This window comes from Desulfocurvus sp. DL1XJH-121 (assembly GCF_054819825.1).
This window is the reverse complement of the sequence record NZ_JBTVWW010000001.1, coordinates 111899-222670: the sequence shown is the minus strand read 5'-3', so window position 1 is coordinate 222670 and position 110772 is coordinate 111899. Positions and strand designations below refer to the sequence as shown.

At 68.2% G+C, this 110772-nt stretch carries 106 protein-coding genes (2 of these 106 only partly in view); 50 read left to right on the top strand and 56 right to left on the bottom strand.

From position 1 onward, the window contains the following. From rsmI to ACYYG1_RS01015, 9 genes are all read left to right on the top strand, one after another. On the top strand, nt 1–344 hold the final stretch of the coding sequence (rsmI, locus tag ACYYG1_RS01055; RefSeq protein ID WP_461208411.1) for a 16S rRNA (cytidine(1402)-2'-O)-methyltransferase. It extends 505 nt beyond the left edge of the window; the window shows 344 of its 849 coding nt (coding positions 506–849); its start codon lies beyond the left edge, outside the window; it ends in the stop codon at nt 342–344. 18 nt (nt 345–362) lie between these two features. Continuing rightward, complete coding sequence (locus ACYYG1_RS01050) at nt 363–1172, top strand: PTS system mannose/fructose/sorbose family transporter subunit IID (protein WP_461208410.1); 810 nt, start codon at nt 363–365, stop codon at nt 1170–1172. Nucleotides 1173–1214: 42 nt separating this feature from the next. Next, nucleotides 1215–1511 carry an HPr family phosphocarrier protein gene (locus tag ACYYG1_RS01045; RefSeq protein ID WP_461208409.1) on the top strand — a complete coding sequence of 99 codons (297 nt, stop codon included), beginning with the start codon at nt 1215–1217 and terminating at the stop codon, nt 1509–1511. 4 nt (nt 1512–1515) lie between these two features. Continuing rightward, entirely contained in the window at nt 1516–3297 is a 1782-nt protein-coding gene (gene ptsP / locus ACYYG1_RS01040; protein WP_461208408.1) for a phosphoenolpyruvate--protein phosphotransferase, read from the top strand. Between the two features lie 2 nt (nt 3298–3299). Beyond that, a complete protein-coding gene (gene smpB, locus ACYYG1_RS01035) occupies nt 3300–3767 on the top strand; it encodes an SsrA-binding protein SmpB (RefSeq protein WP_461208407.1) in 468 nt (155 codons plus the stop codon). Between the two features lie 53 nt (nt 3768–3820). Next, entirely contained in the window at nt 3821–5194 is a 1374-nt protein-coding gene (locus ACYYG1_RS01030; RefSeq protein ID WP_461208406.1) for an FAD-binding oxidoreductase, read from the top strand. Nucleotides 5195–5402: 208 nt separating this feature from the next. Continuing rightward, nucleotides 5403–5756, top strand: coding sequence for a hypothetical protein (locus ACYYG1_RS01025; RefSeq protein ID WP_461208405.1), 354 nt, complete (start codon nt 5403–5405; stop codon nt 5754–5756). A 17-nt stretch (nt 5757–5773) separates the two neighbouring features. Then, the gene (locus ACYYG1_RS01020) at nt 5774–6217 is read left to right on the top strand and encodes a hypothetical protein (protein ID WP_461208404.1); all 444 of its coding nucleotides are present in this window, start codon (nt 5774–5776) and stop codon (nt 6215–6217) included. Nucleotides 6218–6224: 7 nt separating this feature from the next. Next, entirely contained in the window at nt 6225–6464 is a 240-nt protein-coding gene (locus tag ACYYG1_RS01015) for a hypothetical protein (protein ID WP_461208403.1), read from the top strand. 95 nt (nt 6465–6559) lie between these two features. Here ACYYG1_RS01015 and ACYYG1_RS01010 read toward each other — a convergent pair whose 3' ends face one another. After that, nucleotides 6560–7456 carry a DMT family transporter gene (locus ACYYG1_RS01010; RefSeq protein ID WP_461208402.1) on the bottom strand — a complete coding sequence of 299 codons (897 nt, stop codon included), beginning with the start codon at nt 7454–7456 and terminating at the stop codon, nt 6560–6562. Nucleotides 7457–7615: 159 nt separating this feature from the next. On the opposite strand from ACYYG1_RS01010, the gene ACYYG1_RS01005 reads away from it, so the two are divergent. From ACYYG1_RS01005 to ACYYG1_RS00970, 8 genes are all read left to right on the top strand, one after another. Beyond that, a complete protein-coding gene (locus ACYYG1_RS01005; protein WP_461208401.1) occupies nt 7616–8875 on the top strand; it encodes a (Fe-S)-binding protein in 1260 nt (419 codons plus the stop codon). Beyond that, nucleotides 8859–11366 carry a preprotein translocase subunit SecA gene (gene secA / locus ACYYG1_RS01000; protein ID WP_461208400.1) on the top strand — a complete coding sequence of 836 codons (2508 nt, stop codon included), beginning with the start codon at nt 8859–8861 and terminating at the stop codon, nt 11364–11366. The genes ACYYG1_RS01005 and secA overlap by 17 nt, the downstream gene beginning before the upstream one ends. A gap of 268 nt (nt 11367–11634) precedes the next feature. Then, nucleotides 11635–12813 carry a bifunctional glutamate N-acetyltransferase/amino-acid acetyltransferase ArgJ gene (argJ, locus tag ACYYG1_RS00995; RefSeq protein WP_461208399.1) on the top strand — a complete coding sequence of 393 codons (1179 nt, stop codon included), beginning with the start codon at nt 11635–11637 and terminating at the stop codon, nt 12811–12813. Between the two features lie 185 nt (nt 12814–12998). Further along, nucleotides 12999–13640, top strand: coding sequence for an HD domain-containing protein (locus ACYYG1_RS00990; protein WP_461208398.1), 642 nt, complete (start codon nt 12999–13001; stop codon nt 13638–13640). Between the two features lie 171 nt (nt 13641–13811). Continuing rightward, the gene (locus tag ACYYG1_RS00985; protein WP_461208397.1) at nt 13812–14528 is read left to right on the top strand and encodes a FadR/GntR family transcriptional regulator; all 717 of its coding nucleotides are present in this window, start codon (nt 13812–13814) and stop codon (nt 14526–14528) included. Between the two features lie 105 nt (nt 14529–14633). Beyond that, nucleotides 14634–15635: an alpha-hydroxy-acid oxidizing protein gene (locus ACYYG1_RS00980; protein ID WP_461208396.1), complete on the top strand. Its 1002-nt coding sequence runs from the start codon at nt 14634–14636 to the stop codon at nt 15633–15635. Nucleotides 15636–15858: 223 nt separating this feature from the next. Further along, nucleotides 15859–16656, top strand: a complete 798-nt coding sequence (locus tag ACYYG1_RS00975) for a sulfite exporter TauE/SafE family protein (RefSeq protein ID WP_461208395.1) — start codon at nt 15859–15861, stop codon at nt 16654–16656. Between the two features lie 305 nt (nt 16657–16961). Continuing rightward, nucleotides 16962–17762, top strand: a complete 801-nt coding sequence (locus tag ACYYG1_RS00970) for a sulfite exporter TauE/SafE family protein (RefSeq protein ID WP_461208394.1) — start codon at nt 16962–16964, stop codon at nt 17760–17762. A 9-nt stretch (nt 17763–17771) separates the two neighbouring features. On the opposite strand, the gene ACYYG1_RS00965 is transcribed toward ACYYG1_RS00970, so the two are convergent. Together ACYYG1_RS00965 and ACYYG1_RS00960 are read right to left on the bottom strand one after the other, a co-directional pair. Further along, on the bottom strand, nt 17772–19013 hold the full coding sequence (locus ACYYG1_RS00965) for an HD domain-containing phosphohydrolase (protein WP_461208393.1): 1242 nt from the start codon (nt 19011–19013) through the stop codon (nt 17772–17774). A 145-nt stretch (nt 19014–19158) separates the two neighbouring features. Next, nucleotides 19159–21144 carry a peptidase U32 family protein gene (locus tag ACYYG1_RS00960; protein ID WP_461208392.1) on the bottom strand — a complete coding sequence of 662 codons (1986 nt, stop codon included), beginning with the start codon at nt 21142–21144 and terminating at the stop codon, nt 19159–19161. A 70-nt stretch (nt 21145–21214) separates the two neighbouring features. Between ACYYG1_RS00960 and ACYYG1_RS00955 the strand changes: the two genes are divergently transcribed. The 9 genes from ACYYG1_RS00955 to ACYYG1_RS00915 all read left to right on the top strand — a co-directional run bounded on the left by ACYYG1_RS00955 (nt 21215) and on the right by ACYYG1_RS00915 (nt 29596). After that, nucleotides 21215–22015, top strand: a complete 801-nt coding sequence (locus ACYYG1_RS00955; protein ID WP_461208391.1) for an iron-sulfur cluster-binding protein — start codon at nt 21215–21217, stop codon at nt 22013–22015. Nucleotides 22016–22026: 11 nt separating this feature from the next. After that, nucleotides 22027–22938 carry a dihydroorotate dehydrogenase gene (locus tag ACYYG1_RS00950; protein WP_461208390.1) on the top strand — a complete coding sequence of 304 codons (912 nt, stop codon included), beginning with the start codon at nt 22027–22029 and terminating at the stop codon, nt 22936–22938. Between the two features lie 92 nt (nt 22939–23030). Further along, the gene (locus ACYYG1_RS00945) at nt 23031–23477 is read left to right on the top strand and encodes a DMT family transporter (protein WP_461208389.1); all 447 of its coding nucleotides are present in this window, start codon (nt 23031–23033) and stop codon (nt 23475–23477) included. 193 nt (nt 23478–23670) lie between these two features. Beyond that, on the top strand, nt 23671–24459 hold the full coding sequence (locus ACYYG1_RS00940) for an AsmA family protein (protein WP_461208388.1): 789 nt from the start codon (nt 23671–23673) through the stop codon (nt 24457–24459). 125 nt (nt 24460–24584) lie between these two features. Next, on the top strand, nt 24585–25523 hold the full coding sequence (locus ACYYG1_RS00935) for a lysozyme inhibitor LprI family protein (RefSeq protein ID WP_461208387.1): 939 nt from the start codon (nt 24585–24587) through the stop codon (nt 25521–25523). A 201-nt stretch (nt 25524–25724) separates the two neighbouring features. Then, nucleotides 25725–26840 (top strand): GGDEF domain-containing protein, encoded by a 1116-nt coding sequence (locus ACYYG1_RS00930; protein WP_461208386.1) that lies wholly within the window; start codon nt 25725–25727, stop codon nt 26838–26840. 165 nt (nt 26841–27005) lie between these two features. Next, nucleotides 27006–27962, top strand: coding sequence for a metal ABC transporter solute-binding protein, Zn/Mn family (locus ACYYG1_RS00925; protein WP_461208385.1), 957 nt, complete (start codon nt 27006–27008; stop codon nt 27960–27962). A 4-nt stretch (nt 27963–27966) separates the two neighbouring features. Then, nucleotides 27967–28794 carry a metal ABC transporter ATP-binding protein gene (locus tag ACYYG1_RS00920; protein ID WP_461208384.1) on the top strand — a complete coding sequence of 276 codons (828 nt, stop codon included), beginning with the start codon at nt 27967–27969 and terminating at the stop codon, nt 28792–28794. Next, nucleotides 28787–29596 carry a metal ABC transporter permease gene (locus ACYYG1_RS00915; protein ID WP_461208383.1) on the top strand — a complete coding sequence of 270 codons (810 nt, stop codon included), beginning with the start codon at nt 28787–28789 and terminating at the stop codon, nt 29594–29596. The genes ACYYG1_RS00920 and ACYYG1_RS00915 overlap by 8 nt, the downstream gene beginning before the upstream one ends. 4 nt (nt 29597–29600) lie before the next feature. Here ACYYG1_RS00915 and ACYYG1_RS00910 read toward each other — a convergent pair whose 3' ends face one another. Beyond that, a complete protein-coding gene (locus tag ACYYG1_RS00910; protein ID WP_461208382.1) occupies nt 29601–30734 on the bottom strand; it encodes a sensor histidine kinase in 1134 nt (377 codons plus the stop codon). 92 nt (nt 30735–30826) lie between these two features. Next, nucleotides 30827–31459: a class I SAM-dependent methyltransferase gene (locus tag ACYYG1_RS00905; protein ID WP_461208381.1), complete on the bottom strand. Its 633-nt coding sequence runs from the start codon at nt 31457–31459 to the stop codon at nt 30827–30829. A gap of 181 nt (nt 31460–31640) precedes the next feature. Here ACYYG1_RS00905 and ACYYG1_RS00900 point away from each other — a divergent pair, with 181 nt between their 5' ends. Then, nucleotides 31641–33119: a dienelactone hydrolase family protein gene (locus tag ACYYG1_RS00900; RefSeq protein WP_461208380.1), complete on the top strand. Its 1479-nt coding sequence runs from the start codon at nt 31641–31643 to the stop codon at nt 33117–33119. Between the two features lie 9 nt (nt 33120–33128). Here the strand turns inward: ACYYG1_RS00900 and ACYYG1_RS00895 are convergent, their stop codons facing one another. After that, nucleotides 33129–34649, bottom strand: coding sequence for a sigma-54-dependent Fis family transcriptional regulator (locus ACYYG1_RS00895; RefSeq protein ID WP_461208379.1), 1521 nt, complete (start codon nt 34647–34649; stop codon nt 33129–33131). A 316-nt stretch (nt 34650–34965) separates the two neighbouring features. Here ACYYG1_RS00895 and ACYYG1_RS00890 point away from each other — a divergent pair, with 316 nt between their 5' ends. After that, the gene (locus tag ACYYG1_RS00890; protein ID WP_461208378.1) at nt 34966–35328 is read left to right on the top strand and encodes a hypothetical protein; all 363 of its coding nucleotides are present in this window, start codon (nt 34966–34968) and stop codon (nt 35326–35328) included. A gap of 93 nt (nt 35329–35421) precedes the next feature. On the opposite strand, the gene ACYYG1_RS00885 is transcribed toward ACYYG1_RS00890, so the two are convergent. From ACYYG1_RS00885 to ACYYG1_RS00875, 3 genes are all read right to left on the bottom strand, one after another. Continuing rightward, nucleotides 35422–36399, bottom strand: coding sequence for a nucleoside recognition domain-containing protein (locus ACYYG1_RS00885; protein WP_461208377.1), 978 nt, complete (start codon nt 36397–36399; stop codon nt 35422–35424). Between the two features lie 108 nt (nt 36400–36507). Then, nucleotides 36508–37449 carry a rhomboid family intramembrane serine protease gene (locus ACYYG1_RS00880; RefSeq protein WP_461208376.1) on the bottom strand — a complete coding sequence of 314 codons (942 nt, stop codon included), beginning with the start codon at nt 37447–37449 and terminating at the stop codon, nt 36508–36510. Between the two features lie 882 nt (nt 37450–38331). Then, nucleotides 38332–38724: an FxsA family protein gene (locus ACYYG1_RS00875; RefSeq protein ID WP_461208375.1), complete on the bottom strand. Its 393-nt coding sequence runs from the start codon at nt 38722–38724 to the stop codon at nt 38332–38334. A gap of 176 nt (nt 38725–38900) precedes the next feature. Between ACYYG1_RS00875 and ACYYG1_RS00870 the strand changes: the two genes are divergently transcribed. Next, entirely contained in the window at nt 38901–39632 is a 732-nt protein-coding gene (locus tag ACYYG1_RS00870; protein ID WP_461208374.1) for a LexA family transcriptional regulator, read from the top strand. 383 nt (nt 39633–40015) lie between these two features. On the opposite strand, the gene ACYYG1_RS00865 is transcribed toward ACYYG1_RS00870, so the two are convergent. The 4 genes from ACYYG1_RS00865 to ACYYG1_RS00850 form a co-directional block, all read right to left on the bottom strand. Then, nucleotides 40016–40399, bottom strand: coding sequence for a hypothetical protein (locus ACYYG1_RS00865; protein ID WP_461208373.1), 384 nt, complete (start codon nt 40397–40399; stop codon nt 40016–40018). A 179-nt stretch (nt 40400–40578) separates the two neighbouring features. Next, nucleotides 40579–40881, bottom strand: coding sequence for a hypothetical protein (locus ACYYG1_RS00860; protein WP_461208372.1), 303 nt, complete (start codon nt 40879–40881; stop codon nt 40579–40581). Between the two features lie 8 nt (nt 40882–40889). Then, entirely contained in the window at nt 40890–42398 is a 1509-nt protein-coding gene (locus tag ACYYG1_RS00855) for a carboxypeptidase M32 (RefSeq protein ID WP_461208371.1), read from the bottom strand. 252 nt (nt 42399–42650) lie between these two features. After that, nucleotides 42651–43247, bottom strand: a complete 597-nt coding sequence (locus ACYYG1_RS00850) for a MarC family protein (RefSeq protein ID WP_461208370.1) — start codon at nt 43245–43247, stop codon at nt 42651–42653. Between the two features lie 141 nt (nt 43248–43388). Here ACYYG1_RS00850 and ACYYG1_RS00845 point away from each other — a divergent pair, with 141 nt between their 5' ends. Together ACYYG1_RS00845 and ACYYG1_RS00840 are read left to right on the top strand one after the other, a co-directional pair. After that, a complete protein-coding gene (locus ACYYG1_RS00845; protein ID WP_461208369.1) occupies nt 43389–44762 on the top strand; it encodes a response regulator in 1374 nt (457 codons plus the stop codon). Between the two features lie 162 nt (nt 44763–44924). Further along, a complete protein-coding gene (locus tag ACYYG1_RS00840; protein ID WP_461208368.1) occupies nt 44925–46637 on the top strand; it encodes a bifunctional sulfate adenylyltransferase/adenylylsulfate kinase in 1713 nt (570 codons plus the stop codon). A gap of 74 nt (nt 46638–46711) precedes the next feature. Here ACYYG1_RS00840 and ACYYG1_RS00835 read toward each other — a convergent pair whose 3' ends face one another. Next, complete coding sequence (locus tag ACYYG1_RS00835) at nt 46712–47800, bottom strand: FmdE family protein (protein WP_461208367.1); 1089 nt, start codon at nt 47798–47800, stop codon at nt 46712–46714. 159 nt (nt 47801–47959) lie between these two features. Between ACYYG1_RS00835 and ACYYG1_RS00830 the strand changes: the two genes are divergently transcribed. The 12 genes from ACYYG1_RS00830 to ACYYG1_RS00775 all read left to right on the top strand — a co-directional run bounded on the left by ACYYG1_RS00830 (nt 47960) and on the right by ACYYG1_RS00775 (nt 56963). After that, nucleotides 47960–49288 carry an MFS transporter gene (locus ACYYG1_RS00830; RefSeq protein ID WP_461208366.1) on the top strand — a complete coding sequence of 443 codons (1329 nt, stop codon included), beginning with the start codon at nt 47960–47962 and terminating at the stop codon, nt 49286–49288. A gap of 43 nt (nt 49289–49331) precedes the next feature. Further along, nucleotides 49332–49571, top strand: coding sequence for a hypothetical protein (locus ACYYG1_RS00825; protein WP_461208365.1), 240 nt, complete (start codon nt 49332–49334; stop codon nt 49569–49571). Continuing rightward, on the top strand, nt 49568–50776 hold the full coding sequence (locus ACYYG1_RS00820; protein WP_461208364.1) for a mechanosensitive ion channel family protein: 1209 nt from the start codon (nt 49568–49570) through the stop codon (nt 50774–50776). The genes ACYYG1_RS00825 and ACYYG1_RS00820 overlap by 4 nt, the downstream gene beginning before the upstream one ends. Before the next feature lie 63 nt (nt 50777–50839). Further along, entirely contained in the window at nt 50840–51178 is a 339-nt protein-coding gene (locus ACYYG1_RS00815) for a tRNA-binding protein (RefSeq protein ID WP_461208363.1), read from the top strand. Between the two features lie 8 nt (nt 51179–51186). Continuing rightward, nucleotides 51187–51819 (top strand): LysE family translocator, encoded by a 633-nt coding sequence (locus ACYYG1_RS00810; RefSeq protein WP_461208362.1) that lies wholly within the window; start codon nt 51187–51189, stop codon nt 51817–51819. A gap of 1030 nt (nt 51820–52849) precedes the next feature. Further along, complete coding sequence (locus ACYYG1_RS00805; protein WP_461208361.1) at nt 52850–53398, top strand: LemA family protein; 549 nt, start codon at nt 52850–52852, stop codon at nt 53396–53398. Between the two features lie 13 nt (nt 53399–53411). Further along, complete coding sequence (locus tag ACYYG1_RS00800) at nt 53412–54191, top strand: hypothetical protein (protein WP_461208360.1); 780 nt, start codon at nt 53412–53414, stop codon at nt 54189–54191. An 86-nt stretch (nt 54192–54277) separates the two neighbouring features. Further along, nucleotides 54278–54421, top strand: a complete 144-nt coding sequence (locus tag ACYYG1_RS00795) for a hypothetical protein (RefSeq protein ID WP_461208359.1) — start codon at nt 54278–54280, stop codon at nt 54419–54421. 29 nt (nt 54422–54450) lie between these two features. Further along, nucleotides 54451–54678: a hypothetical protein gene (locus ACYYG1_RS00790; RefSeq protein WP_461208358.1), complete on the top strand. Its 228-nt coding sequence runs from the start codon at nt 54451–54453 to the stop codon at nt 54676–54678. A 15-nt stretch (nt 54679–54693) separates the two neighbouring features. Next, nucleotides 54694–54873, top strand: coding sequence for a hypothetical protein (locus tag ACYYG1_RS00785; protein WP_461208357.1), 180 nt, complete (start codon nt 54694–54696; stop codon nt 54871–54873). A 260-nt stretch (nt 54874–55133) separates the two neighbouring features. Continuing rightward, nucleotides 55134–55946, top strand: coding sequence for a hypothetical protein (locus ACYYG1_RS00780; protein ID WP_461208356.1), 813 nt, complete (start codon nt 55134–55136; stop codon nt 55944–55946). 90 nt (nt 55947–56036) lie between these two features. After that, nucleotides 56037–56963 carry a bifunctional helix-turn-helix transcriptional regulator/GNAT family N-acetyltransferase gene (locus ACYYG1_RS00775; RefSeq protein ID WP_461208355.1) on the top strand — a complete coding sequence of 309 codons (927 nt, stop codon included), beginning with the start codon at nt 56037–56039 and terminating at the stop codon, nt 56961–56963. On the opposite strand, the gene ACYYG1_RS00770 is transcribed toward ACYYG1_RS00775, so the two are convergent. Further along, nucleotides 56960–57592 (bottom strand): queuosine precursor transporter, encoded by a 633-nt coding sequence (locus tag ACYYG1_RS00770; RefSeq protein WP_461208354.1) that lies wholly within the window; start codon nt 57590–57592, stop codon nt 56960–56962. The two genes, ACYYG1_RS00775 and ACYYG1_RS00770, sit on opposite strands and share 4 nt — an antisense overlap. A gap of 137 nt (nt 57593–57729) precedes the next feature. Between ACYYG1_RS00770 and queF the strand changes: the two genes are divergently transcribed. Further along, nucleotides 57730–58230, top strand: a complete 501-nt coding sequence (gene queF, locus ACYYG1_RS00765; RefSeq protein ID WP_461208353.1) for a preQ(1) synthase — start codon at nt 57730–57732, stop codon at nt 58228–58230. 18 nt (nt 58231–58248) lie between these two features. Here queF and ACYYG1_RS00760 read toward each other — a convergent pair whose 3' ends face one another. The 29 genes from ACYYG1_RS00760 to ACYYG1_RS00620 form a co-directional block, all read right to left on the bottom strand. Continuing rightward, a complete protein-coding gene (locus ACYYG1_RS00760; RefSeq protein ID WP_461208352.1) occupies nt 58249–59601 on the bottom strand; it encodes an ABC transporter substrate-binding protein in 1353 nt (450 codons plus the stop codon). An 8-nt stretch (nt 59602–59609) separates the two neighbouring features. Next, the gene (locus ACYYG1_RS00755; RefSeq protein WP_461208351.1) at nt 59610–61775 is read right to left on the bottom strand and encodes an adenylate/guanylate cyclase domain-containing protein; all 2166 of its coding nucleotides are present in this window, start codon (nt 61773–61775) and stop codon (nt 59610–59612) included. 100 nt (nt 61776–61875) lie between these two features. Beyond that, nucleotides 61876–62931 (bottom strand): alpha/beta fold hydrolase, encoded by a 1056-nt coding sequence (locus ACYYG1_RS00750; protein ID WP_461208350.1) that lies wholly within the window; start codon nt 62929–62931, stop codon nt 61876–61878. A gap of 90 nt (nt 62932–63021) precedes the next feature. Then, nucleotides 63022–64035, bottom strand: a complete 1014-nt coding sequence (locus ACYYG1_RS00745) for an Lcl C-terminal domain-containing protein (protein ID WP_461208349.1) — start codon at nt 64033–64035, stop codon at nt 63022–63024. Nucleotides 64036–64071: 36 nt separating this feature from the next. Beyond that, nucleotides 64072–64737, bottom strand: coding sequence for a ribulose-phosphate 3-epimerase (gene rpe, locus ACYYG1_RS00740; RefSeq protein ID WP_461208348.1), 666 nt, complete (start codon nt 64735–64737; stop codon nt 64072–64074). A 9-nt stretch (nt 64738–64746) separates the two neighbouring features. Beyond that, entirely contained in the window at nt 64747–65214 is a 468-nt protein-coding gene (gene ahbA, locus ACYYG1_RS00735) for a siroheme decarboxylase subunit alpha (RefSeq protein WP_461208347.1), read from the bottom strand. Continuing rightward, a complete protein-coding gene (ahbD, locus tag ACYYG1_RS00730) occupies nt 65214–66374 on the bottom strand; it encodes a heme b synthase (protein ID WP_461208346.1) in 1161 nt (386 codons plus the stop codon). Before ahbD ends, ahbA begins: the two co-directional genes overlap by 1 nt. Continuing rightward, nucleotides 66375–67370, bottom strand: coding sequence for a porphobilinogen synthase (gene hemB / locus ACYYG1_RS00725; RefSeq protein ID WP_461208345.1), 996 nt, complete (start codon nt 67368–67370; stop codon nt 66375–66377). 45 nt (nt 67371–67415) lie between these two features. Next, nucleotides 67416–67628: a hypothetical protein gene (locus ACYYG1_RS00720; RefSeq protein WP_461208344.1), complete on the bottom strand. Its 213-nt coding sequence runs from the start codon at nt 67626–67628 to the stop codon at nt 67416–67418. Further along, nucleotides 67625–68809, bottom strand: a complete 1185-nt coding sequence (gene ahbC, locus ACYYG1_RS00715; protein ID WP_461208343.1) for a 12,18-didecarboxysiroheme deacetylase — start codon at nt 68807–68809, stop codon at nt 67625–67627. The genes ACYYG1_RS00720 and ahbC overlap by 4 nt, the downstream gene beginning before the upstream one ends. 194 nt (nt 68810–69003) lie before the next feature. Continuing rightward, nucleotides 69004–69654 carry a 4Fe-4S binding protein gene (locus tag ACYYG1_RS00710; protein WP_461208342.1) on the bottom strand — a complete coding sequence of 217 codons (651 nt, stop codon included), beginning with the start codon at nt 69652–69654 and terminating at the stop codon, nt 69004–69006. A gap of 909 nt (nt 69655–70563) precedes the next feature. After that, nucleotides 70564–71247, bottom strand: a complete 684-nt coding sequence (locus ACYYG1_RS00705; RefSeq protein ID WP_461208341.1) for a hypothetical protein — start codon at nt 71245–71247, stop codon at nt 70564–70566. A 102-nt stretch (nt 71248–71349) separates the two neighbouring features. Continuing rightward, nucleotides 71350–71685 carry a hypothetical protein gene (locus ACYYG1_RS00700; RefSeq protein WP_461208340.1) on the bottom strand — a complete coding sequence of 112 codons (336 nt, stop codon included), beginning with the start codon at nt 71683–71685 and terminating at the stop codon, nt 71350–71352. A gap of 10 nt (nt 71686–71695) precedes the next feature. Next, a complete protein-coding gene (locus ACYYG1_RS00695) occupies nt 71696–72640 on the bottom strand; it encodes a YIP1 family protein (RefSeq protein WP_461208339.1) in 945 nt (314 codons plus the stop codon). 108 nt (nt 72641–72748) lie between these two features. Then, entirely contained in the window at nt 72749–73939 is a 1191-nt protein-coding gene (locus ACYYG1_RS00690) for a glycosyltransferase (protein ID WP_461208338.1), read from the bottom strand. Then, nucleotides 73890–75023 (bottom strand): glycosyltransferase family 4 protein, encoded by a 1134-nt coding sequence (locus tag ACYYG1_RS00685; protein ID WP_461208337.1) that lies wholly within the window; start codon nt 75021–75023, stop codon nt 73890–73892. Before ACYYG1_RS00685 ends, ACYYG1_RS00690 begins: the two co-directional genes overlap by 50 nt. A 4-nt stretch (nt 75024–75027) precedes the next feature. Then, complete coding sequence (gene fliS / locus ACYYG1_RS00680; protein WP_461208336.1) at nt 75028–75678, bottom strand: flagellar export chaperone FliS; 651 nt, start codon at nt 75676–75678, stop codon at nt 75028–75030. 15 nt (nt 75679–75693) lie between these two features. Then, nucleotides 75694–77373, bottom strand: coding sequence for a flagellar filament capping protein FliD (gene fliD, locus ACYYG1_RS00675; protein WP_461208335.1), 1680 nt, complete (start codon nt 77371–77373; stop codon nt 75694–75696). Nucleotides 77374–77527: 154 nt separating this feature from the next. Next, nucleotides 77528–78421, bottom strand: a complete 894-nt coding sequence (locus ACYYG1_RS00670) for a flagellin N-terminal helical domain-containing protein (RefSeq protein WP_461208334.1) — start codon at nt 78419–78421, stop codon at nt 77528–77530. 238 nt (nt 78422–78659) lie between these two features. Further along, nucleotides 78660–79433, bottom strand: a complete 774-nt coding sequence (tsaB, locus tag ACYYG1_RS00665) for a tRNA (adenosine(37)-N6)-threonylcarbamoyltransferase complex dimerization subunit type 1 TsaB (RefSeq protein WP_461208333.1) — start codon at nt 79431–79433, stop codon at nt 78660–78662. Between the two features lie 10 nt (nt 79434–79443). Beyond that, nucleotides 79444–80520, bottom strand: a complete 1077-nt coding sequence (gene rseP, locus ACYYG1_RS00660; protein ID WP_461208332.1) for an RIP metalloprotease RseP — start codon at nt 80518–80520, stop codon at nt 79444–79446. 36 nt (nt 80521–80556) lie between these two features. Further along, the gene (gene dxr / locus ACYYG1_RS00655) at nt 80557–81765 is read right to left on the bottom strand and encodes a 1-deoxy-D-xylulose-5-phosphate reductoisomerase (protein ID WP_461208331.1); all 1209 of its coding nucleotides are present in this window, start codon (nt 81763–81765) and stop codon (nt 80557–80559) included. A gap of 165 nt (nt 81766–81930) precedes the next feature. After that, nucleotides 81931–82776, bottom strand: coding sequence for a phosphatidate cytidylyltransferase (locus tag ACYYG1_RS00650; RefSeq protein WP_461208330.1), 846 nt, complete (start codon nt 82774–82776; stop codon nt 81931–81933). Nucleotides 82777–82788: 12 nt separating this feature from the next. After that, nucleotides 82789–83508, bottom strand: a complete 720-nt coding sequence (uppS, locus tag ACYYG1_RS00645) for a polyprenyl diphosphate synthase (protein ID WP_461208509.1) — start codon at nt 83506–83508, stop codon at nt 82789–82791. A gap of 91 nt (nt 83509–83599) precedes the next feature. Beyond that, nucleotides 83600–84154, bottom strand: a complete 555-nt coding sequence (gene frr, locus ACYYG1_RS00640) for a ribosome recycling factor (RefSeq protein ID WP_461208329.1) — start codon at nt 84152–84154, stop codon at nt 83600–83602. Between the two features lie 5 nt (nt 84155–84159). Next, nucleotides 84160–84879, bottom strand: coding sequence for a UMP kinase (gene pyrH / locus ACYYG1_RS00635; protein ID WP_461208328.1), 720 nt, complete (start codon nt 84877–84879; stop codon nt 84160–84162). Between the two features lie 101 nt (nt 84880–84980). Further along, nucleotides 84981–85820 (bottom strand): translation elongation factor Ts, encoded by an 840-nt coding sequence (tsf, locus tag ACYYG1_RS00630; protein WP_461208327.1) that lies wholly within the window; start codon nt 85818–85820, stop codon nt 84981–84983. 35 nt (nt 85821–85855) lie between these two features. Next, nucleotides 85856–86662, bottom strand: coding sequence for a 30S ribosomal protein S2 (rpsB, locus tag ACYYG1_RS00625; RefSeq protein WP_461208326.1), 807 nt, complete (start codon nt 86660–86662; stop codon nt 85856–85858). A gap of 209 nt (nt 86663–86871) precedes the next feature. Beyond that, a complete protein-coding gene (locus ACYYG1_RS00620; RefSeq protein ID WP_461208325.1) occupies nt 86872–87660 on the bottom strand; it encodes a fumarylacetoacetate hydrolase family protein in 789 nt (262 codons plus the stop codon). A gap of 357 nt (nt 87661–88017) precedes the next feature. Between ACYYG1_RS00620 and ACYYG1_RS00615 the strand changes: the two genes are divergently transcribed. Continuing rightward, nucleotides 88018–88818: a 2-amino-3,7-dideoxy-D-threo-hept-6-ulosonate synthase gene (locus ACYYG1_RS00615; protein ID WP_461208324.1), complete on the top strand. Its 801-nt coding sequence runs from the start codon at nt 88018–88020 to the stop codon at nt 88816–88818. A 148-nt stretch (nt 88819–88966) separates the two neighbouring features. On the opposite strand, the gene ACYYG1_RS00610 is transcribed toward ACYYG1_RS00615, so the two are convergent. Further along, a complete protein-coding gene (locus ACYYG1_RS00610) occupies nt 88967–90136 on the bottom strand; it encodes a response regulator (RefSeq protein WP_461208323.1) in 1170 nt (389 codons plus the stop codon). 428 nt (nt 90137–90564) lie between these two features. Between ACYYG1_RS00610 and ACYYG1_RS00605 the strand changes: the two genes are divergently transcribed. Both ACYYG1_RS00605 and ACYYG1_RS00600 read left to right on the top strand, forming a co-directional pair. Next, nucleotides 90565–92178: a methyl-accepting chemotaxis protein gene (locus tag ACYYG1_RS00605; protein WP_461208322.1), complete on the top strand. Its 1614-nt coding sequence runs from the start codon at nt 90565–90567 to the stop codon at nt 92176–92178. Nucleotides 92179–92319: 141 nt separating this feature from the next. Next, entirely contained in the window at nt 92320–93216 is an 897-nt protein-coding gene (locus ACYYG1_RS00600; protein WP_461208321.1) for an AraC family transcriptional regulator, read from the top strand. A gap of 53 nt (nt 93217–93269) precedes the next feature. Here the strand turns inward: ACYYG1_RS00600 and ACYYG1_RS00595 are convergent, their stop codons facing one another. Together ACYYG1_RS00595 and ACYYG1_RS00590 are read right to left on the bottom strand one after the other, a co-directional pair. After that, entirely contained in the window at nt 93270–93734 is a 465-nt protein-coding gene (locus ACYYG1_RS00595) for a hypothetical protein (RefSeq protein WP_461208320.1), read from the bottom strand. Nucleotides 93735–93826: 92 nt separating this feature from the next. Next, nucleotides 93827–94060: a hypothetical protein gene (locus ACYYG1_RS00590; protein ID WP_461208319.1), complete on the bottom strand. Its 234-nt coding sequence runs from the start codon at nt 94058–94060 to the stop codon at nt 93827–93829. A gap of 505 nt (nt 94061–94565) precedes the next feature. Here ACYYG1_RS00590 and ACYYG1_RS00585 point away from each other — a divergent pair. Further along, nucleotides 94566–95951 (top strand): glutamate synthase-related protein, encoded by a 1386-nt coding sequence (locus tag ACYYG1_RS00585; RefSeq protein ID WP_461208318.1) that lies wholly within the window; start codon nt 94566–94568, stop codon nt 95949–95951. 31 nt (nt 95952–95982) lie between these two features. Here the strand turns inward: ACYYG1_RS00585 and ACYYG1_RS00580 are convergent, their stop codons facing one another. From ACYYG1_RS00580 to ACYYG1_RS00560, 5 genes are all read right to left on the bottom strand, one after another. Then, entirely contained in the window at nt 95983–97389 is a 1407-nt protein-coding gene (locus tag ACYYG1_RS00580) for an NAD(P)/FAD-dependent oxidoreductase (protein ID WP_461208317.1), read from the bottom strand. A gap of 107 nt (nt 97390–97496) precedes the next feature. Further along, complete coding sequence (gene yjgA / locus ACYYG1_RS00575; protein ID WP_461208316.1) at nt 97497–97988, bottom strand: ribosome biogenesis factor YjgA; 492 nt, start codon at nt 97986–97988, stop codon at nt 97497–97499. Between the two features lie 19 nt (nt 97989–98007). After that, on the bottom strand, nt 98008–98775 hold the full coding sequence (locus ACYYG1_RS00570; protein WP_461208315.1) for an MBL fold metallo-hydrolase: 768 nt from the start codon (nt 98773–98775) through the stop codon (nt 98008–98010). Between the two features lie 210 nt (nt 98776–98985). Beyond that, nucleotides 98986–100683, bottom strand: coding sequence for a methyl-accepting chemotaxis protein (locus ACYYG1_RS00565; protein WP_461208314.1), 1698 nt, complete (start codon nt 100681–100683; stop codon nt 98986–98988). 80 nt (nt 100684–100763) lie between these two features. Continuing rightward, nucleotides 100764–102953, bottom strand: coding sequence for a putative bifunctional diguanylate cyclase/phosphodiesterase (locus tag ACYYG1_RS00560; RefSeq protein ID WP_461208313.1), 2190 nt, complete (start codon nt 102951–102953; stop codon nt 100764–100766). Nucleotides 102954–103365: 412 nt separating this feature from the next. Here ACYYG1_RS00560 and ACYYG1_RS00555 point away from each other — a divergent pair, with 412 nt between their 5' ends. Together ACYYG1_RS00555 and ACYYG1_RS00550 are read left to right on the top strand one after the other, a co-directional pair. Further along, a complete protein-coding gene (locus tag ACYYG1_RS00555; protein WP_461208312.1) occupies nt 103366–104400 on the top strand; it encodes a sensor histidine kinase in 1035 nt (344 codons plus the stop codon). 22 nt (nt 104401–104422) lie between these two features. Further along, entirely contained in the window at nt 104423–105718 is a 1296-nt protein-coding gene (locus tag ACYYG1_RS00550; RefSeq protein ID WP_461208311.1) for a mechanosensitive ion channel family protein, read from the top strand. Between the two features lie 79 nt (nt 105719–105797). Here ACYYG1_RS00550 and lysA read toward each other — a convergent pair whose 3' ends face one another. From lysA to ACYYG1_RS00530, 4 genes are all read right to left on the bottom strand, one after another. Then, nucleotides 105798–107072, bottom strand: coding sequence for a diaminopimelate decarboxylase (gene lysA / locus ACYYG1_RS00545; protein WP_461208310.1), 1275 nt, complete (start codon nt 107070–107072; stop codon nt 105798–105800). Beyond that, the gene (locus ACYYG1_RS00540; RefSeq protein ID WP_461208309.1) at nt 107069–107782 is read right to left on the bottom strand and encodes a TrmB family transcriptional regulator; all 714 of its coding nucleotides are present in this window, start codon (nt 107780–107782) and stop codon (nt 107069–107071) included. The genes lysA and ACYYG1_RS00540 overlap by 4 nt, the downstream gene beginning before the upstream one ends. Nucleotides 107783–107880: 98 nt before the next feature. Then, a complete protein-coding gene (locus ACYYG1_RS00535) occupies nt 107881–108861 on the bottom strand; it encodes an HD-GYP domain-containing protein (protein ID WP_461208308.1) in 981 nt (326 codons plus the stop codon). A gap of 167 nt (nt 108862–109028) precedes the next feature. Continuing rightward, on the bottom strand, nt 109029–110772 hold the 3' portion of the coding sequence (locus tag ACYYG1_RS00530) for an efflux RND transporter permease subunit (RefSeq protein ID WP_461208307.1). Its footprint extends 1346 nt past the window's final position; only the last 1744 of its 3090 coding nucleotides appear in the window; its start codon lies off the right edge, out of view; the stop codon is at nt 109029–109031.

The following is a 110772-nucleotide window of genomic DNA, read 5'->3' as shown; positions in this document are numbered from 1 at the left end:
TCGAGCGCAAGAGCCGCCTCCAGGAGAGCCTGGTGCGGGCCGCGCGGGTGCTCGGGCCCCGCGACGTGTGCGTGGCGCGCGAATTGACCAAGGACCATGAGGAATTTATAGTAGGGCGTTTGGACCGCCTGGACGAGCTGGACATACCCCTGATGGGCGAGTTCACGGTGGTGGTGGGGCCGCCCGCCCAGGCCGGGGAGACGCCCGATTCCGAGTTGCGCGCCCTGCTGGACGAGGAGCGCGAGGCCGGGGGCAAGCCCAAGGAAATCGCCCGCCGGGCCGCGGCCCGGGCCACGGGCTGGACGGCCAAGGCCGCCTATGAACTGCTTCAGGACATGAAATAGCAGCACCCCGGAGACGACTTGAACGGCGACACGGCCCAGAGCACCGCGCAAGGCGCCGCCCAGAAGGCGGCGGTCTTCCCCACCGCCAGGGTCCTCCTGACCTGCTTGGCGCGCACCTGGCTGGTGGGCGTTGGCTGGAGCAGGCGCGGCATGCAGAACCTGGGGCTGGCCTTCGCCATGGAGCCGGGGCTGGTGGCCATCTACGGCCCGGGGGAGCGCCTGCGCGAGGCCCGGGCCCGCTATGCCGGGCACTACAACACGCACCTCTTCTGGACGCCGCTCTTGGTGGGCATCTTCCTGGGCATGGAAAAGAAGATTTCCCGGGGCATCCTGACCCCGGAGATGTTCGAGAACGTGCGCGGCACCACGGTCTACACCCTGTCGGCCATCGGGGACTCGTTCTTCGGCGGCAGCGTGCTGGTGCTCTGGTCCCTGGCCACGGCCTGCCTGGTGCTGGCCGGGCAGGGCCCGCTGGCCGTGGGCCTGGGCGCGGCCTGCGTCGCGGCGCTGGTCTTCTTCAAGGTCGCCACCTTCTGGTTCGGATTCCGGGAGGGGCTCAATTTCCTGCATCGTCTGGGGCGCTGGAACCTCATCAACTGGGGGCGGCGCTTCAAGTACGTGAACGCGATCCTGCTGGTGATCCTGTGGGTCCTGGCCTGGCCCGTGGAAGTCGTCTGGTACGAATGGCTGGCCATGACCTCGCTGTTGGCCGGGGCCGCCGTGGTGGTCTTCTCCCTGGGGCTTTCGCGCGAGATACTGGCCGCCATGATGCTGGCCCTGTATCTGGCCCTGCCCTGGCTGAAGAGGTGGATCGCCGGACTTTTTTAGCATGCTGGGGCGGCGCGATGTCGCGGCCCAAGGAGGATAGACGTGAACGATCAGGGGACGACCCCCTCAAACTCCGTCAGCGCCGAAGTGCGCGTGGCCAACGAGCTCGGGCTGCATGCCCGGCCCGCCGCACGGCTCGCGCAGGAGGCGCAACGCTTCGAAAGCGCCATCGCCCTGGTCTGCGGAGACCAGGAGGTGGACGCAAAGAGCATCCTGGACATCCTGACCCTGGCCGCGCCCCAGGGAGGCCGCATGACCGTGCGCGCCTCGGGCGCGGACGCGGAACAGGCCCTGGCGTCCATCACCAGGCTCTTTGAGAGCCGTTTCGTCGAGGAGTAGGCAGTTGGCCAGGAAGGTCCTCACGGGCATACCGGTTTCTTCGGGCATCGCCATAGGCAAGGCCTTTTTCATGAACCGTCGGCTGCATGGGCGCATTCCCAGGCAGACCATCGCCAGCCATTTCGTGGAGAGCGAACAGGAGCGTTTCGCCCAGGCCGTGGACCAGGCCGTGGACGTGCTGCAGACCGTGCGCGAGAGCGTGCCCGCGGAGTTCAAGGAGCACGGCCTGATCATCGACTCCCACGTGACCATCCTGCGCGACCCCAAGCTGCGCGACATGACCTGCGGCTACATCGAGCGCATGCGCATCAACGCGGAATGGGCGCTCTTAAAGGCCGTCAAGGACATGGAGAAGCGCTTCGAGGTCATCGAGGACGAATACATCCGCCAGCGCATTCAGGACGTGCGCCTGGTGGCGGACCGCGTGCTCTCCCAGCTCATGGGCCTGAATCCCGAGATCAAGGAGATCGAGGGCCGCATCATCCTCATGGCCCACGACCTGGCCCCCTCGGACACCGCGGGCCTGGAAGTGGACAAGATCATGGCCTTCACCACCGCCGAGGGCGGCAAGACCTCGCACACGGGCATCCTGGCCCGCTCGCTGCAGATCCCGTCCATCGTGGGCGTCAAGGACCTGGAGCTGGTGGTGGAGGACGGCTCCTTCGTGATCATCGATGCCTTGAAGGGCCGCATCCTGGTGGACCCCGACGACGAGGAGCTCACGGAATACGTGGCCCTGCAGGAGCAGTTCGAGAGCTACGAAAAGCTCATCGTGCGCAACTGCCACCTGCCCGGCGAGACCATCGACGGCTACCGGGTGCAGGTCCTGGCCAACATCGAACTCTTCGAGGAGGTGGCCACGGTCCTGGACCACGGGGGCGAGGGCGTGGGCCTGTACCGCACGGAATATTCGTACATGAACCGCGAGGTCCTGCCCACGGAGGAGGAGCTCGTGGAGGAGTACCGGGACCTGGCCTCCATCATGGCCCCGGCCAAGGTGGTCTTCCGCTCCCTGGACCTTGGCGCGGACAAGTTCGTCAACGGCCTGGGCCTCACGGACGAGCGCAACCCGGCCCTGGGCCTCAGGTCCATCCGCCTCTGCCTGCAGCACCGCGACCTGTTCAAGACCCAGCTCAGGGCCCTTCTGCGCGCCAGCGTGGAGGGCAACACGGCCATCATGTATCCCATGATCTCCGGGCTCCGCGAGCTGCGCGAGGCCAACAAGGTCCTGCGCGAGGCCAAGCGCGAGCTGGCCTCCGAGGGCCTGGCCTTCAACGAGGACCTGCCCGTTGGCATCATGATGGAGCTGCCCTCGGCCGTGATGACGGCGGAGCTCCTGGCCAAGGAAGTGGACTTCTTCTCCATCGGCACCAACGACCTGATCCAGTATTCCCTGGGCATCGACCGCACCAACAAGAACGTGTCCTACCTCTACCAGCCCCTGCATCCGGCGGTGCTGCGCTCCATCAAGCACGTGGTGGACGCCGCGCACCAGAGCGGCATCGAGGTCAGCCTGTGCGGCGAGGTGGCCTCGGACCCGTTCTGCGTGCCCATCCTCATGGGCATGCAGATCGACTGCATCAGCATGAACCCCCAGGCCATCCCGGGCATCAAGCGCATCATCCGCCAGACCACCATGGACGAGTGCAAGGAGCTCTTGCGGCGCGTGCTCAAGTGCCGCACCGTGACCAAGATCAACCGCCTGGTCATGGAGAGCATCTTCCAGCGCTTCCCCGAGGAACTGAGCTTCTATTCTTCCCTTTTGGACAACGAGGACCTGGTCTGATCATGTCTGCTCCCAATCCCGGCACCAAGCTCATCGGCAGCAACAAGAACGCGCGGCGCAACTACGAGGTCCTGGACACCTTTGAGGCGGGCATTTCCCTCATGGGCTCCGAGGTCAAGTCCCTGCGCGAGGGCCGCGTGAGCTTCAAGGACGGCTACGTGCGCCTGTCCGGGGGCGAGGCCTGGCTGGTGGGCGTGCACATCGCGCCCTATGAGCAGGCCTCCTACTTCGGCCACGAGCCCGAGCGCGAGCGCAAGCTCCTGTTGCACGGCTACGAGATCGACACCCTGGCCGCCAAGGTGGAGCAGAAGGGGCTTTCCGTGGTGCCGCTGAAGATGTATTTCAAGAAGGGCCGGGTGAAGGTGGAGATCGCCCTGTGCCGGGGCAAGAAGATCCACGACCGCCGCGAGGACCTCAAAGCCCGCGACATCCAGCGCGACACCGCCCGGGAGCTGGCCCGCTTCAAATGATTCCCCCTCCGCCCGGGGCTTCGAGCCCGGGCGCGCATCCACGGAGAGACGACATGACCCTGACCCGCGAGCAGCGCGGTTTCCTGCAGCAATTGTTTCCCGGCGAGCAGTATGTGGATTCCCCGGAGGAGTCCGCCGTCTTCGGCACGGACGCCAGCCGCCTGTTCGACGCGCCTTGGGCCGTGGTGCGGCCCGACTCCCAGGAGCAGGTGGTGGAACTGCTGGCCTGGGCCGACGCCGAGCGCGTGCCCCTGTTCCCCCGCGCCCGGGGCACCAACGTGGTGGGCGCGTGCGTGCCCAAGGGGGGCGGGGTGGTGGTCTCCACACTGCTCATGAACCGCATCCTGGACATCGACCACGACGATTTCGTGGCCGTGGTCCAGCCGGGCGTGCCCACCGGGGACCTCAAGAAGGAGCTGGCCTCGCGCGGGCTCTTCTATCCCCCGGACCCGGCCAGCATGCGCATCTCCACCGTGGGCGGCAACCTGGCCACGGGCGCGGGCGGCATGAGCGCCGTGAAATACGGCGTGACCCGCGACTACGTGCTGGGGCTCACGGCCGTGCTGCCCGGGGGCCGCGTGCTCACCACCGGGGGCCGCAACCACAAGAACGTGGTGGGCCTGGACCTGACCCGCCTGTTCGTGGGCAGCGAGGGCACCCTGGGAGTGGTCACCGAGGCCGTGCTCAAGCTCATCCCCGCGCCCGAGGCCACGGCCTCGGTGCTGGCGGGCTGGCCCGGGGTGGACGGCGCACTGGCCGCGGCCCGGGCCCTGTTCGAGGCGGGCATCCTGCCCGCGGCCATGGAGTTCATGACCGACGCGGTGCTGCGCGCCGTGGAGCGCGTGGGCGACGTGCCCTGGCCCAGGGAGACCGGGGCGGCCCTGCTCCTGCGCCTGGACGGCGGCCGCGAGGCCCTGGCCAGCGACCTGGAGCGGCTCGTCGCGGTGATCGCGGCCTCCTCGCCCTCGTTCCTGGAGCGGGGCATGGGCCCCGAGGAGGAGGAACCCCTGTGGGAGATTCGCCGCCTCATCAACCCGGCCTCCTTCAAGGTCGCCCCGGACAAGAGCTCCGACGATGTCACCGTGCCGCGCGGCCAGGTGTCCCGCGCCGTGGACGGCATCGGCGCCATCGCCCGGGAGCAGGACCTCTGCATCCTGGTCTTCGGGCACCTGGGCGACGGCAACCTGCACGTGAACATCATGTACGACAAGGCGGCCGGGGACGGCCCGCGCGCGGCCCGCGCCAAGGAGCGCGTCGTGGAGCTGGTGCTGTCCCTGGGGGGCACCATGTCCGGCGAGCACGGGGTGGGCCTGACCAAGCACGGCTTCCTGGACCGTCAGCTCTCGCCCCTGGAGCGGGAGCTGATGCGCTCCATCAAGGCCTCCTTCGACCCCCACGGCATCCTCAATCCGGGCAAATCCTACTGACGCCGCCGCCCCGGGCGGCGATATCTGGGGGCCGGCTTTCGCATTGCGCCGGCCCCCTGTTGCACATACCCTTAAAAATAGTGTAATTATCCTTCCACGAACCACCAATGTGGAGGGCTATTTGGGTATTGTCGCTGTTGTGTGCCTGGCGTTGCTTGCGGGTGCATGCGTTTTTGGAGTCTTCGTTGGCCGGTTTCGCGCGAAGTGCGTGGCCATAATCGTCGATTTGCGCGCCAGGGCCAGGGGATTGGAAAAGGACCTGGACGAATTGCGTCGGGACGCGGTCCTGCGCCAATCCCGGGTCAAGGCCCTGGCGGTCGAGGTTGAGGAGCTGGAGCGCGTCCGGCGCGAGGAGCGCGAGGCCGCCCTGGCCGCGGACTCCCCCCGGCGCACGGTCATGGACGTGCTCCAGGCCAGCGGCCGCATCTCGGCCGAGGACGTGCTGCGCGCCAGGACCTTCATGTCCGGGGGCGGGGGCGCGCAGAGCGAGGAGCAGGCGCTGATCATCCTGGGCGTGATCACCGAGGAGGACGTGGCCGTCGCCTCCAGGGAACTGGCGTAGGGGGCGGCGTGACAGTCATGTATCTTTCCCTTCTGGGGCTCGTGCTGCTGGTCGCCGTGCCCGTGGCCTATTCGCGCATGACCCGGGTCTACACCGACGAGATCCGCAGGAACGAGTCGGCGGTCTCCATGCTCGAGGTCAAGGTGGAGGATCAGGCGGCCGAGGTCGCCCGGCTGGCCGCCGAGGAGGACGAGCTGCGCAGGAAACGGGCGGCCCTGTCCGACCCCGGGCAGGAGCCCGCCGCCGGGGCCGCCCGCAGCGCGCCCGCCGAGGCCCCGGCCGCGCCCGAGGACTATCTCGTGGCCGCCGGTCTGTTGTCCCGGAAGGACCTGGAGCTTGCCCGCGGGCACAAGGCCGGGATTCACAGCGAGCATAGCCTGGCCGAGATCCTGGTCATGATGAAGGCCATCGACGCCTCGGACTGGGAGTTCGCCAGGGCCAAGGTCGAAGACGAGGAATGACGGCGCCATGGGGCCCGGCTCCCTGCCTTCCCAGGGCTCCTCGGAGGAACCCGCCGAGGTCCTGTCCACGCCCGAGGAGTATCTCCTGGCCGTCGGGCTGATCACCAGGGCCGACCTGGAAAAGGCCAGGGACTACAAGTCCGGCTCACGCAGCGAATACGGCCTGGGCGACATCCTGATCATGATGGGCGTCATCGACGTCTCCGACTGGAACTACGCCAAGTTCAAAGCCAAGGACGCGGACTGAGCCGCGCCCGGTCCGGTGCCCGTCAGGTCCTGTTTCCCCGGCCATCCATGCCGCCGCGATTCCTTTGGGGGGCGCGGCGTTTTTGTTTCCGGGGTTCAGGCGGCCGGTTTGGCCTTGCGCTGCTGGGAGAGCCAGACCCCGGCCAGGACCAGGGCCGAGGCCGCGAATTGATGGGGCGTGAAGACCTCGTCCAGGATCAGCCAGCCCATGATCACCGTCTGCACGGGGATCAGGTTCACGAAGGTCGCGGCCTGGCTGGCCGGGATGGCCTTGACCCCGTAGTTGTAGCAGAAGAACGCCCCCAGGGTGGCGAACAGGCAGAGGAAGACCACCCCCAGGGTCGGGCCCAGGGGGAAGGCCGCGGGCAGTTCCGTGCCCGGCAGGAAAATCAGCGGCAGGAAGAAGATCGTCCCGGCCCAGGACATGAACATGGTCAGGGCCAGGGGCGGGTAGCGCAGGGACAGGCGCTTGGAGTTGATGATGTAGCTCACTGTGCAGGCCATGGCCAGGACTTCCAGGGTGTTGCCCAGCATAGGGTCGGGCGCGTCGGCCGTGGCCGAGCCCCCGGTGGACAGCCAGACCACGCCCAGGGCCGCCAGGAGCAAGCCGGCCACGGTCTTGCGGCCCAGGCGTTCCCCCAAGAGGAAATACGCGGCCACGGACACGAACAACGGCATGGTGGCGGTGATCATGCCCGCCTGGGACGAGGTGGTCAGGCGCAGGGCGTTGGCCTCGAACACGAAGTACAGGCAGGGCTCGCCCAGGACCATGAGCAGCAGGTATTTCCAGTCTCCGGGCTCGCGCGAGCAGGTGCGCAGGATGCGCCCGGCGAAGGGGGCCAGGATCAGGGTGGCCAGGAACATGCGCCCGAAGACCACCACCATGGGGGCATAGCCGGACAGGGCTATCTTGGTGGCGCTGAAGGAACCGGCCCAGAACAGGGAGGCCAGGCACAGGGCCGCGTAGGCGGCGAAATTGGGGGTCCGAGGCACGGATTGCACCCTCGCGTGGCGGATTGGCCGCCCCGGGACGGGCGCGGCGCATCCATCTACACCCCGCCGGAGCCCAAAGTAAAGCCGTTTGCGGCCCTCGCATTGACGGACGGGCGCGGGGTACTTATCTTGCCACGGCGCAGGCAAAAGACCGACGGCATGAATCCAGAACACGACAATCACACCACGGGCCCCAAGGCCGAACCCCAGTGCATCCTCTGCGGCAAGTGCCTGGAGGTCTGCCCCCTGTTGGCGGCCACCGGGCGCGAGGAACTGTCCCCCCGGGCCAAGCTGTTCGTATTGCAGCGCCTGCGCGACGATCCCGGGGCCCTGTCCCGCACCGACGCCCGGAAACTGGCCTCCCTCTGCCTGACCTGCGGGCGCTGCGCCAAGGCCTGCACCCAGGGCGTGGACGTGCCCGCCACAGTCTCCCGCCTGCGCGCCGGGCATCCGGATTTCCGCCGCTGGCTGTGGCGCGCCTGGATCCAGGGCTCGGGCCTTCTCTGGCCCGCGGCCGCGCGCCTGGGGACCGCCCTGGGCGGGCTCGTTTCCGCCGGGCACGGCGCGGCGGCCAGGACCGGACGGTCCCTGGCGGCCATGGGCCGGGGCAGCGCCATACGTCCCTGGATCGAGTTCCGGGGCCTGGAAGCTTGCCCTCGCCCCGGGAAGGTCGTACTTTTCCCGGGTTGTCTGGCCCGTTCCGTGCGCACGCGGTGGACGGCCACGGCCCGGGAGCTGCTTACGGCCGCCGGGGCCGAGGTCCTGCCCGAGCCCCGCTGGTCCTGCTGCGGCGGCACCCTGGGCCACGCCGGGCTGGCCGGGCCGCAGTTCGCGGCCATGCGCGCCAACGTGGACGCCTGGCGCGAGGCCGGGCGGCCCAGGCTGGTGACCTTCTGCGCCTCCTGCTGGAGCTCTCTGGCCGCCTATCCGCAGTGCGCGGACCTGGGCCTGGACCAGGACGAGGCCCGCGCCTGGACCGAGGCCCTGACGCCCCTGTCCGAACTTTTGGCCGGGGCCTCGCTCACGGCCACGAACGCGGTGCCGGACGAATTGCATTATCACCGGCCCTGCCACGCGCCCGCCAAAGACCCGGACGCGCGCCTGCTGGCCCGGGCGGCGGGAGAGCGCCTGGACCGGGGCGACGGCAAGGCCTGCTGCGGCCTGGGCGGCGTGCTCCAGCTGGCCGCGCCCGAACTCTCCGCCAGGGTGGCGGACAATCTCTGGGAGCGCATGGCGGCCGGACCCGGCGCCCAGGTGCTCACCGGATGCAGCGGCTGCTGGCTGCAGCTTTCGGCCTCCGCCCCCGAGGGCGTGGCCGTGGCCCACTGGCTGGACGCCGTCGCGCACATCGAATCGCCCGCCCACGAGGCCGGGCCCAACGCCTATCCACCGGGAGAAACGAATGCTGGGCGCCATTAGCCGCAAGATTTTCGGCACCAAGAACGAACGCTACCTGAAGACGCTGACTCCGCTGGTGGACAAGGTCAATTCCCTGGAAGGCGAAATCAGGGCCCTGGCCGACGGCGACTTCCCGGCCCGCGTGGCCGAGTACCGGCGCCAGGTGGAGGCGGGCAGGGACCTGGAAGGCCTGCTGCCCGACGTCTTCGCCCTGGTGCGCGAGGCGGGCCGCCGGACCATGGACATGCGCCACTTCGACGTGCAGCTGGTGGGCGGCTGCGTGCTGCACCAGGGCCGCATCGCCGAGATGCGCACCGGCGAGGGCAAGACCCTGGTGGCCACCCTGCCCGTGGTGCTCAACGCCCTTGCGGGCAAGGGCGTGCACGTGGTCACGGTGAACGACTACCTGGCCAGCCGCGACGCCGAATGGATGGGCCAGATCTATTCCTTCCTGGGGCTTTCCACGGGCGTCATCGTCCACGGCCTGGACGACACTGAGCGCCAGGCCGCCTATGGCGCGGACATCACCTACGGCACCAACAACGAGTTCGGGTTCGACTACCTGCGCGACAACATGAAGTTCTACAAGGAGCAGCTGGTGCAGCGGCCCCTGAACTTCTGCATCGTGGACGAGGTGGACTCCATCCTCATCGACGAGGCGCGCACCCCGCTGATCATCTCCGGACAGGCCGAGAGCTCCGTGGGCATGTACGATCAGATGAACTCCATCGTTCCCAAGCTGACCATCGAACAGCACTACACCGTGGACGAGAAGGCCAACTCCGTGGGCCTGACCGACGAGGGCGTGGCCCGCTGCGAGGAGATCCTCCAGATCGACAACCTCTTCGACCCGGCCAACATCACCCTGCAGCACCACATCCTGCAGGCCCTGAAGGCCCACAGGCTCTTCGCCCGCGACGAGGACTACATCGTCAAGGACGGCCAGGTGGTCATCGTGGACGAGTTCACGGGCCGCCTCATGCCCGGCCGCCGCTTCTCCGACGGCCTGCACCAGGCTCTGGAGGCCAAGGAGCACGTCAAGGTCGAGGCCGAGAACCAGACCCTGGCCTCCATCACCTTCCAGAACTATTTCCGCATGTACGACAAGCTCTCGGGCATGACCGGCACCGCGGACACCGAGGCCGTGGAGTTCAGCCAGATCTATGGGCTGGAGGTGGCCGTGATCCCCACGCACCAGCCCATGGTGCGCAAGGACATGCCCGACCTGGTGTACAAGAACCAGGACGCCAAATTCCGGGCCATCGTGGAGGACATCGCGCGCCTGCACGCCAAGGGCCAGCCCGTGCTCGTGGGCACCATCACCATCGACAAGTCCGAGCTCATCTCGAACCTGCTCAAGAAGAAGCGCGTCCCGCACAACGTATTGAACGCCAAGCAGCACGACCGCGAGGCCGAGATCGTGGCCGAGGCCGGGCAGCGGGGCAAGGTGACCATCGCCACCAACATGGCCGGCCGAGGCACGGACATCAAGCTGGGCGAGGGCGTCAAGGAGTTGGGCGGCCTGTACATCCTGGGCACCGAGCGCCACGAGTCCCGGCGCATCGACAACCAGCTGCGCGGCCGCTCCGGCCGCCAGGGCGACCCGGGCGAGTCCCGCTTCTACCTGGCCCTGGACGACGAGCTCATGCGCCTGTTCGGCTCCGACCGCATCGCCGGGATCATGGACAGGCTGGGCCTGGAGGACGACGACGCCATCGAGAACAAGATGGTCTCCCGGGCCATCGAGAACGCCCAGAAGCGCGTGGAAAGCCACAACTTCGACATCCGCAAGCAGCTCCTGGACTTCGACGACACCATGAACCAGCAGCGCACGGTGATCTATTCCCAGCGCCGCGAGATCATGAACGCGGCCCAGGAGGACCTGGAGGAGATGGTCCACGGGTTCGCCGACGAGTTCCTGGAGGGCATCCTGGGGCCGGTGACGCACGCCAAGGAGCCCGACGACGAGGACATGGACTACGCCGCGGCCAAGCTGGATGAGCTGTTCAACCTCGCCCCGGCCCAGGAGCTGCGCGCCAACCTGCCGTCCCTGGAAGAGGGCGGCCGGGCCGTGCGCGCCAAGCTCGACGCCCTCAAGGCCGGGGCCGGGGACGTGTACAAGGAGATTCTGCGCTACTTCCTGCTGGAGAGCCTGGACCGCAACTGGAAGGAGCACCTCCTGACCATGGACCACCTGCGCGAGGGCATCGGCCTGCGCGGCTACGGCCAGAAGGACCCCAAGCAGGAATACAAGCGCGAGGGCTTCGAGCTGTTCCAGGACATGCTGGAGCGCATCAAGGAGAACACCCTGCGCGCCCTGTGCCGCCTGCGCATCCAGACCGAGGCCCGGGAAGAGGACTTCCAGCACAAGGACACCACCCGCGACGTGCGCATGCAGTCCGGGGAGGCCCCCAAGGCCGAGACCGTGCGCCGCGAGGCCCCCAAGGTCGGGCGCAACGCCCCCTGTCCCTGCGGCTCGGGCAAGAAGTACAAGCAATGCTGCGGCCGCTAGGCCAGACTGTTGAAAAATAGCGATCTGCGGCGTTGCTGCGACAACTGCAAAACCTCGCGTACGGGAGTACGCGTCGGTCTTGCAGTTGTCTTGCGCCTTGCATCTCACTATTTTTGAACAGTCTGGAGATGTTTTCGGGCCCCCCGCCGGGGGCCCGTTTTCGTGGAACGGCCCGGCTTGCCAGGGGCAGGGGCGGGGGGTATCGTACCTGACTTCCGGCGCACCCCGCCGGATCCCAAGACAACAGACAACCTTTTTGGAGCATGCCATGCTGGTGCCCCAGGGCTACAGGTTCGCCGCGGCCGCCGCGGGTTTCAAGAAGCAGGACCGCCTCGACCTCGGAGTCGTGGTCAGCAAGGCCCCGGCCTCGGCCGCGGGCGTGTTCACCACCAACCGCTTCCAGGCCGCCCCGGTGCTCGCGGGCAAGGCCCTGCTGGACAAGAGCGGCACGGCCCGCGCCGTGATGATTAATTCCGGCCAGGCCAACGCCTGCACCGGCCAGGAGGGCCTGGACAATTGCCGCGTGACCCGCGAGCTGGTGGCCCAGAACCTGGGCATCGGCGAGGACGAGGTCCTGCCCGCGTCCACGGGCGTCATCGGCGACCAGCTGCGCATGGACAGGTGGCAGGCCGCCATGGACGAGCTGCGCGAGAGCTACGGCAAGCTCGGCCCCCTGGACATGGCCAAGGCCATCATGACCACGGACACCTTTCCCAAGCTGGCCTGGCAGTCCTTCGAGGCCGAGGGCCGCGAGGTGCGCGTGCTGGGCATGTGCAAGGGCGCGGGCATGATCAGCCCGAACATGGCCACCATGCTCGGGGTCGTCATCACCGACGCGGCCGTGGAGCCGGAGCTGTGGCGGCGCATCATCCGCTGGGCCGCGAACGAGAGCTTCAACCGCGTCACCGTGGACGGCGACACCAGCACCAACGACACCATCTACGGCCTGGCCAACGGCGCCGCCGGGGTGGAGTTCGAGGAGGGCGGCGAGCAGGACCTGGCCGAGGCCGTGCTCGAAGTCTGCCAGGAGCTGGCCTACCTCATCGTGCAGGACGCCGAGGGCGGCACCAAGGTGGTGGAGATCACCGTGTCCGGGGCCGTGGACGACGCCCAGGCCGACATGGCCGCGCGCACCGTGGGCAACTCGCCCCTGGTCAAGACCGCGCTCTACGGCAAGGACCCCAACTGGGGCCGCATCGCCGCGGCCCTGGGCCGCAGCGGCGCCGAGTTCGATCCCATGAAGGTCTCCATCGCCATCGGCGGCCTGGAGATATTCAAGGACGGCCAGCCCGTGAAGATGGACATCGACGCCATGTTCGCGCCCATCCTGGACCGCCAGGACGTGAACATCGACGTGAACCTGGGCGCGGGAAAGGGCGAGTCGTACATCCTGGCCTCGGATCTCACGCACGAGTACATCTCCATCAACGCCGACTACCGCACGTAGGGCGCGATAAGGGCGCGTCTGCTGCGTTGCTGCGCGAGATTCAAACCCTCGCGTACGGGGAGTACGCGTCGGTCTTGAATCTCGCTTGCGCCTTGCATCCACACCCTTCTCGCGCCCTACGTGGTCGCGTGGGCGGGGATGGATAAGAAAAAGTCAGTGAAGACACATTATTAGGATTACATACTATGAGTTTCAAGAAGAGCGACGACGAGAGCTGCGCTGTTGGGAGCGATGTGGGGCCGGAGCGGTTGAAGCGCCTGGCGGACTTTTTGTTCGAGGCGGGGATGCTGCGCAAGACGCCGCGCACGGGGTACCAGTTCCTGGGCACCGGGCAGGAGAACGTGGCCGAGCACAGCTTCCGCACGGCGGTCATCGGCTACGTGCTGGCCGAGATGGCCGGGGCCGACGTCTCGCGCACCACGCTGCTGTGTTTGTTCCACGACCTGCACGAGGCCCGCACGGCGGACTTCAACTACGTGAACAAGCTCTACAATTCCTCCAATCGCACCAAGGCCCTGGAGGACGCCACCAAGGGCACGGGCCTGGGCGGGGCCATCCTTTCCATGTGGGACGAGCTGGAGGACGTGGAGACCCTGGAGGCCGCCCTGGCCCAGGACGCGGACCAGATCGATCTGATCCTGAACTTGAAAGAGCAGTCGGACCTGGGCAACAAGTACGCGGACAAGTGGATCGAGGGCGCCATGCCGCGCCTGCGCACCCCCGAGGGCAAGACCCTGGCCGGGCAGATCCTGGTCACGGACCACACGGACTGGTGGTACAAGGGGCCGGACGAGTCCTGGTGGCAGAACAAGAACGGCAAGAGCTGAGGCGGCTCGCGCCGCTTGCGAATCTTCCGGGCCCCGCGCATGGACGTGCGCGGGGCTCTTTGTCCGGGTAACCAGAGGGTGTCCGGTTGACTGGTCAGACCAATTGACAGGCGATATGTGTTGGTTGTATTGGTCTGACCAGTGAGCACAACCAGTTCGCGAGGAGTGCGTATGTCGCAAGGGGAAGAGAACACCGCGCCCGTGGGGCGCACGGCCTTCAGCAGGGCCGTGGAGCGCATCAGGAGCCTGGTGCGTTCCGGCGAGATAGCCCCGGGGGGCAGGCTGCCCTCCGAACGGTATTTGGCCGAGGAATTCGGCGTGGCGCGCAGTTCCGTGCGCGAGGCCATCCGGACCCTGGCCGACCAGGGCGTCATCGAGTCCCGCCGGGGCGCGGGCACCTTCCTGGTGGACCTGCCCCAGAGCGAGATCCTGGCGCGCCTGACCAGGGGCCTGGCCAACCATCGCAGCCGCATGTCGCAGGTCTTCGGCTTCCGCCGTCTGCTGGAGCCGCAGCTTGTGCGCGAGGCCGTGAAGAACGCCACGCCCGAGCAGCGGGCCCGCCTGTGGGCCGCGCTGGGGCGCCAGGAGCGGGTCATGGCCCAGGGCGGCAGCGGCCGCCAGGAGGACCGGGAGTTGCACCGGCTGATAGCCGAGGCCACGGGCAATCCCATCGCAGTGGAGGCCGTGCGGACCCTGGCCCGCATGTTCGACGAGCCGCGCGCGCAGCACCTGGAGAGCCGGGAGCGCGACAGGGTGTCCCTGGAGGGGCACCGGCGCATGCTCCAGGCCTTCGATGCCGGCGACGCCGACGGCGCGGCCCAGGAGATGGTGCGCCACTTGAGTGAAATGGAAGCATTTTTGTGCGAGCAACATGAGGATCCCTACTGATCCCGGAAGTCCTGGGAAAAGGGCGGCGGATCATGTCGTTGGCGGGCGCGTCGATGCGTCCGCGGGTTGCAAACAAGGCGCCTGTGGCGCCGCAAGGAGCGAGTCATGAAGGAAGTACGGGACAAGGCGCGTGAACTGATGAAGGGCTTTTGCCGGGTCTGCCCGGTGTGCGACGGCCGCGCCTGTCGGGGCGAGGTCCCGGGCATGGGCGGCCTGGGCACGGGAGCGTCCTTTGAAAACAACATCAAGGCCCTGGCCGAGCTGCGCCTGCGCATGCGCCTGATCCACGACGCCGTGGAGCCCGACCCGTCCGTGAATCTCCTGGGCCTGGATCTGGCCATGCCCGTGTTGGCCGCGCCCATCGGCGGCGTGTCCTTCAACATGGGCGGCAAGATCACCGAGGAAGAGTATGTGGATTCCGTGCTCGGCGGCTGCAAGAACTGCGGCGTGGTGGGCTGCGTGGGCGACGGCGTGCCGGACTTCATCATCGACGCGGCCTGCGCGGGCCTCAGGAAGTTCCCGGGCATCCCGTTCATCAAGCCCTGGGAGGACGAGGAATTCCAGGCCAAGATCGCCAAGGCCGCGGACACCGGGGCCGCCATCTTCGGCATGGACATCGACGCCGCCGGGCTCATCACCCTGCGCAAGATGGGCCGCCCCGTGTCGCCCAAGCCCCTGTCCAAGCTCGCGGAGATCGTGCGCGGCGTGCAGGGCAAGTTCATCTTGAAGGGCGTGATGACCGTGGAGGACGCGCGCCTGGCCGTGGAGGCCGGGGTGGACGCCATCGTGGTCTCCAACCACGGCGGTCGCGTGCTGGATCACGCCCAGGGCACGGCCGAGGTCCTGCCCGCCATCTGCGACGCGGCCCGGGGCGACCTGGAGATCATCGTGGACGGCGGCGTGCGCACCGGCGCCGACGTGCTCAAGATGCTGGCGCTGGGGGCCCACGCCGTGATGATCGGCCGCCCCATCAGCGTTGCCGCCCTGGGCGGCCTCACCGACGGCGTGACCAAGTACCTGGAGCAGATCCGCGGCGAGCTGCTGCAGGCCATGGTGCTCACGGGCTGCAAGACCGTGGGCGACGTCACCCGCAACATCCTGGCCTAGCAGACTGTTGAAAAACGCACGGTTGCGGCGTTGCTGCGGAAAATCCAAACCCTCGCGTACAGGGAGTACGCGTCGGTCTTGAATTTCCCTTGCGCCTTGCACCCGCACATTTTTGAACAGTCTGCGATAAGGAATATTGATTGTTGAAATCCCCGCGCGGGGAGGGACGTCTTTCCCCGCGCCAAACCTCAACCCGGCATCCAACCCCAAGGAAGTGACTCCAATGACGACTGTTCTCCTGACCTACGCGCTGGTGGGCGCCATCGCCGGAATCCTGGCCGGGCTGTTCGGCATCGGCGGCGGCCTGGTCATCGTGCCCATGCTCGTCTACTGCTTCACCGTCCAGCACATCAATCCCGACCTCATGATGCAGATCGCCCTGGGCACGTCCATGGCCAGCATCCTGTTCACGGCCACGTCCAGCTTCATGGCCCACCACAAGCGCGGGGCCGTGGATTGGAGCGTGGTGCGCAAGATTGTCGTCGGCATCCTCCTGGGCACGTACCTGGGGTCCTTCGTGGCCTCACGGCTGTCCTCGGATTTCCTGAAGGGCTTTTTCGTGCTTTTCCTGTACTACGTGGCCTGGCAGATGATCAGCGGCAAGAAGCCCAAGCCCTCGCGCCACCTGCCGGGCGGCCTGGGCATCACCGGCGTGGGCGGCGGCATCGGCATCATCTCCAGCCTGGTGGGCATCGGCGGGGGCACCCTGTCCGTGCCCTTCCTGGTCTGGTGCAACACGCCCCTGCACCGGGCCATCGGCACCTCGGCGGCCATCGGCTTCCCCATCGCCCTGGCCGGGTCCTTCGGCTACGTGGTCAACGGCACGGGCGTGGAAGGGCGGCCCGAGTGGTCCCTGGGCTTCGTGTACCTGCCCGCCCTCATCGGCATCGTGGTCACCAGCGTGTTCACCGCGCCCATCGGCGTGCGCCTGGCCCACAGCCTGCCCGTGCCCAGGCTCAAGAAGGCCTTCGCCGTGCTGCTGCTGGTGGTGGCCACCAAGATGCTGTTCGGATTGTTTTAATCCTCCTCCCCGGTTCAGGCCAAAGGGGCCGTCCGCGAGGCGCAGGGGCGCATTGCGGGCGGCCCCTCGCTTTTGGCGCGCCGTTTTTCCTTGTTGCTCTTAACATGTTGACAAACCAGCATTAACAATTCATCACACAGGCCAATACTGACGAGGCGACGGGCGGCCCACGGGCCGTTCCGTAAGAAAAAGACCGACCAGCTCATCACCAGGCGACAGCCCGGCCGAGTGCGCTGGTCGGCTCTTTGTGCGACTTTGCGCGCCGTTCGCGGGGGCTCCGGGGCGGCCAAAGGATTCTGCTTTTCATGTTGGCCACATTTCTTCTGTCCGTCGCCGTGGGCGCGGCAGCCGGCATCCTGGCCGGACTGTTCGGCATCGGCGGCGGCATCGTCATCGTTCCCTTGCTCGTCTACAGCTTCACGTACCAGGCGGTGAACCCGCACGTCGTCATCCACCTCGCCGTGGGCACGTCCATCGCCAGCATCCTGTTCACCTCGATGTCCAGCTTCCTGGCCCACAACCGGCGCGGGGCCGTGGACTGGCCCGTGGTGCGCGCCCTGACTCCGGGGCTGGTGGCGGGCTCCGTCCTGGGGGGCTATGCCGGGGCGCACATGGCCGCCCGCTGGGTGGTGGGGATATTCGCCGCGTTCCTGTTCTGGGTCGCCGTGCGGATGATGCTCAAGGACGCCACGGACGGCTGCCGCGCCCTGCCCCGGGGCCGAGGCCTCGCGGGGGTGGGCCTGGGCATCGGCGCCGTGGCCAATCTGGTGGGCATCGGCGGCGGCACCCTGGCCGTGCCGTTTCTGTCCTGGTGCCACGTGCCCATGCGCCGGGCCGTGGGCATCTCCTCGGCCGTCTGCCTGCCCGTGGCCGCCACGGGCGTCGTGGTCAACGTGCTGGGGGGGCTGGGCGTGGCCGGGCGGCCCGACTGGTCCCTGGGCTACGTGTATCTGCCCGCGTTTTTCGGCATCGTGGCGGCCGGGGCGGCCACGGCCCCCCTGGGCGCGCGCATGGCCCACAGCCTGCCCGTGGGCAGGCTCAGGATGGGCTTCGGCGCACTGCTGGCCCTGGTGGCCCTGAAGATGGCCTGGGGTCTGGCGCTGTAGCGGCCGGGGTCAGTCGTCCTCGGGCAGCTTATCCGCGTACCTGTCGCGGATGGCCATGAGCACGTCGTAGATGCTCAGCGCCGCGTCCACCACCTCGGGGTCGAAGTGCTCCCCGCGCTCCTGCTTGATGAGGGACACGACCTTCTCGTCGGGCCAGGGCTCCTTGTAGGAGCGCCGCGAGCTCAGGGCGTCGAACACGTCGGCCAGGGCGCAGATGCGCGCGGTGACGGGGATGTCCTCGCCCTTGAAGGGCCTGCCCATGGCCGTGATCTCGCCGCCCAGGTGGCCCACGGCCCCGGGGTAGCCCCGGCCGTTCCACTTCTCATGGTGGCCCAGGGCGATTTCGCCGCTCATGGCGTCCAGCTCCGAGGTGGAGTGCAGGAACAGCCGCGCCCCGAGCACCGTGTGGAACTGCATGACCGCGAATTCCTCGTCCGTGAGCTTGGCGGGTTTCTTGAGGATCTTGTCCGAGATGCCGACCTTGCCCACGTCGTGGAGCATGGCCGCCACGCGCAGCAGGTCCTTGTTGCGCTTGCGCTCGGCCTCGTCCACTCCCTTCATCTGCGCCCAGCGGTGGTAGATCTCCGCCGAGAACGCGCCCACCCGCTGCACGTGGGGGCCGGTTTCGGCCGGGTCCCTGAGCTCGGCCATCTGCATCATGCGCAGGATCAGCTCGCGGGTCATCACGGCCCGCTCGATGGCCACGGAGGCCGTGGTGGCGAACAGCGGCAGCACCGCCCTGGCCTGGGCGGAGAAGGGCACGGGCCTGCCTTCCATATCCTTGGCGTTGATGAGCTGGATCACCGCCGAGACGCCGCCTTGGGAGGTGGTCACGGGCAGGGTCAGGATGGAGGTGGTGCGGTAGCCGGCCCTGCGGTCGAAGGCCGGGTTGAACTCCACGGGCGAATCGGCGGGCATGTCGTAGGCGTCGTCGACGGCCAGGGGCTCCCCGCGCCCGGCCACGTAGCCCACGAAGGAATGGTCGTCGATGGGCACGGTGACGTCGGCGTAGATGTCCTTGTTGATCTCGCCCTCGCGCATCAAGGTGTCGTTGTGCACGAAGCTGAACTTCAGCTTCCCGTGCTTGACCAGATAGATGGTCCCGGCGTCGGCCCGGGACAGCCTGCGGCATTCCAGGAGCACGCGGTCCAGGGTGGCGTCCAGGTCCTTGAGCTGGTTGAGCCGCTCGTTGATCTTCAGGATCCTGGTGATGAGTTCCGGATCGCACGCGGGCAGCGCCGTGTCGGCCATGGGTCCCTCCGTAGGGGCTTATGGTGCAACAAGCTTACACGGTAGCGACCGGCCCGGCCATGTCAAGGGAATTTGGAACGGGCCCCAAAACAAGGCCCCCGGCGCCGTGGGGCGCCGGGGGCCGGGAAAGCGTTTCCGCCGCCCGCTAGAGGAGCGTCAGGTCCCAGTTGAAGGTGCTGGTGCGCGTGGGCGCGGGCACCTCGCGGGGCACGGGCTCGAAGATGTGCGCGAACATCGTGTATCCGGCCTCGGCCAGCTCGCGCTCCTTGTTGCGCAGGTCGATGCCCCAGCCCGGGTAGATCCAGGTGTTCTGGCCGTAGCGACGGGCCCAGCAGACTTCGCCCTTGGGGCTGGTCAGCGGCTTGTCCGTGCGGAAGCCCTCGGGCGGCACGCGGGTGATGCCCAGGGGCCACAGCCCGTAGGTCACGAAGCCCAGTGGGACGGGGCTCGTGGCGGGCAGGGCCAGGGCGTCCTCCCGGGACAGTTCCGGGCTGACGAACGCGCCCACGCAGCCCATGTCGCGCACGGCCTCCAGGGCCAGGGCGTTGGTCAGGTTGCAGAAGGGCCCGGCCCACAGCTCCAGGGGCTTGCCGCGCCCCTCCTTGAGGGCGCGCTCGAACAGGGCCGCCTGCCACGGCGCGCCCAGCACGAAGCGGCGCACCCCGGACTTGAGGGCCTTGGCCACGGTGGCGGACCAGAGGTCCTCCTCCCCGGGCCAGATCACCGGGGGCAGCCACCATTGCAGGTTCACTGCGCCCTTGACCGGGGTCTTGGGCGCCAGCCACAGGGCGGCCTGGGCTCCCTTGTGCATGCTCTTGGGCATCCTGCGGTTCACGTTCTGGACCACGGAGCGGCCTTTGGGCCGCTTGCCGGGCTTGGGCAGGGCCGGGACGAACTCGCTGGGCCCGGCCTTGGGCGCTTTGATGCCGGCCAACTCCTTGTCCAGCTCCGCGATGCGCCGGGCCAGCTCGGGTTCGCGGCGGTCGATGAGGAACACCGGGGTCCCTTCCTTGGGCACGCCGCCCTTGCGGGCCTTGAAGTCCAGGCGGCCGCCCTTGGGCACGGCGCGGGTCACGCGCACGGTCTGGTGCCAGGGTTCGTCCTGGTAGCCCACGCGCAGGAGGTCGCCCTTGAGGAGCGGCATGCGCGGGGACAGGCTCTGCTTCAGGCCCATGGATTTGCCCGTGCGCGCCACGGCCAGGCCCGAGCCGGTCTGGGCCCCGGGTTCCGTGGGCACGTGGGTCCGCTGGGGCAGGAAGCCGTAATGCGTGGTCTGGCGCGACAGGGCCTGGTCCAGGAGGCCCTGGGCGGTCTTGCGCGCGGCCGGGTCGCCGCCCTCGTCGCGCAAGAGGCGATAGGCGCTGGTGGTGTAGTACACGTAGTGCGCGCTTTTCTTGCGGCCCTCGATCTTCCAGGCGGCCACGCGCGGCTCGTCCAGGAGCGCCTTGACCAGCACGTCCAGGCCCAGGTCGTTGCAGGAGAAGAAGCGGGCCTTCTTGCCGCGCTGCTCGTATTCGCGGCGGCAGGGCTGCACGCAGCGCCCGCGCAGGCCGCTCTTGCCGCCCATGTAGCTGGACCACCAGCAGCGGCCCGAGACGTTGTAGCACAGCGCCCCGTGCACGAAGACCTCCAGGTCCAGCCCCTCGGGGCAGCCCTGGGCCATGGCCTTGATCTCGTCCACGTTCAGTTCGCGCGGCATGACCACCCGCGAGATGCCCTGCTTGGCCACCTGGGCCAGGGGCGCGGGGTGGCTGACGTTGGCCAGGGTGGAGAGGTGCAGCTCGCCCTCGTAGCCCACCTGGCGGGCCAGGGCGGGCAGGGCCAGGTCCTGCACGATGAGCCCGGCCGGGCGCACGTGGCGGGCCAGCCGGTCCAGGAGCCGCCCGGCGGACTCCACGTCCCCGGGCTTGACCAGGGTGTTCATGGCCACGTACACCCTGCTGCCTCGGGCGCGGGCCAGCTCCGTGAGGGCGGCCAGCTCGGACAGGGAAAAGTTTTCGGCCTGCATGCGCGCCGAGAAATGTTTCAGCCCCAGGTAGATGGCGTCCGCGCCCGCTGCCAGGGCGGCCAGGAAGGCTTCGCGGTCCCCGGCGGGGGCCAGGATCTCGGGACCCTTGCTTGTGTTCGTCATATCAACCCTGTATGTTTTTACGGATGGGCGCCGCATCCGGCGTCGGCGCGACTTATAAGGAAGAGCGAAGATGTTTGCAAATGCTTGCCAGGATGTGACGGTACAATCCCTGACCCGCTTCGGCAAGGGCGGCGACGACGGGAACTTCTTTGAACTGGCCCTGACCCACCCCGGCGAGGAGGGTTCGGCCTGGGCTGGCTGGCGGCCCGGGCAGTTCGTGATGATCCGGCCGAAAAGTTTCGGCCTGGAGCCCCTCATGGGCCGCCCCTTCTCCATCGCGGGGGCGGACGAGGAGGGCGGGGTGCGCGTGCTCTTCCAGGTCCTGGGCCGGGGCACGGCCAAGCTGGCCGAGCTCAAGCCCGGCGACCCCGTGACCATGTGGGGCCCCCTGGGCAACGCCTTCGCCATGCGCCCGGACGAGCGCACCCTGGTCCTGGCCGGGGGCATCGGCATCGCCCCGTTCTTCACCTACGCGGAGCGCCACGGCCGCCCCGAGAACCTGCGCCTGGTCTTCGGCCACCGGCCGCCCATCGGCTGCTACGGCTTCGACCGCCTGGGCGGGCTGTGCGCCGCCGAGGCCCACCGCGAGACCTGCCCCCAGGATCTGCAGGACTTCATCGGCCTCCTGGGCGAGCTGGTGCCGCAGTATTGCAGGGACGGGCTCATCGTGGCCTGCGGGCCCATGCCCTTTTTGCGCACCATCAAGACCCTGGCCGACGAGCACGGGGGCCGCGCCCAGCTCTCCCTGGAGAATCGCATGGCCTGCGGCGTGGGCGCGTGCCTGGGCTGCGTGTGCGAGCACGACAAGGACGGCCCGGTGTCGGTCTGCGCACGCGGGCCGGTGTTCTGGTCCGACGAGATAAGCATTTAAGGACGAATGATATGGATATGCGCGTGAACATGGCGGGTCTGGAGCTGTCCAACCCGGTGATGACGGCCTCGGGCACCTTCGGCTACGGCGTGGAATTCATGCGCTTCGGCGATCTCGCCAGGCTCGGCGGCCTGGTGGTCAAGGGCCTGTCCCTGGTCCCGCGCCGGGGCAACCCCATGCCGCGCATCGCCGAGACCCCGGCGGGCATGCTCAACGCCATCGGCCTGCAGAACATGGGCGCCGAGGCCTTCGTGGAGAAGCGCCTGCCCATGCTGCCCTGGAAGGACACCGCTGTGGTGGCCAACATCTACGCGGGCTCGGCCGCCGAGTTCGGCGAACTGGCCGCGTATCTCGCGCCCCACGAGGGCCTGGCCGCCCTGGAGGTGAACATCTCCTGCCCCAATGTCAGCTCCGGGGGCGTGCTCTTCGGCCAGGACCCGGCCATGGCCGCCGAGGTCACCCGCGCGGTCAAGGACAACGCGGGCGGCAAGCCGGTCATCGTCAAGCTGACCCCCAACGTCACGGACATCGCGGACATGGCCCGCGCCGTGGCCGACGCCGGGGCCGACGCCGTGTCCTGCATCAACACCCTCTCGGGCATGGCCGTGGACGCGCGCAGGCGCAGGCCGCGCCTGGCCAACGTCATCGGCGGCCTGTCCGGCCCGGCCATCAAGCCAGTGGCCCTGCGCTGCGTGTGGCAGGTGTCCCGGGCCGTGGACATCCCGGTCATCGGCATCGGCGGCATCGCCTGCGCCGAGGACGTGCTGGAGTTCATTCTGGTGGGGGCCACGGCCGTGCAGGTGGGCACCTCCAATTTCATGCGCCCGGACTTCGCCTTCCGCCTGGTGGACGAGGTGGCGGCCCTGGCCGACGAGCTGGGCATCACGAACTGGGATGAATACCGGGGTTCGCTCCCAGTCTAGCAGCTCACTGTTTTTCAACGGTCTGCGCACAATGTTTTTGTGACAATCTGATAGCCCGTTCGCCGCGAATCTTTCACTCTACGGATAATTCCATGGACGCTCTTTTCATCCTCCTGGCCGTGGCCGCCGGGGCCACCGCCCCGGTGCAGGCGGGCATCAACGCCCAGCTCCAGGCCTCCTGGGCCCGGACTCCGGTGCTGGCCTCCCTGGTCTCCTTTTTCGTGGGCACCGTGGCCCTGGCCTGCTACGTGCTGGCCACGCGCGAGCCTCTGCCCGGGTTGTCCGGCATGGGCCAGGCGCCCTGGTGGCAGTGGACCGGGGGGCTCTTGGGCGCATTCTTCGTGACCATGACCATCCTTCTGGCCTACCGCCTGGGCGGAGCCACCCTGTTCTCCCTGGTGGTGGCCGGGCAGCTGGCCGCCTCCCTGGTTCTGGAGCATTACGGCCTGTTGGGCTACGCCGCGCATCCCGTGAACTGGCAGCGCCTTGCGGGCGCGGCGCTGGTGGTGGCCGGGGTGGTGCTGGTGCGCAGGTTCTAGCCTCCGGGGGCGTCCGCGCGCTCCGCATTTTCCTCTTTTCGCAGCGGCGCGCCGGGGATTTCGCCTACGCCCCCGGGAGCCCGCCCGCGCGGTTCCCTTTCGCCCTCCCCATGGTGTACACTGTCTCCGCAAACAGGACGCCGCAGCGGGCGGCGGCGCGATCAAATCGGTGCATCAATCGGGAGGATGTTTGATGAAAAAGCTCCTGCTATGGGGCGGGTTGGGGCTGGTGCTCCTTGTCGCCGGGGTCATCGTGGCCACCGTCATGTCCATCAACCCCATCGTGGAAAAGGCCGTGAACACCTTCGGCCCGGACCTGCTCGGGGCCAAGGTCCACCTGGACAAGTCCGACCTGTCCATCTTTTCCGGCCAGGGGACCCTGAGCGGCCTGTTCGTGGGCAACCCCAAGGGCTACGAAACCGAGAGCGCCCTGCGCCTGGGCTCCGTGAGCGTGGCCGTGGACAAGGCCTCCCTGGCCACGGACCGCATCGTGATCAACGACATCACGGTCACGGCCCCCAAGATCACCTACGAGCTGGCCGGGCGCGTCTCCAACCTCCAGGCCCTGGCGAACAACGTGGCCGGGGTGGCGGACCGCGAGGGAGCCGCCGAGGCCAGCCGGGGCCAGGCGGGCAAGGAGGAGCCCGGGAGCAAGCAGAAGATCCAGATCGACAACCTGCTCATCGCCGGCGGCGAGATCAGCCTGTCCGTCAAGGGGCTGGGCGGCAAGGCCATGACCGTGGCCCTGCCGGACATCCGCCTCACGGGCATCGGCAAGGACGAGAAGGGCACCTCCCCGGCCGAGGCCTTCGCCCAGGTCATGGCCGCCGTGAGCAAGAGCGCGGGCGGCGCGGCCACGGGCGCGCTGGGCGATCTGGGCAAGACCCTCGAACAGGGCGTGCAGGAGCTGACCAAGGATCCCGAGGGCCTCAAGAAGGGCGTCGAGGACCTGGGCCAGGGCCTCAAGAAACTGTTCCAATAGCCGGGCCCACGGCCCGAAACCAGCATACCGGTCCGGGGCCGGGCGGCGTGGCCGTCCGGCCCTTTTTGCCCCGCGCGGGGCGCGAGGCTTCCCATTACTTCAGGGATGTGGCAAGGGTGGGCACTATGTACGCCCCCTTTGTCCCGATCCGTACGGCCCTCGCGGCCCTGGCCTGCGTCCTGGTCCTGTGCCCTGCGGCCCTGGCCGGGAACCAGGCCCACGGGCCGGCGGACTGCGGCGGGGACATGAGCCCGGCGGACCGCATGCTCTGCGAGAACGTGCAGCTGGACGCGGCGGACAAGGCCATGGCCCGGCTGTACACGGAGCTCATGGGCTCACTGGACAAGGACGCCGGGGCCATGCTGCGCGCCGCGCAGGAGGCCTGGATGGCCTATCGGGACGCCAACTTCGGCATCTTCTCCTCGGCGGCCTCGGCCAGGGGCCAGGAGGGGCTGGTGCAGCAGGTCCACGCCATGCGCCTGGCCACCGAGGCCCGGGTGCGCGAGCTGCGGGAGCTTGCGGGCCTGCTCGACGAGGGCGGCATGCTGGCCGGGGGGCCACAGGCCCCGCCCGCGCCCCTCGAGGCCGAGGCGAGCCCGGCCCCTGGGCCCGAAAAGCCCGCATCCCCTGCGCCCGAGATCCCCGAGCCCGACACGGCAGACCTGCCCAAGACCAGGATCAAGAGCGACGAGGGCCTGGCCGACCTCTTGGGCGAGCATGGCCTGCGCCTGCAATGGCTGGCCGGGGCCGCGTCCGGCAGGGCGGTGGTCCGCGACCGGGACGGGGTGCTCCTGCTTTCCGGCAGCCAGCGCAAGGGGGACGACGAGCTGCTCGTCCAGGGCCACATCCAGAGCGTGGGGCGCGATTCCTTCGTGCTCAACGGCAGCCTGACCACGCGCATCGGCTTCCTGAACGACGGCGAGCCCTGCGTGCGCAAGGGCGTGATGCGTTTCGCGCGCAAGGGCGGCAGGCCGTTCTGGCGCATGCAGGGCATCGTCAATCCCTGTTGCGGGGTCAGCGACTACGTGGACCTGTACGTGCCCCCTCCCGTGCCCGGGGACTGAGCCCGCCTTGGCCGCGTGCGCAACGCCGATGCGCGGCTCCCGTGTTCGATCCTGATCCGTCTCCACACCGGACCGCCCGGCCTGGAATCCCGGCTCGCCGCTGTCGGACGGCATTTTTTCCATGTCGACTCTCTGCGATCCTGGACGATGCAGGTGTTTGTGGATATGCCAGGGCAATATTCTATAGACAAAAGGATTGCCGTGGCCCGCTTCACACTGTTCGGCGAATTCCCGGACCGGGAGTCCGAGGACGCGTTCCAGATCGCGCATTGGCCCGAGACCAGCAGGAAGATGTGCTACGCCTGCGCCATTTCCGCCCTGGTCTACCTGGGCGCGGTGAGCATCGACTATACCGTCCTGGGCGTGGGGCCCAGGCTGGGCGTCATGGCGGGGGGGCGGTTCCTGGTCAGCCTGTTCGGGGCGGCCGCCATGCTCTTCACCCGCCCCGGGCCCCGCGACGCCCGGGCCCTCGGGTGGGCGCTGTGCGCCTACATGCTTTCCATCCTGCTCTGCGAGACCCTGGAGCTCGTGGTCAAGGTGGACACCCTCGACCTGAGCGGGGCTCCGGCCTGCGCGGTCATCCTGCTGACCTTCTATTTCATGGCCCCGCCCAAGGCGCTGCCCACCCTCGCCGCCTGCTGGCTGGGAAGCCTGTGCTTCGTGCTCACCACGGCGTTTCTGACCTCGGTGCCGGTGGACCAGGTCTGGTATGTCGGGCTGACCCTCTGCCTGGTCAACGCGTTCGGGTACATCTCCCTGACGCGCTACGAGCGGGCGCGACGCAGCGAGTTCCAGGCCGTGAGCCACCTGAAGATGTTGGCGGAAATCGACACCTTGACCCAGGTCTACAACCGCCGCAAGGTCCTCCAGCTCGGGGAACGCATGTTCATGGAAGCCCGGCGCTTCAACGATCCCCTCGCCGTTCTTTTGCTGGACGTGGACCACTTCAAGGCCATCAACGACCGGTACGGGCACGGCGGCGGCGACGCCGCCCTGCAGGCGGTCACCGGGCGATGCGTGGAGCAGCTGCGCGAGGTGGATGTCTTCGGGCGGGTCGGCGGCGAGGAATTCATGGCCCTGTTGCCGCACACGGGCATCCGGCAAGCCGCGGACATCGCCGAACGCCTGCGCGAGTCCGTCCGCGCCGCGCCCGTGGCCATCGGCGACGCCGCCGTAACCATGCGCGTCAGCATCGGCGTCGCACAGCTGTCGCCCGAAACGCCGACGCTGGATTCGCTCATCCACGATGCCGACCTGGCATTGTATGAAGCCAAAAAGTCAGGGCGCGACAGGGTCTGCGCCCGCGCCGCCTCTTAGGCTTGACAATTTTCCCGCCGCGCTGCATTCGCTTGTTGCAAGCAGCTGAGAACGGTTTTCAATTGCCGGGGGCCCGCCATGAGCACGGGACGCCGCGGCGCCGGCATTGACAGACGCCGGAATCGGCTTAGAATTCCATCTTTCAGCACAAGTTTGGAGGATGTCGTGAAACGCTTGGCCGTTGTGTTTGTTTTTGTCCTGTTGGCGTGCGTTCCCGTGGCCCACGCCGCGGGCCTGGGCGTGGCCGTGTCCATCGCCCCGCAGGCCTGGTTCGTGCGGCACGTGGCCGGGGATCTGGCCGAGGTGACGGTGATGGTCCCCCCCGGGGCCTCGCCCCACGGGTTCGAGCCCAAGCCGGGGCAGATGCGCGCCGTGGCCCGGGCCGACCTCTACCTGGCCCTGGGCCTGGGGTTCGAGGAGGCCTGGCTGCCGCGATTCCTGTCGGCCAATCCAAAGCTGCGTGTGGCCCGCATGGAGGCTGGCATCCACAGGGTTCCCATGGAGCCCGCGCACCACGATGAGCCGCGCCGCGAGGCCGGGCAGCACCGCGAGCCCCCCCAGGGACCGCCCCCGGGCCATGGCGGCCACGAGGCGGAGCACGGCCCCGAGGGGCACGCGGAGCACCACCACGGCGGTCTGGACCCCCACGTCTGGCTGTCTCCCGAGCTGGCCAAGACCATGGCCCGCAACGTCCGCGACGCCCTGGCCCAGGCCGACCCGGCCCATGCCGGGGCCTACGACGCCGGGCTGGCGCGGACCCTGGCCGAGATCGGGGCGCTGCAGGCCGACCTGCGCGCCGAGCTGGCCGGGGTGCGAGGCCGGACGTTCATGATCTTCCATCCCTCCTGGGGCTATTTCGCCCGCGAGTTCGGGCTGCGCCAGATGGCCGTGGAGGCCGGGGGCCGCGAGCCCAGCGCCCGCGAGCTGGCCTTCCTGGTGACCCTGGCCCACGAACACGGCGTGCGCACCGTGTTCGTGCAGCCCCAGATGTCCTCGCGCGCGGCCAGCATGCTGGCCGACGAGCTGGGCGGCGACGTGGCCGAGGCCGATCCCCTGGCCCCGGACTGGGTCGCGAACCTGCGGGCCGTGGCCCATCGCCTGGCCTCGGCCATGGGGGATTGAGCCCATGGCCGAAGCGGTGATCGAGGTCCGCGAGCTGAGCTTCGCCTACGACGGCGGGCCCAGGGTCCTGGACAACGTGCGCCTGACCGTGCACCGGGGCGACTACCTGGCCGTGCTCGGGCCCAACGGCGGGGGCAAGACCACGCTTCTGAAGCTCCTCCTGGGGGCGCTCAAGCCCACCTCGGGCAGCGTGAGCGTGCTGGGCATGGAGCCCGGCCGGGCCGTGTCGCGCGTGGGCTACATGCCCCAGGACATCCACACCCGGAATTCCCTGCCCATGACCTGCCTGGACGTGGTGCTCACGGGCCTGCGCGGGCGCGGGTTCCGCTGGTCCGCCCGCGAGCGCGGGCTGGCCCTGGCCGCTCTGGAACGCGTGGGCGCGGAGGAGCTGGCCGGGCGTCTGGTGGGCGGCCTGTCCGGGGGCCAGCGCCAGCGCGTGCTCATCGCCCGCGCCCTGGTCGCGGACCCGGAGATACTGTTCCTGGACGAGCCCACGGCCAGCGTGGACGCCCAGGGCCGCTGCTCGCTCCTGGACCTGCTGGGCGAACTGAATCGCGAAATGACCATCGTCTACGTCAGCCACGATCTGTCCGTGGTGGCCAGCGGGGCCCACTCCGTGGCCTGCGTGAACCGCAACGTGCATTTCCACCCCCGGCCCGAGATCACCCGCGACATGCTGGACGTGATGTACGGGGCCGGAGCGGGGGCCTGCCCGGTGGAGGTCTTCACCCACGGCGACGTGCCCCACCGCGTGGTGCCCCGCCACGGCGCGCCCGGGTGCTGCCCGGACCGCGAGAACGGACCGGAAGACGGGGAGGGCGGCCATGCTTGAGGCCCTGTCCTTCGAGTTCATGCGCAACGCGCTCATGGCCGGGGTCCTGGCCGGGGTGGCCTGCGGGGTCATCGGCTCGCTGGTGGTGGCCAACCGCATAGTGTTCCTGGCCGGGGCCATGGCCCACGCGGCCTACGGCGGGGTGGGGCTGGCCTTTTTCATGGGCTGGCCCGTGCTGCCCTGCACCATGGGCTTCACCGTGGCCGCGGGCGGGGTCATGGCCGCCGCCACGGTGCGCGACATGGGCGGGGCGGACCGGGCCATCGGCGCGCTCTGGGCCGGAGGCATGGCCCTGGGCATCCTGCTCATGGACTTCACCCCCGGCTACAACGCCGACTTGATGAGCTTCTTGTTCGGCAGCATCATGGCCGTGCCCCGGGCCGACATCTGGCTGATGTGCGGGCTGGACGTGGCCGTCGTCTTCCTGGTGCTGTTTTTCTACAAGGATTTCGTGGCCCTGTCCTTTGACCGCGAATACGCGCGCACCCGTGGCGTGCCCGTGGCGGCCCTGCACTTCCTGCTCCTGACCATGGTGGGGGTGTCCGTGGTGATGATCATCCGGGTGGTGGGGCTGATCCTGGTCATCGCGCTGTTGTCCATCCCGCCGGGCATGGCCCTGCGCCGTACCCGCTCCCTGCTGTCCATGATGCTGGTCGCCACGGTGCTGGCCGTGGCCTTCTGCCTGGCCGGCCTGGCCCTGTCCTACGCCCTGGACGTGACCTCGGGCGCGGCCATCATCGCCGTGGCCGTGGCGGCCTACGGGCTGGACGCCCTGTGGCGGCGCCTGGCGCGACGGGCCTGAGGCCCTACTGCAGGGGGAAGCGGATCACGAAGCACGCGCCGTCCTCGACCTCGGCGCTGATCTCGCCCTTGAGCTGCTCCACGAGATTGATGACCAGCTGCATGCCCAGGGTCTCGGTCTTGCGGTAGTCCAGGCCCGGGGGAAAACCCACCCCGTCGTCGGCCACGGTCATCACGGCCGCGGGCCCGTCCCTGCGCAGGGTCACGGAGATGCGGCCCTGGTCTCGGCCCGCGAAGGCGTATTTCATGGAGTTGGTCAGCAGTTCGTTGGCCACCAGGCTGCAGGGGATGGCGATGTCCACGGAGATGAACAGCTCGTCCAGGTCCAGGTCCAGCTCGACCTGGGTCTGCCCGCCCCGGTAGGACTGCACCAGGGACCGGGCGATGGTCCGCAGGTAGTCCTGGTAGTCGATGCGCGCCAGGTCGTCGGACTGGTAGAGCTTCTCGTGCACCAGGGCCATGGAGCGCACCCGGTCCCGGCTCTCCACGAACAGGGCGCGGCTTTCCGGGTCCGTGATCTGCTGGGACTGAAGGTAGAGCAGGCTGGAGATGATCTGCAGGTTGTTCTTCACCCGGTGGTGGATCTCCTTGAGCATGACCTCCTTTTCCGCCAGGGACTGGCGCAGGCCCTCCTGGGCCTTTTCGCGCTCGGCCACCTCCTCCTTGAGGACCTCGTTGGTGTCCATGAGCTCCCGGGTCCGTCGCCGGACCTCCTTCTCCAGACGTTCCTGGTGCCGGTCGCGCTCGCGCAGGAGCTGGCGGCGCTCCAGGGCCCTGTCCACTGCGTACTCAAGCACGGCCATGTCCTGGATGGGTTTGGTCAGGTAGTCCCACGCGCCCAGGCGCAAGGCGTCGATGGCGTCCTGGAGCACCCCCGTTCCCGAGACCACGATGATGGGCGTCTGGGGGCTCTCGGCGTTCACCGCCTTGAGCACGTCCAGGCCGTCCACCTCGGGCATGCGCAGGTCCACCAGGATCAGGTCCGGCTCCCGGTGGCGGAAGACTTCCAGACCCTCGCGGCCGTTGACGGCCTGGATCACGCGGTAGCCGCTGTCCTCCAGGTAGCCCTTGAGGGTCTCGCGGATGATTTCCTCGTCGTCGATGGTCAGGATCAGGGGGGCGCGGTTGGTTTCGTGCATGGCGTGCTCTCGGTTGGTGCGGGATCGGTCCAGGTCGGGATGCTCCGGTACGGTACACCACTGTTTCGCATCGCGTCAAAAAAGATCGCGCGTCAAGGGGCGTCGTCGGCCCGTTTCACGGCCAGGACGTGCAGCCAGGATTCCCCGGCGCGCTCGGCGCGGGTGTCCGGGACGCTGGCCGTGCGCAGGAGTTCCAGCTCGGGGCGCGCGGCCATGAGGGCGCGTATGCGGTCCTCGTCATAGCGCCACACGCGCAGCACACCGTCTTTGAGGTAGCCGCCCCGGCCTTGCTTCAGGGACATGAACAGCACGCCCCCGGGCCGCAGCGCAGCGCCCAGGCGCTCGAGGGCCGCGCCCATGTCCCGGGGCGCGACGTGCAGCAGGCTGGCGTTGGCGAACACCCCGTGGAAGCGGGCCTCGTCCGCAAGCTCCAGGACGGATCCCACGCGCACGGCGAGGCCGGTGCGCTCCCCGGCCAGGCGGGCCATCTCCGGCGAGGCGTCCAGGGCCTCCACCCGGTAGCCCTGTTCCAGGAAGTGCAGGCTGTCGCGGCCGCCGCCGCAGCCCGCGTCCAGGATGCGCCCGCCCCGGGGCACCAGGGGCAGGAACGCTTCGTAGGCCCGCTCCATGGGCAGGCGGGCGGTCTGCTCGCAGAAGTCCCGGGCGTGGCCGTCGTACCAGGCCCGGGCGTCGCGGAGCACGGTCTTGGCATCCGGTGCGTCCATGGGGATTGTGTACATCGTGCGCGCCACGCCGTGCAACAGGGCAATCGCGCCCCGGACGGGCAGGCCCGGCTTCGCCCGGCTTCGCCTACCCAACTCCTCGGAATCGGGTGTGATTCGCCAGCCCCGCATTGGCCTTGGGCGTCCAAACCTGCTACCATCGGCGCGGACCCGGAGGTGGGCTGTGCGGGTGTTGTGCTTCGTCCTTTCCCTGCTGTTGCATGCGGGCGTCGTGAGCCTGGGGCTGTACCTGGCCGTGCAGTTTCCCCTGGCCCGGACCGTGGGCCTGCCCGTGTACCGGGTGGACCTGGTGGACCTGTCGCCCGAGCCCGCGCCGACCCCCGAACCGCCGCCCCCGGCCGGGCCGCAATCCGAAAAGCCCGAACCGCCCCCGCCATCCGTGCCGAGCTCCGCGAAGCCCGTCGCCCGCCGCGCTCCCGCGCCCCGGCCCGCGCTGCGCCCCGCCGCGCCCGCGCCGCAGGCCCCCGCTCCCGCGCCCCCGGAGCGCGGGCGGTTCATCAGCCCGCGCATGGACCCCAACGTGGGCCTCCTGGAGCAGATGGCCGCGAGCAACGCCAGCGAAGCCCCGGCCCTGGGCCTGGCCGAGACGACGTCCGAGGGCGACGGCTCCATCCGCGTGGCCGGAACCCACGGATTCGCCACCTTCGCCGACACCTTCGGCCTGGACATGTGCGGGGCCGACACCTTCGCGCCCGAGGAATACTTCGGGCACTACCGCGTGGGCGCGGAGCAGTTCGTGAGCGTCATCGACGGCCTGAAGGAGCATGTGGGCTTTCTGTTCTACGACTCGCGCACCGGTCTGTTCCGGCGGCTTACGCGCGTCTCGGGCATGATCTTCACCTACGGCCCGGGCTTTTCCAGGGCCTCGCCCGTGGCCGGGTCCGTGACCGTCCTGCCCAAGAAGGACCGCTACAACAACGAGCACATCGCCAAGCCCAACCAGCTCATCTGGCTGCCCGAGGATCCGCCCATGCGCTACGGGACCCTGATCCGTTTCCAGGAGCGGGAGGTGCGTTTCGAGAGCGACGGGCTGGAGCTGCCGGGCACCCTGGTCATCCGGCCCGAGGGCCGCGACGCGCCCGGGGTGGTGCTGGCCTTCTGCTCGGGCTGCGTGCCGCGAGAGCGGATCATGGGCTTTGCCCGGGCCCTGGCCCTGCGCGGCCTGGCCGTCCTGGCCTACGACGCGCGGCCCTGTGCCCGGGCCCTGCCCGAGGGGCCGGGAGGGTTGCGGCTGCTGGCCGGGGACGCCCTGGCCGCGGTGCGTTTCCTGCGCGCCCAGCCCGGGGTGCTGGCGCGGCGAGTCGGGCTCTGGGGCCGGGGCAACGGCACGCGCGTGGCCCTGGCCGCGGCCATGGACGAGGGCGCGGACTTCGTGGTCCTGGGCTACGGCCCCGAAGATTCCGGCCCGCCCCCGGACGGGGCGGACGCCGCGCGGGTGCGCGTGCCGAGCCTGTGGCTCTTCGCCGGGCCCGGGGAGATGTGGGAGGCGGCGACCAAGGCCCTGGACGCCTCGCGGGCAGGGCGTAAGGCCGTGCTCCTGCCCGATCTGCCCGAGGACCGGGACCCGGACCTGAACCGGGCCAAGCCCCTGGCCCTGCGCTTCGGCGCCGTGGCCGGGCCCTGGATACGGGAAGGGTTCTGAACCGGGGGATCAGTCCGGAATCTTGCGGATGCCCAGGCGCTTGAGCCGGGAGTCGAAGGTCGAGCGCTGGAGGCCCGCCTCGCGGGCCGCGCGGCTGATGACCCAGCGGTGCTTGGAAAGCAGGCGGCGGGCGTATTCCCGCTCCATGTCCTCCCAGGATCCCGGCTCGAAGGGCAGGGCGCCCTGGGGCATGGCCGCGTCGCCGTCCCCGTCCACGGGCGCGGGCGCGTCGCGCACGGCCTGGGGCAGGTCGTCGGGGTGGATGTCCGGGGTGGAGCTGGAGACCAGGATCAGCTTGACCATGTTCTCCATCTCCCGGACGTTGCCGGGCCAGGGATAGGCCAGGAGCAGGTCCATGGCCTCGGGGGACACGGTCTTGGGCTCCATGCCCAGGAGCACGGACTCCCGGCGGATGAAATGCTTGAGCAGGTAGGGGATGTCCTCGGGCCGCTTGCGCAGCGGCGGCACCACCACTGGAAGGACGTTGAGGCGGAAGAACAGGTCCTCGCGGAACTCGCCCTCGTCCATGGCCCGGCGCAGGTCCTTGTTGGTGGCCGAGATGATGCGCACGTCCACGCGCTTGACCGTGTTGCCGCCCAGGGGCTTGATTTCGTTGTCCTGCAGCACGCGGAGCAGGGCGGCCTGCAGGTCCGGGCTCATGTCCCCGATCTCGTCCAGGAACACGGTGCCGCCCTCGGCGGCCTCGAACAGGCCCCGCTTGTCCCGGTAGGCCCCGGTGAAGGCGCCTTTGCGGTAGCCGAAGAGCTCGCTGGCCAGGAGCGTGCTGGGGATGGCGCTGCAGTTCTGCACCAGGAAGGGCTTGGCGCTGCGCGCGCTCAGGCGGTGGATTTCGCGCGCCAGGACCTCTTTGCCCGTGCCGGATTCGCCGGTGACCAGCACCGGGTAATCGTTGCGCGCGAAGCCCCGGGCGTGGCGCAGGGAGGTCTGGAAGGCCAGGCTGGGGCCCGTGACGATGCCCTGGCCGGACATGATGGCGATGGTCCGCTTGAGTTCCCGGTTTTCGTTGACCTGTGAGGAGAACTCCACGGAGTTGGACAGGGCGATGGAGCCGATGTCCACGAGGTTCTGGAGAAAGTCGAGATATTCGTCAGAGAGGTTCATGGTTTTTCCCTCGCTGGACGTATCGATAACTTCGATGACCCCGTACACCGAGGAATCCTTGAGGAACAGCGGATAGGCCAGGATGCGCGAGCTCTTGACGGAGAAGTCCTCCTCCACCTGCTTGAAGTGGCGTTCGTCGCGGCCCACCTCGGCCACGGTCATGCGTCCGTTCTGCATGACCCAGCCCACGATGCTCTCCTTTTCCTCGGGGATGCGCATGCCCTTGATGCCTTCGCTCTCCGCGCCCACGGCCTCCAGGCACGTGTAGAACCCCCCGTCGCGGATCCAGATGGAGCCGCGCTCCACGTTCTGCAGCTCCAGGAGCAGGAGCAGGAACTTGAGCAGCAGCTTCTGCGGCGAGTTCTCGCCGGACAGGAGCTTGAAGAAATTCAGGTGGCGGATGCTCATGGGCTTGCCGAGGGCTGTGAATGAATTGTTCGCGTCGGGCATGATGACGACATATCGCGATTCTTTCGGGATTTCAATATTTGGAAGGCGAGTATTTGTGGTTTTTCTTTTGCTGTTCGGAGAGTCGATAAGGGATAACGGAAACGGGCGGGAACCGCCAATGGGTGCATAGGGTGTGAAAATCCCTGGCCCGCAAGAGAATCGTGGCGAGACGCCGGGCGAAACCAATTTCGAGTTCAGGAAACTACCGGAGATAATTTAGTTTTGGCATGGCGATTGCTTAAAATGGCCGAAATCTGTGCTTGGGAGTTGCCATATGAGTCTCGTCTACAAATTCCGCCTGACCAAGCTGTTGCACGACCAGGTGCAAGTCTCCGGGCAGCATGTGGATAGCGTGCTGCGCTCCTGGACCGAAAAAGACTACAAGCATCTGTGCGAGTACGTCACCCAATGCACGGGCGTTGTGCCCAAATACGTCGCCCGCCTGTCCCGGCTGTGCGGCCTGAGCCCCCAGGGCGTCGTCATGGACATCCTCGGCGCGCAGGCGCCCCAGGCGTCCGCCGCCGGGGGCGATGGCTCCTACGGTGTTGCCGAAGGCCTCGGCTATATTCCGGACGACAGCGTGGAGCGCTACGCATTTCTGCAAAGCATCGTCAGGGGGCGTGAAAAGGCCATCTAGTTCGTCCTGGCCCGATAGGGCTTGAAACGGGCAGCGACCATGGACGCTGCCCGTTTCTTTTTTGCGAAATATCGTCAACCTGCCGCTATGGCGTCAGGTGGCGGCGGGCATGAGAAACCTGTCGAAAACTTTTCGGGGCAGGCGGGCCACGACGCGCACCAGGACGATCATGAAGACCAGGGTGAAGGCCAGCCGCCCCCAGAAGATGCCGTTGAAGTTGGCCCCCAGCATGAGCACCAGCATGGTGTCCTCGATGAGCGCGTGGGCCAGGCCCATGAGGCTCAGGGAGTTGAACACGTCCCGCCTGCCGATGGTGCCCTTGTCCACCTCGTTGATGATCAGCCCGCTGCCGTAGGACAGCCCCAGGGTCAGCCCGGCCACGGTCACGGCCGAGGCCTCGGGGCCGATGCCGATGCGCCGCAGCACGGGCTCCAGGATGCGGCCCATGAGCCTGGTCACGCCCAGGCCGTCCAGGACCTTCATCATCAGCATCAGGGCGAAGATGATGCCGAAGATGGCCAGCAGGTTGCGCGCCTCGCCCAGGGCCCAGGCCAGGTGCGTGGCGGGCGGGGCGTCCGGGGTCCAGAGCACGGCCCCGGGCTGCTGCAGCAGGCCGAAGCCCGAGAACACCAGGTGCATGCACAGCCCGCACAGAAGCGCGGCGCCCACGCGGATGGCCCCCTGGGCCAGGAGCCCCGGGCCGCAGAGGCGCGCGATCTTGAGCTCCACGGGCAGGCCGTGGGCGATGAGCAGCATCACCGAAAGCACCGTGATCTGCGCCACGCTCAGGTTGGCCGTGGGCGCCAGGGAGACGAACACGGCCATGGCCCCGTAGATGGTGTTCACCAGGCCCGTGGCCCAGACCAGGCCCATGCTGGCGGGCAGGCCCACCAGTTCCATGACCGGGGCCAGGGGCAGGGCCAGATAGGAGATGAGTCCGAATTCCTTGAGCAGCTTCACCGCCACGATCACCGGGATCATGACCCGCATCAGCTTGAGGCAGACGTCCACGGACTGGCGAAAGGACTCCTTCACGCCCCCCAGGACCAGGGAAAATGAGACAGAACGCATGAATTCTCCAAGGCTGTGATGCCCGCCGCCGTTCCCCGGCGCCTGGGCGTTGAATCCAGTGCCTACACGTTCCGGAAACGGAAATCCAGATGCGGCGGGAGGGGATTTTCAGGCCGTCCAGGCAAGGCTCCAGGCCGCGAGAAGCAGGCCCAGGGCGGCGAGCCCCATGAGGCGCGAGGCCCAGCGTCCCGGCGGGCCCAGGCGCAGGGCGGCGAGCCCGGCGGCGAGGCCCAGGGGCAGCCCGGACAGAAAGCCGAACAGGTGTGCGCCCAGGTCCGTGCGCCCGTCCCCGGTGCCCAGCATGCCGAGCAGGGCCAGGCCGGCGGCCAGGGGCACGCCCGCGCTGCGGAAGTCGGGCCGTCCGCGGCGGACCATGGCCAGGGCGGCCAGGGCCCCGGCCACGCCGAAGACCGCCGTGGACGCGCCAATGCACAGATGCCCGGGGCCGCGCATCCAGGCGTTGACTAGGTTGCCCAGGGTCCCCGAAGCCATGAACAGCAGCCAGGCCGGGCCGAACCCGGCGGCCCGGCACAGGCAGGCCACCAGCACCCCGCCCAGGACGGCATTGGCCAGGAAATGGGCCGGATCGGCGTGCAGGGTCAGGGCCGTGGCCGCGCGCCAGACCTCGCCCCCCAGGATCAGGGCGGAGTCGGCCGCGCCCCGGGACATCCAGCCCTCGGGGTACAGGCCCAGGCCCGGCAGGGGGCTGGTGGTGATCATGTAGTGGACGAGCCCCAGAAGCATGACCACGGCCACGCCCCAGGCCTCGGGCGAGCGGGGCCGCGGCGGGGGCGGGGCGGCGGAAGCGTCGGCCCGGGGCGGGTTTTCCTCTTCCCAGGCCCGGATCTCGTCCAGGGCGCGGGCCAGGTGCGCGGCGGGCACCAGCACGCGCCAGCCCGGGTTCTGGCGCAGGGTGCGGCTGGGGATGTTCCCGGCCTTGAGCACCAAGCCCCAGTCCCGGGCCGTGGCCTCGCTGAGGCCGCTGCCGAGGTCGGTCCAGGCCGAACGGCCGGGGTCCGGGCGGTGGGTGTCGTGGTGTTCGGTGGGCATGGGGGTCCTTTGGGGTGTTGGGGCAGTATAGGGGGCGGGGAGGCTGGGTTGCAAGGGGTAGCAGTGGGAGGGTCGTAACGCAAAACCAACCGTGCCCACCCGCTCTCCCGCCGCGTTCCGCAACAGGTATGATGGGGTGGTTTTGGGGAGGGGCTGTAGTGCCGCGGGCGCGCGGCGCGGGAGAGGCGCGCTCCCTTCGAAGGATTTCCCCCGCCGCGCGGCTTCGCCGCAGGGGCGGGACAAATCCAGGCGGTCGCGAGCCTCTCCCGCGCCACGCGCCGGGGCACGGATAGAAAGCCTCCCGATCCGAGAACGCGACGGGGAAAAGGGAAAAGTATTCTACCTGATGATGGGGACGCGGGCTGAAATCATACTTGGCCCCATGGTGTAGTGCTATTTACGATGCTGCCCCACCTGCTCCCCAAGCCCCGGCGCGCTGCCCGGCGCAGCGGCCGTGATGGAAATCAGAGAAGCGGAGCAGGGCTCGTGCGACGGGGCGGCATCACCTGTGCCGCGACACGAGGGGAAGAATCATTGAAGGACTGTTCCACCGCCACGATCCAGCGCCCCATGCGGGCACGGGAGGCTTCGCTTCGGGGGTTGCCACCCAGGTCGCTACGCCCCCCGTGCCCGCATGGGGCGCGCCGCGTCACCTGCAATCATTCCCGACAAACCAACGCCCTACCCGCGAGGGAGCGCGGCGGGTGGGGAGGGAGGGAACCGTTGGTTTTGCACCACGAACAAACGACGTCGCGTCCGCCCTTGAAAAGAGCAAGACCAATAGCCGCCGCCCCGGCTCCCCGCGTTTCCACGGCAGGCAGCCAGCCCCATCATGCAAAGCCCAAGGTAATGGAATCCAATTGAGAAGCGGCGTCTCCGCCCCTAGCGATGAATAATCGTAATCGTCCCGCCCCGCGCCATCTGCTCCAGCTTTCTGCGCAGGAGGTCCCGCAATTTCGCCCGCACCGGCGGGATGAGCAGCAATATCCCCGCCAGGTCCGTGGCGAAGCCCGGCGTGAGCAGCACCACCCCGGCCACCAGGATCAGGGCCGCGTCCACCATCTCCGCACCCGGGGGGATGCCCCGGGCCATGTTCTCGCGCATGCGGGCCAGGACCCCGGCGCCCTGGGCGCGGGCCAGCCAGGCACCCACGAATCCCGTGAGCAGGACCACGGCGATGGTGGCTTCGGCCCCGATGAAGGAGCCGACCTTGATGAGCAGGTAGATTTCCAGCACCGGGATCAGGGTGAAGGCCAGGAAAAGGCGCAGCAGCATGGCGGTATCCGTTGGGTTGAGGGCTCGCTGAAGGGGCCGGGGCCAGCATGACCCAATTGGCCCGCCTTGGGAAGCGTCTTGTTTTTGTGACAATGTTCTATTTTGCTTGACTTGGATTCGATATTTTGAGACACGATTCCTGCAACGTCAAACACGACAACAGGAGAGAGCGACAAATGCCCGCACGATCACACAAGAAAGCGCAGCCCCAGCCCCAGCCCACCGCCGAGGGCTTCGGCGCCGCGCAGATCATCGCCCGCATGATGCAGGCCCTGAACCTGACCACCCAGAGCGCCCTGGCCGAGGAGCTGGGCGTGAGCCGGGGCGCGGTGTCCGACGCCAAGTGCAAGGACAAGATTCCGGCGGAGTGGATGCTCAAGCTGTTTCGGGGCCACGGGCTGAACCCGTTCTGGATGGAGACCGGGCGCGGGGCCATGTACCTGGACCAGGGCACCGTGCGCGAGAATCTGCCCTCGGGCGGCGCGGACGGCGAGGGCTTCGATTTCGTGCCCATGGTGGACGCTCGCCTTTCCGGGGGCGGGGGCAGCCTGGAGACCAGCGACCGCGTGGTGGGGTACTACGCCTTCCGCCGCGCCTGGCTGGGCAGCCGGGGCAGGATCGACGCCATGCGCCTGATGCGCGTCACGGGCCAGAGCATGGAGCCGACTCTGGAGGACGAGGACGTGGTGCTGGTGGACCTGTCCCAGCGCGACATCCTGGCGGGCAAGATATACGCCGTGCGCATGGACGACGAGATCGTGGTCAAGCGCCTGGAGAAGAAGCCCGGGACCCTGGTCCTGGTCAGCGACAACCGCCGCTTCTACGACCCCCTGGAAGTGCAGCTCAGCGAGCAGGTGAACCTGGAGGTGGTGGGCCGGGTCATCTGGATGGCCCGCGAGATGATGTAGCGGGTCGTTGATAAACACAGGCTCGCCCTCGCTGCAAATTGATCTCTTAGCGTGAACAGCCTAGCTTTTAACGCGAACCGTTCCAAAATAGTGAGATGCAAGGCGCAAGGAAAATGCAAGACCGACGCGTACTCCCCGTACGCGAGGTTTTGCATTTTTCGCAGCAACGCAGCAGATCGCTGTTTTGGGACGGTTCGCGGGACGGCCTCGCAGGAGGGCAAGGACCCCGCCGCGCTTGGGCGGGGCCCTTGTCTGCCGCTTTCCCGGAGGGGAAAGGGTGCGGTGCGGACGCTCGGTCGCCGGGAGGCGTGAAGCGTCGCGCCGGGATGCCCGCCGCACGGTCGGGGGGGCGGTGCGGCGGGTCTGTCAGGGGCGGTTGCGGCTCAGCCGGCCTGGGCGGTCAGCTCCGGCATGCGCAGGGTCAGGCGCATGTAGGGGCCGCAGAGTTCAAAAACCTCGTCCTCGATGGACGCCTGGCGCAGCAGTTCGGCGGTCAGCGGGCTCAGGGGCCGGGAGCCGACCTCCATGTAGTCCAGGAGGTCCTGAGCGCCGGCGAAGACCAGGGCCACGGGGATGCTGCGCCTGCCGCAACTGGTGATGATGCATTCGCTGTAGAGTATGTATTGTCCCAGGGCCGTCCTATACAGCGACGTTTCCATCCAGTCTTCCGAGAATCCCGTGATATCGCGCCCGTCCACATGGGCCAGGAACGAGCCGTTGAAGAGAAGGTCCGGCTTGCCGTAGCGTTGCAATCTGGTCTTGTTCATGGGGCGCCTCCTTCGGTCTGCGTTGTCACCTTCTCCATGAAGGATGGATTTTCGGCTTACTACCCCCATAGCATATTTTGAGGAGCGGTTGTAAAGAAAAAAAGGAAAAAACGCCCTCGGTGGGAGGACGTTTTTTTGTATCATACCGAAAGAATATAGGAATGCCTGAAAAGAAAATGCTATTCGTCGTTTCGGGCCGGGCTGCGCAGGGGAAAACGGGCGCGCAGGGCCCGGGGTTCCTCCGCCAGGTCCACGCCCGGGGCCGTGAGCGCGAGGCCCAGGCCCGTGCCCCACTGCACGGACGAGAGGCTCAGGAGCCCGGCCAGGGACAGGTAGGCCGCGTTCCAGCGAGCCTCGGCCCGGGGGAGGTCCAGCTCGTCGGCCAGCTCCCTCAGTTCCACGGGCATGAGCGGCGCTTCCTTGAAGCGTTCGTACAGGGCCAGGAGCATCGCTCGCCTGATCCGGTTTTCGCGTCGGGCCATGGCTGTTCCTACAATCGGTAGAGGGCTTCGTACTTGCGCGTGAGCCCCCGCACCAGGGCGTCCGCATCCGGTTCGCGGCCCGTGGCCTGGAGGATCAGGCCCGCGGGGTCCAGGCGCTTGCCCCAGGCGTGGACGCGCTCGCGCAGCCAGGCGAGCAGCGGGGCGAACTCCCCGCGCGCGAACAGGGGCTCCAGGGGGCCCAGGTCGCCCTGGGCGGCCTCGTACAGCTGGGCCGCGTACACGTTGCCCAGGGTGTAGGTGGGGAAGTAACCCAGCAGCCCGGCGGCCCAGTGCACGTCCTGCATGACCCCGTCGGCCCGGGTGGGCGGGACCAGACCCAGATATTTCTCCATGGCCCGGTCAAAGGCCTCGGGCAGGTCGCGGGCCTCCAGAGCCCCGCGCATCAGGGCCAGCTCCAGTTCGAAGCGCACCATGATGTGCAGGTTGTAGGTCACCTCGTCGGCCTCGGTGCGAACCAGGCCGGGGCGCACGTCGTTGACCGCCAGGTGCATGGCGTCGAGGTCCACGGTGCGCAGGTCCTTGAACCATTCCCGGGCCAGGGGGTGGAAATGCTCCCAAAAGCCCCTGGAGCGGGCCACCAGGTTCTCCCACAGCCGGGACTGGGATTCGTGCATGCCCAGGGATACGGAATGCCCGGCCGGGGTGCCGAAGTGCTCGGCGGGCAGGCCCTGGCTGTACAGGGCGTGCCCGGCCTCGTGGATGGCCCCGAACAGGCCCGGGGCCAGCTCCTCCTCGTGGTAGCGGGTGGTGATGCGCACGTCGCCGGGGCCGATGCGCGTGGAAAAGGGATGGGCCGTGGAATCCAGGCGGCCCGCGTCCGTGTCGTAGCCCAGGGTTTCGATGACCATGCGGCAGAAGCGCCGCTGGGCCTCGCGCGGGAAATGGCCGTTGAGAATCGAGGGGGCCGCGGCCCGGGGCGCGTCCTGGATGCGTTCCAGAAGCGCCGCCAGACGCGGGCGCAGGTCCCTGAACAGGGGCTCCAGGGCCGCAGCCGTGGCCCCGGGCTCGTATTCGTCCAGGAGCGCGTCATAGGGTTCGCCCGCGTAGCCCACGGCCTCGGCCTCCTCGCGGCGCAGGGAAAGGATAGTCTCCAGATGGGGCAGGAAGGCGTCCCAGTCGTCCTCGGCGCGGGCTCGCTTCCAGGCCTGCTCCCCGTCCGAGGCCGCGCGGGCCAGGGCCACGGCCAGATCCGGGGGAATCCGGACGGCCCGGTCGTGGGCCCGCCGCCAGTGGCGCAGGTTGCCCGCCTCCACGCCGCGCGGGTCCGCGTCCCGGAACTGCGCGCCGCAGTCGGCCAGCGCCTCGCCCACGCGCGGGTCCGTGCGCCGGGCGTGGACCAGGGCGGCCAGGCAGGCCAGTTGGTCCGAGCGATGGGCGTGGCCGCCCCGGGGCATCATGGTGGATTGATCCCAATGCAGCAACGCGCCCATGGATTCGAGAATCCCTGTCTCCACGCTGTGGGCCCTGAGCCAGTCGTAGGCTTCCCTGGGGGGCATGGTCGGTCCTCCGGCTGTGGTGCGTCGGGGTCTTTTCGCCCTCACCGTACCCGAGAGAGGAACGATTTCAAGTGGCAGGCTGTTCCAAAATGTGCGGATGCGAGGCGCAAGGATAATGCAAGACCGACGACCGACTAGCTGTTAGGCGAATCTTCGAGCCTTACAGATATCGAGAGTAGAACTGTACTCCCTGTACGCGAGGGTTTGAATCTTTTGCAGCAACGCGGCAGACGTGCGTTTTGGGACAGCCTGCTACAGGGAGGCGATGAAGAGGCGCACCCCGTCCTCCAACATCTGGAAGGACATCAGGATCAGCACCAGGCCCATGAGCCGCTCCATGGCCCGCAGCCCGCGCCTGCCCAGCGCCCGGTTCAGGGCCGGGATGGCCAGCATCAGCGCGGCCGTGGCCGCCCAGGCCAGGCAGATGGCCGGGAACACCACGCCCGGGCCGTCGCGGTGGGCGTAGACCATGACCGCGGCCAGGCACGAGGGCCCGGCGATGAAGGGCACGGCGATTGGCACGATGAAGGGGTCCCCGAGGTCCGGGTCCGCGGCCTCGCCCTCGGCCGAGGGGAAGACCATGCGCATGGAGATGATGAACAGGATCACGCCCCCGGCCATGCGCAGGGTGGATTGGCGGATGCCCAGGATGCCCAGGAGCCCCTCGCCCAGGAACATGAAGCCCACGATGACCACCAGGGCGAAGAGCAGTTCGCGCAGGATGATGCGCCGCTGGCGGCGCGGGGAATGGTTGCCCAGCAGCGACAGGCACAGGGCCCCGTTGCCCACCGGGTCCATGATCAGGAACAGGGGGAAGGCTATCTCCATGAGAGTGCTCAGGCCGTTCATGGGAGCCTTCTATGCCGCGCCGGGGAATTTGGCAACTTCGCGGCCGATGCGCAGCCGGGCTTTCCATGGCCCGAGATTCAATGTATAGGCGTGATAGGGTCCGAAGGACCGCAGAGACTTTGCTCGACAAGGGGGGGACGCATGTCTGTGAAGGGGAACATAGGCATTCTCGTGGGCGAGCCCAAGGCCACCGTCCGCGAGATCATCACGAAAATTCTGGCCGACAACGGATACGACAAGGTCCGCTTCGCCGAGGACCGGGCCACGGCTATGGGCGTCCTGCAGGAGAGGACCACGGACGTGGCGCTCCTGGATTTCAAGCTGGCCACGGACGACACCTTCGCCCTGTTGGACGACATCATGCTGGACAGGCACCTCTACCGCCTGCCCGTGGTGCTCATGGGCAACAAGGCGCCCATCGGGCTCATTGACGAGGCCATGCGCCTGGGCGCGCGGGACTACCTGAACAAGCCCTTCACCCCGTACCTGCTTATGGTGCGCCTGGAGAAGATCATCTTCGGCCCGCCCAAGGCCGTGCGCAAGCGCAAGGCCAAGGCCGGGGCCGAGGACGCGGCAGCGGGCGAGGAGGTCGTGCCCGAGCCCATGGAGCACGTGACCGCGCAGCAGTGCGTGGCCAAGAAGCTGTTCCTGGACGGCCACAAGCTCCTGAAGCAGAAGTACCACGACAAGGCGCTGAAGAAATTCGCGGCCGCCGCCCGGGTCAACACCCTGTTCCCCGAGGCCTACAAGGCCCTGGCCGAGGTCTTCCGCCTCATGGGCGACCACGAGCGCAGCAGCCAGTTCATGTCCAAGGCCGCCGAGACCCACGCCTGGCTGGACCAGCACGAGGAGGCCGAGGCCGCCTTCCACATGTCGCGCAAGTTCAACCCCGAGGCCCCGAACCCCTTCAAGACCGTGGGCGACCACATGGCCGGGGGCCTGGCCCCCGGGGAGGCGGTCCGGGCCTACGAGCGCGCCGTGCGCCTGACGCCCAAGGAGGCCGGGGCGCGCGTGGCCCTGTCGCGCTGCTATCTGGAGTCCGGCAACAAGGACAAGGCCGCCGAGACCCTGCACCCCCTGATGGGCAAGGGCGACGTGCCCGAGGACATGCGCCACGTGATCATGCAGGTGCACGAGGGCGGGCCCAAGTTCACGGGCAACGGGCGCAGGCGGTTCCTCACCGTGGACGACGGCGGGTGCAACTACGACGGCAAGGAGCGCAGGCGTTCCGTGCGCATCCCCGTGGCGGAATATTCCGCGCGCCTGCCAAACCGCGACGATTCCTTCCAGGTCTTCGACATGAGCTCCGTGGGCGTCAGCTTCAAGCACGGGGGCCGGCCGTTCGACATGGGCGAGCGCCTGCATTTCGACCTCCTGACTCTGGACGGGGTCAAGGCCAAGAAGCTGCGCTGCGTGGTGCGCCGCATCACCCCGCTCCTGGTGGGCTGCGACCTGCTGCAACTGAGCGACAAGCAGCGGGCCGTGGTGGGGAAGATTCTGCCCAGCCAGGGCTGAGGGGGCGCGCGCGGGCGTGTGGTGCCCCGCCGCGCGTGATCCGGAATGTTTTTTGCTTCAGTGGAAGCGCGTGACGCAGGAGTGACATGCCGCTCCTGTGCCGCGCCCGTGGTCGGTTTTGCCGAACCGACGGGCGCGATTGCGAACCCACTGGAGCCCATCATGTACGCCCAATCGGATTCCGTCCCCTATTCCGAGAATCTGCTCGTACATTTCAAGCGCATGGGCAAGCTCAAGAAGGACGCGGTGAAGCTGCCGTCCGTGAGCCTGCCCCCGGCGCGGCTCATCGACCTCGAACTGCTTCTGACCCGGGCCCTGTATCCCCTGGAGGGCTACCTGGGTCAGGCGGACTACGAGTCCGCGCTGGACACCATGCGCCTGGCCGACGGCACCCTCTGGCCCATGCCCCTGTGCCTGGACCTGGATGAGGCCACGGCCAAGTCCGTGGAGCCGGGCCAGCCCCTGGCCATCCGCGACGGCGAGGGCTTCATGCTCGCGGTGCTGCACGTGTCGGACCTCTGGCGGCCGGACAAGCGGCGCGAGGCCCTGGCCGTGTACGGCACGGACGACGCGGACGCCCACCCCGGGGTGCGCAGGCTGATGCGCGAGACCGGGGACTGGTACGCGGGGGGCCGCATCGAGGGCCTGCACCTGCCCCAGCACTATGATTTTTCGGACCTGCGCCTGATGCCCTCGCAGACCCATCGCCTGTTCGCCTCGCGCGGCTGGCGGCACATCATCGGCATGCAGACCTGCTCCCTGCCGCACTGCGCGTATCGCGAACAGGTGCTGCACGCGGCGGCCGACGCCGGGGCCTGCGTGTTCCTGATGCTGGAGCAGGGCCGCCCGGGCCTGTCCGACGCGGACAGCTTCACCCTGTCGCGCTGCTACCAGCGGTTCATGGACTCCCTGCCCCGGGCCAGCGTGGCCCTGGGGCTGGTCCCCTACGCCACGCGCCTGGCCGGACCGCGCGAGGCCCTGTGGCAGGCCGTGATCCGCAGCAACTACGGCTGCACCCATGTGGCCGTGGACGAGGACGCCTGCGATCCCTTCGCGGGCAACTGCCGCGAGCCCTTCTACGGGCGCGGGGCGGCCCGGGAGTTGTTGCAGAGCCACGCCGAGGAGTTGGGCGTGAGCGTGGTTCCCGTGCAGAAGATGGTCTACGTGGAGGAGCGGGCCCAGCACCTGCCCGCGGCCCAGGTGGAGCCGGACATGAGCGTCAAGGACATCCGTTCCGACGAGCTCATGCGCCGCCTGGACAGGGGCCTGGATATCCCGGACTGGTTCGCGTCCGAGCCCGTGGTGCAGGAGCTGCGCAAGGCCTATCCCCCACGCCACAAGCAGGGCTTCACCCTGTTCCTCACGGGCCTGTCCGGGGCGGGCAAGTCCACCCTGGCCAAGGTGCTCTACGTCAAGTTCATGGAGATGAACGAGCGCCCGGTGACGCTATTGGACGGCGACATTGTGCGCCGCAACCTGTCCAGCGAACTGAACTTTTCCGAGGCGCACCGCAACCTGAACGTGACGCGCATCGGGTTCGTGGCCAGCGAGATCACCAAGAACCGGGGCATCGCCATCTGCGCGCCCATAGCACCCTACGCGGAGTCCCGCCGGGCCAACAGGGAGCTCATCGAGTCCTACGGCGGATACGTGGAGATCTTCATCTCCACGCCCCTGTCCGTGTGCGAGCAGCGCGACCGCAAGGGGCTCTACGCCAAGGCCCGCGCCGGGCTGGTCAAGGGCGTCACGGGCATCGACGACCCCTACGAGGCCCCGGGAAATCCGGAAATATCCCTCGACACCTCGGAACTGACTCCCCTGGAGGCGGCCCAGGAGGTGCTCTTGTATCTCCAAGAACAAGGCTACGTGCGCTGAGCCTTGTCGCCCAAGGCAACCGGCCGGGCCCGTTCCGCATTCGCGGGGCGGGCCCGGCCGCGTTGTGAGGACCGCTAGAGCAGCTTGGCCAGGGCCTCCAGGGGATTGGCCTCCGGGCGCATGAGATCGCGGGGCGTCTGTCCCTTGGGCAGTCGCACCGTTCCCACCTCGCTGATCAGGGACTGGGCCTCTTCCAGATGATCCAGGAACCAGAGGTCCGCGCTGAGCTTGTCGATGATGGGCGAGCCGTAGCTTTTGCCCTTGGCCAGGGCATCGGCCTTCTTGGCGTCGTAGCCCAGGAGATGGCCCTGCCACGCCTCGTCGCCGTCCTGGGTGAAGATCACGCTGCACGTGTGGTTCAGGGGCTCGGGCCAGGACTCGGCGGCCTCCTTGCGCGTGCTGTGCAATGTGAAGAAGGAGCGCTTGCCCGGGGTCGTGTTGAGCATGGTGGTCAGGGCGTCCTCCTTGCACCAGGGCACCAGGGACAGGACCATGCACGTGCGCTTCGGCTTGCCGGCAAGCAGGTTCCTGAATGCGTAGTCCCCGATAAGGATGCCCGAGGTCACGCCCGGGCAGTAGTGGTCGTGGACCTCCATGGCCCGCAGCATGCGCTGGGGGCAGCCGTGGGCCACGGCGTTGGCGATGGTCACGATGCGGAAGGCGTTGGGTCCGAAGACCTCGGCGGCCCGCTTCTTGTCGAAGGTCTCGGGGTGCGCGAACAGATGCTCCGCATCAATGCGCTGGGTGCGCACGCTGAACACCGCGCCCGCGTCCTTTCCGGACAGGAAGGCCTCGGCCGCGCCCGGCTTGGCCTCAAGGTAGGCGCAGTTCCCCGATGCCGCGTCATAAAAGGCGAACCACAGGGGCTGGTCCATGCGGGTCTGCACGGCGATCAGGTCGCCCTTGCCCCTGGTCGTGCCCGTGGCCGCGGCTGCCCCGTCCAGGCAGCCGCCCGTGCCCAGGGAGCCCGGGCTCGCATACCCGGCGTCGGTGATGACCACGGCCTTGCGGCCTTCCCAGGACAGGGACAGGGCCTTGGCCGCGCCCTGGGCCGCCAGGCGTCCCAGTTGCACGCCCCGGTCGTATTCGGAATCCGCGCCCTGGGCCGCGGCGGTCCAGAGCAGGGTGAAGCAGAGCACCAGGAAGAGGATGGTCTTGCGCATTGTGGAACCTCCGTTCCGTGTATGAATTGTTGGCGTTGGCTCGATTGGTAGTACTCTTAATAATTTCATGCAACTCAACGGTGATGGATTTTGTAAAATGGCTCGCAACCGGGCGCGGCCTGTTCCCCTGGGCGGGCGAATGGCGTACAACCCGGGGCCATGAGCCTGCGATTTCCTTTGCCCTCCAGGGACGCGCAGTCCCGGGGCGTGCATGCCTGGTGCCTGTACGACTGGGCCAACTCGGCCTACGTGACCACCGTGGCCGTGGCCGTTCTGCCCGCGTATTTCGCGGCCGCCGTGGTGCCGCCCGGGGGCGCGGTGGTGGCCGGGGCGCGCCTGTCCGCCGCCACCCTCTGGGGCGCGCTGGTGGGCTGCACGGCCCTGGCCGTGTTCATCCTGGCCCCGCTGTTGGGCGCGGCCGCGGACCGGGGCGGCGCGCGTCGCCGGTTCCTGGCGGCCTTCTGCCTCATGGGCAGCGCGGCCTCGGTGCTGCTGCTGTTTGCCGGCCCCGGCCTGGTCTGGCGGACCATGGGCCTGTTCTTCGTGGCCCAGGTGGGGTTCGTGGGCGGCAACGTGTTCTACGACGCGCTGCTGCCCCACGTGGCCGCGCCGCGCGACCTGGACCGGGTTTCGGGCCGGGGCTTCGCCTACGGCTACCTGGGCGGGGGGGTGCAGTTCGCCCTGGCCCTGGGCCTGGTGGCCGGGCACGCGCGCCTCGGCCTGTCCGAGGATCTGGCCGCGCGCCTGGCCATGGCCGGCGCCGGGCTGTGGTGGGGCGGGTTCGGGCTCTGGGCGCTCTCGGGCGTGCCCGAGCCCCCGGGGCAGGCGGTGCGGGACGGCGGCCTCGGCCCCGGCCTGCGCGCGGCGTTTTCGCGACTGCGCCGGATGCCCGCCCGGGCCCGGGCCCTGCCCGGGCTGCTGCCGTTTCTGGCCGCGTATCTCTTCTACAACGACGGGGTGCAGACGGTGATCAGCATGGCCACCATCTTCGGCAAGACCGAGCTGGGCCTGTCCAACACCGTGCTCATGCTGACCCTTTTGATGATCCAGTTCGTGTCCATCCCCGGAGCGCTGTTGTTCTCGCGCCTGGCCGGGGCCTGGGGCTCGCGGCGGGCCCTGATGCTGGCCGTGGCCCTGTGGGCCGGGGTGGCGGTCTACGCCCACGGCATGGGCTCGGCCACGGAGTATTGCCTCATGGGCGTGGTGGTGGGGCTGGTCATGGGCGGGTCCCAGGCCCTGTCGCGGTCCCTGTACGCCCGCCTCGTGCCTCGGGAGAACTCCGCGGAATTCTTCGGCTGGTTTTCCGTGACCAGCCGCCTGTCCGCCGTGCTCGGGCCTTTCGTGTTCGCGGGGGTCGCCCACGCCACGGGTTCCTCGCGCGGGGCCGTGCTCTGGCTGGTGGCCTTCTTCGTCCTGGGCCTGGGCCTGCTCATGCTGGTGCCGGATTCCCGGGGCGGGCGCGGGGTTTCGCAGCGCGAGGCGCCGTGATATCGTCGGCCTCCACCAGAGACGCCGACCCGGAGAGCTACGCATGATGAAAAGAAAATTGCTGGGCTGGGCCCTGCGCAAGGAACTGGAGCGCCACGGCCCGGCCATCCGTGCGGAGATCGACGAACTCAAGTCCCTGCGTACCCTGGCCGAGATCAAGGCCTGGGGCGCCAAGAAGGGCGGAGCCCTGGGCGTGCTGGCCCGCGAGCGCGGGCCCGAGCTGCTGGCCTACATCAAGGCCGAATGGCGGCGCATGCGCGACGAAAGGGGCGGCAAGTCATGAGCGGCGTCTGGGCGGAGTACGGGGATTCCCTGATCCTCGCGGCTGTGGTCCTGGGGCTGGCCCTGGCGTCCTGGGCGGTGATGCGCCTCTGGGTGCTCAGGCTGCTCAAGGCCGTGGCCAAACGCACCAGGGCCACCTGGGACGACAGGCTCGTGGAGCATCGCGTGCTGGACCTCCTGGCCTGGCTGCCCCCGGTGCTCATCCTCTACCAGGGCACGGCCTGGCTGCCGCAATTCCAGGACCTGGCCCAGCGCCTGCTGGGGGCCTGGGTGCTGGTGCTGTCCGTGCTGCTGGCGACGCGTGCGCTGGACGCGCTGCACGCCGTGTACGAGACCCATCCCGTGTCCGCGCGCCGGCCCATGAAGGGCTACCTGCAGCTGGCCAAGCTCTTCGCCTTCGTGGTGGGCGGCATCCTGGCCGTGTGCCTGCTCCTGGACGTCTCGCCCCTGGGCGTACTTTCGGGCCTGGGCGCGCTCACCGCCGTTCTGCTGCTCATCTTCCGGGACACCATCCTGTCCCTGGTGGCCAGCGTGCAGATCGTGGCCAACGACCTGGTGCGCAAGGGCGACTGGATCGAGATGCCCGCCGCCGGGGTGGACGGGGACGTGGAGGACATCGCCCTGCACACCGTGAAGGTCCGCAATTTCGACAAGACCATCGTGGCCCTGCCCACTTCGCGGCTGATCAGCGATTCCTTCCGCAACTGGCGCGGCATGAGCGAGGCCGGGGGCCGCAGGATCAAGCGCAGCCTGTGCATCGACCAGTCCTCGGTGCGCTTTTTGACCGACGAGGAGACCGCCCGCTTCGAGGCCATGGACATCCTCGCGCCCTACATCCGCGAGCGTCGCCAGGAGATCGAGGCCCATAACCAAGCCCACGGCTTCGACCGCTCCAAGAGCCGCCTCAATGGCCGGGGCATGACCAACCTCGGAGTCTTCCGGGCCTACGTGGACGCCTATCTGGCGGCCCATCCCCGGGTGCGCGGAGACTTCACGCGCATGGTCCGCCACCTGCAGCCCGAGGCGGACCGGGGCCTGCCCCTGGAAATCTACTGCTTCGCGGACACCACCGACTGGAAGACCTACGAGGGCATCCAGGCGGACATCCTGGACCACCTGCTTTCGGCCCTGCCGGAGTTCGGCCTGCGCGCCTACCAGCGCAACGCCCTGGCCGACGCCCGCGCCGCCGCGCCCGGGGCGGATTGACCCCGGCCCCGGTCCGGGGTAGGCGGAATCTTTCCTCAATGAATCCGAGCAAGGAGACCGCCCGTGGAAACCATCACCTGGGACGAATTCGAGAAAGTGGAGCTGCGCGTGGGCACTGTGGTGCGCGCCGAGGCGTTCAAGGAGGCGCGCATCCCCGCGCACAAGGTCTGGGTGGACTTCGGCCCGGGCATCGGCGAGCTCAAGACCAGCGCCCGGGTCACGGACCTCTATGACCCCGAGGACCTGGTGGGCCGCCAGGTGGTGGGGGTGGTCAACTTTCCGGTGAAGCAGATCGGCCCCATCCGCTCCGAGTTCCTGCTCACGGGTTTCCCGGACGAGGAAGGCCGCATCGTCCTGGCCGCGCCGGAGCGGTCCGTGCCCAACGGTTCAAAGCTGGCCTAGGAGTCCTCATGTTCGGCATGGACAACTACTTCCTGTTCCTGGCCGCCGGGGTGCTGCTCAACGTGACCCCGGGGCCGGACATGCTCTATGTGGCCACGCGCAGCGCGTGCCAGGGGCGCGGGGCAGGCGTGGTCTCGGCCCTGGCCATCTCCTGCGGCGGGCTGGTGCACACCTCGGCCGCGGCCCTGGGCCTGTCCGCCGTGCTCATGTATTCCGCCGTGGCCTACGAGGTGGTGCGCTACGCGGGCGCGGCCTATCTGGTGTACATGGGCCTCAGGATCATCCTGGCCCGCCGCGGCCGCGAAGAAGGTCCGCGCATGGTGCGCCGCTCCCTGGGCGGGGTCTTCCGCCAGGGGCTTCTGATCAGCGTGTTGAACCCCAAGGTGGCCTTGTTCTTTCTGGCCTTTTTGCCGCAGTTCGCGGACGCCTCGTCTCCGCAGTTCGCGGCCCATGTCCTGATTCTGGGGTTGACCTTCTGCCTTACGGGCGGGGTGGTCATGACTTTGGTGGCGCTGTGTTTCGGCAAGGTCAATGCCTGGGCCGGAGCGCGTCCGGGGTTCGCCCGGGTCCAGTCATGGGTCACCGGGGGGGTGTTTTTGGGGATGGGGTTGTGTTTGGGGGTTGCGGGCGGTCGGGATTGATTTGGGCGTTGGTGGGGTGCCATGCTTTTTTTGTCGTGGTGCAAAACCACTTCTGCCCTCCCTCCCCTCCCGCCGCGTTCCCTCGCGGGTAGGGCGTTGGTTTGTCGGGAATGATTGCAGGTGACGCAATCGCGCTCCATGCGGGTACGGGGGGCTTCGCTTTTCTGATTACCATCACAGCCGCTGCGCCCCCCGCACCCGCCCGGGGCGCTGGGTCGTCGCGGTGGTGCAGTCCTTCAATGGTTCTTCCCCTCGTGTCGCGGCACAGGTGATGCCGCCCCGTCGCACGAGCCCGGCTTCGCTTCGCTGATTTCCATCACAGCCGTTGCGCCGGGCAGCGCGCCGGGGCTTGGGGAGCAGGTGGGGCAGCATCGTAAATAGTACAACACCATGGGGCCAAGTATGATTTCAGCCAGCGTCCCCATCGTCAGGTAGGACACTTCTTCTTTTCCCCGTCGCGTTCTCGGATCGGGGGGCTTTCCGTCGATGCTCTGGCGCGTGGCGCGTGCGAGGCTCGCGACCGCCTGGATGCGGGTCCGCCTCTGCGGCGCAGCCGCGCGGCGGGACAAATCCTCGAAGGGAGCGCGCCTCGCACGCGCCCGCAGCACTACATGCCCCTTCCCCAAAATCACCCCATCATACCTGTTGCGGAACGCGGCGGGAGGGCGGGAGGGTACGGTTGGTTTTGCGCTAAAATAAATCGGCGTTTAGCCAATCAGATCACCGTGGCGACGCAGTGGCGTATCGCATAGCCCCGCCAAAGCCTTTGCCCCGTCAACACGCTCGGCCTTCACGGGAAGACACGCCTTGGCTTTACCCAAAAGTTTGGCCCGGTACCGCCCTCGCCCCAAAAGGGAGGCAGGGGAGCCCAGAGAGGCTGGGGGGCTCGCCCCCCGGCCCCTCTGGCAGCTGGTTCAAATGCGCAAGCGTTTGAGCCAGCTGTTCCCCCCGCACCTCCCCTGACGTTTGACGGTCCCTTTACCAGCGTATATTCCACACCCATGGACGTGTTCTACGAACCGGGGGCCGTGTGAGCGAGGCCGCGCTGCTTTTGGCCCTGCTCGTGGGGGCCTGCCTGTGGCTGGTCCTGGCCCACAAGCGTCTGGTGCGCGCGCGTTGCCGGGTGTACGAGGCCTGGGGTGAGCTGGAGGACTGCCTGGACCGGCGGCACGACCCGGCCCTGGCCCTGGCCCGCCACGCCCAGGGCCGCGCCGGGGTGGCGGCGGATGCCGTGGCCCGGGTGGAGCGCCTGGCCGAGCGCAGCCGCGAGGTGTACGGCGCACAGGACAAGGCCCGGGCCGAGGCCGAGCTGGACCAGGCCATCGCCGGGTTGCTGCACACCGCCGGGTTGCGCGTCCGGGACGAGCGGGGCGAGGCGTCCGACGCCGACCCCGACGAGGCCGTTGGGCGGCTGGCCCGGCTCGCGGAACGCGCCGAACGGGCCGCCGGGGAATACAACGCCGTGGCCCGGGACATGAACGTGCTGGTGGAGGCCTTTCCCGCCAGCATTGCCGCACGGATGTTCGGCTTTAGCCGCATCCCGTACTACGAGCCCGAATCGTCCGCGCCGGGGCGCTGACACGGGGAACGTCATGGCTTCCAAGCGACTTGCAAATTACGCCGACGGGCTGGTGGAAGAGACCCTGGTGGAGGCCGCCACCACGTTCTTTGGCGCGCGCGTGGCCCTGGAAAAGGAGATTGAGCGCTACGAGGACGCGACCGCCAGGCTGGAGCGGGTGGAGGAGGGGGTGCTACGCCGCGCCGCGACGCTGCATTTCCTGCTCCTGGAGGGCGCGGCCGTACAGGAGTTCTACGAACTCATCAGCGTGGAGCCCGGCCATCTGCTGGACGCGGCCGAGGTGGTGGACCGGGGCGTCTCGGAGCTGAAGATCCCCTTCGGCCTGACCCGCGCCTCGCGCTACGCGGGGCTCGTCCTCGCCGCCTACGAGGATCTGGACCGGGCCGTGGAAGCCTACCTGCACGGCGAATACTACACCGATTCCCACGGCCGCAAGCGCGTGAGCGTGAATTATGCCCAGCTCCAGGAATGGTGCGGCAAATTGAACGCCAAGATCCAGGCCCTGAACAGCGACCATTCGCCCACGGGCACCCTGTGCTTCGTCAAGGGCCTGGACCCCACGCTTCTCAAGCGCGAGAGCCTGAGCGAGGCCACCCTGGAGGGCTACGCCCAGGAGCTGGACAGGGAACTGGCCTTCAAGCCGGTGGAATGCTTCGCCCTGAACTATCTGGCCCCCCCGGAACTGCCCGGGGAGGAGGCCGTGCGCGGCGTGATCCGGCGGTTCTGCAAGGGGCTGTGCTCCAAGGCGCCGCAGGAGGTGGCGGACATCCTGCGCCGCTTCAAGCGCGGCTGACGCGGCCGCCTCCGGCCTTGCCCCCCGGCCGCAACAAGGCTATAGGCAGACACATCCCCGGACACGCGAACAGCGGAGAATCGCCCATGTGGGAAGCCCTGTCCTTCGGCATGAAGATGCTGGCCATGATCATCCTCTTCAGCATCCTGGGCCTTGCATTCGGAGCTGGCCTGGTGAAGATGGCCAACAAGCGCTCCCGCGAGCGGGAAAAGGGCGGCCAGGACCAATAGCCGCCCCAGAGGAAAACGAGGAACCAACAGTGAACATCCTGCGCATCGTCATCAAGATCCTGGCCTTTGTCCTGGCGATCCCCTTTGTGACCTACGGGTTCCTGGGCCTGATCAAGGCCCTGAGCCTGGAAGGGGTCATCGACAACTATCTCGGGCTGGTGGGCAACTACCACAACCCCGTCACCGCGCTGATCCTGGTGGTCATCGGCGGCTGCCTGCTCTACGGGCTCAACGCCCTGGCCTCCCGGCTGCACTAGGGCCGGGGCCGACCCATGGCGGACAAGCCCTCCCTCCTGAGCACCCACGGCGCGCACATCGCCTATTTCGCGGCGGGCGTGCTGTTCATCGGGCTGTCGCGCTTTTTCCTGTCCTTTTGGCCCCGCTTCGTGATCCTCACGGCCTGGGGCATCGGCCTGGCCGTGATGTTCGCGCGGGTATTGAGCCGCAAGTAGCAGGCCGTTGAGAAAGCGCAATCTGCTTCGTCGTTCCGCCGTTTCACGGCTCCACTGCTGCGGAAAATGCAAACCCTCGCGTATGTCCATATACGCGTCGGCCTTGCACAATTTTTCAGGAGGGCAAAATTGGTCGACGCGGCGAAGCGCGTCGCCCGCAGGGACGCAGGCCAGGAAGGCCTGCGGACATTTTCCTTGCGCCTCGCCTCTCACGCTTTTTGAACGGCCTGAAAGGCCTCAGCCATCGACCGGGACGCGCCATGCCTCCTGACTGTATCCCCACGGATTCCTCCGACTGCCTGGTCCTGGGCCTGGCCGCCGGGTACCACCAGGGCGACGTGCGGCCGTTTTTGCTGTCCCTGCACCAGGGCGGGTTCGGCGGGCGTTGCGTGCTCTTCGCCAGCCCCACCACGCGGGGCGTGGAGCAGATGCGGGACTGGGGCGCGGAGGTCGTGGCCTTCGAGCGCGAGGGCGACCGCGCGCACCTGCCCTACAACGCCTACCGCTATTTCCTGTACCTGGATTTCCTGCGCCGGGAGCCGCCCTGCACGCGCATCCTGCTCACGGACGTGCGCGACGTGGTCTTCCAGGGCGACCCCTTCGCATACGCCTGGTCCGAGGCCGTGAACGCCACCCTGGAGGACCGGCGCATGACCGTCGGGGCCTGCCCGCACAACGCCCGCTGGATAGCGGAACACCTGGGTCCGGCGGCATTGGCCGAGGTGGCGGACAGGCCCATCTCCTGCTCGGGCACGGTGCTGGCCGGGCACCGGGCCATGCTGGACTACCTCCAACGGCTCACGGCCCTGCTCACGCCCTTCGACCCCGGGCGCGAGGCCATGGCGGGCTACGACCAGGGCGTGCACAATCACCTCCTGCACACGGGCCGCCTTGCGGGCGCGCGGGTCACGGACAACGCGGGCCCCATCCTGACCCTGGGCTACAGGCGGGGCGAGCCCGACGTGGACGGCCAGGGCCGCGTGCTCAACGACGCCGGGGCCGTGCCGCTTCTCGTCCACCAGTACGACCGCAAGCCCGCCCTGCACGGCATGCTGCGCAGGCGCTACGCCTGATCCCGCGTCGGAAGCCCTCCCTCCCGCTGGCACTGCTTTGCTTTTGTTTTTTATGTTGACTGAGGCAACATAAAAGAACAGGGTTTGCCCATGCAGGAAACACAGGTTCTGCGGCGTTTCAGCCGCTTCTACACGCGCGTTTTGGGGCTGTTTCATCCCGGGCTTCTGGGCAGCGAACGGACGCTGCTGGAGGCCCGCATCCTCTACGAGATCTGCGCGGACCAGGGCCGCTCCTCGGCCGACCTGGCCCGCGGCCTGGGCGTGGACCGGGGCTATCTGAGCCGCGTGGTGGCCCGCCTGGTGCGGGCGGGGCTGGTGACCAGGCCCGAGGGCCACGCTGGCCGCCGGGGCGTGCCCCTGAGCCCCACGCCCCGGGGCCGGGAGGCCCTGCGCGACCTGGAGACCCGCTCCGACGCCCAGGCCGGGGCCCTGCTGCGGTCCCTGGACGGGGAACAGCGGCGACGCCTGACCCGCGCCCTGGACGAGGCCCGGGCCCTGCTGTCCAAGGCCGGGCCTGAGGCCCCGGCCGAGGCTCCGGCCGGGGACGTGGTCCTGCGCCCGGCGCGCGTGGGCGAGGCGGGCTGGATCATCCACCGCTACGCCAGGGCCTTTCACGAGTCCCACGGGTTCAACGAGGAATTCGAGAAGTACCTGGTGCTGGGCGTGGCCGAGCTGATGCGCGCCCAGAGCCCCAAAAGCGGCCTCTGGGTGGCGGACCGGGGCGGCGAGTTCCTGGGCTGCGTGGGCGTGGTCCAGGCCGAGGCGGACAGGGCCCAGCTGCGCTGGCTCCTGGTGGAGCCTTCGGCGCGCGGCCTGGGCCTGGGGCGGCGGCTGGTGGAGCACGCCGTGGCCTTCGCCCGCGAGCGGGGCTACGCGGGCATGCTCCTCTGGACCCTGGACGGGCTCGGCCCGGCCCTGGCCCTGTACGCCTCATTGGGCTTTCGCCTCACCGAGTCCGCGCCCGGGACCATGGGCGGGGTGGACTGCGTGGAGCAGCGCCTGGACCTGGACTTCTAGGCCTCGCCGACGGCTCCGGCCCTGCCCTGGAGCACGCGGCTCAAGCCGCAGACCACGGGCGTGTCCAGGGCCGCGATGGCCAGCTTGACCAGCCACTGGCCCAGGATGATCGGACCCACGGGCAGTATCCCGTAGAAGGCCACGGTGACGAAGATGGCCGAGTCCAGGCCCTGGGAGACCATGGTGGAGAGGTTGTTGCGCAGCCAGAGATGGCGGCCGTGGGTGCGGTTTTTCAGCAGGTGGAAGAGCCACACGTCGTGGGTCTGGCTCACGGCGTAGGCGGCCAGGGACGCGGCCACGATGCGCGGGGTGGAGCCCACCACCCGGGCGAAGGCGTGCTGCCCGTCCCAGAAGGACGCCGAGGGCCAGGCCACGGCCAGCCAGGACAGGGCCGAGGTCATGACCAGGGCCGCGAAGCCCGCCAGGACCATCTCCCCCGCCCGCTCGCGGCCCCAGACCTCGCCCACCACGTCCGACGCGGCGAAGGTCAGGGAATAGGCCAGGACGCCCGCGGGCACGGTCACGCCGCACACGGTGATGATCTTGCTGGAGATGAGGGCGGCGCAGACCAGGCCGCCCGTGAACAGGGCCAGGAGCAGGGCGTGGGCCCTGCGCTGGAAACAATCCATGATGTACGCTCCTTGAATGAACAGTTCGTGGAGAGATGCCGCTGGCGGGAAAACAGCCCCGGGCGGCTTCGGTGCCAGGCCGGGCTTGCCATTTCGGGCCCGGGAAGTCAAAGTCCGGGCGCAAACAAGGAGGGACAATGCCGTCCAGAAGCCAAGACCAGACCGGACATTTGAAGACCCTGGGCCAGGGCGGGAGCACAGCCTACCGCCTGGATTCGCCCGGCGCGGATATCCTGGAGACCTTTCCCAACAACTACCCGGGCAGGCCGTACATGGTCAGCCTGGAGTTCCCGGAGTACACGTCCCTGTGCCCCATGACCGGGCAGCCGGACTTCGGGATCATCATCCTGGAGTACGTGCCCGACCAGCTGGTTGTGGAGTCCAAGAGCTTCAAGCTCTACATGTTCGCCTACCGCAACCACCAGTCCTTCATGGAAACCATCGCCAACACCATGCTCGACGATTTCGTCTCCGCCCTGGACCCCTTGTGGTGCCGGGTCAAGGGCCTCTTCGCCCCGCGCGGGGCCACCACCCTGCACGTGTTCGCGGAGCGCGCCAAGGAGGACTCGCCCCTCTGGGAGCGGACCCGGGAATTGGTTCGGGAATGGAAGATGGAGCGGGGCCGCCACCAGTCCTGACGGTCCGGCGGAACGGCTCTAGTTCCTGTCCAGGGCCTCGCGCATCTCGCCCTCGGCCCAGGCCACGGCCTCGGCCGGGGGCACGCCCTCGTGCAGGGCCTTGTGGATCATGGCCGGGATGATGCCCCGGGCCATGATCTCGGCGGCGTCGGTGTTCAGGTGGCCGTTGTCCATGCTGAAGGAGCGCACCTGCTCCAGGCCGCGCACCACCTCCTGGACCTTGGCGTGGCCGTAGCGCCTGAAGACCCCCTGCAGATCGCGATAGAACACGTCCATGTCCGCCACGTCGTGCAGCACGGGCAGCATACCCCCCGGGGCCATGTGCAGCCAGGTCACGTAGGCGTCGGTGCGGAACAGGAAGCGGGCCAGGCCCATGGCCGCCTCGCGCTGGTCGTAGTCCAGGCCCCGGCCGAAGCCCAGGCCCACCACCACCCCGTAGCTGGACGGGCGGCGGTCGCCCAGCACGGAAACCATCTCGGTGTTGGTCAGCAGGTTGGGGTCGAACCTCGCGCCCTTGAGGTCCGGGAAGTTGTCCCCGGTGAGGGAGTTCGCGGCCACGCTGGACAGGGCCAGATCGTCCATGATGAACGAGGAATAGAACATCATGGCCAGCTTGCCCTGCAGGTAGTAGTCCCGCGCCCGCCAGGAGTTCGCCCCGGGCGGGGTGAAGCGCGCCAGGCGCACGTAGTCCGCCAGCAGGCGCACGGTGCGCGGGGTGTTGAAGACCAGGCGTCCCTGGCCGTCGAATTCCCGCACGCCCTGGGCAAGGGCCAGGTGGGTGAAGACCTGCTCCGCGTACACGTCCTGCCCGGTGCCGATGAGCAGGCCGTAGCGGTCCGCAGCCGGGTCGTGGAGCTTTTCGGCCGCGGCCATGATGCGTTCCATGCTGTCGGGCGGCTCCAGGCCCGCCTCCTTGAACCAGTCCGCGCGATACCAGATGCCCTGCACCCAGCCGTGGTAGGGCAGGCCGTAGAGGTTGCCCGTCCCGGGTTCGGTCAGGCATCTGAGGGCCCCGGCCGAGAATCGTTCGCGGCCGATGCCGTCGGCCACGGCCCCGGCGAGCTTGCCGTCCAGCCAGCCCCGGCGCGCAAAGGCCACCAGGTGCTCGGACCCCGTGTAGACCAGCCCGGGCATGCGGTCCCGCTGCACGGCGCGCGCCATGGCGAAAGGCAGCTCGTTCTCGTCGAAAAAGACCACCTGCACGCGCACGTCGTCGTTCAGGGCCATGAAGGCGTCTGCCAGGTAGCTGATCACGGGGATCCTGTCGGGCTCGTTCTCCGTGGTCCAGAACTGGATGCATACGGCCCCGGCCCCGGCGGGGACGAGCGCCAGGGCGGCGAGCAGCAGGAGTGTGGCGATCAGCCTGTTCATGGCGGGTCCTATTTGCTGTGCATGGTTTCCACGCCCGTCCAGTCCGGCCCGGGCGGATTGGCGTTGTGGGCCCGTGCGCGGTTCAGATAGATCGCGGCCACGGGGTCCTCGGCGTCGCCGCACAGGGACTTGAAGGCCTCGGCCGCCTCGGCCCAGCGGCGTTCCAGATACAGGGCGTAGGCCTTTTCCCAGCGCATGCAATATTCCTCCTGGGCCTGGCTGGCGGAGATGTCATCCTCCCCGGCGCAGGAGTCGCAACGCATTCCCAGCAGCTCGAACACGGCCACCGGGGCCAGGGCGCCCTTGGGCACGGCCTTGCCCACGGTGCGGAACAGGAAGCGGTCCGCGCAGCGCTGGGCCACGGATTCGCTGGCCAGGATTTCGGTCTTGAAATGCTTGTTCAGCCCCTCCAGCCGCGAGGCCAGGTTCACGGCCGCGCCCATGGCCGTGTAGTTCATGCGGTCCGGCGAGCCGATGTTGCCCACCACGGCGTCGGCGCTGTGCAGGCCGAAGCGGGTGTGCATGGCGGGCTCGCCCCGGGCCTCCCAGGCCTGGTTGAGGGCCCGGGAACTGGCCCGGCAGCGCAGGGCCGCGAAGCAGGCCTTGGCCGCGTGGTCGCTGGTGGGGGTGGGGGCGTTCCAGAAGGCCATGATGGCGTCGCCGATGAACTTGTCGATGGTCCCGCCGCCTTCCAGGATCACGGAGCCCAGGGCCTGGAAATAGTCGGAGACCTTGTGCGCCAGCTCCTCGGCGTTCATGCTTTCGGAAAGGGTGGTGAAGTTGGCGATGTCGCTGAAGAGCAGGGTCAGCTCCTGGCGCTCGCCCCCCAGCCGGGGCACGATGTCGCGCTTCATGATTTCGCGCACCAGGGCCTTGGGCACGTACACGCCGAAGGAGGCCAGGGTGGATTTCATGGCCCGCATGGTGGTGGAGAGATACTTGATTTCGGTGATGCGCGAGGAGACTGTGAGCGGCGCGTCCAGCTCGAAGCGGCGGATGCGCTCGGCCTCCTCGGCCAGCAGGCGGATGGGTTTGGAAATGCGCCGCGAGACCCAGATGATCACGGGCACGAAGGCCAGCAGCAGGAGGAGCGAGACGAGGATGCTCTTCTTGCCCGCGCGGATGATGGGGCCGGTGAATTCCTCCATGGGCACCACCATGCCCAGGTACTGCCCCGGCCCGTAGCGCTCGGGCATGGCCTCGGCCCGGGCGATGTAGTCCCGCCCGTCCACGGTGAAGACCTTGCGCGCGAAGGGCGCGCCGCCCCCGGCCCTGAACAGCTCGTGGTACCGGCTGAGCACGGGCTCGCCCAAGTCCTCGATGAGCGCGCATTCCACCAGGGTTGCCTCGTCTCTGGTCACGGACTTCACCACCTTGGCCTCGTCGGGGTAGGCCACCAGCTCGCCGCCCGCCTTGAAGATGAACACGCAGCTGGCCTCCCCGACCTTCTGCCGGGCCAGGAACCGGGACATGTCCGAGAGGGCCAGGTCCACGCCGAAGACCCCGGACGTCCTGCCGTCGAAGCGCCGCGCCACGGTCAACCCCACCTCCTTGGAGAAGGTGTACACGTACAGGTCCGTGAGCACGCTGTGGTCCGTGGCGTAGGCGTCGGTGTACCAGGGGCGCTTGCGGGGGTCGTAGCCGACGTTCTTTTCGAAGTGCGAGGACATGATGCGCAGGTCCGGGCCCAGGAACTTGGAGATGCGCACGCGCTTGCCGTCGGCGCGGCGTAGGATGGTCTGGACGTTGTAGTGCGCGCCCTCCGGGGCCCCGAGGTTGTCGCGCGTGGAGGCGCTGACGTTTTCGATGTGCGACAGGAGCAGGAAGTCCCCGTCCTCGTAGCCCATGTACGCCGAGAGGATGCTGCGGTTGGTCCTGAGGATGCTCATGAGCAGCGGGGCCGAGGGGTGGCCGTAGAGATCGGGCTTCATGGACAGGTCCGGGAGCAGGGTGGCCTCGTCCGCCAGGAGGAAGGCGGGCTCGAAGATGCGCGAGGTCCGTTCCGTGACCTTGTCGCTGATCTCTTCCAGGAGCCTGTCGGCCGCCAAGAGGGCCGCATCGGAGGTCTGCGCGTAGTTGTAGAGCAGCATGGAGCCGCACAACAGGGACGTGAGCAGGATGAAGATGCTCAGGATGTTGATGTGCAGGGGGATATTGTCGAAACGAATCTTCATGCTTTCCCCGGAATATAAAGGTTCCCGAGTAATATAGCATGAACGATTGCGCCCTGCTACAGGTAAAGAACAATTTATTGGCCGGTACCGGAATGCCGGTTCAAGGCCCGGAGAACACGAGCCCGGCCACGCCCGAAGCGGCGAAGACGAGCCCCGCGTCGTGCCCCGCGCCGGGCACCAGGGCGAAGCGCACCCCGGACGGCAGGCGGCCGCCGCAGAGGCGTTCGAGGTGGTGGCGGTAGAGCAGCCCGCGTTCAAGGCGGTTCGTCCCCTGCAGGTCGGCCTGGGGCCGCTTGTCCAGGCTGCGGCCGCGCTTAACGTCCTCCTCGCCCAGGAGCACCAGGAGGTCCAGGCCCGCGAGGCGGGCGGCCGGGTCGCGGACTTCGGCGGCGTAGCCGGTCCTGCGGCCCAGGCCGTATTTGTAGTCGTCGTATCCGGGCACGGCGGCGCATTCCCCGGCCGTGCGCTGGTGGATCGCGCCGTCCGGGCCCATGGCGTAGCGCCCGGGCCCGAGATACAGGTAGGACGAGGGGTTGGCCGCCACGCAGCGCAAGGCCACGCCCCGGGCCGCGAGGTCCGCGCGGATGCGGTTCAGGAAGGCGTAGCGCAGGCTGAGCTGGCCTCCGGCAGAATGCCCGCAGACGATGACTCGGCGCAGGGGGGCGCGTTCCAGAACGTGCAGGATCAGCCTGTCCAGGATCTCGAAGGCGCTGACTCCGGGCAGGCCCGCGTTTTCCGCCTCGCTCAGGGACTGGCCGCCGCTACGCCAGTCCGGCCCCCAGAACAGGGTTCCGGGCTCGTGCGTCCGCCGGTCCCTGGTGGGGAACAGGGGGGCCAGCACCAGGACGCGGCCGGGCTCCGGGGCCTGGGCCGCCAGGGCCTGGCCCCGGCGGAAATAGCTGCCCGCCGTGAGCCCGTGGCCGTGGAGCATGATGAGCAGGGTGTGCGGGGCGGGGTCTTGGCCGCCCAGGGAGCCCAGGGGCTGGCAGGAGAACACGGGCGCGGCCAGGGTGCGGCCGTCCGCCGTGAAGTGGAAGCGTTCCGTGGGCAGTTCAAGGGAGGCGCCGCCTCCGGAGGGCGCGCAGCCCAGGAGCCCGGCGAGGAGCAGGCAGGCGAGGAGGGCTGTCCCTGGGTGCGATCCGAAGCTGCGGCCCATGCGAACCTCGAAACCGGTGGGTGCGGGCCGGACGATTCCGGGCGTCGACGTTTTGGTACACCCGTGCGGCGCCTCGCGCAAACTGGTTTTTCAGTCGGCCTCGGCGGCGGTGTCACGGCTCACGGGCCAGGCCAGGAAGGGTTCCCCGGTCTTGAAGCCCACGCCCACGGCCCCCTTGTGCAGGTACAGGGCCATGGCCCAGTCGTGCTCGAAGCCGCTGGTTGTGGAGGACCAGTAGGCCTCGCCCGGATGGGTGAAGGGATGCCCGTCGGCCAGGGCCGGGAAGGCGCGGGACGCATCCGTGAGGCTTTCCAGCTCGCGGATGGTGGGCAGGGACCAGGAGCGTTGCGGGTCCCGGGCGTCAAGCTCGCGCACCCGCGCCAGGGCCCCGGCCCAGGACACGGGGCCGCAGAGGTCCGCCCGGCGCAGCCAGACGAGGCCGGTGAGGTTGTCGCGTACCGCGTCCCCCAGCGGGGTGAAGCGCGGTTCGGGCAGGGGGCGTCCGCGCTGCGCATCGCGGCCCAGGGGATCGAGGGTCCGGGTCTGGCCGCTGGCGGCCAGCACCGGGCTCTCCCCGGCCACGGGCCAGAGCAGGGAATACTCGGACTTGCGGCCGTAGAACATGCGCCCGCCTTCCATGTGCACGCGCCAGGCGTGGGCTTCGCCGCCCGCGAAGGTGGTGCTGGTCCAGTACCAGCCCAGGAACACGGAGCCGAAGGGGTGGCCCGGAGGCAGGGCTGGCTTGCGCGTTGCGAAGCTCACCAGGCTGTGCAGCTCGAGCTTGCCGGGCATGCGCCAGTCCGTGCGCCCGGCGTGGGCCGCGCGGTTCAGGGCGTCGACGCCGTCCAGGCTCTCGGCCCAGGTCAGGGGAAATTCCAGGGGAGCGGGGTTTGCGCTCCAGACAAGGCCCGTGAGCCTGTCCAGCACGGACCCGTCCCGGGCCTCGAAGCGCGGTTCGGGCCAAGCCAGCCCCGGCGCGGCTTCGGCGTCCTGGCCGCTGCCCGCGCAGGGCAGGCTCGCGCCGCGCTCGTCGAAACAGGCGCTCTGGCCCGTGGAAAGCACGGGCAGGAAGGCGCGTTCACCGGGGCCGGGGATGTCGTGCATGGCCCCAGGGTAGCGCAAATGGGGGGAAAGCGGAAATCAGGCCCCGGCCGCCGTCTGGAAGGTCTTCAGCCTCTCGGCGTAGGGCGGGAACTTGAAGAACGCGGAGCCCGAGACCAGGCAGTCCGCGCCTGCGGCCACCAGCTCCGGCGTGTTCTCGGGGCTGCACCCGCCGTCCACCTGGATGAGCATGTCCGGGTTGTGCTCGTCGCGCAGGGCGGCCAGCTCGCGGATCTTGTCCATGGAAAAGGGGATGAAGCTCTGGCCGCCGAAGCCCGGGTTCACGCTCATGACGAGGGCCATGTCCAGCTGCGGCACGAGGTGGCGGATCATCTCCACCGGGGTGGCCGGGTTCAGCGCCACGCCCACCTGCTTGCCCAGGTCCTTCACTTGCGCGCAGGCGCGCTCCAGGTGCTTGGTGGCCTCGGCGTGGATCACGATCATGTCCGCGCCCGCCTTGGCGAACTCCGGGGTGTAGCGCTCGGGCTCCTCGATCATCAGATGCACGTCGAAGAACAGGTCGCTGCGTTCACGCAGGGCCGCGATGACGGGCGGGCCCATGGTGATGTTGGGCACGAAGCGGCCGTCCATCACGTCCCAGTGCACCCAGGACAGGCCGGCCTTTTCCAGGGCGGCCAGCTCGTCGGCCAAGCGGCCGAAGTCGCAGGAAAGCAGGGACGGGGACAGGATGAAGGGGCGCGCCATGGTCAGCTCCTATTGGTCTTCGTCGTCCTTACTACCCATATTGAAATCCACCTTGATCTTGAAGATCTTGGTGGCGGGCAGATAGAGGATTTCCACGCCGGTGGCGGCGGTGATTTCCTTGAGGGTGGCCTGCACGGTCTCCGGGTCCTCGCCGATGAAGGTGAACCAGACGTTGAATTCGTGGTCGCGCAGGTAGTTGTGGGTCACGCCCGTGTGGGCGTTGACCTCGGCCACGAAGGCCTCGAATTTTTCCTCGGGCACCCTGGCCGCGCAGAGGGTGGAGTGCCAGCCCAGCTTGGCGGACTGGAAATTGCCCCCGATGCGCCGGATGACGCCGGACTCCTTGAGGCCGCGCACCCGGGAGAGGACCTCGTCCTCGCTCGCGCCCAGGGCCTCGCCCATCACGGCGTAGGGCCGGGGCTCCAGGGGGAAGCCCGACTGGATCATGTCCAGGATGCGGCGGTCCAGGTCGTCCATCAGCCTTGCTCCTTGCGCATGCGCGCGGGGATGTGGGAGCACAGGGGCTCCTCGGCCAGGTGGCTGCCGCTCATGGTGTAGGCCCGGGCCCGGCAGCCCGCGCAGACCTTGTGGTACTCGCAGACCCCGCACTTGCCCTCGAACTGCGACTGGTCGCGGAATTCCAGGAAATGCTTGGAGTTCTTCCAGATTTCCGGGAAGGGCGTCTCGCGCACGTTGCCGCAGTCCAGCACCAGATAGCCGCAGGGCTGCACCTGGCCCGTGTGGGACACGAAACAGAAGCCCACGCCCCCCAGGCAGCCGCGAGACACCGCGTCCAGCCCGAAGTTCTCGAAGGTCACGGGGATGCCGTCCTCCTTGGCCCGCTGGCGCAGGATGCGGTGGTAGTGCGGGGCGCAGGTGGCCTTGAGCTGCATGTCCGTGGTCTTGCGGAAGTCGTAGAACCAGTTGAGCACGTCCTCGTACTCCTGGGCCGTGATGACCTCGGCGCCCAGTTGCGCGCCCCGGCCCGTGGGCACCAGCAGGAAGATGTGCCAGGCCGCGGCCCCCAGGTTCTCGCAGAGCTTGAAGATGTCCTTGAACATGCCCAGGTTGCCCCGGGTCACGGTGGTGTTGATCTGGAACTCCAGGCCCGCGTCCTTCAGGTACTGGATGCCGCGCATGGATGCCTCGAAGGCCCCGGGCACGCCCCGGAACTCGTCGTGGGACGCGGCGTCGGGCCCGTCGATGGAGATGGACAGGCGCTGCACGCCCTTTTCCTTCATCAGCTGCGCGGTCTCGGGCGTGATCAGGGTGCCGTTGGGGCTCATGACGCATTTCAGGCCGATGCTTGTGGCGTATTCCACCAGCTCGGGCCAGTCCTTGCGCAGCATGGGCTCGCCGCCCGTGAAGATGATGATGGGGTCGCCCGTGGCCCGGAACTGGTCGATGAGGACCTTGGCCTCGGCCGTGTCCAGTTCGCCCGGGTAGGGCTCCTCGTGGGCCTCGGCGCGGCAGTGCTTGCAGGCCAGGTTGCAGGAGCGGGTGATCTCCCAGGCCACCAGCCGCAGCGGCGGGGTGCCGTCCGCGTCCGCGCCGCCGGGGTGTCCGCCCGGCTTGCCGCCGGGCTGGCCCGCGGGCATGGCCCCGGGATGTTCGAAGCTGTCCTTGGGGTGGGCCATCTAGCTCCTCCCGAGCCGCAGGAAGTCCTCGGCGAAATAGGTCATTATCAGTTCGGCCCCGGCGCGCTTGATGGACGTGAGCGACTCCAGCATGATGGCGGTCTCGTCCACCCAGCCGTTCAGGGCGGCGGCCTTGATCATGGAGTATTCGCCGCTCACCTGGTAGGCGGCCACGGGCAGGTCGAAGCTCTCGCGCACGCGGCGGATGATGTCCAGATAGGGCATGCCCGGCTTGACCATCAGGATGTCCGCGCCCTCCTCCACGTCGGCCATGGCCTCGCGCAGGGCCTCGCGGGCGTTGCCCGGATCCATCTGGTAGGTCTTGCGGTCCCCGAATTTGGGGGCGGACTCGGCCGCGTCGCGGAACGGGCCGTAGAAGGCCGAGGCGTACTTCACGGCGTAGGACATGATGGGCAGGCTTTCGAACCCGGCCGTGTCCAGGGCCGTACGGATGGCCAGCACCCGGCCGTCCATCATGTCCGAGGGGGCCACCATGTCGGCTCCGGCCCGGGCGTGGGACACGGCGGTCCTGGCCAGCAGTTCCAGGGTGGGGTCGTTGCAGACCACGCCCTTGGTGTCGCCGGGCCGGATGATGCCGCAGTGCCCGTGGTCCGTGTATTCGCACAGGCAGACGTCCGTGACCACGATGAGCTCGGGGTGCGCGGCCTTGAGCCGCCTGACGGCCCGCTGCACGATGCCGTCCTCGGCGTAGGCCCCGGAGGCGGCCCCGTCCTTGGCGGCGGGGATGCCGAAGAGCATGCAGGACCGAAGCCCCAGGCCCACGGCCTCGGTCACCTGCTTCTCCAATTCGTCCAGGGAGAGCTGGAACTGGCCGGGCATGGAGTCGATGGGCTTCCTGAAGCCCGGGTCGTCCGTCTCCACCACGAAGTAGAGCATCATCAGGTCTTCGGGCCTGACCACGGTTTCGCGCATCATCTCCCGGAAGGCCGGGGTGCGGCGCAGCCTGCGTCCCCTGAAAAAGGAGGGAAGGTCCATAGCAACTCCTTGCGCGGCCCCGGTGCGCTCCGGGGCCGGGGAATGTCAGCCGTTGCGATCGCCCTTGGACAGCTCGGCCTCCTTGGCCTTGGCCTTGCGGGCCTCGGCTTCGGCTATGCGCTCCTCGCTGTACTGCAGGTCGCCGTCGCGCTGCTCGATCTGGAAAATGCCCCTGTGGAAGCCCGCCGTGCGGACGGGTTTGTGCACCATGTCGAAACCCCGCAGGGTGCGGCCCATGTCGGCCCTGTATCGGTTCATGCTCGGCTGATCTCGTCGTCGGTTAAGTAGCAGGCGGGGTCCTGGGCCCAGATGTCGCCGTAGTAGGCCTCGGCCCTGGCCCGGAAGTTGCCCGCGCAGATGTCCAGATAGCGGCACTTGGCGCACCGCCCGCCCACGTGTTGCTTCTTGTCCTTCAGTTTGTGCAGCAGCTCGATGTTCTCGTCCATCCAGATCTCGGAGAAGGGCCGCTCCAGCACGTTGCCGAAGGTGTGGTTGCGCCAGAACTGGTCCGCGTGCACCTGGCCGTCCCAGGAGATGCAGCCGATGCCGCGCCCGGAGTTGTTGCCCTCGTTGAAGGACAACAGCTTCATGACCTCCTCGGCGCGCGCCGGGTCTTCCTTGAGCAGGCGCAGGTAGACCAGGGGGCCGTCGGCGTGGTTGTCCACGGTCAGGACCTCCTTTTCCAGGCCCTTGTCGAACAGGGCGCGGGTGCGGTCCATGATCAGGTAGACCGCGTCGCGGGTCTCCTGGTGGTCCAGGTCTTCCTTGATGAGCTCCGAGCCCCGGCCCGAATAGACCAGGTGGTAGAAACAGATGCGCGGGACCTCAAGGTCCTCCAGCAGGTCGAAGAGCTTGGGGATCTCGCCCTGGTTGCGCTTGTTGATGGTGAAGCGCAGCCCCACCTTGAGGCCCTCGGCCTTGCAGTTCTCGATGCCCTGGATGGCCTTTTTGTAGGCCCCGGGCACGCCCCGGAACTTGTCGTGGATCTCCTCGCCGCCGTCCATGGATATGCCCACGTAGGACAGGCCGATCTGCTTCAGTTCGCGGGCCTTGTCCTTGGTGATCAGGGTGCCGTTGGTGGAGATGACCGCGCGCATGCCCTGCTCGGTGGCGTAGCTGGCCAGCTCGGGCAGGTCCTTGCGCACCAGGGGCTCGCCCCCGGAAAACAGCATCACCGGCGCGCCGAATTCGGCCAGGTCCTTGATGATGCCCTTGGCCTGCTCGGTGTTGATCTCGTCCTGGCCGTCGGGATCCACGGCCTGGGCGTAGCAGTGCACGCATTTGAGGTTGCAGCGGCGGGTCATGTTCCAGACCACCACCGGCTTCTTGTCCTTGGAGAATTGCAGCAGATGGGAGGGCAATTCCTTGGAATCGCGTCCGTAGCGCAGGGCGTCGGAGGCCTCCACCGCGCCACAGTACAGCTTGGAAATACCAATCATCGGGTTCCTCCGGTATGGTTTGGGGCCGGACGTCCGGTCCCCGGGCAGGCTGTCGGCTTGAGCGAAAACGAGGTGGAACCATAGTCTTTCCCGCAGGCGGAGTCAAAGACTCGCGGCCTGCCGGGGCAGGGGAAAATGTAACCACGCGACCGGACTTTGCAACCCGCCGTGCGGGGCCATTTTCGGGCCGCCGGTCAGCCGAGCAGGGCGTCCGTTCCCAGGCGCTCCACCACGTCCCCCAGGCGCTCGTGCCCCCGGGCCAGGCGCAGGTGCCCGGCCACGAGACGGGCCACAAGGGCGGGCGCGTCGTCCGTGGCCGTCAGCCCCTGCAGTTCGCTCCCGAAGCGCGGATGGCGGCCCAGCTTCCCGCCCGCCAGCACGCGCCAGCCCGTGGTCCTGGCGGTCAGCGCCTCGGTGGGGCAGGCCCGTACGCAGGCCCCGCAGGCCAGGCAGTCGGATTCGTCCACCGCCTCCAGCGCGCCCTGGGGGCCCAGGATCACGGACCGCTCGCGGCAGATGCCCGCGCAGGCTCCGCAGCGGGTGCAGGCCGACGTGTTCACCCCGGGCACGCAGGCCCCGATGAGCCCCACGTCCACGATGTGCGAACGGGCGCAGCCGTTGGGACAGTAGGACACGCCCACGCGCAGCACGCGGTGGGCGGCCAGGGGGCCGGACTCCTGGGAAGGCCCAAGTCCGGGCAGGGCGGCGAGAGCCGCGTGGATGCGGCCGGGCAGGTCCGGCGCGTCAAGGGCGCGTTTGGGACAGCCCGAGGCTCCCGCGCAGGCCGTGACGGTGAAGCCGGGGCCTTCGAGGACGAGAGGGAAGTGGTCTGGGGGGTGTTTCATGGTGGTGTTCATTGCATGGGAGGGTGCCGGGGGCTTTGATGTGGGTCAAGGGTTTTGGGGATTGGGTGAGAAAGAGGAGAGGGAGAGGGGAGGGGAGTCGTGGCGCGGAGGCGGGCGCAGGTTTGGGAGGGATATGAATGGTCGGGTTTTTTTGTCGTGGCGCAAAACCACTTGTGCCCTCCCGCCCGCCCACCGCGTTCCCTCGCGGGTAGGGCGTTGGTTTGTCGGGAGTGTTGGAATGGGTGGCGCGGCCGCGCCCCATGCGGGTACGGGGGGCTTCGCTTTTCTGATTACCATCACAGCCGCTACGCCCCCCGTACCCGCATGGGGCGCTGGGGCGTTACGGTTGTGCAGTCTTTCAATGATTCTTCCCCTCGTGTCGCGGCACAGGTGATGCCGCCCCGTCGCACGAGCCCTGCTTCGTTTCGCTGATTTCCATCACAGCCGCTGCGCCGGACAGCGCGTCGGGGCTTGGGGAGCAGGTGGGGGCGGAAAACACGGGATGCCACGTCATGGGGGAAGTACTTTTCCGTATGATTCCCTGCGGCATCGTCAGGTAGGATACTTTTTCTTTATTCCTGTCGCGTTCTCGGGTCGGGAGACTCTTCGCTGCCGCCTGGCGTGTGGCGCGGGAGAGGGGTGCGACCGCCTGTATTTGTCCCGCCCCAGCGGCGAAGCCGCGCGGCGGGGGAAATCCTTCGAAGGGAGCGCGCCTCTCCCGCGCCACGCGCCCGCAGCACTACATCCCTTCCCCAAAACCACCCCTTCATACCTGTTGCGGAACGCGGCGGGAGGGCGGGAGGGCTCGGTTGGTTTTGCGTAACGACTCTTCCAACAGACAAGCAAACGGCGACTCGCATGGTTCTGCGCCACGGCGCCTTTGCCGGGCTGCGCCGAAAGTCCGCCCCTTTACTCCATCGGCGTCGGCGCCTTGGGGTCTTCCTTGGGTTGGCCGAAGTTCCACTTCTTGAGCGGCTTGGCCATGTCCGTCCCCAGCGCCGCCATGATGGCGGCGGACGGCGAGGTGGGCATGCGGTTCTTCTGGTAGTAGAAAATCATGTCCTTGGTCATGCCCGTGGCCAGGGTGCCGGCATGGGCCATGGACCAGACCAGTGCGCCGGTGGCCGTGTCGTAGGCCTCGATGCGCAGGGCCACTTCCGTGGTCCCGGTGTCCCCGCCGAACAGCAGGTGCGTGATCTCGCCGCCGATGAGCAGCTGGGCGCCCCCGGCGCGGGCCTTGTCCAGGTGGTTCTGCGGGCCCCTCCAGACTCCGTCGTATTCCAGGGTCAGGCCGGGGAAGACCTGTTCCCTGAGCCAGACGTTCCACAGGGACCGGGTCAGCTCAGTGGAGATGACCTGGGCGTTGGCGTAGCGGGCGCGCAGCCTGAGCGGGACGAGCAGGGCGCTCACCGGCTCCAGGGGCGGCTCCTGGGGATGCACGTATATCTCCGGGTTCCAGGCGCGGGTGACCCATTTGTCCACGTAGACCGTGGGCGCGTTGGACAGGGAGGCGTCCGTGGCCACGCAGGCGGCCAGCGTGAAGGTGGCGGCGCAGGCCAGGACCAGGGCCAGAATGATCCGGCGGGGTTCCATCGCTTTTCCTCGTGGGTTGGGCTGTTGGCGCTGTGCGGCGCGCGTCCGGCCGGGGGAGGTCCGGCGCGTTTGCTGAAGCAAGATGCGTACCGGGGGAGGGCGCTATTGCAGCCGGTCCGTGGGCGGGGCCGCGGTCTGCATGCTGGAGATGAGCTGGTCGCGCGAGGAAAGCAGGCTTTGGCGCAGTTCCTGGCGTTTGGCCGGGGACAGGCGCATGAATTCCGGCCTGGACGCCAGGTCTTCCAGCTGTTCCATCTCGCTCAGGATGCGCTCCAGGCGGCCCTGAAGCCCGGGGGAGGAGTGCCGAAGTTTTGACGCGGTCTCTGCCAGCTCCCTGAGTTCGGCAGACAGGTCCAAGAAGGCCTGGGGGGTAATCTCCCCGGCCTGGCGGCGGGCGGCGAGGAATCGCCGCCATGCTTGCCTCAGCCTTCCGAACATGCCGCGTTCCTCAGATCGCTCCGTCGGGCCCCGGATGCACGCCCAGGGCGGCAATGGCCACCAGCACGGCCACGGCCAGCACCGAGGCCACGAAGGCCGCGATGATCTTGGCGTAGCCCGTCTGGTGGATGGCCTTGAGCCCCACGACCATGCACGCCAGCTGCCACAGGGAGCCCGCCACCATGCCCACCAGGGGCACCAGGTAGAGCACCGAGGCCGCGCTGGCGTAGCAGTTGACCTTGAAGGTGGCCTCGAACCCCGAGGACGCGCCTCTGAACAGCCTGAGCATCAGGTGCATGATGCCCGTGCTGATGTACAGGTAGCCGGTGTAGAATACGGGCAGCACGAACATCACGGCCAGCTGGCCGCCCAGGGAGGTGTAGAACTCCGCGTCGCTCTGGGGCTGCGCGCCGCCGTTGGTGAGCATCTGCATGGGGTCCAGGCCCGCCGCGTCCCAGAGGGTCAGGGCCAAGTAGGACAGCTCGCCCAGCAGGATGTAGAAGATCAGCGGCCGCACGCGCCCGCGCCCCAGGGGCATGGCCCCGAAGAACAGGCCCGGGTGGCGCATGGCGCGTTTGATGGTTTCCCAGATGCCGTCGAAAAACCCGAAGCGCTCCATGTCCTCGAAGGGTACCTCCACGGTCTCCCGCCTGGGGGGCGCGTCGGCGAAGCTGTAGGAGCCGTATTCCTGGGGCCGCCCGGGCTGGGACTTGCCCAGTTCGTCCAGGCGTTGCCAGATGTCGCTGGGCCCGCCGGGGCGGGGGGCGGCTTCCGGCTCGGCGGGCGCCGGGCCTGCCGTCCGTTCCGGTGCGGGGGAGCCATCGGGGGCGTTCACGGCGTCACGGAAGCGGAACCGGTCCCCGCACTGGGGGCAGGTGGCGAAAACCGAGGTCTCCGGGATGGCGTCGTCGGCCACCTCGCGGGAGAATCGGCACTTGGGGCAGGTGATGTGCATGCATGGACCTTGTGTTTTGGGTGCGGGTCAAAGATATACCTTGCCCGGCCCCGGGAATCAACTCGCCAGCGGCCCGTGCGGGCCGTTTCTTGAGCCGCGCGCGGCCCGCTACGCGGGATCGAAGGGCAGGAGCACCCCCGCGAATTCCTCGGGGCTTTGGACCTCGGGCAGGAAATCCAGGGGCAGGGTGGGGTATTCGCCGGACAGGGTGTGGGACAGGGCGCCGTTTCCGGCCTCGTCGAAGCCCGCCAGCTTGCTGCGCAGCTCTTCCGGGGTCTTGAGCACGTGGGAAAGATGCTCGATGGAGGCGTTGAGGCTGATGGCGAAGGGCCCGCGCACTCCCGTGAGGCGTTCGTGCACCGGGCGCTCGTACTTGAGCCGGGGCGTCCACTTGACCAGCCGGAGCTGCAGGTCGGGCCACAGGCCGTAGCCCGCCAGGAAGCCCCGGCCGTCGCGGGACAGGGTCCTGCGCGGCAGCATGCAGCCGCCCGCGCCCATGCCCGCCAGGCGCACGGCCAGCCTGCGGCAGACCTCCCAGGCCGCCGGGCTCAGGCGCTCGTCCGCGTCCAGGGACAAGAGCCACTGGGAGCGGCACTGGGAGAGCAGCAGGTTGCGCTGGGCCGAGAAGTCGTCGCCCAGGGGGCGGGCCAGGTGCCGCACGGGCGCGGCGCAGGCGAATTCCCGCGCCGGGGGCTCCTCCGCGTCCCAGACCACCAGGACCTCCTTCAGGAAGGCCGGGGCCTGGGCGAAGAATTCCTCCAGCCCCGGGTCGCCGGGCGCGAGGATGGCCGCCAGGCACATGGTCGGGGTGGCGTCCGTGGCCGGGGCGGCCAGGGGCCGCGCGGCCGTGAACATCCGGCGGGGGTCGGTCCAGCCTCGGTGCGCGCCGCCGGGCGTGGCCCGTAGCAGGGCGGTCCCGGGCGTCAGGCCGTTCAGGGTCCAGAGCATGAAATGGGCCCAGGGCGAGGTGTCCGCCAAGAGGTGCGTACGCCCGTCCGGCCGCGACCAGGGGGCCTCGGGATCGGCCGCCAGCCTGCGCGCGTGGGCCACGTCGCGCTCGGCCACCACCAGGGTCACGTCCTTGGGCAGGGCCTGGTCCAGCAGGCGCACGGTCTCGCCGTCGCCCAGGCCCATGAGCAGGACCACGGGACGGGGCTCCTTGCGCCAGGCCTTGACGATGGACAACAGGGCCTGCTGCGCCCGCTCCGGCGGCATGTCGGGAACCGGCTCCGAGGGGGAGCCGCCCAGGTCAAAGGCGAGAATCTGATCCGTGTACTGCCTGAAGGGGTGCGTGGGCATGGGGCCGTCCGGGGTGGCTGGTGCGTTCGAGGATGAGTTCTTCGTAGATGGATTCCAGCTGCTTGGCAATGCTTCGCACGTTGAACAGGCGCTGGGCCCTGGCCCGTCCGGCCGCGCCCATCTCCCGGGCCCGGTCCGGGTTGTCGAGCAGCCAGGCCACGGCCCCGGCGTATTCCTCGGCCGAGGTGGCCACAAGCCCGGTGCGTCCGTATTCCACCAGCTCCAGCTGGGCGTTGTCCCTGGGCTCGGGGCAGGGGTGGGTGACCACGGGCAGGCCCGCGGCCATGGCCTCGGCGATGACCATGCCGAAGCTCTCGCCCGTGTCGTTGGCGTGGGCCAAGACGGAGATGGTCTCGAAATATGCGGCCAGTTCGTCGTCCGAGAGCACCGGGTCCAGGAACTCAACGTGGGCGTCCAGCCCGTGGGAGCGGACCCATTCGCGGGCCTCGGGGGTGCCGCCGATGACGCGGTAGGTGAAGTCCGGCACCTGGCGCGCCAGGTGCGGCAGCATGGCCAGGGCCAGGGGCGACCACTTGCCCGGGTCGGCCCGGGACACGCGGCCCACGCTGGGGCGTGCGGGGTCCCTGTGCCGGGGCCAGAGGGAGAAGCGGCCCGTGTCCACGGGGTTGTAGAGCACGCGGTGGCGGGGGCCGGACACGTCCACCCCGTTCATGGCCCCGTAGCGGCGCAGGCAGAAGTCCGAGACGAACAAATGACGGTCGATGACGGCGGCCTGGGGGCTGGGGTCGAAGCGGCCGAAGACGTTGGTCTCCACCACGTGGGGCACTCCGGCCAGACGCAGGGCGCGCAGCACCCCGGGTTGGGGCCAGCCCGGGCGGTGCAGGTGCACGATCTCCGGGCGCAGGCGTTGCAGCACGCGCAGCAGGTCGTCGCCCACGTGCACGTCGATGCCCGCGCTGGTCAGGGCCGCGCGGCGCGGGCCGTCGGCAAAGGCGAACACCGCCGGGGCGAAGCGGGAGCGGTCCAGATGGCAGACCAGGAGCTGGAGGGTTTTTTCCGTGCCGCCGAGGCCCAGGCCTCCGGCCACGTGCAGCACCGGTATGGGCGCTCCGGTCGCGGTCATGGGCTCAGGCCGTTCCGCCGGGGTTGCCGTAGGCGCCGGGCAGGCCCTGCCTGCGCACCAGCCTGGGGCCCGGGCGCGGCGCGTCCGGAACGGGGGAGATGCCCGAAGCCTGGGGCTGCGGTTCGGCCGGGGCGTCCTCGTCCCGGGCCGCCGGGGCCGTGGGGCGCTGCGGTGCGCCGTAGGCGGCGGCCGCGTGGGCGGCGGAGGCCGTGGGCGCGCCGGGCTGCTGCATGAGGCCGGGGTTGGCCGTGGGCGCGGCGGCGCTGGCCGCGGGCGGCGCCACGGCGGGGGCCTCGTTCTTGATCTTGTCGAAGGCTTCGCGCAGGGCCGCGAGGATGCGGATGACCTCGTCCAGCAGGTCGGGGTTCATCTCCAGGTTGGCCCGCAGAAGCCGCGTGTTGCAGTAGAAATAGAGCTGGTGGAGGTTCTGGGCCACCTCGCCGCCCTTTTCCGGGTTCAGGCTGCTGTCCAGCTCGCCGATGACGTCGATGGCCTTGGAGATCAGGATACCCTTTTGGGCGTAGTCCTTCTCGGCCATCTTGTCCTTTGCCTGGCTCAGGAATTTGATGGCTCCGTCGTAAAGCAGGATCAGCAGGTCGCCCTGCGTGGTCGTGCTTACCTGTGTCTGGAAATAGGCCTTGGCGCCTTTGAGCATCGTCAAGTTCCTTTGCTAGCTGCTGAGTTGGGTCAGTTGGCTCTGCAACGACGTCTGGATGTTGTTGTAGTTGGCCAGCGTGGCTTCGAGCCGGGCGTACTGGTTGCGCAGGGTGCGCTCCATGCGCGCCAGCTTGTTTTCCTCGTATTCGATCTTTTCGTCGATGTCGTCGATGATGTCCTGGTAGTTTTCGTCCAGGATGTGCAGGGGCCCGCTGTGGGAATCCGTGATCTCGTCCAGGATCCTGTCCATCTGCCCGGCCTTGCCCAGCTTGATGCGGACTTCGCCGGAGTAGGTGCCGTCGGAGAGGTTGAGCACGTCCAGGGCCAGGCCGGCCATGTCCGTGCCCGGCGCTCCCGTGATCTGCGTGCCCGAAACGGAGGCCGCGCGCCCGCCCATGGTGGCCGAGGTGACGACCCCGCCGGACACGGTGTATTCGACCTTGTAGGTGCCGGCCTGGGTCACGCCCGAGATGTGCGAGTTGTAGGCGAAGTCCGGGGAGTTGGTTGTGGCGTCGAAATAGGCGCTGAACAGGGCGGCCACTCCGTCGGAGTCCGCCTTCATGGCCTCTTCGAAGACTTCCTCGTCGAACTCCAACAGGCCCACGTTCACGTCGCCTTCCTCGGCCACGGTCATGATGCCGATCTGCGAGAGGGTGCTGACGGTGTCGTCGTCGGAGTCGAAGCCCACGCCCCTCTCGGAGGTCACGTTCTTGAGCATGGAGGAGATCATCTGCAGGCCGTAGTTGCCCGTGAGGATGGACCCCCGGTCCAGGTTCTCGTCGTACTTGGTCATGTCGATGAGCATCGTGCGGACTTCGTTGATCTTGTCCACGAACCCGCGCACGTTCTCCTTGATGGCCTCGTCGTCGTTGCTGATGGAGATGGTCACCGAGGCGTTGGACTGGCCCAGGGGGATGCTTTTGAGGGTGAAGGATACTCCCTCCAGGGCACTGTCTACTGTGTTGGAATCCGACTCGATCCAGCCCGAGGTGGGCCAGCCGTCCACGCGGATGCGGGAGTCCTGGTTCTCCTGGTTGATGTCCCAGTTCCCGGCGGTGTCGTCGTATCCGGCCAGGGTGGAGCCAGCCAGGGACAGGGTGGCGTCGTCGCCCATGTCCAGGCCCCGGAGCTGCAGGTAGTGCTGGTTGCCGTCGGAGACCACGGCCGCGCGCACCCCGGGGTTGTCGGGGTCCTTGTTGATCATGTTGACCAGGCCGGTGAGGGTCGTGTTGTTGGGCACCACCACGGTCACCGGGGCTTCGCTTCCGTAGTTCAGGACGATGGTCTGGTTGCTGCCCGTGAGGTTCACGGGCATGTCCGGGTCCGTGTAGCCCGTGGTGCAGGTCTGGATCTTGTTCTGGGCCAGCCGGTCCACGAGAATGGTGTGGTTGCCCACGCCCGCGCTGCTTTCGGCCTTGGCCGAGAGCACGTCGTCGTCGGTGGTGGCCACGGATTTCTCGAAAAATTCGTCGGGCCGGTCCATGGTCCGCATGTGGGTCTGCAGGGCCACCAGGGCGGTGTTCAGTTCGTCGAAGGCCTCCTGCTTCTCCTCCCAGCCGGACTTCCAGTGTTCCAGGCGGTTCTTGTGGAAGCTCTGGGTCTGGATGGTGGCCTCGATGATGGAATCGAAGTCCGTGCCGTTGCCCAGGCCGGTGAAGTGGATGGCTCCCGAGGTTATGTAGTCGCCAGGCATGAATCGCGTCCTCGCATGCAATTATTTCCGGGTTGCGGATTTCCGCCCGTTGCAATGCAATCTTCGCGCCACAAGCACCCGGCAAACCGGCTCCCGCCGTTGGCGGGGGCCGGTTTGCCGGGTATGGGGAACGCGCCGTGCTGCGTGTGCATCGTTATCCGCCGAGGAGCTGCATCGCCAGCCTGGGCAGGGAGTTGGCCTGGGCCAGCATCGCCACCGCCGCCTGGGACAAAATCTGCTGCTTTACGAAGTTGGTCATTTCCAGGGCCACGTCCACGTCGGAGATGCGCGACTCCGAGGCCTGCAGGTTTTCGGCCTGGATCTGCAGGTTGGTGATGGTGTTGGTCAGCCTGTTCTGCAATGCGCCCAGGCCGGCCCGGATGTTGTCCTTGGACACGATGGCCTCGTTGATGCCCTGCAGGGCCTGCTGGGCGGCGGACTGGGTGGAGATGGCGAAGCCCGCGTTGGCGGGGTTGGCCTGGTTGCCCACGCCCAGGGCCGAAGCCGTGGCGTTGTTGATCTGGATGTAGTAGTAGTCCTCCGCCGAATCGTTGGCCGTGCCGAAATGGACCTTGAGCTTGCCCGAGGACTGGATCCCGGACCCGTCGTGCTCCGAGCTGGAGAGGCTGCCGTTCAGCAGATACAGCCCGTTGAAGTCCGTGGCGTTGGCGATACGCGTGATCTCCGAGGCCATGGCCTGGTACTCGGAATCCAGGATCAGGCGCTGGTCCGAGTTGTATGTGCCCGTGGCCGCCTGTTCGGCCAATTCCTTCATGCGCACCAGTTTCTCGTCGATGATGGACAGGGCGCCGTCCGCGGTCTGGATCAGCGAGATGGCGTCGTTGGCGTTGCGCACGCCCTGGTTCAGGGCGGCCACGTCGGAGCGCATGATCTCGCGGATGGCCATGCCTGCGGCGTCGTCGGCGGCCGTGCCGATGCGCAGGCCCGACGACAGGCGGCGCACGGAAACGGACAGTGCGCCAAAGGAACTACTCAGGTTTCGGGCGGCATTGGCCGCCATCAGGTTATTGTTGATAACCAGCGACATGGCACTTTCCTCCTTGAAAGTATCCGTACCGGCCTCCATGCCGGTCTTTGGGGGGCGCGTGGGGGCTGCGGGCCTATCCTTGGCCCATTTGTCCCCATGCTGCAGAACTCATCGTCGTTGGAAAGGGAAAACTTTAGGGCCCCGGGAAAGGCGGGGAAGTTTCTTTCGCGCGCGCTAAAACATCCACGCCCGCAGGGGGGAACAGGGGGCCGGGAGGGGGCTGGAAGCGGCTGGAGGCCTAACTGTCTTGGTTCGGATCGTTCAGGGAGGAGGTGGCCCGGTCGAGGCGCTCGCGCGCATCCGCCGGATCCAGGCCGCGCCCGGCCGCGATGGCGGACAGGTTGTCCTCGGCATCGGAGGCGCGCAGGTACAGGGGCTCGATGTCGTCCGGGGAATAGTCGGCCAGGGCCGCGGCCCGGGCCAGGACCCGGGGCAGGGGGTGGTCGAAGTCCTCGGGCAGGGGGCTCAGGCCGGGAACGGCCTGGGCGAAGAATTCCGCGTGTTTGCGCAGGCCGCTGCCCAGGGCGCGGGCCGCGCCCGCGTCCTTGAGCCAGGCCGCGGCCTGCTCCAGGGACAGGGGCAGGGGCGGCCCCAGGGGCCCGCCCGCGGGGCAGGCGAAGGCCTGGGCGTAGACCTGGGAGGAGCGCGAATGGGTCAGCACGGCCAGCGGGCCGGACAGGAGCGGGGCCGGGCCCGCCGCCAGGAGGGGCAGGTAGTCCAGCCCGGCCAGGGGCAGGTCCGCCGCGCGCGCCAGGCCCAGGGCCGTGGCCAGGATCATGCGCAGGCCCGTGAATCCGCCGGGGCCGCGCACGCAGGCCACGCCGCCCAGGTCGGCGGCGGCCAGGCCCATGTCCGCCAAAAGGCCCTGGATGGCCGGGGCCAGGTGCTGCATGGCGCTGCCCGCCACGGCCAGCTCCCGGCAGGCCAGGACCTCGCCGTCCTTGGCCAGGAGCGCCTGAATCCGGGCCTCGCAGCCGTTCAGGGCCAGGACCGGGGCGGAAGAGGCGGGCATGGCGCTGCTCCTAGGACGCCGGAGCGGCGAAGATGCGGTAGAGGTCGTTGAAGATGGCCAGGCCCATGAGCAGCACCAGGAACAGGATGCCCATGCGCGTGGTGGCGATCTGCACCCGCTCGGGCACCGGGCGGCGCAGGATCATCTCCAGGCCGCAGAACAGGATGTGGCCGCCGTCCAGCACCGGGATGGGGAAGAGGTTGATGAGCCCCAGGTTGACGCTGATGATGGCCATGAGGAAGAGCACGCTGGTCAGGCCCTCCTGGGCGCCCTTGCTGACCAGCTGGGCGATCATGATGGGCCCGCCCACGGAATCCAGCGGCACCGAGCGGACCACGATCTTGACCAGGGCCTGCAGGGTCAGGTCGATGTAGTCCCAGGTCTGGGCCGCGCCCTCCACCAGGGACTCGCCGAAGGACAGGGGCACGGTGACCACGTCCCCGCGCGAGCCCACGCCCACCATGGGGGTGGAGACCACCTCGCCGAAGATGTTCTTGCGCTGGGACAGGCGCGGGGTGACCTTGAGGGTCAGGATCTCGTCGCCGCGCTCCACGGTCATGGACAGGGTCCGGCCGCCGCTGTCCTGGATCATGGCGGTCATCTCGCGCCAGAAGGTCAGGGGCTGGCCGTCGATGGCCGTGATGTGGTCGTCGGGCCTGATGCCCGCCTTCTGGGCCGCGCTGTTCTCCTGGACCATGCCCACCACGGGCTTCAGGTCCATTTTGCCCTCGGCGAAGAACAGGCCCCAGAGGATCAGCCAGGCCAGGATGAAGTTGAACACCGGCCCCGCCGCCACCACCAGCATCCTGTGCAGGGGCGGGCGCAGGGCGAAGCTCTCGCTGGCGCCGAAGCCCTCGGGCAGGTCGTCCTCGCCGCTCTCGCCCACCAGGGACACGTAGCCCCCCAGGGGCACGGCCGAGAGCTTGTACTCCGTGCGGCCCCGGGTGAAGCCCAGGAGCTTGGGTCCGAAGCCCAAGGAGAAGGTCTTGACGCCGATGCGCAACGTCCGGGCCATGAGGAAGTGGCCCAGCTCGTGAAAGAAGATCAGCATTCCCAGGACGAGTATGACGGCGATGGTTCCCTGCATGAAGACTGGTGCTCCGATTCGCCCGAGGGCGATTGTCTACGCTCGTTTGCTCCGGGCGGCCTTGGCCCGGACCTGGGCCCGCACGGCGCGGTCCACGTCCAGGATGGCTTCCAGGCTGGAGGCGTCGGCCCCGGCGTGGGCCTCCAGGGCGCGGCCGATGAGGGCCGGGATGTCCGCAAAACCCACGTCCCCGGCCAGGAAAAGCTCCACCGCGACCTCGTTGGCCGCGTTGAGGGCGACGGGGTGGCTGGGCCCGGCCGCGAGAGCCTCGAAGGCGTAGGCCAGGCACGGGAATATATCTAATGCCGGGGCCTCGAAGGTCAAGTGCCCGGCCCGCACCAGGTCCAGGGGCTCCAGGTCCAGGGCCAGCCTGCCGGGCCAGCCCAGGGCGTAGGCGATGGCGATCTGCATGTCCGCGGGCCCGAGCTGGGCCAGCATGGAGCGGTCCGCGAACTCCACCAGGGAGTGGACCACGCTCTGGGGATGGACCACCACGTCGATGCGCTCGGGGGGCATGCCGAAGAGGTGGTGGGCCTCGATGACTTCCAGGCCCTTGTTCATCAGCGTGGCGGAGTCGATGCTGATTTTGGCGCCCATGGACCAGTTGGGGTGGGCCAGGGCCTGCTCGCGGGTCACGGACCGGAGATTCTCGCTGGTCCGTCCCCGGAAGGGGCCGCCCGAGGCCGTGAGGATCAGGCGGGAGACGCGGTCCCCGGCGTGCCCGGCCAGGGCCTGGAACAGGGCGTTGTGCTCGCTGTCCACGGGCAGGATGCAGGCCCCGGAGGCGTGGCAGGCCTCGCGGAACAGATGCCCGGCCAGGACCAGGGCCTCCTTGTTGGCCAGGGCGATGGTCTTGCCCGCGCGCGCGGCGGCCAGGGCCGGGGGCAGACCGGCCGCGCCCACCTGGGCGGCCAGCACGGTGTGGGCCTCGGGCAGGGTGGCCAGGGTCACGTAGGCCTCGGGTCCCACCAGGATTTCCGGCCGGTAGTCCGGGGGCAGCAGGGATTTGAATTCGTCGGCGGCCTCGGCGGTCAACAGCGCCGCCAGGGGCGGGCGGAAGGCCGCGGCCTGCTCGGCCAGGCGGCGGGCGTTGCGCGCCCCGGCCAGGGCCAGGATCGTGAAGTCCTCGCGGTGCTGGGCCACCACCTTCAGGGCGCTGACCCCGATGGAGCCGGTGCTGCCCAAAAGCACCAGGGGCTTGGGCCTCGGATGCTCCGTGGGCAGTGGTGAAATGAAGGAAACCATGCGTTTCTCTTATTCAACAGGTTGTTATAAAAACATTACGCGCAGGCCGTTCCAAAATAGTGAGATGCAAGGCGCGAGGGGAATGCAAGGCCGAAGCGTATCCCAATACGCGAGGGGTTGCATTTCCCGCAGCAACGCAGCAGATCGCTGTTTTGGGACGGCCTGCTAGCGGAAGAAGTGGAAGACCGCGTCGAGTCCCGCATACGTGGCCACGGCCAGGAGCAGGCTGTCGATGCGGTCCAGGACCCCGCCGTGCCCGGGCAGGAGCGAACCGGAATCCTTGACCCCCAGCCTGCGCTTGAGGGCCGATTCGAAAAAGTCGCCGAACTGGGCCGAGATGTTCAGGCCCACGCCGAGGAGCGCCCACATCCACCAGGGGCGCCCGGCCCCGGCCCCGGCCAGCCAGTATTCGTCCACCGCGCCCGCCGCCAGGCAGACGGCCACGCTGGTGGCCAGGCCGCCCACGCTGCCCGCCCAGGTCTTCTTGGGGCTGACCATGGGCCAGACCTTGGGCCCGCCCACCAGGGCGCCCGAATAGAAGGCCCCGGTGTCCGAGGCGAACACGGCCAACAGGACCAGCGCGATCTCCATGCGCTTGAAATGCAGGATGAACTGCAGGAGCACGGGCACGTACAACAGCCCGGTGAGGAAGACCGAGGCCCGGCCGTAGGAGTTCTCCTCGCTGAGGTCCTCGGGGTGCTTGCTGTAGCGCGTCAAAAACCAGAGGTTGCAGACCCAGAACGCGCCGACCAGGGCCGCGAGAATGGCCCAGGGCAGGGCCCATTTGCCGGCCAGCAGGATGACCAGGCCCAGGGCCAGGCCGCTGATCTTCAGGGGCGCGTGCCGCCCCCCGCTCCAGAACATGCCGTAGAATTCCCACAACCCGGCCGAGGCCAGGACGGCCAGGGCCGTGAACTCCACCCAGCCGCGCAGGGCCACGGCCAGGATCAGAACGGGCAGCAGCACCAGGGCGGTGGCGATGCGTTGCTTGTGCGAGGTGGATAGGGCCATGGCCTCCCCCGGTCAGCCGTTCTGCAGGATCTGTTCGTCGGTCCTGCCGAAGCGGCGCTTGCGCCCTGCGAAATCCTCGAGCGCCTTGTGCAGTTCGCGTTCGTCGAAATCCGGCCACAACACGTCGGTGAAATAGAGCTCGGAATAGGCGGTCTGGAAGAGCAGGTAGTTGGAGAGCCTGAATTCCCCGCTGGTGCGCACCACCAGGTCCGGGTCGGGCTGGTCCCCCGTGTACAGGCGCTGGGCCAGGGCCGCCTCGTCGATCTCGGCGGCGGGCACCCCGTCCTCAACAAGGCGGCGCGCGGCGCGCACGATCTCCTCGCGGCCGGAATAGTTCAGCGCCAGGTTCACGGTCATGGTCTTGCAGTCCCTGGTCTGGGACACGGCGCGCTTGAGCACCGTGCGCGTGGCCAGGGGCAGCTCCCCGGGCTCGCCCAGGATGCGCAGGCGGATGTCCCGCTCCACCAGGGACGGCAGCTCGCTGGTCAAGAATTCCCCCAGCAGGTCGAAGAGAAAGGCGACCTCCTGCTTGGGCCGGGACCAGTTCTCGCGGGAGAAGGTGTACAGGGTCAGATGGGCGATGCCCAGCCTGCGGCACTCGCTGACCAGGCGCTTGGCCGCCCTGGTTCCCTCGCGGTGCCCGTCGCTGCGGGACAGGCCCCGGGCCTTGGCCCAGCGGCCGTTGCCGTCCATGATCACGGCAAGATGCTTCGGCAGAGTGGCGAAAGACAGGGTCCGAACTCCTTGGATTGAAACCGTCCGCAAGACGTTCGAGCCCCGGAGCGGCGACGCTCCGGGGCGCGGTCCATCCCGGCGGGGGATGCTAGATTTCCATGATCTCGGCTTCCTTGGCCTCCAGGGCCGCGTCGGCTTCCTTGATCATCGCGTCGGTGATCTTCTGCACGTCTTCCTGGCCGCGGCGCAGGTCGTCCTCGGTGATTTCCTTGTCCTTCTGCATTTCCTTGAGGAAATCGTTGGAGTCGCGGCGCACGTTGCGCATGGCCACGCGGCAGTCCTCGGTGTATTTCTTGGCCACCTTGACCAGTTCCCTGCGGCGTTCCTCGGTCAGCGGCGGGATGTTGATGCGGATCAGCTTGCCGTCGTTGACCGGGGTCAGGCCGAGGTCGGATTTCATGATCGCCTTTTCCACGCCCGCGAAGGCGCCCCGGTCCCAGGGCTGGATGGTCAGGGAGCGGGACTCGGGCACGGAAATGGAGGCGATCTGCTTCAGCGGCGTGGGCGTGCCGTAGTAGTCCACCATGATGTCCTCGACCAGGGTCGAGGAGGCGCGGCCCGTGCGCAGCTTTGCGAATTCGCGGTCCAGGTTCGCCAGGGCTTTCTTCATCCTGTCCTTGGCGTCGTCCAACACGGCCTTCATAGGTCCTATCCTCCTTGCACGATGGTTCCGACGTCTTCGCCTTGCACCACCCTCTTGATGTTTCCGGGCGTGAAGAGGTTGAATACGCAGATGGGCAGGTCGTTGTCCATGGCCAGGGATATGGCCGTGGAGTCCATGACCTTGAGCCTCTTGCTCAGCACGTCGATGTACGTCAGTCTGCCGTAGAGCTTCGCGTCCTCGTTCGTCATGGGGTCCTTGTCGTAGACCCCGTCCACCTTGGTGGCCTTCAGGATGGCCTGGGTATGCAGCTCGGCGGCCCGAAGCGCCGCCGCCGTGTCCGTGGTGAAGTAGGGGTTGCCCGTGCCCGCGGCGCAGATGACCACGCGGCCCTTTTCCAGGTGCCGCACGGCGCGGCGCCGGATGTAGGGCTCGGCCACCTCCTTCATGTCGATGGCGCTCAGGACCCGGGTCTGGATCCCTTCCTTCTCCAGGCCGTCCTGCACGGCCAGGGCGTTCATCACCGTGGCCAGCATGCCCATGTAGTCGCCCTGGGCGCGGTCCATGCCCTTGGCGCTGGCGGCCATGCCGCGGAAGATGTTACCTCCGCCGATGACCAGGGCCACCTGGACCCCCAGGTTCGCGATTTCCGCGATCTCCTTGGCGAAGGCCCCCACGGATTCGGGGTCTATACCGAATTTTTGGCTGCCCGCCAATGCCTCGCCACTGAGCTTCAACAGGACCCTGGAGAATCGAAGTGTGCTCATGATGCCTGGTGTCTCCCGTGGTTTGATTTCCGGCCGCCCGCCCGGGAGGGCGGCGGCCCTGAATTGCGCTCAAAAAAAACGGGCCTTGCGGCCCGTTTTGATTATTCGGCTTCGTCTTCCGTCGCGCCCTCTCCCAGCGCCAGCCGGAAGAATTGCGTGACCGTCGCCCCTGCGGCTGCTTCCTTCATGTACTGCTTGACGGCCTTCTTGTCGTCCTTGATGAAGGGCTGCTCCAGCAGGCAGACGTCCTTGTAGTACTTGTTGATGCGGCCGAGCATGATCTTCTCGGCGATCTCCGCGGGCTTGCCTTCTTCCATGGCCTGGTGGCGGTAGATGTCCTTCTCCTTTTCCAGGAGATCGGCGGGCACGTCGGCGGGAACCACGCAGAGCGGGTTCACGGCGGCCACCTGCATGGCCAGGTCCTTGGCGACCTCGGCGTTGTCGGAGCCCTGCATGGGCACCAGCACGCCGATCTTGCCGTTGGAATGGATGTACACGCCCACCACGCCGTCGGCCGCGGTGGCCTTGGCGAAGCGGCCCACGCCCATGTTCTCGCCCAGCTTGGCGATGAGGCCGGTGACGTCCACCAGGGCGGGGTCCAGGTCGGCGGCCGCGCCGGAGGTCACGTCCATGGCGCCGACCTTCTCGGCCAGCTCGGCGGCGAACTTCTGGAACTCCTCGTTCTTGGCCACGAAGTCGGTCTCGCACATGACCTCGACGATGGCGGCGGTCTTGCCGTCGGCGGCCACCCAGGAACCCACCAGGCCCTCGGAGGTGGCGCGGCCGGCCTTCTTGGCGGCCTTGGCCAAGCCCTTCTCGCGCAGGTAGGCGATGGCCTTTTCCTCGTCGCCGCCGGATTCCACCAGGGCTTTCTTGCAGTCCATCATGCCGGCGAGGGTCTTCTCGCGCAGCGCCTTAACCATGGCAGCGGTAATAGCCATTATTCGACTCCTTGGAGATTATGATCGCGTGAAATCTACTCGGCTTCCTCGACATCCTCGGCGGCCGGTTCGGCGACCGGCTCGGCGGCGGGCGCTTCGGCCTCGGCCTTGTCGGAGGCCTCGGCGGCGGCGGCGGCCTGCTCCATGGCGACCTCGTCCTGGCGCGCGGCGCCCTCGATGCAGGCGTCGGCCACGTGGGTCACGAAGAGCTTGATGGCGCGGATGGCGTCGTCGTTGCCGGGGATCACGTAGTCGATGAGGTCGGGGTCGCAGTTGGTGTCGACCACGGCCACGATGGGGATGCCGAGCTTGCGGCATTCCTTGATGGCGATTTCCTCGCGCTTGGGATCGATGATGAAGGCCGCCCCGGGCAGCTTCTCCATGTCCTTGATGCCGCCCAGCGCGTTGTTCAGCTTGACCACTTCGCGGGTCATGCCCACCACTTCCTTCTTGGTGTACTTGCTGGTGGTGCCGTCCTCGAACATGGATTCGAGCTTCTTCAGGCGGTCGATGGAGCGCTTGATGGTCTGGAAGTTGGTCAGGGTGCCGCCCATCCAGCGGTTGGTGACGAAGAACTGTCCGGCGCGGCCGGCTTCCTGCTTCACGGCCTCCTGGGCTTGGCGCTTGGTGCCGATGAAGATGACCTTGCGGCCACCGGCCACGACGTCGGCGATGAAGTCGTAGGCCGTCTGGAACATGCGCACGGTCTGCTGCAGGTCGATGATGTGGATGCCGTTGCGCGCGCCGAAAATGAAGGGGCGCATCTTGGGGTTCCAGCGCCGGGTCTGGTGGCCGAAGTGGACGCCGGTTTCCAGCATCTGCTTCATGGTTGCGTAGCTCATTGTGCCTCCTGGTCGGGTTGTTTCCTCCACCCGGGCCGCCTCGCGTCCTTCAAACCCCGCCCATGCGGGGCACCCGGGACGCGGCCTGGGTGTGCGGTTTGTAAGAGTCGCGGACTTTTACGCGAAATCCGCGCTTCTGGCAAGTCTTCTAGGGAATCCGAACAAGGTCCCGGTTTAGCGGGGGAAAACAATCGTCCGCCCGGCCCGCGTCACTGCAGGGGGCGCTCCCCGTCCGCGTCCTCTTCCTGCCTGGGGTCGCGCACCGGGTTGGACAGGTAGCCCACTCCCTCGATCTCCACGCTGACCTCGTCGCCGGGGGCCAGGTGGCCGCTCCCCGCAGGGGTGCCCGTGAGGAGCACGTCCCCGGGCATCAGCGTCATGATCCGGGAGACGAAGCTCACGGCCTCGGGCACGGAAAAGAGCATCTCCGAGGTGGGCGCGTCCTGGCGCACTTCGCCGTTGACCAGGGTGCGCAGACGCAGGGCGGCCGGGTCCGCCACCTCGGTCTCGATCCAGGGGCCGACGGGCGCGAAGGAGTCGAAGCCCTTGGCCCGGGCGCTGCATCCGTCGCGTTCCGCAAGGTCGCGGGCCGTGACGTCGTTGGCGCAGGTGTAGCCGAAAATGGCCTGGGGCACGTCCTCGGGGGCCACGTTGTGGCAGATCCGGCCCATGACCACGCCGAGCACCCCCGCGAACTCCACCCGCGACGACATGGGCGGGATGCGGATGGCCTGCCCGTGGCCCACCACGGCCGTGGGCGGTTTGAGATACAGCCGGGGTTCGGCCGGGGCGGTCCGGCCGCCCGCCTCATCGAGGCCCGAGCGGTAGTTGCCGTCCAGGCAGACGATCTTGCTGGGCACCGCCAGTTGCATGACGCGGACCTCCGAGAGGGGCAGCGGTTCCGTCACGCCCTTGCTCTTGTCCAGGCAGAGGACGCCGTCGTCCAGCAACTGGGCGTAAAAGGACATGTTTCCGTAGCCGACTCGGATGATGCGCATGTGTATTCCTCCCCTTGCGGGTTCTCGGGGCCAGTGGCGTGCCTCGTCTCGGGGGAGCATAACAGGCGCTGCGCGTCGTGTCTAACCTCCCGGGAGTTTTCTGTTAAATAGTCGCGGATGTGGCGAAAGCCGCGCTTGACAGGGCGTGGGCGGGAACGGTAGGGATAGTTTCATGATCACCACCAGCAGCGCGCAGTTTGGGTTTTCGTATTATTACGCCCGGGGCCTGGCCCGGGGCGATGGTTCGTGACGCGCTGCTAGCGACGCGACTATGACGCCACAGGGGCCGCCGGAATACCGGTGGCCCCTTTTTTCGGCCCTCGGGCCGGGACACCGCAACCTTTGGAGGAGACAGCCATGCACATCGGAAAAGCCATCCGCCTGGAGCGGATATTCAACCGCGACACGGACAGGGCCATCATCGTGCCCCTGGACCACGGCGTGACCATCGGCCCCGTGGACGGGCTCATCGACATGCGCGAGACCCTCTCGCACGTGGCCGAGGGCGGGGCCAACGCCGTGCTCATGCACAAGGGCCTGGTGCCCTGCGGCCACCGCCGCCAGGGCGCGGACATTGGGCTCATCGTGCACCTCTCGTCCAGCACCAGCCTTTCGCCGTTCCCCAACGCCAAGTCCCTCACGGGTACGGTGGAGGACGCCATCAAGCTGGGGGCCGACGCCGTGAGCGTGCACGTCAACGTGGGCGACGAGAGCGAGCGGGAGATGCTCCGCGACCTGGGCCAGGTGGCCTCCAGCGCCTCGGACTGGGGCATGCCCGTGCTGGCCATGGTCTACGCCCGGGGCCCCAAGGTGAAGGACGAGTACGATCCCGAGGTGGTGGCGCATTGCGCGCGCGTGGGCATGGAACTGGGCGCGGACGTGGTCAAGGTGCCCTACACCGGGGACCCCGACAGCTTCGCGCGCGTGGCCCAGGGCGTGTGCGTGCCCGTGGTCATCGCCGGCGGGCCCAAGCTGGACAGCGTTCGCGACCTGTTCGTGATGGTGTCCGAATCCCTGCAGGCCGGGGGCGCGGGCCTGTCCATCGGCCGCAACATCTTCCAGGCCGAGAATCCCTACCGCCTGGTCAAGGCCCTCAACGGCCTAGTGCACCAGAGCTGGGATGTGGAGCGGGCTCTCTCAGAAGTCGGCCAACAGTAGCGGATTGCAAGTACATCATTTGGGGCAGGCCGTTCAAAAATAGTGAGATGCAAGGCGCAAGGAAAATCCAGGGCCGACGTGTATTCCAATACACGAGGGTCTGGATTTTTCGCAGCAACGCCGCAGATCGCTGTTTTTCAACGGTCTGCTAGAAATCCAGGGGCAGGAGCGGCTCGAAGGGCGGGGGGCCGCCGCCCAGGAAGGCCTTGGCCGTGAACTTGACCACGGCCCAGATGTCGTTCACCGGGCGGCCCAGGGCCGCGCTCCGGTCCCGTCCGTGCCCGGTGGGGGGCGTGCGCGGGATGTCGCCCATGATGCGCTTGTACACGGGCAGGGCGTCCAGGGCGGCGTCGGCCTCGGCCATGGCCTCGGACAGGCGGCGCGCCGCGGTCTTGGGGTCGCGGGTGAACAGGCAGGCCCGGGACGCGGCCTTGAAGGAATCCTCGCCCGTGGCCCCGTGGCGCGAGGCCAGCACGTAGGCCTGTCCGGCGGCCTTGAACTCGCCCTGGCGCACCAGGGCGAAGCCCAGGTCCAGGAAGGGGTTGGCGGCCAGGGGGTTGTCGCGCAGGGCCAGGGCCAGGGCCTGGCGGGTGCGGTCCATGTCGCTGGCCCGGGCGTGGGCCTCGGCGGCGCGGCGCATGCAGCCCCGCGCCTTGTCCGGCCTTTCCAGGGCGGTCCAGGCGTTGGCCATGCCGATGTAGGCCTCGGCGAACAGGTCGTTCAGGGCCACAGCCTTGCCGAAGGCGGCGATGGCCTGCTCGAAGCGTTCCTCGGCCAGGTGCATGCAGCCCTCGTCGTACAGGCGTTCGGCCTCCTCGCGCTTGGACGCTGCGCGGTCCAGGGCCGAGATCGCGCGTTCGTGCCGGCCCAGCTCGGCCTCCTCGCGGGCCAGGCGCAGGGCGGCCAGGCGCTCGCGGCCGGGATCCGTGTCCGCGGCGGCCAGGGCGCACTGCCGCAGCAGGGCCTTGACCGAATAGGGCCGCACCAGGAACCCCGAACACCCGGCGGCCAGGGAGCGCAGCACGGCGGCGCGGCTGCCGTCGTTGGACGTGACGATCACCGGCAGCCGCCGGTATTCCCTGTGGCGGCGCAGCATCCGCAGCACGCGCGGCCCCGTGGTCCTGCCGAGCTCCGCGTCCAGGAGCAACAAGTCCACATCGTTTTCGGCCAGCCAGGCCAGGCCGTCCTTGATGGAGTCCCGCACGCGCACGTCGGCGACGCCCGCGGCCTGCAACGCCTCGCGGTCGCGGCGCAGTCGGTCGCGGTCCGGCGAGATGGCCAGGGCGGTGGCGAAGGGCGTGAGCTTGGTCTTCTGCATGGGGCGGCCTCCGGGGAAAACAACGTGTTCACAGGCTGTATCGGACGAAGGAGGCGGGGCCTTTAGCGGGCGGGCCCATCCGTTTCAAAATCGTCCTGTGCATTTGAGCGGGCATTTTTGTGCGTTTGGGTCTTAAAAGTAACAAAAACTGCTCATCACCCTCATTTTCTTTCCGTTTGGTGCGATACGGACACCAAAGCCTTGCGGTGCTCTTCCTCGCACTGAACAGGACTCGGATGTTCACGGCCCGCCCCGACCGATCGAGTTGGCCGACTCTCCTCCCCAGGGCCGTACCGCAAGACCATTCCCAGGCGGCGCGCGAGCGCTTCCGGAGGCATGACGGCGCTCGCCGCCCGCAGGGCGGGGCCGTTGGCAGGGGGTCGTCATTTTCAGCCGCCGCGCGGGCGCGGCGGGCGCAGGAGGAGCGGATGTTCGGATGTTTCAGGCGTCGCATGGGGGCAAGGCTGACCCTGCAGGTGGGGGGCGTGAGTTTGGTGGCCTTTACCGGGCTGGCCGTGGCCATGGCCTGGTGGCTGCGCACGGGGGAGCTGGAGCAGCGCGGGGCCTCCCCGGTCTGGATATTCGCCGTGTTCTGTGTCCTGGGGGTCGTGTTCGTCTCGGCCTCGTCGGCCCTGTTCCTGCGTCGCGGCGTGGTCTGCCGGGTCACGGCCCTGTCCCGGGCGGCCCGCGAGGTGGCCGGGGGCAACTTCAACGTGGTCTTCCCGGGCGGCTCGGACGACGAGCTGGGCGGGCTGGAGGCCGGGTTGCGCGAGACCGTGGCCAGGCTCAAGACGCAACTCGGATTTTCCGAGGGCATCCTCAGGGGCATGACCGTGGGCTGCTACGTGTGCGACACGCGCGGGGCCACCACATTCGCCAACAAGCCGCTGCTGAAGATGCTGGACCTGGACGGCTCGCCCGAGTCCTACAACGGCCAGCCCACGGTGAACCTCTTCGGCGGCGACCCCAAGCGCGAGACCCTGGTGCAGAAGGTCATGCGCGGGCGCAAGCCCCTGGCCGTGCCCGAGTGGAAATTCACCAGCCGCGCCGGTGAGGTGGGCTACCTCTGCGTGGAGGCCGCGCCCCTGTACGATCTGGACGGCGAGCTCATGGGCGCCTTCGCCCTGATCACGGACATCACCGAGGTCATCGAGCAGCGCGGGCTCATCGAGGCCCAGAACCAGCGCATCGCCAAGGCCGCGGCCGACGCCGGGCAGGTGGTGGTCAACGTTTCCTCGGCCGCGGACGAGCTCACGGCCCAGGTGGAGGAGGCCAGCCACGGCGCGGACCAGCAGCAGGAGCGCACGGGCGAGGTGGCCACGGCCATGGAGCAGATGAACGCCACGGTGCTGGAGGTGGCGCGCAATTCCGGCGAGGTGGCGGAGCTGGCCGACGAGACCAGGGAGAAGGCCCAGGAGGGCCGGACCCTGGCCGAGGAGTCCGCGGCCATTGCCGAGAACGTGGCCGGGCAGGTGGAGGCGCTCCGGGCCAGCATGGCCGACCTGGGCGAACGGGCCGAGGCCGTGGGGCGCATCGTGGAGGTCATCACGGACATCGCGGACCAGACCAACCTGCTGGCGCTCAACGCGGCCATTGAGGCGGCGCGCGCGGGCGACGCCGGGCGCGGCTTCGCCGTGGTGGCCGACGAGGTGCGCAAGCTGGCCGAACGCACCATGGGCGCCACCCAGGAGGTGCGCGACTCCATCGGCAGCATCCAGGACAGCGCCCGGGCCAACATCGTGAGCACGGACGAGGCCGCCGAGCTGGTGAGCCTGAGCCGCGAAAAGGCGCAGGTCTCGGGCCGGGCGCTCGCGGAGATCGTGGACATGGTGGTGCATACCGCCGACCAGGTGCGCTCCATCGCCGCGGCCGCCGAGGAGCAGTCCGCCACCTCCGAGCAGATCGCCGGGGCCACGGAACAGATCAACCACATCGCCCGGGAAACCGCCCAGGTGATGACGGAGTCGGCGCACGCCGTGTCCGACCTGGCCCGCCAGGCCCAGAAGCTCAAGGACATCGTGGAGGAGATGGGCGCGTCCTGAGACCCGCGCGCATTCTCCGGAAAACGGCGCGGCCCGCGCGTTCCCGGGGCCGCGCCTTCTTTCGCCCAGAAAAGCAAAAATTATCAAGCGAACGCCATGTCCGTGCGCTAGGCTTCTGCTTGTCGGACGGAGGAGAAAGGCATGAACGGAATGATCGACACGTCGTATTGGGAGCGCATGCTCCGGGTCCTGACCTACATCGAATCCAGGCTCGCGGAGCAAGGGGACGACGGCCTGGACCTGGGAACGCTGGCCGGTGTGGCCAACTTCTCGCCGTATCATTTCCACCGCATCTTCCGGGGCATGATCGGGGAATCGGTGAAAAGCTACATCCGCCGCCTGCGCCTGGAGCGCGCGGCCATGCGGCTTCGCTACGGCAAGGAGCCGGTGACGGGGATAGCCCTGGATTCCGGGTATGCCAGCCATGAGGCGTTCAGCCGGTCCTTCCGCGCCCGATTCGGCATGTCGCCTTCCCTGTTCAGGGAACGGCGCGGCATCGTCCCGGAGTCGCCTTGTCCGGCGCTGGCCGAAATCCACATCAAGCAACTGCGTGACCAATGGACAGGAGAAACAGCCATGGAAGTGAAGGTCAGGATGATGCCCGCCACGCGGGTCGCCTGCGTGCGCCACATCGGGCCCTACGAACAGTGCGAGCGGGCCTGGGAGAAACTGTGCGCCTTCGCGGGCGGCAGGGGCCTGTTGGGGCCGGAGAGCATGTTCCTGGGCGTCTGTCACGACGACCCGGAAGTCACCGATCCGGAGAGAATCCGCTACGACGCGTGCCTGCCGGTGGGTGAGGACTTCGAGGCCCAGGGCGACGTCGGCGTGGCCGAGGTGTTCGGCGGCGAATATGCCGTGGCCACGCATCGGGGGACGTATGCGAACCTCGCGCAGACCTATGCGGCCATCTGCGGGCAGTGGGCGCCCGCCAACGGGCGGGAGATCCTGTCCGCGCCCAGCATAGAGCATTATCTGAATGCGCCGGACGAGACCCCGGCGGAGGAATTGCTGACCGACGTGTACGTGCCGTTGAAATAGCGGCCCCGGCCAGGAACGGCCCCTCCGCCTCGCGAGGCGGAGGGGTTTTTTGTTCAGTCCTCGTCTCCGGCCGGGCCCTCGGCGCCCTTGGCGGGCGTCTTGGGCAGGTAGCGCTTGAGCTTGGCCGCCGCGCCCACGGGGTCCTCGCCCGGGCCCAGATGGCGCATCACGCCCTTGGGGGATATCCAATGCCAGCCCTCGGGCTCCTTGAGCAGGGCGGCCCCGTGCTCGGCCAGGAAGCCCTCGGCCAGGGAATCGTCCACGGCCTGGCCCATGTCGGCCATGAGCTGCTCGTTCTCCAGGACCATGGAGGCGGTGCGGAATATCTCGAAGGCGCTGTGGGCGATGTCGATGAGGGCGAAGTCCTCGGCCTTCTTGCGCCCGGCCAGGATGCGGTCCAGGGTCGCGAGGTCCTTCTTGAGCTCCGCTATCTCCTGGCGGGCGATGTCGCGGGCGTTTTCCGTGGCCTCCAGCATGGTTTTGAACAGGGGCGCGGCGGGAGTGCGTGGGGCGGGCATGGCGGGGCTGTTCCTCCTGAAGTTGTTGCTAGTGTAGTTGGGGCGATTCATCGCTGTACGCAGGCCGTTCAAAAGTAGCGCTTCGTTGCTTTTCAACGGCCTGCGGAGCCTGCCAGCACGGCGGCCAAGTATTGCAGCACCGAGATGCCCGAGATGGCCCAGAGAATGAACAGCGCGGCCACGAAGGAAACCAGGGACATGACCGTCAGGATGACCGGTTTGCGGGTCACGCGGGCGAAGACCATGTCCTTCAGCAGCTTGTGGACGTAGAAGTGCCACGCCAGGAACAGGACCGCGAACAGGGCCAGGGCGTAGATGATCTTCATGGTGCGCCTCCCGCCTGCCTGGTGCTTGGGCCGGCCCGGAAAGCGTAGCATCCGGACGCGGGCCGGGCAAGGAGGGGCGGGAGGGCGCGCGGTTTTTGTCCGTTTCCCCTGCCGCTGAATTTTCGGTCTGTGTGGCGTGATGGGTCCGGAAGGTGTCACCCCGTGTTTCCGAACGTGTGTCCTGGCATGCCGCTTGGATATAAATGCGTGTTGCGGAATCAACTATTCTGGGGATATTTTTGAAAATCCCGCACAAAGCGAGGCGTGCGAAGGGAGTGCGACGGACTTCGAGAACGGGGGCCGCAAGGTGTGCGCCTGGTACATGAACCGGAATTGGAGGTTGCTTGAAATGAGTCACAGTCCTTTGTTGGGGAGCCCCGTCACCAATACGAAAGTGCGCAGCCAGAATCACGTGGCCGACATCTCGGGCATGTGTTCCGTCTGTACCAGTGATTGCGTCGGCCCCTGCGAGATAGGCCTTTCCGCAATACGGGGGGCGGAAGCCATGCTCCCCTTTGCCGCGGATAGAAACCAGTTCGCTTCAGAGAAGCGCTATCCGCTTGATTTTTCCCATTTCAACATCAACGGCCGGGTGTTCGGCGCTGTGGGGGCCCCGGCGGCCCCCTATGAGGCCACCTTCCCGAAGGCCGACATCGCCTCGACGTTCGGCAAGGCCAGAAAGGTCGGCATCAAGGCCCCGTTCATCCTCCCGGCAATGGCCAAGCTGGCCTGGAAGGAATATTTCAGCGGCGCAGCGATTTCCGGCGTTCCCGTGGTCATCGGCGAAGCCGTGGTGGCCAAGGACGGGGGGCTCGTCGTCGATGGGCATCACGTTGTCGCGTCGCCTCTGCTGGAGGAGATGGTTGCAACGTACAAGCGCCATCAACGCGGTTACGGGGACATCGTTCTGCAGGCGAATTTTGACGATGAATATCTGGGGGTCCTTGAGTACGCCATTGAGCACCTGGGCGTGACTTCGGTGGAGTTGAAGTTCGGACAAGCGGCGAAAGGCATCCAGGGCATGAGCAAGGTGCCCAGTCTGGAGGCCGCGCTCCGCTTCAAGGAACTCGGCTACATTGTCTTGCCCGATCCCACGGATCCCAAGGTTGTCGAAGATTTTTCCAACGGCGTGGGGCCCGTATTCGAAAAGGTCGACAAACTGCCGATGTGGTCTCCGGAAGAACTCGTCCGGCGGGTGGCTGATCTGCGGCGTTTGGGTGCGGAACGCGTGTGCTTCAAGACCGGGCCCTTCGATCCGCGAGACATCGCCACGATACTCGAAATCGCCTCGGAGGCGGGCGTCGACCTTGTCACGCTGGACGGAGCAGGAGGCGGCACCGGGCACAGCCCCGTGAAGATGATGAACGAGTGGGGCATGCCGACGGTGATCCTTGAAACCATTGTCTGCCGTATCTTGAAACGGCTTGAGGCCTCCGGCAAGCCGCTTCCGCCCATCGCCATGGCCGGCGGTTTCGCCACCGAGGATCAGATTTTCAAGGGCCTGGCCCTTGGGGCGCCCTACGTCGGCCTGATAGCGCTCGGGCGGGCGGCAATGGCCGCCGCCATGGTGGGGCGGCAGGTCGGGGAAGCCTTGCGCAAGAACACACTGCCGAAAATCTATTCCCAATTCGGTTCGACAAAGGAGCAGGTATTTGCCGATTACCGTCTGCTCAAGGCGGAATACGGCGCCGAGGCCGAAGCGATTCCGGATGGCGCCATTGGCCTGTATTCGTATCTGAACAGGGTCTCGGTCGGCCTCAGGCAGCTGATGGCGCTGAACCGGAAATTCGCCCTCCGCCATATCGAGCGGGAAGACATCGTCCCGCTGACGGAAATTGCGGCGAAGGCCACGGGCCTGGCCACCTATGATGCGCTTTTGCCGCCATTGTGAAGGAGGGCGGGGTGTTTTCCTCGCCGCGTAGCTAGGCCCCGGCCGCCCGCCTGACGATCTCCTTGGCCGGGATGATGCCCGTGGCCGAGGCCGAGACGATGTTCCCGGCCACGCCCGGGCCGTCCCCGGCCACGAACAGGCCGCGAATGGACGTCTCCAGGTGCGGGCTGGTCTTGACCTGGGTGGCGAAGAACTTGATCTCCGGCGCGTAGAGCAGGGTCTCGTCGTTGGCCACGCCGGGCACGGCGTAGTTCAGCTTTTCCAGGCCCTCCACCAGGTTGGTGACGATGCGCTCGGGCAGGGCCATGGCGATGTCCCCGGGCACCACGTCCTTCATGGTCGGGTCGATGTAGGAGTTGCGGATGCGGTCCCAGGTGCTGCGGCGGCCGCGCCTGAGATCCCCGAAGCGCTGCAGGATGGGCTTGCCCCCGCCGATGATGCTGGCCAGCCGCCCGATGGACTCGCCGTAGGCCTGGTTGTCGGACACGGGCTCCGTGAGCACCACCTTGGAGAGGAAGGCGAAGTTGGTGTTCGAGCTCTTGAGATCCATGTTGGCGTGGCCGTTGACGCACACGAAGTCCTGGTAGTTCTCCAGGGCCACGAACCCGCCGTAGTTGGTGCAGAAGGTGCGGGTCTGGTCGTCGTACTTGCGGGTGCGGATGAAGAAGGTCGGGTCGTAGACCACGTCGCAGAGCTCCTTCATGATGTCGTTGTGCACCTCCACGCGCACGCCGACCTCGATGCCGCGCTGGGTGACCTCGATGCCCTGGTTCTGCACCACCTTGGCCGTCCATTCCGCGCCCACGCGCCCCGGGGCCAGGATCACGTTGTCCGCGTAGTAGCCCCCGCGCGCCGTGACCACGCCCGTGACGCGCCCGCCGTCCACGATGAGGTCCTTGACCTCCTCGGAGGTGCGGATGGCCACGCCCCTGGTTTTCAGGTCGTCCACCATGCCCGCGATGTGCCCGGGCAGGTTGTCGGATCCCAGATGCTTCTGCTTGATGATCAAGAGGTCCACGCCGGACTTCAGCGCCTCCTTGCGAATCCCGCGGGCCTTGTCCATGTCCGTGGGGTAGACCTTGCCGTCCATGCCGTAGGCGTTGAAGATTGCCTCGGTCTCGTCGATGAGGGCCTGGGCCTCGGCCAGGGGCATGAACTGGGTCAGGTCCGTCTTGCCCAGGATGGGGATGAAGTTCAGCTTGCCGTCGGAGAACAGGCCCGCGCCGCCCATGCCCGAGAGGATGTTGCAGGGGCGGCATTTCACGCATTCCTGGCGTTCGCTGATGGGGCAGCGGCGTTTGAGGGGCAGCTTGCCCTTCTCCAGGACCAGGATGTCCAGGTTGGAGTGCTCGGCCAGATACCAGGCGGAAAACAGCCCGGCCGGGCCGCCGCCCACGATGATGACGTCGTAATTCTTCTTCAGCTTGGTCGCGGTCATGTCGCCTCGCGTGTGCACGGGTTTCGGGGCAGCGTCGGAAAATGCGCGCAGAACCCGTGATTATGCATATTCACGAGACAGGGGCAAAGGCAAGGGAAAAAGGCGGTTCAGGAGGCGGCGACCTCGCGCAGGTACTTGAACAGCGTCCGCGCCGCCTTGGGCGGCTTGTCGGCCTTGGCCTCGGAGGCCGCGTTGCGCGCCAGGGTGCGCAGGCGCTGGCGGTCGGCCGCCGGGTGGGCGGTTACGATTTCCTCCACCAGATCGTCGTCCCCGGCCACGAGCCGGTCCCGCCATTCTTCCAGCTGGTGAAAGATGTCGTCGGCCGCGCGCCTGGCCTGGTCCACGCGGTCCATGGCCTCGCGCAGGGCGTCGATGTTCTCGGACTCGGCGCGCATGAGCTTGCCCAGGTACTGCATGTGCCGCCGCCGGGCCTCGTGCTTGGTGAGGGAGTGGGCGAAGAGCGCGGCCTCGCGGATGGGCTCGGGGATGTCCAGGGCCCTGATCTTCTCCAGGGGCATGGCCGCCAGGCGTTCGCCCAGGTCCTGGAGCTCCGTCATCTCGCGTTTTTTCTGCGATTTGCTTTTGTATTCGTCTTCCATGGTCTTGGGGGGCTGAGGTTCAGGGGCTGGGCAGCAGGGAGCGGAACAGCTCCGCCGCCTGGCCGCGCGCGAGGCCGGGGCCGTGGCCCGGATACACGGACACGATGTTGGCGTGGTCCAGGAGCCAGAGCAGCTTGCGCAGGGTGGCCGCCTGCCGCTCCGCGTCCCGCCCGGGCAGCTCGGGCCGCCGCTCGCAGGCCGCGTCCCCGATGAACAGGGCCCCGCCCACGCGCAGGCAGAGGCTGTCCGGGCTGTGGCCTGGGGTGTGGTAGACCTGCGCGGCGTCGCGCCCGGAAATGGGGATGGACAGGCAGCGCAGGCCGCCGCCCGGGGTCCGCATGTCCCGGAGCACGCCGGCCCCGGCCGGGGCGAACAGGCCCATGGACTGCGCGGCCCTGGGCCTGGGGAGGCCCAGGATCCCGGCGCCGGTGGCGTCCTCGTCCTCGCCGCGTAGGGCCCGGGTGGCCGCGTCGTGGCAGGTCAGGGAGGCCGCAGGGCCCAGGGCGTCCAGGAGCGCGGCCGCCGCGGAGCAGTGGTCCGCGTGGCAGTGGGTCAGGAAAACGATGGGCATGCGCCGGCCGGGCGACGCCAGGAGCGCGGGCAGGGCCAGGGCGCGCTCCTGGTCCGCGCCGGGGTCCACCACCAGCACGCATTCCGGGGTCCGCAGCACGTAGGTGTTGCAGCCCGCGTCGCAGCCCCGGGGCAGGCCCTCGGCCAGCTCGGTCTCGTAGGCCCCGTCGATGAGCCGCCACGCGAGGCGCGGCTCACACGGCCGCTGCCGCGGCATGCAAGGATTTCCCTGGTCCATGGGCCGGGCATACCCGAGAACCCGCCGGGAGTCCACGCCCCCTCCCTGGCCTAAAAGCGACTTTAGCAGGCCGTCCACAAATAGTGAGATGCAAGGCGCAAGAAAAATCCAGGACCGACGTGTATTCCGATACACGAGGTTTTGGATTTTTCGCAGCAACGAAGCAGATCGCTGTTTGTGGACGGCCTGCTAGTCCAGGGTTACGTCCGCCGCAATAACGCCCAAAGGCCGCCCGTCCGCCGAGGCAAAGGGCGAGGACACGGTGATGCAGCGCTGCCCCGAGGCCTGGGACACGTAGACCTGGGAGATGGACAGGGTGCCCGTCTCCATGGCCTCCATGAACCAGGGGCGCGAGGACCAGTCCCTGCCCCTGGCCGAGGCGTCGCCCGGCGTCTCCCGGCCGGGCCGGGGGATGTTCGCGATGGGCTGGATGCCCCGGGCGTCCGTGAGGTAGGCCAGCTCCAGCATCTCGTTGGCGCCGACGGCCCGGCGCAGGGCCGCTTCCTGGCGTTTGGGCTCCATGGAGCGAACGTCCTCGCTCGCCGCCAGGTCCGCGATGATGGTCTGGACGCGGCCCGTGCCCATGAGGTCGAAGGCCGCGTTCAGCCCGCCCAGCCCGTCCAGGCCGCCCAGGAGCGCGGTGAGCGCCTGGGACGAGACGTTCATGTCGCGGTCGGTCCGCCGGGACAGGTCGTCCACCTTGGCCGCTGCGCTGGTGACCTGCTCGCTGGCGGCGGACTGTTCGGTGGCCGCTGCGGCGATGGCCCGGATCTGGTCGGCGGTCTGGCCGGAGAGGTCCACGATGTCCGCCAGCATGCGCCCGGAGCGCCGGGCCACGTCCGTGGCCTCTTCCACCATGCCCGAGGCCTCGTCCATGCCCTGGCCGGTCCTGCGCACGCCGTCCTGGATGGCCGTGACCTGTTCGCCCACCTCGCGGGTGGCGGCCATGGTCTTCTCGGCCAGCTTGCGCACCTCGTCGGCCACCACGGCGAAGCCCCGGCCCGCGTCCCCCGCGCGCGCGGCCTCGATGGCCGCGTTGAGCGCCAGGAGATTGGTCTGGTCCGCGATCTCGGCGATGAGGCCCATGACCCGCCCGATGCCCTCGGCCTGTTTGCCCAGGCCCTGGACCACGCCGGCCAGTTCCTGGGTGCGTTCGCTGACCTTGACGATGGCCGCCACGGATTCGCGCACGCTCTCCTCGCCCTGGTGGGCGCGTTTCATGGCCTTGTCCGCCGCGATGGCCGCGTTCTCGGCGTTTTCCGCCACCTGGGCCACGGAGGCGTTCATCTGCACCATGGCCGTGGCCGTCTCGCCGGAGAGGCGCGACTGCTCGCGGGCCGCCTCGCCCGCCTGGGCCGTGGCCGAGCGCAGGTCGTCGGCGGCGGCGTGGATGCCCGAGATGGCCTCGGCCATGGTGGCCGCCGCGTTCTTGAGGCTGCGGCTGCGGGCCGCCTCGCCTTGGGCGCGGGTCTCGTCCACGGCTCGCTGGGCCCTGCCCAGGTCGTCCATGGTCCGCCGCAAATCCTGGTCCGCGCGCTGGGCCGCCTCGGTCCGCCTGGAAACCTCTACAAGAATGTCATCAATGAGGGCTGCTATATTGTCGTTTTTGTCAAGGGTTTCGCCCGCTCCCTGGTGCAGCAGCGGGGCCAGGCGCTGGGCCAGGACCATGCGCCGGGAGCGATCCGCGCGCAGGAAGACCGCCGCGCAGCCCGCCAGCGAGACCAGGGCGAGGCAGCCCAGGGTCAGGATGACCCCGTGCATGGTGCCGGAATCATTGTACAAGCCTGAAGCGCCGGAATCAAGGGCCGGGCCTGCGGCCAGGAGCGTCACGGACGCCAGGATCAGGGCGGCCGGAACGAGAAGGGCAAAACCGTGGGAACGGGACATGGTTCACCTGCCGGGTTGAGGGGGCTCGGACCCGGAAGAAGAGCAAGAAGGGGGCCAGCGCGGCCGGCAAGGCTCGATTCTCAGGCCGGGAACGGGGCGCGGGTGTCGCGGAGGATCAATTCCTCCCTGGCGTCCGCGCGCAAGGGGGCCTCGCCCGAGATGTAGGCCCGGGCCCGGTCCTGGCCCACGGGGCGGGAGAACAGGTAGCCCTGGCCGTATTCGCATTCCAGGGCCGTGAGGATTTCCTGTTGCAGGGTCTTTTCCACGCCCTCGGCGATCACCTTGAGGCCCAGGCTGTGGGCCAGGTTGATGATGGCCTTGACGATGGCGCGGTTCTCCATGGTGGAGTCCATGTTGCGGATGAAGGACAGATCGATCTTCAAGTGGTCCAGGGGGAACTTCTGCAGGTAGCTCATGGACGAGTAGCCCGTGCCGAAGTCGTCGATGGATATCTGGATGCCCAGCTCCTTCAGGCGGTTGAGCTTCTCCACTGCGGCCTTGGCGTTCTCCATGATGGCCGTCTCGGTGATCTCCAGCTTGAGGCGCTCCGGGGGCATGCCCGTGCGCGCGAGGATGTCGCGGATGCAGTCCACCAGGTCGGGCTGGGAGAACTGGCGGGCCGAGAGGTTCACGGACAGGACCAGGTCCCGGGCCTGGGGCAGGTTCTCGCGCCAGCCGCTCATGGTGCGGCAGGACTCCTCCAGCACGAAGCGGCCCAGGTCCGTGATCAGGCCGACTTCCTCGGCCACGGGGATGAATTCCGTGGGCGGCACGATCCCGCGCACGGGATGCCGCCAGCGCACCAGGGCCTCGAAGCCCTTGAGCCGCGAATCCGTGAGGGACAGGATGGGTTGGTATTCCATGTAGAATTCGTTGTTGGCCACGGCCCGGCGCAGGTCCCGCTCGATGGTCATCAGCTCCACGGCCTGGTCCAGCATGCGCGGCACGAAGACCTTGAGCTTGCCGAAGCCGGCCTGCTTGGCCAGGTGCAGGGCGATGTTGGCCTTGCGCACCAGTTCCCCGGAGTCGTCCTCGGGCGGGGGGAAGAGCACCGCGCCGAAGCACACGCTCATGTTCAGCTCGTGCCCGTCCACCACCACGGGCTCGGCCAGGGCCTCCCGGCAGCGCTTGATGATGCTCACGGCCTTGCGCGGCTTGTCCAGCTCCTCCAGGAGCAGCACGAACTGGTCCGAGCCGTAGCGGGCCACCATGTCCAGCTGGCGCACGCCCTTGTGCAGGCGGGTGGCGATCTCTTCCAGGACCATGTCGCCCACGCGGTGGCCGAAGCTGTCGTTGATGACCTTCAGGCGGTCCACGTCGGCGAAGGCCACGGCGAAGTGGTAGCGCTCGCGGCGCTTGGCGCGCTCCACGGCCTGGGCGATGCGGTCCGAGGCCAGCACGCGGTTGGCCAGCCCGGTCATGGGATCGTGCAGGGCCTGGTAGCGCATCTGGATTTCCATCAGCTTGCGATCGGTGATGTCGCGCGCGGACAGGCGCAGGCCGCGGCCGCCCCCGTTGCCGTCGCTGACCTCGCGCCGGGCCGCGCACAGCCAACGCATGGCCCCGTCGCGGCGCAGGATGCGGAAATCCAGGGTCTCGGCCTCGCCGCCCGTCAGGAAGTCGGCCAAGAGCGGGGCGTCCTCGGGGTGCGCCAGGCTGCGCAGGAGGTCCGGGTCGGCCATGAAGTCCTCGGGCGGGTAACCCGTGAGCCCTTCGCAGGCCGGGCTCACGAATCGGAAAGAGCCTTCGGGCCCGAGCCAGGCTTCCATGGCGTGGGTGTATTCGGCCACGATGCGGTGGCGTTCCTGGAGGTCCTCCAGTTGGCCCGCGGCGGTCTTGTCGCGGGTGATGTCCGTGAGCACCACGAGCTTGGAGCCCGACGCGCCGGGCCGCCGCACCGGGGCGTTCAGGGCCGCGTACCAGGCCCCGTCGCGCGGGTCCTGGAATTCGTAGCGCGCGGTCTGGTCCGCGAACAGGCCCACGTTCACGCACCAGGGACAGGTCTCGTCCCTGTCGAACAGGGCCTTGTGGCAGGGCTGGTGGCGGAGGTCCGGGCCGATGCGCTCGGCCAGGGCCGCGTTGACGTATTCCATGCGCCCGTTTTCATCGCACACGAAAGCCAGCCCGCCGCAGGCGTCGGCCAGGGCCTTGAACACGGTTTCCCCGTCCCGCCGCAGGGCGCGTTCGCTGCGCAGGCGGCGCAGGCTGAGGGCCAGCCACAGGCCCAGCGCCGTGGCCACGGCGGCCAGGAGCAGAGGAGCGCCGTCCACGGCCAGGGCCTCGGCGGCCCGAGCCGGAGCCGGCGCCAGGGCGACGAACGCGGCGCACCACGCCCAACGCCGGATGGAAGCGGCGCGGACGGGCGTGTCTGAACTTTTTTGCATGTAACTAGTATACATATATTGCGTAAAGAATACAACGGACGGTGAGTTTCTCGCGAACCGTTGTCCCGTATGGATTCCGGGGTATTCTGCCGATCAGGTGTCCATGTTTTTCAGCTGCCGTCCGGGATTTTCCAGCTTCCCGCAGGCGTTTCCCGGATTCAAGCACGTCCTTCCCGGACTTGTCCGCTCTGGACTTTGGAAGGCAAAAACGGATAAGAAGCATCTGAATCCGCCACCGGCCCTCCGAGGGGCCGCGCGGCCGGGATGGAAAGCCCCGGCGGGCGGGAAAGGAGCGCGCATGGAACGGGCCGAAAGACGGCAGCACAGGATCATGGTCGTGGACGACGAGGCGGTGATCATCACCCAGCTCGAAGAATTGCTCATGGGCATGGGCTACGACGTAGTGGGCAAAGCCTCCTCCGGCGACGCGGCCGTGCGCCTGGCCGGGGAGCTCAAGCCCGACGCCGTGCTCATGGACATCGTCATGCCCGGCGAGCTGGACGGCATCGCGGCCTGCGGCAGGATCCAGGACGACCACGATATCCCCGTGATCCTGCTCACGGCCTACGGCGACGACGCCCACGTGCAGCGGGCCAAGGCCGTGCGCCCCTACGGGTACATTCTGAAGCCCAGCCAGAACGAGCAGATCAGGGCCACCCTGGAGATCGTGCTGGAGAAGAAGGCCATGGAGCGCACCCTGGACGGCATGCTCACGGACCTGCGCTTCCTGGCCAAGGACCGCGAGCTGCAGCTCAAGGAGATCCACCACCGCATCAAGAACAACCTGAACATGATCTGCGGACTGTTGTCCCTGCAGGCCCTGCATGCCGAGGGGGCGGCCTGCGTGGAGGCCTTGCAGGCCGTGCGCAACCGCGTGGTCTCCATCGCCAAGATCCACGAGAAACTCAACGCCTCCGAGCATTTGGACAGCGTCAACGTGGCGGACTATTTCCAGAGCGTGGTGGATTCCCTGGCCCGGGGCAGCGAGCCGCCCAAGGGCGTGGAGCTGGCCGTGGACTGCCCGGACCTGGACATCGAGCCCGACAAGGTCATGCCCCTGGGGCTCATCGTCACGGAACTCATGTCCAACGCCCTGAAGCACGCCTATCCCCAGGGCGGCCCGGGCCGCATCCGCCTGGGGTTCGCCAGGGGGGCCGGGCACTACGTGCTGGAACTATCCGACGACGGCGTGGGCCTGCCCCCGGGCCTGGACCTGGCGCAGCCCGGCAGCCTGGGGCTGGAGCTGGTGGGCGGCTTGGTCAAGCAGGTGGGCGGGACCATGGACGTGGAACGCACGGGCGGCACCCGCTACACGGTGCGCATCCCGTCCTGAGCGCTGTCCACGGAGCCTGTTCATGAATGCTTTGCAACGCCTTCCCGAAGACCTCGCGGCCTGGGCCCGGGCGGTCCTGGACCAAGCGGCCGGGGCCGTGTCCAGCGCCGACCTGCGGGCCCAGGCCGTGGGCCTGGCCGTGGCCCTGGTCCTGGCCTGGATCGTTTCCCGCCCCCTGCGGCGCGCCGTGAGCGCGGCCTTTTCCGCTGCCAGCGGCGGCGACGGCTTTTTGCCGCGCCTGGAGCGGGCCCTGGTGCGCGCCGTCCCGTCCCTGTTCCTGGCCCTGTCCCTGGCCGTGCTGCGCGAGGGACTGGTCCAGAACGGCCTGGGCCTGGCCCTGATCCAGCCCGCCCTGGACCTGACCCTGGCCGTGGCCGCCATCCTTCTGGCCTCGGCCCTGATCCGCGCGCGTTTCTGGCGTCGGCTCTTTTCCCTCACCGCCCTGGTCCTGGCCGCGATGAACATCCTGGGCGTACTGGGGCCGGTGGTCAGCCTGTTGGACCGGGTGGGCTTCGACCTGGGCGGGGCCCAGGTCACGGTGCTCTCCCTGGCCAAGGCCGTGGTGGTCCTCCTGGTGCTCCTGCGGGTCGGCGGCTGGGCTCTGTCCCTGGCCGAGCGTCGCCTGCAGGCCGTTCCGGATCTCACCCCCTCGGCCCGGGTGCTGGCGGGCAAGGTGGCCAAGATCCTGCTCTACACCGTGGCGGCGTTCGCCGCCCTGGGCAGCGTGGGCATCGACCTCACGGCGCTGACCGTGTTCTCCGGGGCCGTGGGCGTGGGCGTGGGCTTCGGCCTGCGCAACATCTTCGCCAATCTCATCAGCGGCATCATCCTGCTCATGGACAAGTCCATCAAGCCCGGGGACGTCATCGAGATCGGCGGGGTCTACGGCTGGATCACCCAGCTCAGGGCGCGGTTCGTGTCCGTGGTCACCCGGGACGGCAAGGAATACCTCATCCCCAACGAGGACCTCATCACCAGCCAGGTGGTGAACTGGTCCTTCTCGGACCGCAAGGTGCGCCTCAGGGTGCCTGTGGGCGTGGCCTACGGCACGGACGTGCGCCTGGCCCTGGAGCTCATGGCGCGGGCCGCCGCCGAGGTGCCCAGGGTGCTTGCGCGCCCCGAGCCCTCGGCCCTGATGATGGGTTTCGGGGACAGCTCCCTGGACCTGGAGCTCAGGGTCTGGATCGAGGACCCGCAGAACGGGGTCAGCAACGTCCTGAGCGCCATCAACCTCGCGGTGCTGGACGCCTTCCGCGAGGGCGGCATCCAGATTCCCTTCCCCCAGCGCGACGTGCACATCATTTCCCAGGCGGACTGAGCGCCTTGTCCGGCGCGGACGAAAACGGCCCGGCTCCCTGGGGGAACCGGGCCGTTTCGGCGTAATGCGACGAGGCGTCCTAGACCGCCGCGGAATAGGGGGCCAGCAGGTCGTCCAGGGTGTCGGCGCGGCGGATGAGCCGGTGGCTGCCGTCGCTGCGCACCAGGACCTCGGCCGGGCGCAGGCGGCAGTTGTAGTTGGAGCTCATGGTGTGGCCGTAGGCCCCGGTGTCCAGCACGGCCAGCACGTCGCCCTCCAGGGGCTCGGGCAGCCAGCGGTCCCTGGCGAGGACGTCGCCGGTCTCGCAGATGTTGCCCGTAACGCACACGGGCTCGTCCGGACCGAAGGGCTCGCCGCCGTTGCGGAAGACCTCGATGTCGTGGTGGGAATCGTAGAGCACCGGGCGCGAGAAGACGTTGAAGCCCAGGTCCGTGCCCACGTAGGTGGTGCCGCCCACCTCCTTGACCGCGTGCACCGTGCCCAGCAGCAGCCCGCATTCGGCGCACACGTAGCGCCCGGGCTCCACCATGTATTCCGGGTGCAGGCCCGTGGCGTCCTCGAATTCCCGGATGATCTTCGTGAGGCCCTGGCCCAGGGCGGGCAGGTCCAGGCGCTTCTGGCCCGAGAGCTTGCGGTAGGGCACGCCGAAGCCGCCCCCGAAGTCCACGAAGTCCGGCTCGCCCAGCTTGGCCGCGATGTCCAGGAGCGTGCGCACGGCCTCCAGGTAGGCGTCGCCGTCCATGAACAGGGAGCCGATGTGCTGGTTGACGCCCGCCAGGCGCAGTTTGTGGCGGCGCAGCACGGCCAGGACGTCGTCCACGTCGTCGGGCTGGACCCCGAACTTGCTGCCCATGCCGCCGGTGACGACCTTGGCGTGGTGCCCGGCCCCGATGCCGGGATTGAAGCGCACGGCCACCTCGCCGCCGGGGTTGACCCGGCCGTACTGCGCGAGCTGGGACAGGGAGTCCACGGACACGCGCACCCCGCGCTCCACGGCGAAGCGCATCTCGGCCTCGGAGACGTTGTTGCAGACGTAGAAGATGTCCTCGGGCTTGAACCCGGCGGCCAACTCCAGATGGATCTCGCCGGGGCTCATGGCGTCCACGGACAGCCCCTCGTCGCGTACGATGCGCAACAGCTCGGGGTTGCAGTTGGCCTTGGCCGAGAAGTTCACGCGGAACTTCGGGTGGTCCACCAGGGTCCGGATCTCGCGGCAGCGGCGGCGCAGGATGTGCTCGTTGTACACGTACAGGGGGCCGCCGAAGGCGTCGAGCAGGACGAAGGGATCGGCGTCCCCGAAGAAATTCACGGAGGCGGTGAATCCGCCGGAGGTCATCAGGCCTGAGAGGGTCATGAGGAGGAGTCTCCGTGGCGCTCGATGAGCGTGAGTTCGTTGAGGAACGCCTCGCGCATCAGACGCACCAGATGAGAGTTGCAGGAGTACAGGCATTGGGCCGAGGCCTCGGGCCGCAGGCAGCCCGTGAGCACCTCGCCCGTGTCGGCGATGATGTTCACGTGCCCGGGGTCCTTGGCTTTTTCGTGGAAGATGATCCCCGGGACGCCGGGGTCGGCGTCGGAGATGAGCACGGTCTTCACGCCCCGGGACGCGCAGGCCGCCAGGGCCTGGGCCGCCAGGGCGGCCTCGCGGGAATGGGCCGAGACGTAGACGTGGCTGGTGGCGGATTCCAGCATCGAGCGGATGCGCGCCGTGGCGTTGTCCAGGCCGGTGATGGTCAGGTAGGGCTCGTCCGCGTCCACCCGGTCCGGGAGGCTCTGCTCCAGGGTTTCGATGATGGATTCGCAACGGGCCTTGAGTTGGCGCAGGAATATCCGCCGGGGCGTGGCCGTGAAGCGCACGGCGTCCTTGCCCGCGCGCATGGCCCCGCCCTTTTCCGCCAGCCCGGCCAGGGCCGTGTAGGCGTTGGAACGCGAGATGCCCGCGCGCTTGGCGGCCTCGTATCCGGTGAGCGGGCCGCCCGCGAGCAGGGTCACGTACATCATGGCTTCCTGCTTGGTGAGCCCGGACTGCTTGAGAGCCTCTATGGCTTTTGTTGCATGCGTCATAGTAGTACTAATCAGGACTACTATTCCTTCGGGAATGTGAAGTCAAGCGGCGTTGTTTTGAGATAATGTCATATAATAACAGGATTTTGTTGTTCGATTTAGATGAATTCCGTCGTCGAGAACAGCCGGGTGAAGCGCTGGAACAGGGACTGGTCGATCTCCCTGAACATTTCGTCGCGCATGACGCGCAGCGCCAGGAAGGGGTTGATGGCCTTGCAGTAGGGGCGGTCGCTGGTCATGGCGTCGTAGATGTCGGCGATGGTCACGGCGCGCATGTGCAGGGGGATTTCCTCCGCGCGCAGGCCGCCCGGATAGCCGCAACCGTCCAGCTTCTCGTGGTGCAGGAGGATGCATTCCCCGGTGGCCGGGGGCAGGGCGCCGCACAGGGCCAGGCCCTGGTCCGGGTGGGTCCGGATGGCGCTTAGTTCGTGCAGGGGCAGCGCGCCCGTGGCGCAGAGGATCTCGTGCGGGATCAGGGCCTTGCCCACGTCGTGCAGCAGGGCGCCGGCTCCCGCCTGGGCCAGGGCCTCCGGGGGCAGACCGCAGGACCGGAGCAGAGCCGTGGAATACAGGAACACGTGCACGCTGTGCACGAAGGTCCTGTAGTCGTGGGCCACGAGCCTGGACAGGGCGTCCAGGGCCCCGCCCCGGGCCAGCAGGTCCACGGCCCGGGCCAGCACGGCCTGCATTCCCGAGGCCCCGTTGTCCAGGCCGGGAAATGACGGCGGCCCGGTGCGCAGGGCCTCCAGGGCGATGCACAGGGCCGCGTCGCGCAGGGCGCGGGCGCGTTCGACCTCGGGCGCGGACGCGTCCTGGAGCACGTCGCCCAGAACCCCGCTCAGATAGTCGCGGAGCAGGGACTCCTGGTCCCTGTGCACGTAGACCTCGTCGACGCCGGATTCGGACAGGGCGCTGCGGTGGGCCGGGGTCAGGTTCTCGTCGGGCTCGGCGTAGGGCTCGAACTTTCCGTCCCGGAGCACGTGCACGATGAAGCCGCTCTGCCGTCCGGGGACGAGCATCAGCGTCGAGATGGAGGTGTAGTATTTCTCCAGAAGCGAGGCGTCGTGTTCCGGTCGCATGGGGCGGGTGGCGCGGGGCGCGTGGTCCTCTGGTTGGCGTTCAGGCGAAGGGCGGCGCGACATCCTGTTGCGTCGCCGACAGGCGACCCTGTATAGCCTCGGCGCGCTGGAATGTACAGGCTTTTCCCCCGGCGCGGCCAGGGCGTCGTTTTCCGGTGCCGGGCTGCTTAGGGGGCTTCCTCAAGGGCCGCCGCGGACCGTTGCGGCAGCATGCGCTTCAGGGCGTCCATATAGATGTAGTAGACCGGGGTGAAGTACAGGGTCAGGACCTGGGAGATGGCCAGGCCGCCCACCACGGCCAGCCCCAGGGGCTGGCGCGCCTCGGCGCCCGCGCCGATGCCCAGGGCGATGGGCAGCGCGCCCATGAGGGCGGCCATGGTGGTCATCATGATGGGCCTGAAGCGGGCCAGGGCGCCCTGGCGGATGGCCTGGGCCGGGGACAGGTTTCCCCCGCGCTGGGCCGAGATGGCGAAGTCGATCATCATGATGGCGTTCTTCTTGACGATGCCCACCAGCATGATCACGCCCACGAACCCGTAGATGTCCAGGTCCCGGCCGAACAGGGCCAGGGTGATGAGCGCCCCGGCTCCGGCCGAGGGCAGGCCCGAGAGGATGGTCAGCGGGTGCACGAAGCTCTCGTAGAGGATGCCCAGCACGATGTAGATGACCACCACCGAGAGCAGCAGCAGCACCCAGAGCCCCGTGAGGGAGGACTGGAAGGCCTTGGCCGTGCCCTGGAAGCTGTAGCTGAAGGTCCCGGGCAGGGTTTCGCGGGCCAGGTCGTCGATCTTCTCCACCACCGGGCCCAGGGACGCGCCCGGGGCCAGGTTGAAGGACAGGGTCACGGAGGGCAGGCGCTCGGTGTGGTCCACGGCCATGGGCCCGGCGGACAGGGACATGCTGGCCAGGGCGTCCAGGGGCACCAGGGCGCCGCCGGCGGCGCGCACGCGCAACAGCGACACGTCCCCGGGGGTCAGCTGGAACCCGGGGGCCAGCTCCATGACGACCTTGTAGTTGTCGTTGGCCGCATAGATGGTGGACACCTCGTGGGTGCCGTAGGCCATGGACAGGGCAGTCTCGATGCTCTCGGCGCTGACGCCCAGGGCCGAGGCCCGGTCGCGGTCGATGTCCACCTTGAGCTGCGGGTTGGTGATCTGCAGGGAGCTGGACACGTCCACCAGCCCGGGGATGTGGGCCATGCGCTCCACGAAGGCCTGGGCGTGCTCGTAGAGCTCCGCGCTGTCCGGGTTCTGCAGGGTGAACTGGTACAGGGCCTTGGTGGTGCGGCCGCCGATGCGCACGGTGGGCGGGTTGCGTGGCACGCTGCGGATGCCCGGGATGTTCGCCAGGGCCGGGCGCAGCCGCCGGACCACCTCGTCGGCGCTGGCCTCGCGCTGGTCGCGGGGCTTGAGCCTGGCCGTGATGCGGCCGGTGTTGGGCGTGGAGTTGGGGCCGCCCGAGCCCACAGTGGACATGGTGCCCTCGATGGCCGGGTCGGCGCGCACGATGGCGTCCACCCTGGCCTGGAGCTTGTCCATGGTCTCGAAGGCCGTGCCCTGGTCGCCCTCGGTGCGGATCTCGATGCGCCCGGTGTCCTCGCTGGGCAGAAAGCCCTTGGGCATGGCCGCGAACAGCCAGCACGTGCCCGCCAGCAGCAGCAGGGAGACGAGCATCACCAGTCTGCGGTGGGCCAGGCACCAGTCCAGGCTGCGCTCGTAGCCCGCCGCGAGGGCGCTGAACAGCCGCCCGGACGAGGGACCGCCCGTTCCGTTGGCCTTGGCCGGGCGCAGCACCAGACCGCAGAGCATGGGCGTGAGGCTCAGGGAGACGAAGCCCGAAATGAGGATGGCCGCCGTGATGGTCACGGCGAATTCGTGGAACAGCCTGCCCACCACGCCCTTGAGGAACAAC

Excerpts from the sequence above, each read along its gene's own strand:
- ACYYG1_RS00605 (WP_461208322.1), top strand. The coding sequence starts at position 90,565 with ATGTTCGGATGTTTCAGGCGTCGCATGGGGGCAAGGCTGACCCTGCAG.
- rpe (WP_461208348.1), bottom strand. The coding sequence starts at position 64,737 with ATGGCGCGCCCCTTCATCCTGTCCCCGTCCCTGCTTTCCTGCGACTTC.
- queF (WP_461208353.1), top strand. The coding sequence starts at position 57,730 with ATGCCGTCCAGAAGCCAAGACCAGACCGGACATTTGAAGACCCTGGGC.
- ACYYG1_RS00935 (WP_461208387.1), top strand. The coding sequence starts at position 24,585 with ATGTACGCCCCCTTTGTCCCGATCCGTACGGCCCTCGCGGCCCTGGCC.
- ACYYG1_RS00800 (WP_461208360.1), top strand. The coding sequence starts at position 53,412 with ATGGCTTCCAAGCGACTTGCAAATTACGCCGACGGGCTGGTGGAAGAG.
- frr (WP_461208329.1), bottom strand. The coding sequence starts at position 84,154 with ATGAAGGCCGTGTTGGACGACGCCAAGGACAGGATGAAGAAAGCCCTG.
- ACYYG1_RS00850 (WP_461208370.1), bottom strand. The coding sequence starts at position 43,247 with ATGAACGGCCTGAGCACTCTCATGGAGATAGCCTTCCCCCTGTTCCTG.
- ACYYG1_RS00880 (WP_461208376.1), bottom strand. The coding sequence starts at position 37,449 with ATGCCCACCGAACACCACGACACCCACCGCCCGGACCCCGGCCGTTCG.
- pyrH (WP_461208328.1), bottom strand. The coding sequence starts at position 84,879 with ATGAGCACACTTCGATTCTCCAGGGTCCTGTTGAAGCTCAGTGGCGAG.
- ACYYG1_RS00695 (WP_461208339.1), bottom strand. The coding sequence starts at position 72,640 with ATGCACATCACCTGCCCCAAGTGCCGATTCTCCCGCGAGGTGGCCGAC.
- ACYYG1_RS00975 (WP_461208395.1), top strand. The coding sequence starts at position 15,859 with ATGACGACTGTTCTCCTGACCTACGCGCTGGTGGGCGCCATCGCCGGA.
- ACYYG1_RS00915 (WP_461208383.1), top strand. The coding sequence starts at position 28,787 with ATGCTTGAGGCCCTGTCCTTCGAGTTCATGCGCAACGCGCTCATGGCC.
- ACYYG1_RS00785 (WP_461208357.1), top strand. The coding sequence starts at position 54,694 with ATGGCGGACAAGCCCTCCCTCCTGAGCACCCACGGCGCGCACATCGCC.
- ACYYG1_RS00670 (WP_461208334.1), bottom strand. The coding sequence starts at position 78,421 with ATGTCGCTGGTTATCAACAATAACCTGATGGCGGCCAATGCCGCCCGA.
- ACYYG1_RS00820 (WP_461208364.1), top strand. The coding sequence starts at position 49,568 with ATGAGCGGCGTCTGGGCGGAGTACGGGGATTCCCTGATCCTCGCGGCT.
- ACYYG1_RS00910 (WP_461208382.1), bottom strand. The coding sequence starts at position 30,734 with ATGCACGAAACCAACCGCGCCCCCCTGATCCTGACCATCGACGACGAG.
- ACYYG1_RS00920 (WP_461208384.1), top strand. The coding sequence starts at position 27,967 with ATGGCCGAAGCGGTGATCGAGGTCCGCGAGCTGAGCTTCGCCTACGAC.
- ACYYG1_RS00720 (WP_461208344.1), bottom strand. The coding sequence starts at position 67,628 with ATGAACCGATACAGGGCCGACATGGGCCGCACCCTGCGGGGTTTCGAC.
- ACYYG1_RS00945 (WP_461208389.1), top strand. The coding sequence starts at position 23,031 with ATGGACGCTCTTTTCATCCTCCTGGCCGTGGCCGCCGGGGCCACCGCC.
- ACYYG1_RS00840 (WP_461208368.1), top strand. The coding sequence starts at position 44,925 with ATGTACGCCCAATCGGATTCCGTCCCCTATTCCGAGAATCTGCTCGTA.
- ACYYG1_RS00710 (WP_461208342.1), bottom strand. The coding sequence starts at position 69,654 with ATGAAACACCCCCCAGACCACTTCCCTCTCGTCCTCGAAGGCCCCGGC.
- ACYYG1_RS00775 (WP_461208355.1), top strand. The coding sequence starts at position 56,037 with ATGCAGGAAACACAGGTTCTGCGGCGTTTCAGCCGCTTCTACACGCGC.
- ACYYG1_RS01020 (WP_461208404.1), top strand. The coding sequence starts at position 5,774 with ATGTATCTTTCCCTTCTGGGGCTCGTGCTGCTGGTCGCCGTGCCCGTG.
- fliS (WP_461208336.1), bottom strand. The coding sequence starts at position 75,678 with ATGCTCAAAGGCGCCAAGGCCTATTTCCAGACACAGGTAAGCACGACC.
- ACYYG1_RS00955 (WP_461208391.1), top strand. The coding sequence starts at position 21,215 with ATGTTTGCAAATGCTTGCCAGGATGTGACGGTACAATCCCTGACCCGC.
- ACYYG1_RS00565 (WP_461208314.1), bottom strand. The coding sequence starts at position 100,683 with ATGTCCCGTTCCCACGGTTTTGCCCTTCTCGTTCCGGCCGCCCTGATC.
- ACYYG1_RS00950 (WP_461208390.1), top strand. The coding sequence starts at position 22,027 with ATGGATATGCGCGTGAACATGGCGGGTCTGGAGCTGTCCAACCCGGTG.
- ACYYG1_RS00590 (WP_461208319.1), bottom strand. The coding sequence starts at position 94,060 with ATGAAGATCATCTACGCCCTGGCCCTGTTCGCGGTCCTGTTCCTGGCG.
- ACYYG1_RS01030 (WP_461208406.1), top strand. The coding sequence starts at position 3,821 with ATGACCCTGACCCGCGAGCAGCGCGGTTTCCTGCAGCAATTGTTTCCC.
- ahbC (WP_461208343.1), bottom strand. The coding sequence starts at position 68,809 with ATGATTGGTATTTCCAAGCTGTACTGTGGCGCGGTGGAGGCCTCCGAC.
- ACYYG1_RS00875 (WP_461208375.1), bottom strand. The coding sequence starts at position 38,724 with ATGCTGCTGCGCCTTTTCCTGGCCTTCACCCTGATCCCGGTGCTGGAA.
- ahbA (WP_461208347.1), bottom strand. The coding sequence starts at position 65,214 with ATGGACGACCTGGACCGCCGCATCCTGGACATGATCCAGTCGGGCTTC.
- yjgA (WP_461208316.1), bottom strand. The coding sequence starts at position 97,988 with ATGGAAGACGAATACAAAAGCAAATCGCAGAAAAAACGCGAGATGACG.
- ACYYG1_RS00570 (WP_461208315.1), bottom strand. The coding sequence starts at position 98,775 with ATGCCGCGGCAGCGGCCGTGTGAGCCGCGCCTCGCGTGGCGGCTCATC.
- ACYYG1_RS00965 (WP_461208393.1), bottom strand. The coding sequence starts at position 19,013 with ATGGCCGACACGGCGCTGCCCGCGTGCGATCCGGAACTCATCACCAGG.
- tsaB (WP_461208333.1), bottom strand. The coding sequence starts at position 79,433 with ATGCCCGCCTCTTCCGCCCCGGTCCTGGCCCTGAACGGCTGCGAGGCC.
- ACYYG1_RS00685 (WP_461208337.1), bottom strand. The coding sequence starts at position 75,023 with ATGACCGCGACCGGAGCGCCCATACCGGTGCTGCACGTGGCCGGAGGC.
- ACYYG1_RS00700 (WP_461208340.1), bottom strand. The coding sequence starts at position 71,685 with ATGTTCGGAAGGCTGAGGCAAGCATGGCGGCGATTCCTCGCCGCCCGC.
- tsf (WP_461208327.1), bottom strand. The coding sequence starts at position 85,820 with ATGGCTATTACCGCTGCCATGGTTAAGGCGCTGCGCGAGAAGACCCTC.
- ACYYG1_RS00550 (WP_461208311.1), top strand. The coding sequence starts at position 104,423 with ATGAATGCTTTGCAACGCCTTCCCGAAGACCTCGCGGCCTGGGCCCGG.
- ACYYG1_RS00555 (WP_461208312.1), top strand. The coding sequence starts at position 103,366 with ATGGAACGGGCCGAAAGACGGCAGCACAGGATCATGGTCGTGGACGAC.
- ACYYG1_RS00745 (WP_461208349.1), bottom strand. The coding sequence starts at position 64,035 with ATGCACGACATCCCCGGCCCCGGTGAACGCGCCTTCCTGCCCGTGCTT.
- ACYYG1_RS00970 (WP_461208394.1), top strand. The coding sequence starts at position 16,962 with ATGTTGGCCACATTTCTTCTGTCCGTCGCCGTGGGCGCGGCAGCCGGC.
- ACYYG1_RS00620 (WP_461208325.1), bottom strand. The coding sequence starts at position 87,660 with ATGCGCATCATCCGAGTCGGCTACGGAAACATGTCCTTTTACGCCCAG.
- ACYYG1_RS00830 (WP_461208366.1), top strand. The coding sequence starts at position 47,960 with ATGAGCCTGCGATTTCCTTTGCCCTCCAGGGACGCGCAGTCCCGGGGC.
- ACYYG1_RS01015 (WP_461208403.1), top strand. The coding sequence starts at position 6,225 with ATGGGGCCCGGCTCCCTGCCTTCCCAGGGCTCCTCGGAGGAACCCGCC.
- lysA (WP_461208310.1), bottom strand. The coding sequence starts at position 107,072 with ATGACCCTCTCAGGCCTGATGACCTCCGGCGGATTCACCGCCTCCGTG.
- ACYYG1_RS00795 (WP_461208359.1), top strand. The coding sequence starts at position 54,278 with ATGTGGGAAGCCCTGTCCTTCGGCATGAAGATGCTGGCCATGATCATC.
- secA (WP_461208400.1), top strand. The coding sequence starts at position 8,859 with ATGCTGGGCGCCATTAGCCGCAAGATTTTCGGCACCAAGAACGAACGC.
- ACYYG1_RS00535 (WP_461208308.1), bottom strand. The coding sequence starts at position 108,861 with ATGCGACCGGAACACGACGCCTCGCTTCTGGAGAAATACTACACCTCC.
- ACYYG1_RS00985 (WP_461208397.1), top strand. The coding sequence starts at position 13,812 with ATGTCGCAAGGGGAAGAGAACACCGCGCCCGTGGGGCGCACGGCCTTC.
- dxr (WP_461208331.1), bottom strand. The coding sequence starts at position 81,765 with ATGGTTTCCTTCATTTCACCACTGCCCACGGAGCATCCGAGGCCCAAG.
- ACYYG1_RS00780 (WP_461208356.1), top strand. The coding sequence starts at position 55,134 with ATGCCTCCTGACTGTATCCCCACGGATTCCTCCGACTGCCTGGTCCTG.
- ACYYG1_RS00905 (WP_461208381.1), bottom strand. The coding sequence starts at position 31,459 with ATGGACGCACCGGATGCCAAGACCGTGCTCCGCGACGCCCGGGCCTGG.
- ACYYG1_RS00755 (WP_461208351.1), bottom strand. The coding sequence starts at position 61,775 with ATGAAGATTCGTTTCGACAATATCCCCCTGCACATCAACATCCTGAGC.
- ACYYG1_RS00895 (WP_461208379.1), bottom strand. The coding sequence starts at position 34,649 with ATGAGCATCCGCCACCTGAATTTCTTCAAGCTCCTGTCCGGCGAGAAC.
- ACYYG1_RS00940 (WP_461208388.1), top strand. The coding sequence starts at position 23,671 with ATGAAAAAGCTCCTGCTATGGGGCGGGTTGGGGCTGGTGCTCCTTGTC.
- ACYYG1_RS00865 (WP_461208373.1), bottom strand. The coding sequence starts at position 40,399 with ATGAACAAGACCAGATTGCAACGCTACGGCAAGCCGGACCTTCTCTTC.
- ACYYG1_RS00885 (WP_461208377.1), bottom strand. The coding sequence starts at position 36,399 with ATGCGTTCTGTCTCATTTTCCCTGGTCCTGGGGGGCGTGAAGGAGTCC.
- ACYYG1_RS00860 (WP_461208372.1), bottom strand. The coding sequence starts at position 40,881 with ATGGCCCGACGCGAAAACCGGATCAGGCGAGCGATGCTCCTGGCCCTG.
- ACYYG1_RS00595 (WP_461208320.1), bottom strand. The coding sequence starts at position 93,734 with ATGCCCGCCCCACGCACTCCCGCCGCGCCCCTGTTCAAAACCATGCTG.
- ACYYG1_RS00980 (WP_461208396.1), top strand. The coding sequence starts at position 14,634 with ATGAAGGAAGTACGGGACAAGGCGCGTGAACTGATGAAGGGCTTTTGC.
- ACYYG1_RS00845 (WP_461208369.1), top strand. The coding sequence starts at position 43,389 with ATGTCTGTGAAGGGGAACATAGGCATTCTCGTGGGCGAGCCCAAGGCC.
- ACYYG1_RS01005 (WP_461208401.1), top strand. The coding sequence starts at position 7,616 with ATGAATCCAGAACACGACAATCACACCACGGGCCCCAAGGCCGAACCC.
- ACYYG1_RS00825 (WP_461208365.1), top strand. The coding sequence starts at position 49,332 with ATGATGAAAAGAAAATTGCTGGGCTGGGCCCTGCGCAAGGAACTGGAG.
- argJ (WP_461208399.1), top strand. The coding sequence starts at position 11,635 with ATGCTGGTGCCCCAGGGCTACAGGTTCGCCGCGGCCGCCGCGGGTTTC.
- rseP (WP_461208332.1), bottom strand. The coding sequence starts at position 80,520 with ATGCAGGGAACCATCGCCGTCATACTCGTCCTGGGAATGCTGATCTTC.
- smpB (WP_461208407.1), top strand. The coding sequence starts at position 3,300 with ATGTCTGCTCCCAATCCCGGCACCAAGCTCATCGGCAGCAACAAGAAC.
- ACYYG1_RS00960 (WP_461208392.1), bottom strand. The coding sequence starts at position 21,144 with ATGACGAACACAAGCAAGGGTCCCGAGATCCTGGCCCCCGCCGGGGAC.
- ACYYG1_RS00750 (WP_461208350.1), bottom strand. The coding sequence starts at position 62,931 with ATGGGCCGCAGCTTCGGATCGCACCCAGGGACAGCCCTCCTCGCCTGC.
- ACYYG1_RS00615 (WP_461208324.1), top strand. The coding sequence starts at position 88,018 with ATGCACATCGGAAAAGCCATCCGCCTGGAGCGGATATTCAACCGCGAC.
- ahbD (WP_461208346.1), bottom strand. The coding sequence starts at position 66,374 with ATGGCCCACCCCAAGGACAGCTTCGAACATCCCGGGGCCATGCCCGCG.
- ACYYG1_RS00690 (WP_461208338.1), bottom strand. The coding sequence starts at position 73,939 with ATGCCCACGCACCCCTTCAGGCAGTACACGGATCAGATTCTCGCCTTT.
- ACYYG1_RS00650 (WP_461208330.1), bottom strand. The coding sequence starts at position 82,776 with ATGGCCCTATCCACCTCGCACAAGCAACGCATCGCCACCGCCCTGGTG.
- ACYYG1_RS00610 (WP_461208323.1), bottom strand. The coding sequence starts at position 90,136 with ATGCAGAAGACCAAGCTCACGCCCTTCGCCACCGCCCTGGCCATCTCG.
- ACYYG1_RS00870 (WP_461208374.1), top strand. The coding sequence starts at position 38,901 with ATGCCCGCACGATCACACAAGAAAGCGCAGCCCCAGCCCCAGCCCACC.
- ACYYG1_RS00855 (WP_461208371.1), bottom strand. The coding sequence starts at position 42,398 with ATGCCCCCCAGGGAAGCCTACGACTGGCTCAGGGCCCACAGCGTGGAG.
- rpsB (WP_461208326.1), bottom strand. The coding sequence starts at position 86,662 with ATGAGCTACGCAACCATGAAGCAGATGCTGGAAACCGGCGTCCACTTC.
- fliD (WP_461208335.1), bottom strand. The coding sequence starts at position 77,373 with ATGCCTGGCGACTACATAACCTCGGGAGCCATCCACTTCACCGGCCTG.
- ACYYG1_RS00890 (WP_461208378.1), top strand. The coding sequence starts at position 34,966 with ATGAGTCTCGTCTACAAATTCCGCCTGACCAAGCTGTTGCACGACCAG.
- ACYYG1_RS00810 (WP_461208362.1), top strand. The coding sequence starts at position 51,187 with ATGTTCGGCATGGACAACTACTTCCTGTTCCTGGCCGCCGGGGTGCTG.
- ACYYG1_RS00705 (WP_461208341.1), bottom strand. The coding sequence starts at position 71,247 with ATGGAACCCCGCCGGATCATTCTGGCCCTGGTCCTGGCCTGCGCCGCC.
- ACYYG1_RS00760 (WP_461208352.1), bottom strand. The coding sequence starts at position 59,601 with ATGAACAGGCTGATCGCCACACTCCTGCTGCTCGCCGCCCTGGCGCTC.
- ACYYG1_RS00585 (WP_461208318.1), top strand. The coding sequence starts at position 94,566 with ATGCTCCCCTTTGCCGCGGATAGAAACCAGTTCGCTTCAGAGAAGCGC.
- ACYYG1_RS00540 (WP_461208309.1), bottom strand. The coding sequence starts at position 107,782 with ATGACGCATGCAACAAAAGCCATAGAGGCTCTCAAGCAGTCCGGGCTC.
- ACYYG1_RS00770 (WP_461208354.1), bottom strand. The coding sequence starts at position 57,592 with ATGGATTGTTTCCAGCGCAGGGCCCACGCCCTGCTCCTGGCCCTGTTC.
- hemB (WP_461208345.1), bottom strand. The coding sequence starts at position 67,370 with ATGGACCTTCCCTCCTTTTTCAGGGGACGCAGGCTGCGCCGCACCCCG.
- ACYYG1_RS00990 (WP_461208398.1), top strand. The coding sequence starts at position 12,999 with ATGAGTTTCAAGAAGAGCGACGACGAGAGCTGCGCTGTTGGGAGCGAT.
- ACYYG1_RS00600 (WP_461208321.1), top strand. The coding sequence starts at position 92,320 with ATGAACGGAATGATCGACACGTCGTATTGGGAGCGCATGCTCCGGGTC.
- ACYYG1_RS00580 (WP_461208317.1), bottom strand. The coding sequence starts at position 97,389 with ATGACCGCGACCAAGCTGAAGAAGAATTACGACGTCATCATCGTGGGC.
- ACYYG1_RS00835 (WP_461208367.1), bottom strand. The coding sequence starts at position 47,800 with ATGCGCAAGACCATCCTCTTCCTGGTGCTCTGCTTCACCCTGCTCTGG.